General features: G+C 59.9%; 110 protein-coding genes, 3 tRNA genes and 1 pseudogene (2 of these 114 only partly in view). 67 read left to right on the top strand and 47 right to left on the bottom strand.

Annotated elements, in window-relative coordinates; all coding sequences use genetic code 11:
- From AC1ENN_RS00595 to AC1ENN_RS00645, 11 genes and pseudogenes are all read left to right on the top strand, one after another.
- Positions 1-1,206 carry the 3' portion of a hypothetical protein gene (locus tag AC1ENN_RS00595; RefSeq protein WP_480406373.1) on the top strand. Its footprint begins 897 nt before the window's first position, so 1,206 of the gene's 2,103 nt are visible here — the last part of the coding sequence; its start codon lies off the left edge, out of view; it ends in the stop codon at positions 1,204-1,206.
- Positions 1,206-2,831, top strand: a complete 1,626-nt coding sequence (locus AC1ENN_RS00600; RefSeq protein WP_480406374.1) for a class I SAM-dependent DNA methyltransferase — start codon at positions 1,206-1,208, stop codon at positions 2,829-2,831. The genes AC1ENN_RS00595 and AC1ENN_RS00600 overlap by 1 nt, the downstream gene beginning before the upstream one ends.
- Positions 2,824-3,444: pseudogene (locus AC1ENN_RS00605) on the top strand (restriction endonuclease subunit S); the annotation flags it as partial. The gene AC1ENN_RS00600 and the pseudogene AC1ENN_RS00605, both read left to right, overlap by 8 nt.
- Before the next feature lie 57 nt (positions 3,445-3,501).
- Complete coding sequence (locus tag AC1ENN_RS00610; RefSeq protein ID WP_480406971.1) at positions 3,502-4,080, top strand: restriction endonuclease subunit S domain-containing protein; 579 nt, start codon at positions 3,502-3,504, stop codon at positions 4,078-4,080.
- Positions 4,080-7,265, top strand: coding sequence for a type I restriction endonuclease subunit R (locus AC1ENN_RS00615; RefSeq protein ID WP_480406375.1), 3,186 nt, complete (start codon positions 4,080-4,082; stop codon positions 7,263-7,265). Before AC1ENN_RS00610 ends, AC1ENN_RS00615 begins: the two co-directional genes overlap by 1 nt.
- Positions 7,266-7,347: 82 nt before the next feature.
- A complete protein-coding gene (locus AC1ENN_RS00620; RefSeq protein WP_480406376.1) occupies positions 7,348-8,010 on the top strand; it encodes a hypothetical protein in 663 nt (220 codons plus the stop codon).
- 293 nt (positions 8,011-8,303) lie between these two features.
- Complete coding sequence (locus AC1ENN_RS00625; protein ID WP_480406377.1) at positions 8,304-8,597, top strand: type II toxin-antitoxin system RelE/ParE family toxin; 294 nt, start codon at positions 8,304-8,306, stop codon at positions 8,595-8,597.
- Between the two features lie 15 nt (positions 8,598-8,612).
- On the top strand, positions 8,613-8,885 hold the full coding sequence (locus tag AC1ENN_RS00630) for a HigA family addiction module antitoxin (RefSeq protein ID WP_449648027.1): 273 nt from the start codon (positions 8,613-8,615) through the stop codon (positions 8,883-8,885).
- A gap of 396 nt (positions 8,886-9,281) precedes the next feature.
- The gene (locus AC1ENN_RS00635; RefSeq protein ID WP_449648215.1) at positions 9,282-9,530 is read left to right on the top strand and encodes a type II toxin-antitoxin system Phd/YefM family antitoxin; all 249 of its coding nucleotides are present in this window, start codon (positions 9,282-9,284) and stop codon (positions 9,528-9,530) included.
- The gene (locus AC1ENN_RS00640) at positions 9,527-9,931 is read left to right on the top strand and encodes a type II toxin-antitoxin system VapC family toxin (RefSeq protein ID WP_449648029.1); all 405 of its coding nucleotides are present in this window, start codon (positions 9,527-9,529) and stop codon (positions 9,929-9,931) included. The genes AC1ENN_RS00635 and AC1ENN_RS00640 overlap by 4 nt, the downstream gene beginning before the upstream one ends.
- Positions 9,932-9,970: 39 nt before the next feature.
- A complete protein-coding gene (locus tag AC1ENN_RS00645; protein ID WP_449648030.1) occupies positions 9,971-11,074 on the top strand; it encodes an acyl-CoA dehydrogenase family protein in 1,104 nt (367 codons plus the stop codon).
- Positions 11,075-11,085: 11 nt separating this feature from the next.
- On the opposite strand, the gene AC1ENN_RS00650 is transcribed toward AC1ENN_RS00645, so the two are convergent.
- The 4 genes from AC1ENN_RS00650 to AC1ENN_RS00665 form a co-directional block, all read right to left on the bottom strand.
- Positions 11,086-11,475: a hypothetical protein gene (locus AC1ENN_RS00650; protein WP_449648031.1), complete on the bottom strand. Its 390-nt coding sequence runs from the start codon at positions 11,473-11,475 to the stop codon at positions 11,086-11,088.
- 92 nt (positions 11,476-11,567) lie between these two features.
- Entirely contained in the window at positions 11,568-14,894 is a 3,327-nt protein-coding gene (gene cydD / locus AC1ENN_RS00655; RefSeq protein WP_480406378.1) for a thiol reductant ABC exporter subunit CydD, read from the bottom strand.
- Positions 14,895-14,939: 45 nt separating this feature from the next.
- Complete coding sequence (gene cydB, locus AC1ENN_RS00660; RefSeq protein WP_480391579.1) at positions 14,940-15,983, bottom strand: cytochrome d ubiquinol oxidase subunit II; 1,044 nt, start codon at positions 15,981-15,983, stop codon at positions 14,940-14,942.
- A gap of 18 nt (positions 15,984-16,001) precedes the next feature.
- Positions 16,002-17,612, bottom strand: coding sequence for a cytochrome ubiquinol oxidase subunit I (locus AC1ENN_RS00665; protein WP_480406379.1), 1,611 nt, complete (start codon positions 17,610-17,612; stop codon positions 16,002-16,004).
- 88 nt (positions 17,613-17,700) lie between these two features.
- Here AC1ENN_RS00665 and AC1ENN_RS00670 point away from each other — a divergent pair, with 88 nt between their 5' ends.
- From AC1ENN_RS00670 to AC1ENN_RS00680, 3 genes are read left to right on the top strand one after another with little or no spacing between them, the layout of a single operon-like run.
- The gene (locus AC1ENN_RS00670; protein WP_480391581.1) at positions 17,701-18,063 is read left to right on the top strand and encodes a BlaI/MecI/CopY family transcriptional regulator; all 363 of its coding nucleotides are present in this window, start codon (positions 17,701-17,703) and stop codon (positions 18,061-18,063) included.
- Positions 18,064-18,065: 2 nt separating this feature from the next.
- Positions 18,066-18,902: a M56 family metallopeptidase gene (locus tag AC1ENN_RS00675; RefSeq protein WP_480391582.1), complete on the top strand. Its 837-nt coding sequence runs from the start codon at positions 18,066-18,068 to the stop codon at positions 18,900-18,902.
- Positions 18,903-18,960: 58 nt separating this feature from the next.
- A complete protein-coding gene (locus AC1ENN_RS00680) occupies positions 18,961-19,860 on the top strand; it encodes an endo alpha-1,4 polygalactosaminidase (protein WP_449648037.1) in 900 nt (299 codons plus the stop codon).
- A gap of 78 nt (positions 19,861-19,938) precedes the next feature.
- Here AC1ENN_RS00680 and AC1ENN_RS00685 read toward each other — a convergent pair whose 3' ends face one another.
- From AC1ENN_RS00685 to AC1ENN_RS00695, 3 genes are all read right to left on the bottom strand, one after another.
- Complete coding sequence (locus AC1ENN_RS00685) at positions 19,939-21,165, bottom strand: MFS transporter (protein ID WP_480406380.1); 1,227 nt, start codon at positions 21,163-21,165, stop codon at positions 19,939-19,941.
- A 113-nt stretch (positions 21,166-21,278) separates the two neighbouring features.
- Positions 21,279-22,547, bottom strand: a complete 1,269-nt coding sequence (locus AC1ENN_RS00690) for an alpha-hydroxy acid oxidase (protein WP_480406381.1) — start codon at positions 22,545-22,547, stop codon at positions 21,279-21,281.
- 8 nt (positions 22,548-22,555) lie between these two features.
- Positions 22,556-23,206 carry a GntR family transcriptional regulator gene (locus tag AC1ENN_RS00695; protein WP_480391586.1) on the bottom strand — a complete coding sequence of 217 codons (651 nt, stop codon included), beginning with the start codon at positions 23,204-23,206 and terminating at the stop codon, positions 22,556-22,558.
- A 119-nt stretch (positions 23,207-23,325) separates the two neighbouring features.
- Between AC1ENN_RS00695 and AC1ENN_RS00700 the strand changes: the two genes are divergently transcribed.
- Positions 23,326-24,318: a Gfo/Idh/MocA family protein gene (locus tag AC1ENN_RS00700; RefSeq protein ID WP_480406382.1), complete on the top strand. Its 993-nt coding sequence runs from the start codon at positions 23,326-23,328 to the stop codon at positions 24,316-24,318.
- Here AC1ENN_RS00700 and AC1ENN_RS00705 read toward each other — a convergent pair.
- From AC1ENN_RS00705 to AC1ENN_RS00745, 9 genes are all read right to left on the bottom strand, one after another.
- Positions 24,315-25,712, bottom strand: coding sequence for a rhamnulokinase (locus AC1ENN_RS00705; RefSeq protein ID WP_480391588.1), 1,398 nt, complete (start codon positions 25,710-25,712; stop codon positions 24,315-24,317). The two genes, AC1ENN_RS00700 and AC1ENN_RS00705, sit on opposite strands and share 4 nt — an antisense overlap.
- Entirely contained in the window at positions 25,709-27,745 is a 2,037-nt protein-coding gene (locus tag AC1ENN_RS00710; protein WP_480406383.1) for a bifunctional aldolase/short-chain dehydrogenase, read from the bottom strand. Before AC1ENN_RS00710 ends, AC1ENN_RS00705 begins: the two co-directional genes overlap by 4 nt.
- Before the next feature lie 48 nt (positions 27,746-27,793).
- Positions 27,794-28,960: an L-rhamnose isomerase gene (gene rhaI, locus AC1ENN_RS00715; protein WP_480406384.1), complete on the bottom strand. Its 1,167-nt coding sequence runs from the start codon at positions 28,958-28,960 to the stop codon at positions 27,794-27,796.
- 144 nt (positions 28,961-29,104) lie between these two features.
- Positions 29,105-29,458 carry an L-rhamnose mutarotase gene (locus AC1ENN_RS00720; RefSeq protein ID WP_480406385.1) on the bottom strand — a complete coding sequence of 118 codons (354 nt, stop codon included), beginning with the start codon at positions 29,456-29,458 and terminating at the stop codon, positions 29,105-29,107.
- Between the two features lie 10 nt (positions 29,459-29,468).
- Positions 29,469-30,932: an arabinose isomerase gene (locus tag AC1ENN_RS00725; protein ID WP_480406386.1), complete on the bottom strand. Its 1,464-nt coding sequence runs from the start codon at positions 30,930-30,932 to the stop codon at positions 29,469-29,471.
- A 94-nt stretch (positions 30,933-31,026) separates the two neighbouring features.
- The gene (gene rhaS, locus AC1ENN_RS00730) at positions 31,027-32,079 is read right to left on the bottom strand and encodes a rhamnose ABC transporter substrate-binding protein (protein ID WP_009773745.1); all 1,053 of its coding nucleotides are present in this window, start codon (positions 32,077-32,079) and stop codon (positions 31,027-31,029) included.
- A 30-nt stretch (positions 32,080-32,109) separates the two neighbouring features.
- The gene (locus AC1ENN_RS00735) at positions 32,110-33,144 is read right to left on the bottom strand and encodes an ABC transporter permease (RefSeq protein ID WP_480406387.1); all 1,035 of its coding nucleotides are present in this window, start codon (positions 33,142-33,144) and stop codon (positions 32,110-32,112) included.
- A 4-nt stretch (positions 33,145-33,148) separates the two neighbouring features.
- Positions 33,149-34,165, bottom strand: coding sequence for an ABC transporter permease (locus tag AC1ENN_RS00740; protein ID WP_480406388.1), 1,017 nt, complete (start codon positions 34,163-34,165; stop codon positions 33,149-33,151).
- 5 nt (positions 34,166-34,170) lie between these two features.
- Positions 34,171-35,760 carry a sugar ABC transporter ATP-binding protein gene (locus AC1ENN_RS00745; protein WP_480406389.1) on the bottom strand — a complete coding sequence of 530 codons (1,590 nt, stop codon included), beginning with the start codon at positions 35,758-35,760 and terminating at the stop codon, positions 34,171-34,173.
- A gap of 281 nt (positions 35,761-36,041) precedes the next feature.
- On the opposite strand from AC1ENN_RS00745, the gene AC1ENN_RS00750 reads away from it, so the two are divergent.
- Entirely contained in the window at positions 36,042-37,064 is a 1,023-nt protein-coding gene (locus AC1ENN_RS00750) for a LacI family DNA-binding transcriptional regulator (RefSeq protein WP_449648216.1), read from the top strand.
- Here AC1ENN_RS00750 and AC1ENN_RS00755 read toward each other — a convergent pair.
- Positions 37,036-37,965: an NAD(P)-dependent oxidoreductase gene (locus tag AC1ENN_RS00755; RefSeq protein ID WP_480406390.1), complete on the bottom strand. Its 930-nt coding sequence runs from the start codon at positions 37,963-37,965 to the stop codon at positions 37,036-37,038. The genes AC1ENN_RS00750 and AC1ENN_RS00755 overlap by 29 nt on opposite strands.
- A gap of 105 nt (positions 37,966-38,070) precedes the next feature.
- On the opposite strand from AC1ENN_RS00755, the gene AC1ENN_RS00760 reads away from it, so the two are divergent.
- Positions 38,071-40,641: a LuxR C-terminal-related transcriptional regulator gene (locus tag AC1ENN_RS00760; protein ID WP_480406391.1), complete on the top strand. Its 2,571-nt coding sequence runs from the start codon at positions 38,071-38,073 to the stop codon at positions 40,639-40,641.
- 40 nt (positions 40,642-40,681) lie between these two features.
- On the opposite strand, the gene AC1ENN_RS00765 is transcribed toward AC1ENN_RS00760, so the two are convergent.
- Positions 40,682-41,173 (bottom strand): hypothetical protein, encoded by a 492-nt coding sequence (locus AC1ENN_RS00765; protein WP_449648061.1) that lies wholly within the window; start codon positions 41,171-41,173, stop codon positions 40,682-40,684.
- 113 nt (positions 41,174-41,286) lie between these two features.
- On the opposite strand from AC1ENN_RS00765, the gene AC1ENN_RS00770 reads away from it, so the two are divergent.
- From AC1ENN_RS00770 to AC1ENN_RS00780, 3 genes are all read left to right on the top strand, one after another.
- Positions 41,287-41,727, top strand: a complete 441-nt coding sequence (locus tag AC1ENN_RS00770; protein WP_449648062.1) for a nitroreductase family deazaflavin-dependent oxidoreductase — start codon at positions 41,287-41,289, stop codon at positions 41,725-41,727.
- 89 nt (positions 41,728-41,816) lie between these two features.
- Positions 41,817-43,175: a TrkH family potassium uptake protein gene (locus AC1ENN_RS00775; RefSeq protein WP_449648063.1), complete on the top strand. Its 1,359-nt coding sequence runs from the start codon at positions 41,817-41,819 to the stop codon at positions 43,173-43,175.
- Positions 43,168-43,866: a potassium channel family protein gene (locus AC1ENN_RS00780; RefSeq protein ID WP_449648064.1), complete on the top strand. Its 699-nt coding sequence runs from the start codon at positions 43,168-43,170 to the stop codon at positions 43,864-43,866. The genes AC1ENN_RS00775 and AC1ENN_RS00780 overlap by 8 nt, the downstream gene beginning before the upstream one ends.
- Positions 43,867-43,912: 46 nt before the next feature.
- Here the strand turns inward: AC1ENN_RS00780 and AC1ENN_RS00785 are convergent, their stop codons facing one another.
- Positions 43,913-44,557, bottom strand: a complete 645-nt coding sequence (locus tag AC1ENN_RS00785; protein ID WP_449648065.1) for an alpha/beta hydrolase — start codon at positions 44,555-44,557, stop codon at positions 43,913-43,915.
- Between the two features lie 85 nt (positions 44,558-44,642).
- Between AC1ENN_RS00785 and AC1ENN_RS00790 the strand changes: the two genes are divergently transcribed.
- The 3 genes from AC1ENN_RS00790 to AC1ENN_RS00800 are packed head-to-tail and all read left to right on the top strand — an operon-like array spanning position 44,643 to position 48,081.
- Positions 44,643-46,310: a circularly permuted type 2 ATP-grasp protein gene (locus AC1ENN_RS00790; protein ID WP_480391595.1), complete on the top strand. Its 1,668-nt coding sequence runs from the start codon at positions 44,643-44,645 to the stop codon at positions 46,308-46,310.
- The gene (locus AC1ENN_RS00795) at positions 46,304-47,236 is read left to right on the top strand and encodes an alpha-E domain-containing protein (protein ID WP_449648067.1); all 933 of its coding nucleotides are present in this window, start codon (positions 46,304-46,306) and stop codon (positions 47,234-47,236) included. The genes AC1ENN_RS00790 and AC1ENN_RS00795 overlap by 7 nt, the downstream gene beginning before the upstream one ends.
- Positions 47,233-48,081, top strand: a complete 849-nt coding sequence (locus AC1ENN_RS00800; RefSeq protein ID WP_449648068.1) for a transglutaminase family protein — start codon at positions 47,233-47,235, stop codon at positions 48,079-48,081. The genes AC1ENN_RS00795 and AC1ENN_RS00800 overlap by 4 nt, the downstream gene beginning before the upstream one ends.
- Before the next feature lie 63 nt (positions 48,082-48,144).
- Here the strand turns inward: AC1ENN_RS00800 and AC1ENN_RS00805 are convergent, their stop codons facing one another.
- Positions 48,145-49,482, bottom strand: coding sequence for an MFS transporter (locus tag AC1ENN_RS00805; RefSeq protein ID WP_480406392.1), 1,338 nt, complete (start codon positions 49,480-49,482; stop codon positions 48,145-48,147).
- A complete protein-coding gene (locus tag AC1ENN_RS00810; RefSeq protein ID WP_449648070.1) occupies positions 49,479-49,895 on the bottom strand; it encodes a MarR family winged helix-turn-helix transcriptional regulator in 417 nt (138 codons plus the stop codon). Before AC1ENN_RS00810 ends, AC1ENN_RS00805 begins: the two co-directional genes overlap by 4 nt.
- A 110-nt stretch (positions 49,896-50,005) precedes the next feature.
- Between AC1ENN_RS00810 and AC1ENN_RS00815 the strand changes: the two genes are divergently transcribed.
- From AC1ENN_RS00815 to AC1ENN_RS00835, 5 genes are read left to right on the top strand one after another with little or no spacing between them, the layout of a single operon-like run.
- On the top strand, positions 50,006-50,914 hold the full coding sequence (locus AC1ENN_RS00815) for an alpha/beta hydrolase (protein WP_480406393.1): 909 nt from the start codon (positions 50,006-50,008) through the stop codon (positions 50,912-50,914).
- Positions 50,914-51,375, top strand: coding sequence for an HIT family protein (locus AC1ENN_RS00820; RefSeq protein ID WP_480391597.1), 462 nt, complete (start codon positions 50,914-50,916; stop codon positions 51,373-51,375). Before AC1ENN_RS00815 ends, AC1ENN_RS00820 begins: the two co-directional genes overlap by 1 nt.
- Positions 51,376-51,408: 33 nt before the next feature.
- Positions 51,409-52,458 carry a lipoate-protein ligase LplAB gene (gene lplAB / locus AC1ENN_RS00825; RefSeq protein ID WP_480406962.1) on the top strand — a complete coding sequence of 350 codons (1,050 nt, stop codon included), beginning with the start codon at positions 51,409-51,411 and terminating at the stop codon, positions 52,456-52,458.
- Complete coding sequence (locus AC1ENN_RS00830) at positions 52,437-53,495, top strand: FecCD family ABC transporter permease (protein ID WP_449648073.1); 1,059 nt, start codon at positions 52,437-52,439, stop codon at positions 53,493-53,495. Before lplAB ends, AC1ENN_RS00830 begins: the two co-directional genes overlap by 22 nt.
- A complete protein-coding gene (locus tag AC1ENN_RS00835; RefSeq protein WP_480406394.1) occupies positions 53,492-54,247 on the top strand; it encodes a heme ABC transporter ATP-binding protein in 756 nt (251 codons plus the stop codon). Before AC1ENN_RS00830 ends, AC1ENN_RS00835 begins: the two co-directional genes overlap by 4 nt.
- Positions 54,248-54,259: 12 nt before the next feature.
- On the opposite strand, the gene AC1ENN_RS00840 is transcribed toward AC1ENN_RS00835, so the two are convergent.
- Entirely contained in the window at positions 54,260-54,544 is a 285-nt protein-coding gene (locus AC1ENN_RS00840; RefSeq protein WP_449648075.1) for a GNAT family N-acetyltransferase, read from the bottom strand.
- Between the two features lie 63 nt (positions 54,545-54,607).
- On the opposite strand from AC1ENN_RS00840, the gene pheA reads away from it, so the two are divergent.
- A complete protein-coding gene (gene pheA / locus AC1ENN_RS00845; protein ID WP_480406395.1) occupies positions 54,608-55,576 on the top strand; it encodes a prephenate dehydratase in 969 nt (322 codons plus the stop codon).
- Here the strand turns inward: pheA and AC1ENN_RS00850 are convergent.
- Positions 55,557-56,567 carry a diacylglycerol/lipid kinase family protein gene (locus AC1ENN_RS00850; RefSeq protein WP_480406396.1) on the bottom strand — a complete coding sequence of 337 codons (1,011 nt, stop codon included), beginning with the start codon at positions 56,565-56,567 and terminating at the stop codon, positions 55,557-55,559. The genes pheA and AC1ENN_RS00850 overlap by 20 nt on opposite strands.
- Positions 56,568-56,604: 37 nt before the next feature.
- On the opposite strand from AC1ENN_RS00850, the gene serS reads away from it, so the two are divergent.
- Both serS and AC1ENN_RS00860 read left to right on the top strand, forming a co-directional pair.
- Positions 56,605-57,870: a serine--tRNA ligase gene (gene serS, locus AC1ENN_RS00855; RefSeq protein WP_480406397.1), complete on the top strand. Its 1,266-nt coding sequence runs from the start codon at positions 56,605-56,607 to the stop codon at positions 57,868-57,870.
- Positions 57,867-58,682: an HAD family hydrolase gene (locus AC1ENN_RS00860; RefSeq protein WP_449648079.1), complete on the top strand. Its 816-nt coding sequence runs from the start codon at positions 57,867-57,869 to the stop codon at positions 58,680-58,682. Before serS ends, AC1ENN_RS00860 begins: the two co-directional genes overlap by 4 nt.
- Before the next feature lie 104 nt (positions 58,683-58,786).
- On the opposite strand, the gene AC1ENN_RS00865 is transcribed toward AC1ENN_RS00860, so the two are convergent.
- Positions 58,787-60,106: an aspartate aminotransferase family protein gene (locus AC1ENN_RS00865; protein ID WP_449648080.1), complete on the bottom strand. Its 1,320-nt coding sequence runs from the start codon at positions 60,104-60,106 to the stop codon at positions 58,787-58,789.
- Positions 60,107-60,239: 133 nt separating this feature from the next.
- On the opposite strand from AC1ENN_RS00865, the gene AC1ENN_RS00870 reads away from it, so the two are divergent.
- From AC1ENN_RS00870 to AC1ENN_RS00930, 13 genes are all read left to right on the top strand, one after another.
- Positions 60,240-61,757 carry a PucR family transcriptional regulator gene (locus AC1ENN_RS00870; RefSeq protein ID WP_449648081.1) on the top strand — a complete coding sequence of 506 codons (1,518 nt, stop codon included), beginning with the start codon at positions 60,240-60,242 and terminating at the stop codon, positions 61,755-61,757.
- An 89-nt stretch (positions 61,758-61,846) separates the two neighbouring features.
- Positions 61,847-61,931, top strand: a tRNA-Ser gene (locus AC1ENN_RS00875).
- 45 nt (positions 61,932-61,976) lie between these two features.
- Positions 61,977-63,263 (top strand): LCP family protein, encoded by a 1,287-nt coding sequence (locus AC1ENN_RS00880; protein ID WP_449648082.1) that lies wholly within the window; start codon positions 61,977-61,979, stop codon positions 63,261-63,263.
- 287 nt (positions 63,264-63,550) lie between these two features.
- Positions 63,551-64,438, top strand: coding sequence for an acyl-CoA dehydrogenase (locus AC1ENN_RS00885; protein ID WP_449648083.1), 888 nt, complete (start codon positions 63,551-63,553; stop codon positions 64,436-64,438).
- Positions 64,432-65,805, top strand: coding sequence for a PIG-L family deacetylase (locus AC1ENN_RS00890; RefSeq protein ID WP_480406398.1), 1,374 nt, complete (start codon positions 64,432-64,434; stop codon positions 65,803-65,805). The genes AC1ENN_RS00885 and AC1ENN_RS00890 overlap by 7 nt, the downstream gene beginning before the upstream one ends.
- The gene (locus AC1ENN_RS00895; protein ID WP_480406399.1) at positions 65,802-66,503 is read left to right on the top strand and encodes a glycosyltransferase family 2 protein; all 702 of its coding nucleotides are present in this window, start codon (positions 65,802-65,804) and stop codon (positions 66,501-66,503) included. Before AC1ENN_RS00890 ends, AC1ENN_RS00895 begins: the two co-directional genes overlap by 4 nt.
- Positions 66,504-66,610: 107 nt before the next feature.
- A tRNA-Ser gene (locus tag AC1ENN_RS00900) sits at positions 66,611-66,702 on the top strand.
- 51 nt (positions 66,703-66,753) lie between these two features.
- On the top strand, positions 66,754-67,284 hold the full coding sequence (locus tag AC1ENN_RS00905) for a redoxin domain-containing protein (RefSeq protein WP_449648086.1): 531 nt from the start codon (positions 66,754-66,756) through the stop codon (positions 67,282-67,284).
- A 58-nt stretch (positions 67,285-67,342) separates the two neighbouring features.
- The gene (locus tag AC1ENN_RS00910) at positions 67,343-67,882 is read left to right on the top strand and encodes a YaeQ family protein (protein WP_480406400.1); all 540 of its coding nucleotides are present in this window, start codon (positions 67,343-67,345) and stop codon (positions 67,880-67,882) included.
- Between the two features lie 161 nt (positions 67,883-68,043).
- Positions 68,044-68,868 carry an ABC transporter ATP-binding protein gene (locus AC1ENN_RS00915; protein WP_449648088.1) on the top strand — a complete coding sequence of 275 codons (825 nt, stop codon included), beginning with the start codon at positions 68,044-68,046 and terminating at the stop codon, positions 68,866-68,868.
- A 10-nt stretch (positions 68,869-68,878) separates the two neighbouring features.
- A complete protein-coding gene (locus AC1ENN_RS00920) occupies positions 68,879-69,559 on the top strand; it encodes an ABC transporter permease (protein WP_449648089.1) in 681 nt (226 codons plus the stop codon).
- Between the two features lie 3 nt (positions 69,560-69,562).
- A complete protein-coding gene (locus AC1ENN_RS00925) occupies positions 69,563-70,342 on the top strand; it encodes an ABC transporter permease (RefSeq protein WP_449648090.1) in 780 nt (259 codons plus the stop codon).
- Complete coding sequence (locus tag AC1ENN_RS00930; protein ID WP_449648091.1) at positions 70,342-71,274, top strand: ABC transporter substrate-binding protein; 933 nt, start codon at positions 70,342-70,344, stop codon at positions 71,272-71,274. Before AC1ENN_RS00925 ends, AC1ENN_RS00930 begins: the two co-directional genes overlap by 1 nt.
- Before the next feature lie 56 nt (positions 71,275-71,330).
- Here AC1ENN_RS00930 and AC1ENN_RS00935 read toward each other — a convergent pair whose 3' ends face one another.
- The 4 genes from AC1ENN_RS00935 to AC1ENN_RS00950 are packed head-to-tail and all read right to left on the bottom strand — an operon-like array spanning position 71,331 to position 75,638.
- Positions 71,331-72,227, bottom strand: a complete 897-nt coding sequence (locus AC1ENN_RS00935; protein WP_449648092.1) for a carbohydrate ABC transporter permease — start codon at positions 72,225-72,227, stop codon at positions 71,331-71,333.
- Positions 72,224-73,321: a carbohydrate ABC transporter permease gene (locus AC1ENN_RS00940; RefSeq protein WP_449648093.1), complete on the bottom strand. Its 1,098-nt coding sequence runs from the start codon at positions 73,319-73,321 to the stop codon at positions 72,224-72,226. The genes AC1ENN_RS00935 and AC1ENN_RS00940 overlap by 4 nt, the downstream gene beginning before the upstream one ends.
- 3 nt (positions 73,322-73,324) lie before the next feature.
- Positions 73,325-74,548, bottom strand: coding sequence for a sugar ABC transporter substrate-binding protein (locus tag AC1ENN_RS00945; protein ID WP_480406401.1), 1,224 nt, complete (start codon positions 74,546-74,548; stop codon positions 73,325-73,327).
- Between the two features lie 31 nt (positions 74,549-74,579).
- The gene (locus AC1ENN_RS00950; protein WP_449648095.1) at positions 74,580-75,638 is read right to left on the bottom strand and encodes a LacI family DNA-binding transcriptional regulator; all 1,059 of its coding nucleotides are present in this window, start codon (positions 75,636-75,638) and stop codon (positions 74,580-74,582) included.
- A 151-nt stretch (positions 75,639-75,789) separates the two neighbouring features.
- On the opposite strand from AC1ENN_RS00950, the gene AC1ENN_RS00955 reads away from it, so the two are divergent.
- The 3 genes from AC1ENN_RS00955 to AC1ENN_RS00965 are packed head-to-tail and all read left to right on the top strand — an operon-like array spanning position 75,790 to position 79,312.
- A complete protein-coding gene (locus AC1ENN_RS00955) occupies positions 75,790-77,703 on the top strand; it encodes a glycogen debranching N-terminal domain-containing protein (protein WP_449648096.1) in 1,914 nt (637 codons plus the stop codon).
- Positions 77,704-77,762: 59 nt separating this feature from the next.
- The gene (locus AC1ENN_RS00960; protein WP_449648097.1) at positions 77,763-78,512 is read left to right on the top strand and encodes a FadR/GntR family transcriptional regulator; all 750 of its coding nucleotides are present in this window, start codon (positions 77,763-77,765) and stop codon (positions 78,510-78,512) included.
- The gene (locus AC1ENN_RS00965; RefSeq protein WP_480391605.1) at positions 78,512-79,312 is read left to right on the top strand and encodes an SDR family NAD(P)-dependent oxidoreductase; all 801 of its coding nucleotides are present in this window, start codon (positions 78,512-78,514) and stop codon (positions 79,310-79,312) included. Before AC1ENN_RS00960 ends, AC1ENN_RS00965 begins: the two co-directional genes overlap by 1 nt.
- 10 nt (positions 79,313-79,322) lie before the next feature.
- Here AC1ENN_RS00965 and dgoD read toward each other — a convergent pair whose 3' ends face one another.
- Complete coding sequence (dgoD, locus tag AC1ENN_RS00970) at positions 79,323-80,468, bottom strand: galactonate dehydratase (protein WP_480406402.1); 1,146 nt, start codon at positions 80,466-80,468, stop codon at positions 79,323-79,325.
- A gap of 62 nt (positions 80,469-80,530) precedes the next feature.
- Here dgoD and AC1ENN_RS00975 point away from each other — a divergent pair, with 62 nt between their 5' ends.
- From AC1ENN_RS00975 to AC1ENN_RS01005, 7 genes are all read left to right on the top strand, one after another.
- Complete coding sequence (locus AC1ENN_RS00975) at positions 80,531-80,887, top strand: DUF1801 domain-containing protein (protein ID WP_480391607.1); 357 nt, start codon at positions 80,531-80,533, stop codon at positions 80,885-80,887.
- 227 nt (positions 80,888-81,114) lie between these two features.
- Positions 81,115-82,569, top strand: a complete 1,455-nt coding sequence (locus AC1ENN_RS00980) for a glyceraldehyde-3-phosphate dehydrogenase (RefSeq protein WP_449648101.1) — start codon at positions 81,115-81,117, stop codon at positions 82,567-82,569.
- Positions 82,570-82,659: 90 nt separating this feature from the next.
- Complete coding sequence (locus AC1ENN_RS00985) at positions 82,660-83,688, top strand: isopenicillin N synthase family dioxygenase (RefSeq protein WP_480406403.1); 1,029 nt, start codon at positions 82,660-82,662, stop codon at positions 83,686-83,688.
- 343 nt (positions 83,689-84,031) lie between these two features.
- On the top strand, positions 84,032-85,138 hold the full coding sequence (locus AC1ENN_RS00990; protein WP_480406404.1) for a Gfo/Idh/MocA family protein: 1,107 nt from the start codon (positions 84,032-84,034) through the stop codon (positions 85,136-85,138).
- Positions 85,135-85,983, top strand: a complete 849-nt coding sequence (locus tag AC1ENN_RS00995; RefSeq protein WP_480406405.1) for a fumarylacetoacetate hydrolase family protein — start codon at positions 85,135-85,137, stop codon at positions 85,981-85,983. The genes AC1ENN_RS00990 and AC1ENN_RS00995 overlap by 4 nt, the downstream gene beginning before the upstream one ends.
- Positions 85,980-86,729, top strand: coding sequence for an SDR family NAD(P)-dependent oxidoreductase (locus tag AC1ENN_RS01000; RefSeq protein ID WP_480406406.1), 750 nt, complete (start codon positions 85,980-85,982; stop codon positions 86,727-86,729). The genes AC1ENN_RS00995 and AC1ENN_RS01000 overlap by 4 nt, the downstream gene beginning before the upstream one ends.
- A gap of 86 nt (positions 86,730-86,815) precedes the next feature.
- Positions 86,816-86,891 (top strand) — tRNA-Arg (locus AC1ENN_RS01005).
- Positions 86,892-86,947: 56 nt separating this feature from the next.
- On the opposite strand, the gene AC1ENN_RS01010 is transcribed toward AC1ENN_RS01005, so the two are convergent.
- Together AC1ENN_RS01010 and AC1ENN_RS01015 are read right to left on the bottom strand one after the other, a co-directional pair.
- Complete coding sequence (locus AC1ENN_RS01010; RefSeq protein ID WP_480406407.1) at positions 86,948-87,937, bottom strand: tyrosine-type recombinase/integrase; 990 nt, start codon at positions 87,935-87,937, stop codon at positions 86,948-86,950.
- A 213-nt stretch (positions 87,938-88,150) separates the two neighbouring features.
- A complete protein-coding gene (locus AC1ENN_RS01015; RefSeq protein WP_480406408.1) occupies positions 88,151-88,711 on the bottom strand; it encodes a helix-turn-helix domain-containing protein in 561 nt (186 codons plus the stop codon).
- A gap of 102 nt (positions 88,712-88,813) precedes the next feature.
- Here AC1ENN_RS01015 and AC1ENN_RS01020 point away from each other — a divergent pair, with 102 nt between their 5' ends.
- The 3 genes from AC1ENN_RS01020 (at position 88,814) to AC1ENN_RS01030 (ending at position 90,475) form a co-directional block, all read left to right on the top strand.
- Positions 88,814-89,017 carry a helix-turn-helix transcriptional regulator gene (locus AC1ENN_RS01020; protein ID WP_480406409.1) on the top strand — a complete coding sequence of 68 codons (204 nt, stop codon included), beginning with the start codon at positions 88,814-88,816 and terminating at the stop codon, positions 89,015-89,017.
- A 31-nt stretch (positions 89,018-89,048) separates the two neighbouring features.
- A complete protein-coding gene (locus tag AC1ENN_RS01025) occupies positions 89,049-89,480 on the top strand; it encodes a hypothetical protein (protein ID WP_480406410.1) in 432 nt (143 codons plus the stop codon).
- 344 nt (positions 89,481-89,824) lie between these two features.
- Positions 89,825-90,475 carry a ParA family protein gene (locus tag AC1ENN_RS01030; RefSeq protein WP_462645018.1) on the top strand — a complete coding sequence of 217 codons (651 nt, stop codon included), beginning with the start codon at positions 89,825-89,827 and terminating at the stop codon, positions 90,473-90,475.
- Between the two features lie 702 nt (positions 90,476-91,177).
- Here AC1ENN_RS01030 and AC1ENN_RS01035 read toward each other — a convergent pair.
- Complete coding sequence (locus AC1ENN_RS01035) at positions 91,178-92,068, bottom strand: DNA-processing protein DprA (protein WP_480406411.1); 891 nt, start codon at positions 92,066-92,068, stop codon at positions 91,178-91,180.
- Between the two features lie 733 nt (positions 92,069-92,801).
- Between AC1ENN_RS01035 and AC1ENN_RS01040 the strand changes: the two genes are divergently transcribed.
- Positions 92,802-92,894 carry a ribonucleotide-diphosphate reductase subunit beta gene (locus AC1ENN_RS01040; RefSeq protein ID WP_480406412.1) on the top strand — a complete coding sequence of 31 codons (93 nt, stop codon included), beginning with the start codon at positions 92,802-92,804 and terminating at the stop codon, positions 92,892-92,894.
- 44 nt (positions 92,895-92,938) lie between these two features.
- Here AC1ENN_RS01040 and AC1ENN_RS01045 read toward each other — a convergent pair whose 3' ends face one another.
- The 6 genes from AC1ENN_RS01045 to AC1ENN_RS01070 form a co-directional block, all read right to left on the bottom strand.
- Complete coding sequence (locus tag AC1ENN_RS01045; protein WP_480406413.1) at positions 92,939-93,166, bottom strand: hypothetical protein; 228 nt, start codon at positions 93,164-93,166, stop codon at positions 92,939-92,941.
- A 585-nt stretch (positions 93,167-93,751) separates the two neighbouring features.
- Positions 93,752-93,904, bottom strand: a complete 153-nt coding sequence (locus tag AC1ENN_RS01050; RefSeq protein WP_480406414.1) for a hypothetical protein — start codon at positions 93,902-93,904, stop codon at positions 93,752-93,754.
- A gap of 30 nt (positions 93,905-93,934) precedes the next feature.
- Positions 93,935-94,396: a hypothetical protein gene (locus AC1ENN_RS01055; RefSeq protein WP_480406415.1), complete on the bottom strand. Its 462-nt coding sequence runs from the start codon at positions 94,394-94,396 to the stop codon at positions 93,935-93,937.
- Positions 94,397-94,511: 115 nt separating this feature from the next.
- Positions 94,512-95,195 carry an SOS response-associated peptidase gene (locus tag AC1ENN_RS01060; protein ID WP_480406416.1) on the bottom strand — a complete coding sequence of 228 codons (684 nt, stop codon included), beginning with the start codon at positions 95,193-95,195 and terminating at the stop codon, positions 94,512-94,514.
- A 1,093-nt stretch (positions 95,196-96,288) separates the two neighbouring features.
- Entirely contained in the window at positions 96,289-96,537 is a 249-nt protein-coding gene (locus AC1ENN_RS01065) for a hypothetical protein (protein WP_480406417.1), read from the bottom strand.
- Between the two features lie 319 nt (positions 96,538-96,856).
- Positions 96,857-96,997 (bottom strand): hypothetical protein, encoded by a 141-nt coding sequence (locus tag AC1ENN_RS01070; protein ID WP_480406418.1) that lies wholly within the window; start codon positions 96,995-96,997, stop codon positions 96,857-96,859.
- A 240-nt stretch (positions 96,998-97,237) separates the two neighbouring features.
- Here AC1ENN_RS01070 and AC1ENN_RS01075 point away from each other — a divergent pair, with 240 nt between their 5' ends.
- The 3 genes from AC1ENN_RS01075 (at position 97,238) to AC1ENN_RS01085 (ending at position 98,331) form a co-directional block, all read left to right on the top strand.
- Positions 97,238-97,456, top strand: a complete 219-nt coding sequence (locus AC1ENN_RS01075; protein ID WP_480406419.1) for a hypothetical protein — start codon at positions 97,238-97,240, stop codon at positions 97,454-97,456.
- Positions 97,457-97,803: 347 nt separating this feature from the next.
- Positions 97,804-98,154, top strand: coding sequence for a hypothetical protein (locus AC1ENN_RS01080; protein WP_480406420.1), 351 nt, complete (start codon positions 97,804-97,806; stop codon positions 98,152-98,154).
- A gap of 21 nt (positions 98,155-98,175) precedes the next feature.
- Positions 98,176-98,331 carry a hypothetical protein gene (locus AC1ENN_RS01085; RefSeq protein ID WP_480406421.1) on the top strand — a complete coding sequence of 52 codons (156 nt, stop codon included), beginning with the start codon at positions 98,176-98,178 and terminating at the stop codon, positions 98,329-98,331.
- Positions 98,332-98,468: 137 nt separating this feature from the next.
- On the opposite strand, the gene AC1ENN_RS01090 is transcribed toward AC1ENN_RS01085, so the two are convergent.
- Positions 98,469-99,326: a DUF3800 domain-containing protein gene (locus AC1ENN_RS01090; protein ID WP_480406422.1), complete on the bottom strand. Its 858-nt coding sequence runs from the start codon at positions 99,324-99,326 to the stop codon at positions 98,469-98,471.
- On the opposite strand from AC1ENN_RS01090, the gene AC1ENN_RS01095 reads away from it, so the two are divergent.
- Both AC1ENN_RS01095 and AC1ENN_RS01100 read left to right on the top strand, forming a co-directional pair.
- On the top strand, positions 99,325-99,900 hold the full coding sequence (locus AC1ENN_RS01095) for a hypothetical protein (RefSeq protein ID WP_480406423.1): 576 nt from the start codon (positions 99,325-99,327) through the stop codon (positions 99,898-99,900). The two genes, AC1ENN_RS01090 and AC1ENN_RS01095, sit on opposite strands and share 2 nt — an antisense overlap.
- A gap of 115 nt (positions 99,901-100,015) precedes the next feature.
- Positions 100,016-100,453, top strand: coding sequence for a DUF488 domain-containing protein (locus AC1ENN_RS01100; protein WP_480406424.1), 438 nt, complete (start codon positions 100,016-100,018; stop codon positions 100,451-100,453).
- A 7-nt stretch (positions 100,454-100,460) separates the two neighbouring features.
- Here AC1ENN_RS01100 and AC1ENN_RS01105 read toward each other — a convergent pair whose 3' ends face one another.
- The 7 genes from AC1ENN_RS01105 to AC1ENN_RS01135 form a co-directional block, all read right to left on the bottom strand.
- Positions 100,461-101,294 carry a hypothetical protein gene (locus AC1ENN_RS01105; RefSeq protein WP_480406425.1) on the bottom strand — a complete coding sequence of 278 codons (834 nt, stop codon included), beginning with the start codon at positions 101,292-101,294 and terminating at the stop codon, positions 100,461-100,463.
- Positions 101,295-101,743: 449 nt separating this feature from the next.
- Entirely contained in the window at positions 101,744-101,893 is a 150-nt protein-coding gene (locus tag AC1ENN_RS01110) for a hypothetical protein (RefSeq protein WP_480406426.1), read from the bottom strand.
- A gap of 97 nt (positions 101,894-101,990) precedes the next feature.
- Entirely contained in the window at positions 101,991-102,980 is a 990-nt protein-coding gene (locus AC1ENN_RS01115; RefSeq protein ID WP_480406427.1) for an ImmA/IrrE family metallo-endopeptidase, read from the bottom strand.
- A 62-nt stretch (positions 102,981-103,042) separates the two neighbouring features.
- Positions 103,043-103,909 (bottom strand): hypothetical protein, encoded by an 867-nt coding sequence (locus AC1ENN_RS01120; protein ID WP_480406428.1) that lies wholly within the window; start codon positions 103,907-103,909, stop codon positions 103,043-103,045.
- Positions 103,910-103,958: 49 nt separating this feature from the next.
- Entirely contained in the window at positions 103,959-104,900 is a 942-nt protein-coding gene (locus AC1ENN_RS01125; protein WP_480406429.1) for a hypothetical protein, read from the bottom strand.
- A 614-nt stretch (positions 104,901-105,514) separates the two neighbouring features.
- Complete coding sequence (locus AC1ENN_RS01130; RefSeq protein WP_480406430.1) at positions 105,515-106,075, bottom strand: dihydrofolate reductase family protein; 561 nt, start codon at positions 106,073-106,075, stop codon at positions 105,515-105,517.
- Positions 106,072-106,620: a TetR/AcrR family transcriptional regulator gene (locus AC1ENN_RS01135; protein ID WP_480406431.1), complete on the bottom strand. Its 549-nt coding sequence runs from the start codon at positions 106,618-106,620 to the stop codon at positions 106,072-106,074. The genes AC1ENN_RS01130 and AC1ENN_RS01135 overlap by 4 nt, the downstream gene beginning before the upstream one ends.
- Before the next feature lie 281 nt (positions 106,621-106,901).
- Here AC1ENN_RS01135 and AC1ENN_RS01140 point away from each other — a divergent pair, with 281 nt between their 5' ends.
- Together AC1ENN_RS01140 and AC1ENN_RS01145 are read left to right on the top strand one after the other, a co-directional pair.
- Positions 106,902-108,707 carry a site-specific DNA-methyltransferase gene (locus AC1ENN_RS01140; protein ID WP_480406432.1) on the top strand — a complete coding sequence of 602 codons (1,806 nt, stop codon included), beginning with the start codon at positions 106,902-106,904 and terminating at the stop codon, positions 108,705-108,707.
- 2 nt (positions 108,708-108,709) lie between these two features.
- Positions 108,710-111,235 carry a DEAD/DEAH box helicase family protein gene (locus tag AC1ENN_RS01145; RefSeq protein ID WP_480406433.1) on the top strand — a complete coding sequence of 842 codons (2,526 nt, stop codon included), beginning with the start codon at positions 108,710-108,712 and terminating at the stop codon, positions 111,233-111,235.
- Between the two features lie 69 nt (positions 111,236-111,304).
- On the opposite strand, the gene AC1ENN_RS01150 is transcribed toward AC1ENN_RS01145, so the two are convergent.
- Entirely contained in the window at positions 111,305-112,168 is an 864-nt protein-coding gene (locus tag AC1ENN_RS01150) for a TIGR02391 family protein (RefSeq protein WP_480406434.1), read from the bottom strand.
- Between the two features lie 296 nt (positions 112,169-112,464).
- On the opposite strand from AC1ENN_RS01150, the gene AC1ENN_RS01155 reads away from it, so the two are divergent.
- Together AC1ENN_RS01155 and AC1ENN_RS01160 are read left to right on the top strand one after the other, a co-directional pair.
- On the top strand, positions 112,465-113,076 hold the full coding sequence (locus AC1ENN_RS01155) for an RNA polymerase sigma factor (RefSeq protein ID WP_480406435.1): 612 nt from the start codon (positions 112,465-112,467) through the stop codon (positions 113,074-113,076).
- Positions 113,073-113,603: the 5' portion of a peptidase M56 family protein gene (locus AC1ENN_RS01160; protein WP_480406436.1), read on the top strand. It continues 240 nt past the right edge of the window; only the first 531 of its 771 coding nucleotides appear in the window; it begins with the start codon at positions 113,073-113,075; its stop codon lies beyond the right edge, outside the window. Before AC1ENN_RS01155 ends, AC1ENN_RS01160 begins: the two co-directional genes overlap by 4 nt.

The following is a 113,603-nucleotide window of genomic DNA, read 5'->3' on the forward strand; positions in this document are numbered from 1 at the left end:
ATCCTGTCTGAGATTGACAACACTGTTCTTCAGATGGATGACGCCCAGCGAGCGGTTGTGCTTGCGCCGGCAACCGTGCTTACTGATGGTCGGCTGGCGACCGAAGCGGATGCGATCCGTTCGCAAATTTTGCGTTCCGGCAAGCTCCGGGCGGTGGTTCGTTTGCCGCGCGGACTGGTGACGAGCAATCCACGTCAGGCACTGGCGCTCTGGGTGTTTGGTCCGGCACATGCGTCGGTGGCACGCGCCGATCGGTGGACTCTAGTTGCTGATTTGGGTGATGAGCGGTTGTCGGCTGCGACACGAACTGACTTGGTAGGCGATTTGACTGCAGCAATGGGCGATAAAGCGTCGGTCCGCGCTCACGCGTTCCGTTTCGCTCGCCCTGTTTCGACGGGTGCTCTTTTGGCGCGCTCGGGTTCGTTGGTCGCGTCGACGAAGCCGGTGGTGACGGTGCCGCGCATCATGGCAGTGCAACAGCGACAGCGGGCGGGGAAGGCTTTCCCGGCACGCTTGGATGCGATCATTGCGGCTCTTGGCGACGACACTCCCGAAGTGGTGCGCCATGTAACTACTACTGGTTCGCCACTCTCTTTGCCTTCAGCAACGTTGGGTGCGCTTGCGGCTTCGCGCCATATCCGTTGCCTTTCTGGTGCTCGCCTAGGTTCGACGGATCTTGTTGAAGAAGCCGGGTATGTCGTGGTCGGCGTCGAGGAGTTGGTCGGCACTGTTGAGGTCGGCGCTCGCAGGATCGACCGGCTGCTGCTGTCGGCGGAGTACCCGGCGGCGCGACTGACGGAGCCTGGCGATGTGGTGTTCTGCACGAGCCCGCATCCGAGGGCGTTCGTCGATTCTGTGGGTTTCTCGGTCGTGAAGTATCCGGCCCGGATTTTGCGCATTAACCCGTCAGACCCTGCGGGTCTTGTGCCTGAGTTGCTCGCCTCGGACATAGCCCAGCAGTCGTCACGTGAGTGGAAGCGTTGGCTTGTGCGCCGCGTAGTTCCCACTGAGCGCGACGGCTTGGCGCAAGCGTTAACGAGCGTCGCGGCCGAGCGCGCCATGTTAGCCGAGCGGATGCGCTCACTCTCCGAACTCGAAGATGTTCTTGTCGGCGGCGTTGTTGCCGGCACTCTGACCACCCAGAACAACCCCACAACTACCGGCAGTGATGCCGCCATAATTGCCCTACCGGAAGGAACCAACTGATGCCCCCTCGCACCAAAACGAAGTCGGATGCTGCGCCGTCGACCATGAAGGAACTGAAAGATACCCTGTGGAAGGCCGCCGATAAGCTGCGCGGTTCGATGGATGCCTCGCAATATAAGGACATCATCCTGGGGCTCGTTTTTCTGAAGTATGTGTCGGATGCGTTCGAGGAGCGTCGCGCTCAGATTGCTACCGAGCTTGAGGCTGATGGCCTCGGCGAAGACCAGATCGCGCAGCTCATCGATGATGTGGATGAGTACACGGGTCATGGGGTTTTCTGGGTTCCGGCGAATGCACGTTGGGGTTTCCTGTCGGAAAACGCGAAGGGCATTGCAGCGTCGACGGCTGAGCCGACGAAGTCGATTGGTCTGCTGATTGATGAGGCGATGGATGCGATCATGGCGTCGAATCCGGCGCTCGCGGCAACACTCCCGCGTCTCTATAACAAGGACAACATCGACCAGCGCCGTTTGGGCGAACTGGTTGACCTGTTCAACTCGGCGCGTTTCACCGGTCAGGGGTCGACGCGGGCTCGTGACCTGTTGGGTGAGGTGTATGAGTACTTCTTGGAGAAGTTTGCGGCTGCTGAGGGTAAGCGTGGTGGCGAGTTCTATACGCCGGCTGGTGTGGTGCGGGTGTTGGTAGAGATTTTGGAGCCGACGCATGGCCGGGTGTATGACCCGTGTTGTGGTTCGGGGGGCATGTTTGTGCAGGCGGAAAAGTTTTTGGAGTCGCACAACAAAGAGGGAAGCGACATCTCCGTTTATGGCCAGGAGCTGAACGAGCGCACTTGGCGTTTGGCGAAGATGAACCTCGCCATTCACGGCCTGAATGGCAATCTGGCGAGTCGGTGGGGTGACACGTTTGCGCGTGATCAGCATCCGGACATGCAGGCAGATTTCGTGATGGCGAACCCGCCGTTCAACATCAAGGATTGGGCGCGCAGCGAGAGCGATCCGCGCTGGCGCTACGGCGTTCCGCCGGCAGGTAACGCGAACTATGCGTGGATTCAGCACATCATCTCGAAGCTCGCCCCCGGCGGTAGCGCGGGTGTCGTGATGGCGAACGGTTCGATGTCGTCGAACTCGGGCGGCGAGGGCGACATTCGTGCGCAACTCGTTGAGGCCGATCTGGTGTCGTGCATGGTTGTGCTGCCCACGCAGTTGTTCCGCAGCACGGGCATTCCGGTGTGTACGTGGTTCTTCGCGAAAGACAAGACTGCAGGCACAGGCGGAAGCATTGATCGCGCGGGTCAGGTGTTGTTCATCGATGCCCGCAATCTGGGGCACATGATCGATCGAGTGGAGCGCGCGTTTAGCGAAGATGACATCGACAAAATTGCGAACACATTCCGTGCGTGGCGCGGTACGAAGTCGGCGATGGATGCGGGCCTTACTTACAATGACGAGGCCGGCTACAGCTACTCAGCGACACTTGCAGAAATTAAGGCCGCTGATTATGCGCTCACGCCCGGTCGGTTCGTAGGGGTCGCTGATGTTGAGACGGACGGCGAAGACATTGAATTAAAAATCCAACGGCTGGGCGCGGAATTGCGCTCCCAGTTCGAGGAATCCGATCATCTTTCGAGCATCGTGCTCGAGAGCCTGGGCCGAGTCCATGGTTAGGGCGGCGACTAAAACTGGCGGGAAAGCGGCAACTGGTGCCGTCATTCCTGGCCGACAAGCACTGAGCATCGGGAAGCCATCGTTGCCTGAACCGGATGGCTTTCAGTGGATGCTTCTTGGTGACCTTGCGCGATTGGAATCAGGCCACACGCCCAGCAGGAAGGTGCCTGAGTACTGGGGCGGGGGTGTTCCATGGATCGGTATTCGTGATGCGACTGGGGCGCACGGCAAAGCGATATCAAGTACTATTCAGCACATTTCGGAGGCCGGGCTGGAAAATTCTTCAGCGAGGCTTCTGCCAGCGGGCACGGTTTGCCTGTCTCGCACTGCATCTGTTGGCTATGTCATCGAAATGGGAACTCCGATGGCAACCAGCCAGGACTTTGTGAACTGGGTCTGTGGGCCCGAACTCTCGCCAGCGTACCTCCGGTACCTCCTCGTATCAGAGCAAGAGAGCGTCCGTAGGTTTGCATACGGGACTACTCATCAAACCGTCTATTTTCCGGAAGCCAAAGCGTTTCACGTTTTGGTTCCTTCCAGGGGGGAGCAGGACAACATCGTTGAAGTGTTAGGCGCACTAGACGACAAAATCGAGTCAAATGCCAGAGTCACAAAAACTATCGAGTCGCTAGCTCATGGGATTTACGCCTCGGGTCTAGCGCGGTACAAGATGGCACCGCTCTCAGAAGCCGCTGACTTCGTGAACGGTCGGGCGTTCACGAAGGGAGCTAGCGGGACTGGACGTGTTGTAGTGCGAATCGCTGAGCTCAATTCCGGCTTGGGTGGTTCGACTGTCTATAGCGATGCTGAAGTAGAAGATAAGCATCTCGCACACCCAGGTGACATTCTCTTTGCATGGTCAGGTTCGCTTACGCTCAGTCGCTGGTATCGGGATGCTGCAATCGTCAATCAACATATCTTCAAGGTGATTCCAAAGGCGGGTTATCCGAGCTGGCTCGTCTATGAACTAATTGCCGCCAAGCTTGCCGATTTCAAATCAATCGCAGCGGACAAGGCAACGACGATGGGTCACATACAGCGTCGTCACCTAGACGAAACAGTGGCGACTCCCGCACCGGACGAAGTATCGCAATTGGAGACTGCTATGGGTCCGCTCTGGCAACGTGGGTTAGCCGCAGAGAGAGAGTCGTTGACGCTCGCCGAGCTCCGCGACACCCTCCTCCCCGAACTCATGTCGGGCAGGCTCCGCGTGAAAGATGCCGAGAAGCAGATTGAAGAGGTCGTGTGATGGTCGGAATGTCAGAAGCAGACTGGGAACAACTCACCCTCGACACTCTCGGAGAGCTGGGGTGGCTCCCACTCGCGGGCGAGAAGATCGCTCCCGGCTCAGGTGAGCGCGACGGTTGGGATGAGCTCCTCATCCGCCCCCGCCTGCTCTCCGCATTGCAGAAGTTCAACCCCGACGTGCCCGCTCAATACCTGGCGCAAGCCGTCGCCGAGATTGCGGCCCCCAAGTCGAAAGATGCGATCGCCGAAAACCTTCGCATCCACCAATACCTCGTCGACGGGTTCCGCCTCAGCTACATCGACACCGACGGGGTCGAAGCGAACCCCACCATCAGCCTGCTCTCCGCCGACCCCGACCAAAACGACTGGCTCGCCGTCAACCAAGTCACCCTCATCCAAGGCGACTACAAACGACGCTTCGACCTCGTGCTCTACTGCAACGGCATGCCCGTCAGCATCATCGAACTCAAAAAAGCCGGCAGGAAAACTGCGGATGTCGCCTCCGCCCACGCCCAACTAAAGACCTACCTGCGCGAGTTTCCCCTCGCCTTCCGCTACTGCGTCTTCACCCTCGCCAGCGACGGGCTCGACGCCAAATACGGCACCCCCTTCACCCCCCTCAACCACTTCGCCCCCTGGAACGTGGATGACGACGGCAACCCCGTCGCCCCCAACCGCAGCGTTGACGGCGAAACCGTCACCGGCCTCGAAGACGCCATCGACGGCCTCTACAACCAAGACCGCTTCCTGCAACTCCTGCGCAACTACACCGCCTTCGACGAAAACGCCGACGGCCTCACCAAACGCATCGCCAAACCCCACCAATACTTTGCTGTCGACAAAGCCATCCGCAGCACAGTCCTAGCCGTCGAATCCAACGGAAAAGCCGGCGTCGTCTGGCACACCCAAGGCTCCGGAAAATCCATGGAAATGGAGCTCTACGCCGACCTCGTCACCCGGCACCCCAAACTCAAAAACCCCACCATCGTCGTCATCACCGACCGCACCGAACTCGACGGCCAACTCTTCCAAACCTTCAACCAGAGCATGCTGCTCGCCGAAAAACCCCAACAAATCAAATCCCGCACCGGGCTGCGCGACGAAATAGGCAACCGCACCACCGGCGGTATCTACTTCACCACCCTCCAAAAATTCGGACGCACCGACGCCGAACGAGCCACCGGCACCGACCACCCCCTCCTCTCCGACCGCCGCAACGTCATCGTCATCGTCGACGAAGCCCACCGCAGCCACTACGACGACCTCGACGGCTACGCCCGCCACCTGCGCGACGCCCTCCCCAACGCCACCCTCATTGCCTTCACCGGCACCCCCATCTCCTTCCACGACCGCAACACCCGCGACGTTTTCGGCGACTACATCGACATCTACGACCTCACCCGCGCCATCGACGACAACGCCACCGTTCCCGTCTACTACGAACCCCGCATCATCACCGTCAGCCTCGCCAACACCATCACCCAAGAACAACTGGATGCCGCCGCCGACGACGCCACCACCAGCCTCGACGACACCGAACGGGCCCGCATCGAAGCATCCGTCGCCGTCGTCAACGCCATCTACGGAGCGCCCGAACGCCTCGAAGCCCTCGCCGCCGACATCACCAACCACTGGCAGGAACGCAGCACCCGCATGCGGCCCTACATCGAAGCCCCCGGCAAAGCCCTCATCGTCGGAGCCACCCGCGAAATTTGTGCCCGCCTCTACGACCAGATCATCGCCCTCAAGCCCGAGTGGCACACCGACGACCTCACCACCGGAAAAATCAAAGTCGTCTACTCCGGCACCCCCTCCGATCCCGTGCCGATTTTCAACCATGTGCGCCGCACCTCCCAAAACGACGCCATCAAAACACGCCTCAAAGACGTGGATGACGAACTCGAGATCGTCATCGTGCAAAACATGATGCTCACCGGCTTCGACGCGCCACCCCTCCACACCCTCTACCTCGATCGCCCCCTCAAAGGCGCGCTGCTCATGCAAACCCTCGCGCGCGTCAACCGCACCTTCCGCGGAAAACAAGACGGACTCCTCGTCGCCTACGCACCCCTCGACGACAACCTCAAAGACGCCCTCGCCGAATACACCACCACCGACCAAGAGAACAAACCAATCGGCCGCTCGGTCGACGAAGCCGTGGAGCTAGCCACCAAACTCGTCGACCAACTACGCGAACTGCTCGCCGGTTATGACTGGCGCGCGGTGCTCGACAAGCGTGGCCCCAAAGCGTTCATCAACGCCGCCAACGGTGCCGTCAACTACCTGCGGGGAGTGGCAACCCCCGGCAACGAACCCTCACTAGGCGACGACACTTTAGCCAGCCGCTACCGCAAACTATCCGGGCAGCTCGGACGTGCCTGGACCCTCGCCAGCGGCCGCACCACCCTCGCCGACCTGCACCCCGAAATTTCTTTCTACGAAGAAGTGCGGGTTGTCATGGCGAAATTTGATGCCATGGAACGCCAAGCCGACGGACGCCCCATCCCCGAAGACATCCAACGCCTCCTCGGACAACTCATAGCCGAAGCCACGGATGCCGGAGCCGTCTTCGACATCTACGACGCCGCCGGCATTCCCAAACCCTCACTCAGCGCCCTCACCCCCGAATTTGCGGAAGCGACCCTCAAAGCTCGCAACCCGCAGCTCGCCATCGAAGCGCTGCGCGTGATGCTCACCGAAGAATCAAACGCTGTCACCCGCAACAACATCGTTCGCCAGCGCGCCTTCTCAGAACGCATCACCGAACTGATGAACAAATACACCAACCAACAACTCACCTCCGCCGAGATCATTGCCGCGCTTCTCGGTGTGGCCGCCGAAGTAGCGGACGAAGGAAAACGCGGGGAAACATTCACCCCCGCGCTCTCCTCCGACGAGCTTGCCTTCTACGACGCTGTCGCCCAAAACGAATCCGCCGTTGACCTGCATGGAAAAGGCAAGCTCGCCGACATTGCCCGCGGCCTCGTTCAGGTGATGCGCCGCGACGTGCGAACCGACTGGACCGTGCGCGACGACGTGCGCGCCAAGCTGCGCTCCTCGATCAAACGGCTGCTCGTGCTCAACGGCTACCCGCCAGACAAGCAACCCGAAGCCATCAAGCTCGTCATGGAGCAGATGGAGTCAATGGCTCCTCGGTATGCGGATGAGCGCGAGGCTGGACAGTGAGACAAATGAGCATCACGAGGCCCAATATTTGTCTCGGTGCTTTTCGTCGCACCCCGTCCCGACTGGCCCGGAGGGGCTAACCATGAAGTTGTTCCTGAGGATTCTTGGTGGAGTGTTCATCCTGATCGGCCTTGGCACTCTTTCGAACAACATTTGGGGCGACGGGCCAGGGGGCGCGCTGTCGGTTGCCGAAGATATAGCTAGTGTGCTTGATTCGCTTCTTGCGTTTGGGGCTTCATATGCCTTTTTCGCGTTGGCTTCCAAGAGGGAGGCGCGCGAACAAGCCGATGCTGCGCGTGAGGCAGCTTCTAAACACGTCGAGTCGTTGATGCAGCGCGCTGCATCTTCGACTCCGCGAGATGCTCGCGATGTTTCGCTGTCACCGACCAGTTGGGTACAAAAATCTACGGAAGTTCCGACAGCAGAAGGCTGGGGACCGGAGGCTCTTGCGTCCGCGAAGTCGAGGGTAGAGGTACATGGCTATCTGGAGGAATTCGCTGTGAACCCCGGAGTCAGGGTCCTATGGGATGGAGTCGAAGTCGGAAACGTGAGTCGACTCGAAACTCTAGATTTTCCGATCCACGCTGACGGGGAGTTGAGCTTCCGCACCCCTACACGCACCCATTCGCGTCAGGTGAAGGCGGGGCAGGTGACGAAGATAAGGCTTGCGTGGGACTCCGAGACCGGCGCGCTCAGGAGCTATTTGTTGGGCTCGATTTGGCAGGGCCGCGGAACAGACCGGTAGGCATGCTTGTCGCGACGAAGGCGAGGCGTTGGTCGCAGGAAAAGGTGTGGGGCCTCTCCTTCCGAACTACGCTCCTTGATCGAACTGCCTCTGTTCCTCAGCAGTCGCGAGCTGTTCCCTAAGCCCTCGGACGCGCGCAATGGGCTGAACAACGCGGCGACAGGAGTCACACTGGCAGCTATGCAGAACCGTGCCGAAGCAACAGTTGCGCTGGACTCCGCCCACGATCGATCACTCCAACAATTATGTGTATGGTCTTGCTATACGTATAGCGTCGCTGTACGGTTGAAGCTGTGATCAAGTCGTTTCGCCACAAAGGTCTCGAAGCGTTCTTCGCGACAGGAAAGAAGTCGGGGATACGGCCAGATCACGCGAACAAACTTCAGAGACAGCTCGCAGTGCTCGATAATGCTCAGTCGGTCGACGACATCCCCGCGGTGTGGAAACCGCACTCGCTCAGCGGCTCAACAGCTAGGGGACGCGATGTCGCCGGTCACTATGCAATTTGGGTGAGCGGTAACTGGAGGATGGTTTTCAGATTTGAAGGTACCGACGTTTATCTTCTGGACTACCTCGATTATCACTAGAACGGAGCAGCAACGATGAGCATGCACAACCCACCCCACCCCGGCATGTTGCTGGAGGACTACCTCGGCGACGTCAGCCTCGCTGAAGCTGCCCGCCGACTCGGCGTCACGCGGGCGACCCTGTCGCGCATTCGTAATGGTCATGCGTCCGTGACCGCGGATATGGCGGTGCGCCTCGGAATTCTGCTCGGCACCAGCGCTGAGCTGTGGCTCGGCATGCAGACCGCGTACGACCTGTGGGTTGAGCGCCAGAAGCCTCTCCCCGAAATCTTGTCGCTAGCGAGCTAGGCATAGCGCCGAGCGCGATAGGAGAAAACCCATGACGCCCACTAAACAGTCCTACGTAGCAACCGCTCGCTAGGACGGCGATTGGTGGCTCATTGAGGCGCCTGAACTCGACACCGTCGGCCAAGCGCGGAGCGTCACAGAGTGCACAACGGTAGCCCGCCAAATTATCGGTCTCTGGCTCGATGTTGACCCAGAGGCTATCGATGTCACGGTGGCAGTCGAAAAATAGGTGCCCGACGACATTCCGCAGGCCATCGACCGCTCGGACGACGGCTTGCCTGCAGGAGGGAAGCCCCAAAGCGACGTTGCGCCTTGGGGGTTATTGAGCCCAAGTTCACACCAGCGTATTATGGCTAGGAAAGCTAGCCATAATGGTGGAGGTGTCAATTGAGACTTGTGAACATCCTTGAAGCGCGCAATACGCTGTCCCGGCTGGTGGCGGCGGTGAGCGATGGTGACGAAGTGGTTATTGCCAAGCGCGGCAAGCCGGTCGCGCGGCTGGTACCTGCCGTCGAGATCGTCTCCGAGCACACTGCGGCGCAAGCTGCAGAATGGCTTACCCGTAACCCAGTTCCTAGCCACCCGGCGCGCGCCGCAGATGAACTTGACCGCCAGATTGCAGCCGAGCGTGAGGGCTGGGAGTGATCTACCTCGACTCCTGCATTGTGATTTACGCTGTGGAAGATGACGGGCCGCGTGGCAACGCAGTGCGTCAGAGACTTACTGACGCTGCCGATGCAGTTGTCGCAGTGAGCCCCCTTGTCACTCTCGAATGTCTCGTCGGACCACTTCGCGACGAAAACTTCGGTCTCCACGACCACTACCTCCGAGCGCTCAGCAACTTCAAACCGCTTCCGCTGGAGGCCGAGCACTACATGAGAGCGGCTGAGCTTCGAGCCCGCTATGGTCTTAAAACGCCAGATGCGCTTCACCTCGCCGCCGCCCAAATGCATGGGTGTGACGAGTTGTGGACTAACGACGATCGCCTTGCCCCGGCGGCGAAAAACTTGGCGATGAATGTCACTTCGCCTTCCGTGAATTCGTAAACCACTGTGATGCTCCGGTTCGCGCGGTAGCGTGAACCCATGACGGTACTCACCCCAGCACTGCTCAACCGCATCCGCTCCCGCGCCGAACGCTACGACCACGAGAACATCTTCTTCACCGAAGACCTGCAAGAGCTGCGTGCCGTCGGCTACCTGAAGCCGCGCAGTCTGCGTGAGCTCTCGGATGACCAGCGCCTGCTTGCCGCCTACGCTCCCGCTACGGCGCTCGCCATCAACATGCACCTCGTCTGGATCGGCGTCGCCTGGGCGCTGCGCGAACGCGGCGACTCCAGCCTCGACTGGCTGTTGGCGGATGCCGAAGCCGGTGAAATCTTCGCCTTCGGCCTGAGCGAACCCGGCAACGATCTCGTCATGTGGGACTCGCTCACCACCGCCGAAACCGTCGAAGGCGGTTACGCATTTACGGGCACCAAAATCTTCACGTCGCTATCGCCGGCGTGGACCCAGCTCGGCCTCTTCGGCAAGCACACCGCCGACGATGGAACCGAAACTCTCGTGCACGGTTTCATCGAACGCTCGGCACCCGGTTGGCGCTCCCTCGAGGACTGGGACACCCTCGGCATGCGCGCCACCCAAAGCCACACGACGGTGTTGGATGGCGCCTTCGTTCCCGCGAACCGGGTCGCCCGGGTGCTGCCCGTCGGCCCCAACGCCGATCCCTTCATCTTCGCGGTCTTCGCCAACTTTTTGCCGCTCATCGCCTCCGTGTACGCGGGGCTTGCTGACCGCGCGCTCGAGCTCGGTGTCGAAGCACTCCAGCAGCGCAGCTCGGCCATCACCGGTGCCGCGTACTCCGAGCATCCGGATCTGCGCTGGCGGATGGCGGATGCCGCCCTCGCGCTCGATGCGATCGAACCCCAACTGCACGGCATTGTCGATGACGTTGATGCGCTCGTGGATCACGGGGCTGGGTGGTTCCGCAAACTGGCCGGTGTGAAGCACCGCAGCATCGAAACCGCACGCCACGTTGTCGACCAGGTCATGCGCTCGGCCGGGGGAGGAGCCTTCCGCAGCACAAGCGAACTCTCGCGCTTGCAACGCGATGTGCTCGCCGGGATCTACCACCCCTCGAACCCGGAGTCGGTGCATAAGACCGTCGCGAGCGACCTGTTCGGGAGTTAGGTGGGCAGGGCTCAGGGGATGTAGTTGTCCGGAGCGAAGCCGGCGGTGACAATGAGAAGCGGACCCTGAGTTTCGGAACTTAGCTCGATGGTGAGCGGATTCCAGAACGAGCCCGAGATGTATTCTCGCGGCGATGTCCCCAGCTCGTTTGAGAGCTCGCCCGGGGTCATGCCCTCGGGCGGACGCACCGAGACCAGAGACCAGCAGCCGCCCGAGGCGCACTTTTCGTCGACCGCAACAATCTCGCTTCCCTGAGGGAGGGGAATTGAGGAGGTCGGAGGAACCTCCCACTCCGAAACGGCAACGGTCAAATAGGTGAGACGCAGCAAATACACGATCACGAATGCGGTGATGACCACGCTTGCGCCGACCCACACCCATTGTTTGCGAGTTATGCTCATGCGATCTGACGGTACCAGAACAACTGACGCATCGTCGCAGCTAGCTCAAGGTGCAGTGTGTTACGGGCGCACCCTCAGCCAAAGCGGCAGCGCTAGACCGCAGCGACCTCGCGCGCCCCGAGCCGCAAGCTCACATCGAAGTCGCGGCGCTCGTCATCGTGATGGCTCACGAGCACCACGATCTTGTCGGCGAGAGCCGTGCGCAGGTCGCTGATGAGGTGCTCGGCGCTCGCGGCATCCAGGTGGGCGGTCGGTTCATCGAGCAGCACGACATCCGCTCGCGTGAGCAGGGTGCGGGCAACCGCGAGGCGCTGACGCTCGCCGCCCGACAAGCTCGCACCCGCCGAACCCACCCGAGTATCGAGGCCGTACTCGAGCGAATCGAATAGCGGGCCGAGACCCACCCGGCGCAACACCGCAACAAGCTCCTGCTCGGTCGGCTGATCATCGTGGGCGCGGCCCAACAGCAGGTTGCCATGAATCGTTGAGTCGAAGAGGTGCGACTCCTGCGGGCACCATGTGACCGCCGCGCGCAATTGCTCAGGCGACAGCTCGCGCGCATCCACCCCATTGAGGCTCCACGAACCCGCGGCTGCCGGAAGATACCCGAGCAGCGCCGCCAACAACGTCGACTTGCCCGCCCCCGATGGCCCCTCGACGACAAGCCACTCACCCCGCTCAACCCGAGCGGTCGCGCCCGAGAAAGCGAGCGTCGGGCTCGAAGGCCAGCGGATGCCGAGCTCCCGCAGTTCAAGAATGGTCACGTCGCCGAGTGGTTGGTCTGCACTCGCGGCAGCAGCGCCGCCTGAAATGGCACCTCCCGCAGCGTCCACCCCCGCCGTCACCCCACGCACCTTCGCCAAAGCGGCACTGAGTGCTGGCCACTGCTGCACGGAGTCAACGAACGCGATCAGCGAGTCAACGAGGCCGATGGGGATAAGCACGAGCACGGCGACGATGCCAATGGGCAGGGTGCCGGCGACGACGGCGGGCGCGGCAACGGGGAGCATCGCGACGGCGGTCACCGAGCAGGCGAGTACGACGACGGCATTGCCGAGGCCAAGGGCGCGAGCGCTGCGGCGGGAGAGTGCCCCGGCTTCGGCGTCGATGCGATCGAGGCGCACGAGCATCCGCTCACCGACACCATTGGCGCGCAGATCGTTAGCCGCACCCGTCATGGCGGCAAAGGCGCGCACGACACGAGATTGCACATTGGCGATGCCGTTGGCGGCCGAGCGATCAACCAGCACGGCAACGACCGGTGCCGCGATAAGACCAGCGGCGAGCCCCCACAGCAACACCGACACGGCGGGAGTATGAAGCAACGCAACCGCAATAACCGCAGCGAGTGACGTGCCGAGAGCAACCGCGGGCGGCAGCACGACCCGAGGAACCAGATCGCGCACCCGGTCAGCGGCCGAGACGAGATAGTCGAGAGCGACCCCGCCATTCGCGAGAGCCCGCGAACCCAGGGCCCGAGCGCCGAGACCGTTCCAGAGTGATACCCGCAGTTCGATCAACGATTGCAGCACCGCACTGTGAGTCGCCAGACGTTCGGCATAGCGCAGGCCGGCGCGACCCAACCCGAAGAACCGCACGCCAACGATCGCCACCAGCAAGTACATGATCGGCGGATGCTCGCTCGCCCGCACAATCAGCCAGCCCGAGATTGCGGTCAACGAGATCGCGAAGAGGCTCGCGCCAATGCCGAGAGCAATAGCTCCGACGAGAGTGCCGAATGAGGGACGCACAAACTCGAGGAGGGCGGCGAGAGTGGCGCGGGGTGAGCTTGGCGCGGCGAGGGCGCCAGCATCCGGTTCCGTTGTTGCCGCAATCGGGTCAACGCGCGCTTCGACAGCCCTGGTTCCGCCTGACACACCGACCGAAATCACTTGGTCGGCAAGCGCTGCGATTCCCGACTCGTGCGACGCCACCAACACCGTCACCGGTCGGCCGCGCAACTCAGCGATTGCTGTCTCCACGCGAGCAGCGGATGCCGGGTCGAGATGGGCTGTTGGCTCATCCAACAGCAACAGAGTTGCGCCCGCTTCGACGCGCAGCAGTCCGCGCGCGACAGCAATGCGACGCAGCTCGCCGGGGCTCACCTGGCGGGGGTCGGTGTCAGCGATTGAACCCAAGCCAAGTTCGAGCAGCACTGCTTTGATGGATTGTTCATCGTCGCTATAGAGGCGCAGTTCGTCGAGGACGGTGTCGGCAACGGTCTGCGGATGTTGCGGAACCCACGCCACCCGGGAAACGTCGACGCCCCACACGGTGCCGCCGTCGGGCTCACGATTGCCCGCCAGCACCTCAAGAACACTGGACTTTCCGCTGCCGCTTGGCCCATCCAATGCCGTGATTGTTCCCGGCGTCGCTCGGAAACTGAGCTGGTCAATCGCAGGAAGAGCACGACCGTTGTAGGCGACCGTCAGATCGACAACACGGAAGGAGCCCTCCGGCTGCCGGTGAACACGGGCTCGCGGCGCATCGATGATCGTGCGGGCCCGGCGCAGAGCGGTGAGCCCATTCTCGGAGGAGTGGAACGCGGCACCCAGTTCGCGGAACGGCGCAAAACACTCGGGCGCAAGCACAAGGGCGATGAGGCCAACCGTGAGGGGGAGCTGGTCGTTGACAAGCCGCACACCAACAAAGACGGCAACAACAGCGACCGAGATGGTGGCAATGAGTTCCAGCACTAGGGAGGAGAGGAACGCCGTGCGTAGCGTCGCCATTGTGGTCGTGCGATTCTCGGCCGAGATCGCCCGAAGAGCACGCGACTGCTCACCGACCCGGCCAAGCCCCACCAGAACGGGCAGGCCGCGCGCCAGCTCAACAAGATGATCGGAAAGGCGTTCGAGACTCGCACTCGCCGCGTCAGCACGCTCGCGCGTGTGCCCACCGACAAGCACCATGAAGACGGGAACCAGAGGAACCGTCAACACAATGATGAGCGCACTCACCCAATCGACCGAGAGGATGCGGGCGCCAATCAGCAACGGAACCGTTGCCGTCGTCACAATCGACGGCAACACAACACGGAAGTAGTTGTCGAGCTCATCGAGACCGACCGTCGCAATTGCCGTGCTCGCACCGACGCGCGAATCCGAACCCGTGAGCACTCGCTCGGCGAGTTCGCGTCGCAGCGATTCCTTCGCGCCGAGAGCGGCGCGAGTCGCGAAACTCTCCGTTGCCCAAGCGGCGGCCGCGCGCAGAAGGCCAGCGGCAATGCCCAGCACAATCGCGAACTGCCACGCCCGATCATCCGTTTCGATGACGCCGACGACGCCGCGGGCAACCGCCTCCGCCATGAGCACGAGGGCGAGCCCCTTGAGCGCGGCCAACAGCCCGAGCCCGAACAGCGTGTGTACGCCGCCTGGGCCGAAACCGGCTGCGAGTCGTTCGCGGAGTTTGGCCTTCATGCCCTCCATGGTGCCCTCTGCTGATTGTGCAACGCTGGGAGTGCCCTAGCTTGCGGAGGAAGCGGGTGCCACCGCAGGCTTCACCACGTGAGCCTCCGGGATGTGCTTGTCGCTCAGGCGGTTGCGGAATACCCAGTAGGTCCAGCCTTGATACACGAACACCAGCGGCAGACCAAACGCGGTCACGACACTCATAACGCCCAAGGTATATTCGCCACTCGCCGCGTTGGAGATCGTCAGGTTGAAGGCAGGATCAATGGTCGACGGCAGGACTACAGGGTAGACCGCAGCGAAAATGGATGACGCTCCCGCGACCAAAAATGCTGCGATACCGACGAAGGCCCAGCCCTCGCGCCCGGCTCGCGCGCTGACCCAGCCGAAGACGACGGCGATCACCGCAACTACCACGAGCGCCCACGTAATAACGGTGCCGTTCTGGAATTGGATGATGAGCACCCACGCGACAATCGGCAGCAGAGCAACGGGGCTCCACCGCACCACAAAGTTGCGGGCACGGACACGCACGTCGCCATCGGTCTTCAGGCCGAGGAATACCGAGGCGTGCACGAGCGCGAAGCCGACAACAGCAAGGCCACCGAGCACTGCGTAGGGAGTGAACCAGGCGAAAGCACCGCCGACGCGGTCACCGTTTTCATCAATCGGAAGGCCGGTCGTGGTGAGGGCGAGCGCTGCACCGATGCCGAAGGCCGAACCGAGCGAGCCGAGACCGAGAGCGCGATCCCACCACATGCGCCACTTATCCGTGGAACCTTTGCCGCGGTACTCAATCGCGACCGCGCGGAAGATGAGGCTCACGAGCACGATTGTCAGCGGGATGTAAAGGGCTGAGAACAGCGACGCATACCAAAACGGGAATGCAGCGAAGGTGGCGGCTCCAGCCGTGATCAGCCAGACCTCGTTACCGTCCCAGACCGGGCCGATGGCATTGAGCATGAGCCGGCGCTGCTTGTCGTTGCGCGTGCTGAAGAGCAGCAGCATCCCGACCCCAAGGTCGAAGCCTTCGAGCAGGAGGTAGCCAATCCAGAGTGCCGCGATGGCGATGAACCAGACGGTGGGAAGAAGTTCCATGAGTGTCTGCCTCTCTACTTAGTAGGCGAACGCGAGAACGTCGTCGCGTTGGTCTGGCCGGTTGGGGTCGTCAGGGTTGTTGGGATCGCTCTCGCTGTCGCCGGGACCAGCTTCTGGATGCCCGAGCTCAGGCATCGCCGAGGCAACGCCACCGCGCACGTACTTGACGAGCAGCTTCACTTCGAAGACCAGCAAGAAGGCGTAGACGAGCGCGAGGGAAGCGAGGGAGAAGATGATCTCTTCACCACTCACCCCAGGGGAAACTGCTGCCGCGGTGAACATGTAGACACCGTCAACGCCACCGGGGGTCGGGTTAGGGGCAACCACAAACGGCTGACGTCCCATTTCGGTGAACACCCAACCCGCGATGTTGGCACCGAACGGGGCCGCAATGCTGAGGAGTGCCGTGCCCATCAGGAACTTCGACCGCGGCACCGTGCCCTTGCGCACGATCCAGAGCGTGAGCAGAGCGAAGCCTGCCGCGAGCATCCCGAAGCCGATCATCAGGCGGAAGCCCCAGTAGGTGACCTCCATGATCGGCAAGTAGTTGATTTCCATTCCGGCACGTTCGCCATAGAGCGGGTCGTCGGGAAGGTTGGTTCCATAAAGTGCTTGGTATTCGGGGATGAGCGTGTTCACACCCTTGATCTCCGTATCGAAGTCGCCATGAGCGAGGAATGAGAGGATGCCCGGAATTTCGATAATGCCGACCACAGCCTCACAGTCCTGAGAACCGAGCGGGCCAATCGAAAGCACCGAGAAGCTCGTGCCGTCGTGGCAGGCGGCCTCGGCCGCGGCCATCTTCAACGGTTGCTGTTCAAACATGAGCTTCGCCTGCAGGTCACCGGTGATGGCGACTCCACCGAATCCGACAATCGCAATGACGGCACCGATGCGGATGCTCGTGATCCAGACCGAGTGGTCCTTGCGATCGCGGCCAGGGAGGCTGGCATTCTCGCCGACGACGACACGGCCTGCGGCATCCACAGTGTCGATTCCATCGCGACGACGCTGCCAGAGCTGGTACCAGGAGATGCCGACGACGAAGCCGGCGCCGACGGCGAGGGCGCCAGTGATTGTGTGCGAATAGGCGGTGAGAGCGGTGTTGTTGGTGAGCACGGCCCAGATGTCGGTCATGACGGGGCGACCGTCCATGAGCTCAACTCCTACCGGGTGCTGCATCCACGAGTTCGCCACGATGATGAAGAAGGCGGAGACGATCGAACCGGCTACCGCGATCCACAGGGTGGCGAGGTGAATCTTCTTGGGCAGGCGGCTCCAGCCGAAGATCCAGAGGCCGAGGAAGACTGATTCAAAGAAGAAGGCGAGGAGGCCTTCCATGGCGAGCGGTGCGCCGAAGACGTCGCCGACGAAGCGAGAGTATTCACTCCAGGCCATGCCGAACTGAAACTCCTGCACGAGGCCGGTGGCAACACCCATGATGAAGTTGATGAGGTACAACTTGCCCCAGAATTTAGTCATACGCAGCCACTTCTCGTCGCCCGTGCGCACCCACTGGGTTTGCATGAGTGCGACGACCGGGCCAAGGCCAATCGTGAGGGGAACCATGATGAAGTGGTAAACGGTGGTGATGCCGAACTGCCATCTCGCGATTTCTAGGGGGTCCACTCCGCACCTTCCACTGCATTTTCTACGTCTTGTAGAACTATTTCTACACGGTTGTAGAAATAATTTCTACCTGAGGTAGAATTGGCTCATGAATTCGTTGGGAGAACTCGAACGCAGCGTCATGGATTTGCTGTGGGCAGGTGGCGAAAGCCTTTCGGCGTATGACCTGCAAGCGGCACTAGCTGAGCATTCGGAATCGGGCCGTGAGCTCGCCCCCACCACGATCCTCACCGTGCTGTCGAGGCTCGAAAACAAAAACTTTGTGGTGCGCGAGCGAGACTCCCGACCACACCGCTACCGTTCCGCCGCCGCTCGCGAGGCGCACATGGCCGACCTCATGCACGAAGTGCTTGGTGGTGCGAGCGATCGCGCTGCGGTACTCGAACGTTTCGTCGGTCAGGTCTCGAGCGAAGAAGCCGACACTCTGCGCCGCATCCTCGCCGGTCGCTAAAAATGCTCGTTGCCGCCATCGCGCTCGGCCTCATCGCGATCTTGTTAGCGTGGCCTGTTCCCGCACTGCTGCCAGGGGCGAGATGGGCCTACCGTCGCCCGACACTGGGGTTGCTGGTTTGGCAACTCGTCGCACTCGTCGGTGGCACCAGCATGATTGGCTCGCTCGTTCTTTTGGGGGCCTCAACATTCGCCAATGACCTTTCGGATGCCGCTAACGGCATGTGGCGCTTCGTCACCCACAATGAGTTGCCAGACGGCTCCTCGGTGTGGTCGTTGCTCGCGCTCTCGGGAGCTCTCTTCCTCACCGCCCACCTCCTCCTAAACCTGCTCGTCACGGTTGTATATGCGGAGCGAGAGCGTGCCCGCCATGCTCAACTCATCACCCTTCTCAGTGAGCCAATGGTCGACCGTCCCGGCACCCGACTCATCGACACCCCGGCTCCCGTCGCCTACTGCTTGCCTGGTGCCCTCAAGTCGATCACCGTCTTGACGGCTGGCCTGATCAAACTGCTGGATGAAGAAGAACTTCGTGCCGTCATTGAGCATGAGCGGGCCCACGTTCGATTGCGCCATGACATCGTGCTCATCTTTTTCACGGCCTGGAAGGTATCGCTGCCGTGGTTACCGACCGCGCGCAATGCCTCGCGTGAAGTGGCACTGCTTCTCGAGATGCACGCCGACGACAACGCCCTCACGCACGTGAGTCGCGGCAGTTTGGCTCGGGCAATCACCGTCGTCGCCGAAGGTGGTGCGCTGCCGCAGCGCAGTGAATTTTCCGCTGCCCTGCCCGAGTCGACCCCGAAAGAACTGCGGGCGCGGTTGTTGCGGTTGGCGTAGTTTTTCGCGGCCTCATCGCGTTTCACGACGTGATAGCGTGCGGTCTAAACTCAGCGTCATGAACGCAACCACACCTAACGCACCCTCCACGGTGTGGCCACGCAACTCGCGGACGATGCGACTCACTCTCGCGACGGCGCTCGTGCTCTCCATCGCGGGATGCACTGCCGCCGCCCCCGCAGGGGAGACGCACTCGAGCTCTCCCGCCGCATCCGCCAACGCCGGGTCATCTCCCTCGGCCTGGAGCCTTTTCGAGCCGGGAGCGATCGCCGACTACCAGTTAGGCGGAGCCTACGAGCCCGGCGCGGCAGTGTCGGTGGTCGTTCGCGACTCAGAAGAGCAGCCGCTCGACGGGGCATATTCCATTTGCTACATCAATGCTTTCCAATCGCAACCGGGCGAGCAGTGGCCGACCGATTTGCTCTTGCAAGACAGCGCAGGCGACGCGGTTATCGACCCGAACTGGCCGGATGAGACCCTTCTCGACATTCGTTCCGAAAGCAATCGGGAGGCTATCGCCGAGCAACTGAGCCCCGCGATTGTGGGCTGCGCTAGCAAAGGTTTTGAGGCTGTCGAGTTCGATAACCTCGACAGCTACTCGCGCTCCGAAGGGCTACTTGAGCGCGCAGACGCGATCGCGATGGCAACGCTGCTCGTGCAGGCCGGTCACGAGAACGGGCTCGCGGTGGCGCAGAAGAATTCTGCTGAGCTGCTGGGGCAGGCGGCATCCACGATTGGCTTCGACTTTGTGATCGTCGAAGAGTGCGATCAGTTCGAGGAGTGCGGTGACTTTACCGATTCTTACGGTGACGCCGTAATCGATATCGAGTACACCGACGAGCTGCGGCGACCCTTCGCCGAAGTGTGCGCGGATGCCGCAACACCACGCATCACGATGCTGCGAGATCGCGACCTCACGCCGCCCGGCTCACCCGATTACGTCTACGAGCACTGCTGACGGCAGCCGCCGGAATTTCGCTCGACACGAGATGCCACGCAGCCGCGAGGCCCATCAGCTGCGAGTACCGTAACCGTGCTAGCCGGTGACCTTCGGTCCGCGAATAAACGCGAGCGGCAGCGTCAAGAGCGAGATCGCTGCCGCTACCAAGATCGCGGGCGGGAACGCGAACGCGGTGGCGAGTGTGCCGATGAGCACTGAACCTAGGGCTGTTCCGAGGTCGAAGCCGATGTTCCAGACAGCGCTCGCTGTGCCGTATTGCTTGCGTTGTACGGCGGCGAGGGAAAGCACGAGAGTGAGGTTCTGCAGCCCACCGTAGGCAACGCCGACGAGCGTCGTGCCGAGAAGGAAGAGCAGAACACCCGTGGAATCCGGGTTCTGCACCGCTTGGGCGATCGCGAGGAGGCCGGCGACCGAGATGACGACGAGCGGCCACAGGAAGCGACCGGCACCGTAGCGATCAGAGAGGCCGCCGACACCCCAGCGGGTGATCGCGGCGCTGAGGGTGAGCAGGGCGAGCGCTCCGGCAGTCGCCGCGGGCGATGAGCTCATTTGTGGCGCGAAAGTGAGCAGTGCACCGCCGGCGAGAGTCACGCCGCTGAGGAGCATCATGGGGCGCAGAAGGGTGACGGCGAGCATACGTCGCTGCGATCGGGTGCCCGATGGTGCCGCGACCGACGTTGAACCGGTGGCGGGGAGCAACTCACGCTCGGCAGCTTGGGCGCGAAGAATACGTGCGAGGCGAGGGGCAGAGCTGATGCCCAAGAGGGGCAACGCACCGAGCGCAAAGACGGCCCAAAATCCGACGGTCTCCGCGAGCAGGGTTGCGGTGGGGGCGAGGAAGATCTGCGGGATCGCGATTGCAGCGCCGTAGATTCCGACGGCAGCGCCGTGTTGCGCGCGATCAACAAGGTTCGCCACGACGGTCGAGCCGGTGACAGTCAGGATACCGAAGCCGACACCGCGGACCGCGGAAATAGCGAGAATCCAGCCCAGCTGATCCGAAATGAGAAGCAGCAGTGGCGGAACTCCGAGAAGGGCGAGGCCCGCCGCGAGCACGCGGCCAGTACCTAAGCGCTCCAGGAGTCGCGGAACAAAGGGCTGCGTCATTACGGTGACGAGCAGCAACACACCGTTGACGAAACCGGAGCCAGCTTCCGTGGCTCCGCCCTGAATCGCCCACAGCGGTACGACAGGAATCAGCGCAATGAAACCTCCGAAACCTGCGGCCGTCAAGACCAATAGCGCGGGCATTCCTGGCGCGCGCCAGACGGGGGTCGGAGCATCGCGAGAGTTCTGAGTCACGATGCTCAACTCTATGCCCCGCCGGGTCTTGACCGACTGAGTTCAGAATCCAGAACCCGGCAGGGCCAGAGAACTCGCACGGCGACCCACCACAGCCTGCGGCACGAGTGGCTTTATTTCGCGGGCACCGCCGCGGCCGCACTCGGGGTGACGGCACGGGGAGCCAACCGCTGCAACTGAGTCACGTGCTTCGGCTCGAGCTCTTCGATGCTCGTGACCTCGAGCAGTTTCATCGTGCGCACGATCTGCTCCGACAGAATCTGGATCGTGCGGTCAACGCCCTCGCGCCCTCCCGCCATAAGCCCGTAGAGGTAGGCGCGACCGATGAGCGTGAACTTGGCGCCGAGGGCCATCGAGGCCACGATGTCTGCACCGTTCATGATGCCGGTGTCGACCATCACCTCGACGTCCGTGCCCACTTCGCGCACGACGTTCGGCAGTAGGTGGAAGGGGATGGGGGCGCGGTCGAGCTGGCGACCACCATGGTTGGAGAGCAGGATGCTGTCAACGCCGAGCTCTGCGAGGCGCTTCGAGTCTTCAAGGTTCTGCACTCCCTTGATCACAATTTTGCCTGGCCACATGTCACGGATGATCTTGAGGTCGTCGTAGTTGATTGACGGGTCCATGGCGGAGTCGAGCAGTTCGCCCACGGTGCCTCCGGTGGTCGCGAGCGAGGCGAATTCGAGCGGGGGAGTCGTGAGGAAGTCGAACCACCACCAGGGGCGAGGGATGGCGTTGAGGATCGTGCCTGCCGTCAGCTGCGGAGGAATCGAGAACCCATTGCGCTTGTCGCGCAGTCGCGCACCGGCAACCGGGGTGTCGACCGTGAACATCAGCGTGTCGTAGCCTGCGGCTGCCGCGCGCTCGACGAGGCCGTAAGAGATCTCGCGTTCGCGCATGACATACAGCTGGAACCAGTTACGGCCGTTCGGGTTGGTGGCCTTCACATCTTCAATGGATGTCGTGCCCAGCGTCGAAAGAGTGAACGGAATTCCTGCTGCCGCTGCTGCGCCCGCGCCGGCGATTTCGCCTTCGGTCTGCATGAGGCGGGTGAATCCCGTCGGCGCAATTCCGAACGGCATCGCGGACGTTCCGCCGAGAATCTGCGTGGTGGTGTCGACGCGGGAGGCGCCACGCAGGATCGAGGGGTGGAACTCGATGTCTTCGAAGGCCTGGCGCGCTCGGCTCAGCGAGATCTCGCCTTCGGCCGAGCCATCCGTGTAGTCGTAGGCGGCCTTGGGGGTGCGACGCTTGGCGATGTCTTTGAGGTCGTAAATCGTGAGGGCGCTGTCGAGGCGACGCTTCTTGCCGTTGAGCTCGGGGGCCTTGAACTTCATGAGCTTCGCGAGCTCTTCGGGGTTCGGAAATTGACGCTTAACCATGAGGTGCCTTAGCTGTCGGTGTCGAGATCGGTGTCGGTGTCGAGGTGGGTGAGGAGGCGATCGCGCGCCCCCAGAATGTGGTCGCGGGTGAGGCGCTCCGCGGCGGCGGCATCCCCGGCGGTGATGGCATCGAGGATGCCCTGGTGTTGTTCGGCCACCTCGTGGGCGGTAATGAGTTGGGCGGATTGAACCTGCCCAATGCACAGCTCGACTTCACCCATGAGCAGTTCGTGCAGGCGGGTGAGGCGCGAACTGGGCTGACCGGCGACGAGCGCGCGGTGGAACTGGATGTCGTGGTGGGCGAAATCATCGGTGGCGGTGAGCGCGCGGTGTGCGGCGAGCGCCGCCGCTGGAATTGCGCCGGCTTCAGCGAGTGCTGCCATGGCGGCTGCTTCGACGATGGAGCGGGTGTCGAAGAGGTCGAGCACGTCGTCGTAGCTGAGCTCGGGCACGCGGGCGGCGCGGTGGGCTTCTCGGCGCAGGAGTCCGTCGGCGACGAGGCGATCAATCGCGATGCGGGCGGTGGGGCGAGCGACGCCGAAACGGAGAGCGACGGCTGCTTCGGTGACGGAAGCGCCGGGGGCATCTTTCTGAGAGATGATGTCGGCGCGAAGCTTCTGGGCGACGGTCTCGGGGAGCACTGCGGCATTCTCGATCACAACTGACTCCCACTTCCTCGACTTGGATTGTCAAACAATCTAGCAGAATGTAAGACAAAGCAAAATAGCGACCTGTTATGTTGGCGGGATATGTGTTTGTGCGCAACAAAGGAGATGGCATGACGAGGCAGTTGGCATGGGGAATTTTGGGCACGGGGTGGATCGCTGGCCTACAAACCAGTGACCTCATTGAGCACGGCCACAACGTCGTTGCGGTCGGATCTCGCACCGCAGAATCGGCTACGAAGTTTGCTGCCGAGTACAGCATCCCGACGGCGCACGGCAGCTACGAAGCACTCGTCGCCGACCCCGAGGTTGACGCCATCTATGTTGCTTCTCCTCACCCCTTCCACGAAGAGCACGCGCTGCTCGCCCTGAATGCGGGCAAACACGTTCTCGTGGAGAAGGTCTTCACGATGAACGCGGCCCAAGCCGAAAAAGTTGTAGCTCGGGCATCCGAACTGAACCTTGTCGTTCTCGAAGCCATGTGGACTCGCTACCTTCCGCACATGGTGCGCATTCGCGAACTCGTGAAGAGTGGCGCGCTTGGCACTATCCGCAGCGTGATTGCTGACCACAACCAGAACATCTCGATGGATCCGCTTCAGCGCCTCAACAACCCGCTCCTCGGTGGTGGTGCCCTGCTCGACCTCGGTATCTACCCGGTGTCGTTCGCCTACGACATTCTCGGCGCACCGACTGACGTTGTCGCCGTCGCCACCAAGACCGCAACGGATGTCGACCGCCAGACCTCGATGATCCCGAGCTACGGCACCGAAGCGCAAGCCGTGCTGCAGACCACGCTCGACCTTCGCGGACCCACGCGCGCGGTCATCGTCGGCAGTGAAGGCCGCATCGAAATCGCCGAGACCTGGTACGCGCCAACCACCCATACCCGCTTCGATGGAGACGGAAACATTGTCGAAGAATTCGACGGCACCGTCACGGGTCGCGGGATGCAGTTCCAAGCGGCCGAACTCGAGCGCCTAGTCGCCGCGGGCGAACTCGTCAACGACATCCTCTCGCCAACCGAGAGCGTGCAGATCATGCACACCCTCGACGAGATTCGTCGCCAGATCGGGCTCACCTACCCGATGCTCGACGAGAGTTAGCGAGAACGCGGAAGGTAGCGCTTAGGTGAGAACGCGGTAGTAACGAGCGACCGCAGCGACTCAAGTGAGCCCTCCACAAAGCCCTGGGCTCGCGCCTGAACCAGCACGTTGCCAATGGCCGTGGCCTCTACGGGGCCGGCCAGCACCGGCATTCCACTGCGGTCCGCGATCAGTTGGCAGAGCAACTCGTTCTGCGAGCCACCACCGACGATATGGATGACCGACACCGATTTTCCGGAAAGGTCTGAGGCCGTGTGTACGGCATCCACGAAGGCAACGCTGAGGCTTTCGATGATGCTGCGCACAAACTCCACGTGCGACTGGGGAGCGGGTAGGTCGTGTTCAGTGCACCACGCGGCGATGCGCTCAGGCATCCGGTCGGGCGCCATGAATCGCGGATCGTTCGCGTCAAAGGTTGGCACCTTCACCGTGAGATCGGATGCCGCAGCCAACAACTCGAGAAGGTCAACGCTGGCGTCATCCTTCTGCCATTCGCGCACGCATTCGCTCAGCAACCACAAGCCCATGACGTTGTGCAGGTAGCGCACGCGTCCGTCGACGCCGCCCTCGTTGGTGAAGTTTGCGGCACGGCTGGCCTCGGTGAGCACCGGAGAGTTCAGCTCAACGCCCACGAGACCCCACGTGCCACACGAGATATAGGCGAAGTCATCGTTCGTTGCTGGAACCGCGACGACAGCGGATGCCGTGTCATGCGATCCAACAGCGACCACGTCGGCACGGATGCCGAGTTCGTCGCGCACCGGCCCCAACGTTGTGCCGGGAGTGACCAACTCAGGGAAGAGGTTGCGAGAGTATCCGAGCTTCTCGATGAGCGCGTCATCCCACCGGCCGGATGCAATGTTGAGCAGCCCCGTGGTTGACGCGTTGGTTTGTTCGGCAACCTGGCGCCCGGTCAACCAATAATTGATGAGATCGGGAACGAGCAAGAAACCATCAGCGTCAGCAAGGTTCTGTTCCGCTGCGAACTGGTACAGCGTATTAAAGGAGAGAAACTGCAATCCGTTGGACGCGTACAATTCCGCGTGATCCGCAATCGCATGCACTCGCTCGACCCCCGCCGCCGTGCGCTCGTCGCGGTAGTGGAACGGGGGCGCAACCATCTGCCCGCCCGCCATCAGCGCGTAGTCAACCGCCCACGAATCCACACCGATGCTCGACAGCTGTGGCTCTTCACGAACAGCAGCCGCTAAACCGGCAAGCACACTCGAGTAGAGCGCATCAATGTCCCAGTGCAAACCGTCTTCACGGCGCACCGGACCATTGGGAAACCGCGCCACGGGGCGCACACTCAACTCGTTGTGACCGACGTGGCCGAGCATGACCCGACCACTGGTGGCACCGAGATCTACTGCGGCAACTACTCCAGCGGTCATCGTAAGAACGCCGCCGCAACACCAGCATCAACGGGGATGTGGAGACCAGTGGTGTGGCTGAGGTCGGGCCCCGTAAGTACCGACACCGCGTTCGCCACGTTCTCGGGCAGAACCTCACGCTTGAGGATCGTGCGCTGAGCGTAGAACTTGCCGAGGTCCTCTTCTTCAACGCCGTAGGTCTTGGCGCGGTTGGCGCCCCAGCCTGCAGCGAAGATTCCGGAACCGCGCACAACACCGTCGGGGTTGATGCCGTTGACCTTCACACCGTGCTCGCCCAGCTCGACCGCGAGCAGTCGCACCTGATGAGCCTGGTCAGCCTTCGTCGCCGAGTACGCAATGTTGTTGGGACCAGCGAAGACTGCGTTCTTCGAGGAAATGTAGATGACGTCCCCACCCATGCCCTGCTCGATGAGCACCGGCGCGGTCGCCTTCGAGACGAGGAACGAACCCTTGGCCATGATGTCGTGCTGGAAGTCCCAGTCCTGCTCGGTGGTCTCCAACAGGGGCTTAGAAAGTGAAACTCCGGCATTGTTCACAACGATGTCGATACCACCAAAGGCGAGTACGGCATCCTGAACCATGCGGTCGATCGCTGCAGCGTCGGTCACGTTGACCTTGAGGCCGATCGCGACATCTGTGTTTCCGATTTCAGCGGCAGCGGCCTGAGCCTTCTCAAGGTCGAGGTCAGCAATGACAACGCACGCGCCATCCGCAGCGAGGCGCGTTGCGATCGCCTTGCCGATACCGGATGCTGCGCCGGTCACGAGGGCAACGCGCGTGGCGTGCGACTTGGGCTTGGGCATCCGCTGCAGCTTGGCCTCTTCGAGTGCCCAGTATTCGATGTTGAACTTCTCGGCGTCACTGATGGGCGCGTAGGTGGAGAGGGCTTCGGCGCCGCGCATGACGTTGATGGCGTTGACGTAGAACTCGCCAGCAACGCGGGCGGTCTGCTTGTTCGCGCCGTAGCTGAACATTCCGACACCGGGAACGAGAACGATGAGCGGGTCAGCGCCACGGATCGCGGGGGAGTCGGCGGTCGCGTGCTTGTCGTAGTAGGCCGTGTAGTCCTTGCGGTACTCCTCGTGGAGTTCCTTCAGACGGGCGATGGTCTTTTCGACTGTCGTGTTGGCGGGAAGGTCGAGCAGCAGTGGCTTCACCTTGGTGCGCAAGAAGTGGTCGGGGCAGCTCGTGCCGAGGGCTGCAAGCTTGGGCGCGTTGGCGGAGGCGAGGAAGTCGAGCACGACATCCGAGTCAGTGAAGTGCCCAACCATGGGACGGTCATGGCTCGCAATGCCGCGAATCGTGGCTGCAAGCGCGGCTGCTTTCTCGCGACGCTCCTCTTCGGGCAGAGCATCATTCTTGGCTACGGCACGACCGAAGGGGGCCTTCTTGCCCTTAGCAGCGATGTATTCTTCGGCAGTCTTAATGATCCAGAGGCTGTTTGCTTCTGCTTCGTCGCTCGTGTCGCCCCAGGCAGTGATGCCGTGACCACCGAGGATGCAGCCGATGGCCTTAGGGTTCTTTTCCTTGATCGCGGCAATGTCGAGTCCGAGCTGGAAGCCGGGGCGACGCCAGTCAACCCACACAACTTTGTCGCCGAAAGCCTTCTTGGTGAGTTTCTTGCCATCCTTCGCGGTCGCGATGGCGATGCCGGAGTCGGGGTGCAAGTGGTCAACATGGGCGGCGTCCACGAGGCCGTGCATGGCGGTGTCGATGGATGGTGCGGCGCCACCCTTGCCGTGCAGGGTGTAGTCAAACGCGGCGACCATTTCGTCTTCGCGCTCAACACCGGGGTAGACGTTCGTCATCGAGCGCAGGCGGTCGAGGCGCAACACGGCGAGGCCAGCTTCCTTCAGGGTGCCGAGGTCGCCACCGGAGCCCTTCACCCACATGAGCTCGATGGGCTCGCCCGTGACGGGGTCCGTTTCTGTGCCCTTGGCTGACGCGTTGCCGCCAGCGTAGTTGGTGACGCGCGGGTCGGAACCGAGACGGTTCGAGCGTGCGATGAGTTCAGCTGCAGTGGGGTTTGTCATCAGTTATTCCTAATTGTCAGAAGCGAAAGGGAAAAGGGGGGAGAGCGCTTAGGCTCCCCAGCCGGCCTGAACGCCACCGACCCGGTCTTCGGCGATTTTCTGCTGGTAGCCAGATGCCGCATAGGCCGCCATCGGGTCAGCGGGAAGTCCCCGCGACTCGCGCCACGTGGCGAGGTCCCCGCGCACATCGGTGTAGAACGCATCCATCATGATCGCGTTGGCTCCGAGTACATCGCCAGCGTTCTGCGCTGCGGTGAGAGCATCCGAGTCGACGAGAAGTGCACGGGCAGTCATTTCTTGAACGTTGAGCACCGACCGCATCTGGCCGGGAATCTTGTCTTCAACGTTGTGGCACTGGTCGAGCATGAACGCCACACCGCTGTCGGCGCCGTAGCCGCCGCCGCGAACAACTTCGTACAGGATGCGGAATAACTGGAAGGGATCGGCCGCGCCGACGATCAGGTCGTCGTCGGCATAGAAGCGCGAGTTGAAGTCGAACGAGCCGAGCTTGCCGAGGCGCAGCAGCTGCATCACGATGAACTCGATGTTGGTTCCTGGCGCATGGTGGCCGGTGTCGAGGCACACGAGAGCGCGCTCGCCGAGGGCCGCTACTTGTGCATAGCTGGTTCCCCAGTCCGGCACATCCATGTGGTAAAAAGCGGGCTCAAAGAACTTGTACTCGAGCACCATGCGCTGCTCTTCGCCGAGGCGGTCATAGATCTTTTGCAGTGATTCGGCGAGGCGATCCTGACGCCCGCGGATGTCGGCTTGGCCGGGGTAGTTCGATCCGTCGGCGAGCCAAATCTTGAGGTCGCGCGATCCTGTCTTGTGCATGATGTCGATGCACTCGAAGTGGTGATCGATCGCCTTCTGGCGAATCGTGGGATCAACGTGGGTGAGCGAACCAAATTTGTAGTCGTCGTCCTGGAACGTGTTTGAGTTCACGGTTCCGAGTTCAACGCCGTGTTCGTTCGCGAAGGTGCTCAGTGCGCTGTAGTCGTCGACCTTGTCCCACGGGATGTGAAGGGCAACTGACGGAGCGAGTGCCGTGTACTTGTGAACCTGGGCGGCATCCGCAATCTTCTCTTGCGGAGTGCGCGGAGTGCCGGGGGTTCCGAAGACTTTGAATCGCGTTCCCGAGTTGCCGAAAGCCCAGGAGGGAAGTTCGATGGCCTGTTCTTCGAGGCGGGCTGCGATTGAGCTGAATTGCGCCATGGGAATTCTTACTTTCTGCTGGTGGTACGGCTGGTTGTAAAGCCGAGGGATGTTGGGGCGAGGATGTGCTCGCGAAGGTTTAGGGGAAGCGACAAAGTGAATCGATTCAATTCGAGTGTAGACCGAGATTCTAGAGGAGGCAATCTATCCATCTGACCGCCTCCTGCTCGCAGCAAGTTGCTCCTCGAGGTTGAACACTTCTTCCAGAGGAATGAACCCCTCATCCGGTGGAACATCGAGGTCGATAAAGTGGTCGCCCATGATTGCCTGCCATCGAGCATTCACTTCGGTCGCCGCCATTGCACGCTGTGCGGCGGCGAGGTCGTCAGATTCGACGTAGCCGATAAGCATCCCGTCGGCGCGAAGAAAGAGCGAATAGTTGTGCCACCCCGATGTTGCTAGCGCCTCAAGCATTTCCGGCCAGACAGCGGCATGTGCGACCTTGTATTCCTCGATGTGGTCGGGCTTCACTTGCAGTTGAAAGCAATAGCGGTTCACGGATGCACCCCTAACGCCACTTCGGAAGGTCGGCCATATCGACGTGACGGTGCTCGATGCCGAGCAAGCTCGCGGCGGCGTGAATGTCGCCAGCAACATGGCCGACGCAGAGCGCCCAGTGGTGACCGATGCCGGTCTGCGACCACTCATCGACCCACTCACCAGGGTCGCCGCCGAAACTCACGCGCGACGTAGTATTGCCGATCTCCAAGAGCGGCCCAGGAGTTACGGTTCCCTCGCTAGTGATGAACGTGTAGCTGCCATCACGATCCTGTCCGATTCCGAATGTGGTGACCGGCCCCTGCTGCACGTCAAACTCAACGGACACGCCGTAGCCTCGTTTGCCGTGGTAAACGCCAAGGCCGCGTAGCAGCGGATCGCGCTCCGAAACGGCGAGGTGCGCTGGCCCATCTTGGCCCATCTCCACAACGTCGTCAAAGAAGTTGAGCGCCTGAATCTCGGTGAACGAACCTCCAGCACCGATGGTGTGGGCTGCAAGCATCGCCAAGCTAGTGCGTAACTCGTATTCACCAACGAACGGGATGCCGCGTGCGGTCAGCAGCGATGAGCCAAGAATCATGCCAGCGCCGAGGCGCTCGTGCAGTTCACCATTGAGGCCGCGGTGGTAGTACGCGGCAGAGTCGAGGTCAAAGTCGTCTACCAGTCGGTCGAGTCCGACGCTCACTTTGGCGCCCCAGGCGAAATCTTCCTCGCGTACCGACTCATCGAGAGTGAACAGCTTGCGGGCCAGGTTCATGCGCTCGGTGACTTGGGCATCGGTTACTTCGTCAACGCGAACCCGAAGGTCATCGAATTCGAGCACTTCCACGTGTGAACCAAATTGGCTGGAGACGAGGGTGAGGTCGGTCGAGACGTCGAGCATTCCCGGGTAAACGTGGCCCATGAGGCCGTGGCGTGCGTGGCGAAGAGTAGCGCGCACCTTGGCCGCATTTACCCAACGGTTGATGCGTGCCCAAGCCCGTTCATCTTTCAGGTGGCCTGAAACGCTGCGGAACTCGATGCCAGCGCGCTTGAAAACGTTCGCGACCTCGGGCACAGGGCACTGGCCGCAGTACGCGAGCCACTTGCCGGTGTCGAAGTTGGCGTGGTCCATCGCTTCAGTGGGCTGGAGATCAATGACGAGCACCGGAGTCTTCGCGCGCTGCGCAATCGGAAGAACCATGGATGCCGTGAGGTAGGTGGTCAGGAAGATGACGATGAGATCGCAGTCAGCACGACGCAGCTTCTCTGCCGCGACGGTGGCCTCTTGGGCATCCGAAATGAATCCAACATCAATGACTTCAGCGTCGAGAGCGGTGAACCGGTCGGTGACGTACTTGCTCGACTCCTGAAGCTGGGGGAGGAGCGCGGGAAATTGCGGCCAGTAGGCGGCGAGCCCGCCGGCGACGAGGCCGATGCGGGTGGCGCGCCGAGTCTTTGAGGGAAGCAGCTCTGAAGCTGGAGTAAGGGACATCATTGGCTCCGAAAATCTGAGGCTGGTGGTTGGTAGTGAGGGGGGTGGATACCCGGGCCGGCTCGTGAGCAGGCCCGGGTATCTGAGCGACTAGTTAGAAGTCGTATTCGTCGATGTTGTCTGCGTTGAAGCGCGTGGGCGGTCCAACAATGGCAACGCCGTTCGCGCCAACGGTGATCTCGCCCATGTCGCCAGCGTCGAAGGTGTCACCCTCGGCGCCCGTGATGGTTCCGTCAACGAGAGCCTTGCCAGCAAATGCTGCAACATAGCCGAGCTGTGCCGGGTCCCAGAGGGCGAATTCCTGAACGGTTCCGTCCTTGACGAACTCGCGCATCTCATTCGGGAGTCCAAGACCGGTCAGTGCGACCTTGCCCTTGTAGTCCGAGGTCGAGAGGTACTTTGCTGCTGCAGCGATACCTACGGTCGTGGGCGAAATGATGCCCGCGAGGTCGGGGTATGACGAGAGCAGGCCCTGAGTTTCCTGGAAGGACTTGTCTGCGTCGTCGTCGCCGTAGACCTTGGCGACGAGCTTGATGTCTGCGTAGTCAGGGTTCGACTCGAGCTCCTCCTCCATGAACTTGATCCACTCGTTCTGGTTCGTCGCCGTTGCCGTTGCTGACAGGATGGCGATCTCACCGGATCCACCGATCTGCTCGGAGATGATCTCGAGCTGAATCAGTGCGACGTCCTTGGCAACAACCTGGCTAATAAAGATGTCGCGGTAGTCGGGGTTGGTGTCGGAGTCGAAGGCAACAATCTTTGCGCCAGCTTCGCGAGCTGTCTGAAGTGCCGGGCCAACGGCGTCGGGGTCGTTAGCCGCGATCACGATGACCTTCGTGCCCTGCTGGGTTGCCTGCTCGATAAAGGGGATCTGTGCACTGGCGCTGGCCTCAAGGGGTCCGAGGACCTCTGAGTCGTAGCCGATTGCGGCAGCACCCTCTTCGCCTCCGCCGAGAACGACGTCGGTGTAGGGGTTGTTGAGCTGCTTGGGCAAGAACGCAATGGTACCGGCGCTGTCTCCGCCGCCGTCGCCACTGTCGCCGCCGTTAGTTGCAGCGCAACCGGTTGCGGCGAGGGCCACTACCGTTGCAATCGCAGCGATGGAGCCGATACGGCCGCCTCGGCTGCTCGTGGAAAACAACTTCATTGTTCTTCCTTTCGTAAAGACGCCTGGTGCTTAGGCGCGGGTTATTCCGGGGGCGTTCTGCCCCTGGACTTCTCGGTGCAGCCGGTTCAACCGGATGCGTTCTTTGCCCCACGCGATAACGCTGGGGGCCACGACGGAGAGCACGAGCAATCCGCCGGTGACAATGATGAGTGCCGTCTCCGGCACCTTGGCGAGCCGAAGCGCGTACGTGAGTGTTCCGATGAGAAGCACACCGCCAACGACGCCAGGAATGTTTCCCTTGCCGCCGAATATCGAGACACCACCGAGCAGAACAGCTGCGATGACGCTGAGCTCAAGGCCGGTTCCGTTGTCTGGACCGGCGCTTGCCAGCCGCAGGGTGAGGAAGACGCCAACCATCGACGAGACAATGCCAGTGGCAACGAACATCCAGAACTTGGCATGACCAACTCTCACTCCCACAAACGTCGCAGCCTGCGGGCTGTACCCGAGGGCGTAGAGGCCACGCCCGAAAGGAGTGAAGTGCAGTAGTACCGCGAAGAACGCGATCACTATCAACGCGAAAATCATCATGACCGGGATGCCGGTGTTGCCAATCTTCGAAAGCACGAATGCGTTCAGTTCCTTGGGGAAACTCGCGACCTTCTGGTCGCCAATCACGACGAGCGCGAGCCCACGGTAGAGGGCGAGGGTTCCGATCGTCACGGCTAGGGATGGCAAGCCGAGGGTGGTGATCAGGAAGCCATTGAAAGCTCCGCACAACACACCAACCAGCAGTGAGAGTGCCATGACCGTTCCGATATCTAATCCGCTATCGCGCCACAGTACGCCCATCGTGGCGCTCGTAAGGCCGGCCGTTGAAGCCACAGAAAGGTCGATCTCCCCGGAGACGATAACCAACGCCATCGGCATTGCGATGAGCAAGATGGGAAGCACTTGAATGAGCAAGAAGCCCACGGTGAGGGTCGAGGCAAAGTAGTTCACCGTGACCATCGAAATGATGACGACCGTGATCAGGATGTAGAAGATTACGGCGTCATAGCCAATGAGGCGGCGGCTCAACTGGCCCCGTGAAGTAGCGGTCATTGTCTTAGACATCTTTTGCCTCATTCACTCGCAGCTTGCGGGCTCTTCGCAGCGATACGACTCGATCGATGATGATGGCGGCGAGGATGAGCACACCCACGATCGCCTGCTGCCAAAACTTGTCGACGCGGGTGGCCGTGAGCGCACCAGTAATGGTGGAGAGCAGCACGGCGCCGATCGCAGCACCGGCGACGGTTCCCGAACCACCGAAGATCGCGACGCCGCCGACGACGACCGCGGCTACGACATCCAATTCGATTCCGGAACCGGTGAGCGCTCCGACCGAGTTGTAGCGAGAGGCATACAGAACACCGGCGAGGCCAGTGAGTGCACCACACGCGATGAACGCGCTCAGCACTCGACCGCCGACGGGGATGCCGAACAGGCGGGCCGCATCCGGGTCTGAGCCGATTGCGTACAGGTCACGACCGCTTCGGACCGAGCTCATGAACATCGCAACGGCCACCGTAATGACGACCGCGATGATCGTGATGATCGGGATGCCGACAAGAGTGTCGACCGAGAGGTTGCCGAACGCTTGGGGATTGTCACCGGAGAAGAACTGTTTCGAGCCAGCCCAGCTCGACAGCACTCCTCGGAAGATATAGAGGGTGCCGAGGGTAATCACCAGTGCAGGCACTTTGGCTGAGGTAACCAACATGCCGTTGATCGACCCGAGGAGTCCACCGAAGATCATGCCGATCACGAACACCAGCACAAGGGGAATGGTCGGGAACATATCGAAGACGGTTCCTGTGCCGAAGGCGACGAGCCCCAGGATGGCACCGACGGAAAGGTCAACGTTGCGGGTGATGATGACGAGTGCCTGAGCGACAGCCAGGATCACCATGATCGTCGCGTTGAGCATCAAGTCCTTGGTGCTCTGCGGCGAGAGGAAGCGCGGGTTGATGATGTAGGTCACCACGATGAGCGCAATAAGGGCGCCGGCGACGGGGATCTCGCGGGCGGTGAAGAAGCGCTTGAGGGCGTTGCTTCGCGGCATGGCCGGTGCGTGGGTCACGGTGCTCACTCGCCCGCCTCCAATTCAGTGCTCAGTTCTTCGTCGGTCAGTTCTAGGTGCAGTGCTTCGCGACTGCCCGTGGCAGCCTGCATGACCCGTTCTGCTGTCGCGTCAGCGCGACTGAGTTCTGCCGTGATACGGCCTTCGTGCATGACGAGAACGCGGTCAGCCATCCCGAGCACTTCTGGCAGTTCGGAGGAGATCATGAGGATCGCAATACCGCGGCCCGCAAGATCAGAGATGAGACGGTGCACTTCTGCCTTGGTCCCGACGTCGATCCCTCGAGTGGGTTCATCGACGATGAGGAGTTTCGGGTCGGTGGCAAGCCACTTAGCGAGCACGACCTTCTGTTGGTTTCCTCCCGAGAGGGTAGAAACGGGCAGATCTTGCGAACCAGTTTTCACCTGAAGGCGCTGCGACCAGTCTTCGGCGGCGGCGCGTTCGCGTCGGCCGGAGATGATTCCAAAACGTGCAAGTGAGTGGCGGAGGGTCAGGGTGACATTTCGTGCAACGGAGAGATCGAGCACCAATCCCTGTTTACGGCGATCCTCGGGAACGAATCCGATTCCTGCGGCGATCGCGTCCCTTGGGCTGTGTGCTTTCAGCGCCGTGCCGCTGATGCTCACGCTTCCCGTTTCATACGGGTCAATCCCGAATACGGCGCGGGCAACTTCAGTGCGTCCGGCACCGACGAGGCCCGAGAGGGCGACGATCTCACCAGCGCGAATCTCAAAGTCGATTCCGGTGAACGTGCCGGCGCTGTTGAGGCCGTCAACTTTGAGCACGACGTCACCGATCTCGGCGTCTTGCTTGGGGAATAGATCACCAAGCTCCCGGCCGACCATCTCTTTGACGATTGCCGGAACCGTGACTTCAGCGGTGTTGTGAACTTGAATATAGCGGCCGTCGCGCATGACTGTGATGCGGTCGCTGAGTCCGAAGACCTCTTCGAAGCGGTGCGAGATGAACAGGATGCCCGCGCCTTTTTCCCGTAGCGCGCGAGCGACAGTGAAAAGGCGTTCTACTTCAACACCGGAGAGTGCCGCTGTTGGCTCGTCCATGACGAGAACGTTGGCGTCGAGCGAGATTGCTTTGGCAATCTCGATGATCTGCTGATCGGCGATAGAAAGTCCATCAGCGATGCGATCGGGATCAATAGGAACTCCGAGAGTGGTGAAGAGTTCGGCCGCTCGTCGACGCATCTCGCCGCGGCTGATGAGTCCAGCGCGACCCTTGGGCTGGCGGCCGATGAAGATATTCTCGGCGACGGTGAGGTCGGGGAATAGCGTCGGTTCTTGGTAGATGACCGATATGCCGGCCGCTTTACTTTCACTGACGTTGCGAAAGTGCGCCGGCTTTCCTTCGACCAGAAACTCGCCGCCATCGGGGGAGTGAACTCCGGCGAGGATCTTTACGAGGGTGGACTTGCCTGCGCCGTTCTCTCCGACGAGAGCATGGATCTCGCCCGGAAGGATCTCGATGGTGCCATCCGCAAGCGCGATCACGGGGCCGAAAGTCTTGGATGCGCCCCTGAGGCTGAGCGCGGGGGTGCGGGCGGCGTGTGATGCCGGTGCCGTTTCTGCTGCAGTCGCCATTGAACTGTGGTGCCTCCGCGTTGAGTCATTGCTGTGGGTGACGGTGGTCGAATCACCTGGCTGGAAACTACAACCGCCAATTGAATCGATAAAATCGACCGTGCGTGAACGATACGACGATGTATTGGGGTCCGTCAAGTCCCACAGCGGCACTCTGCCCGCTAAACTTGCCCTCGATGAATGAATCGTTACACTTTTGTCCTTAGACTCGTATTGAGTCGAGAATTCGTCTTGTCCTCATCCGCTGCCCAACGTCGGGCCGAGAAACTCTGGTTGTGTCTATGTCAACGCCGAGCGTGCATGATGTCGCAAAGAGCGCTGGCGTATCCGTCGGCACCGTCTCAAACGTGCTCAACCACCCCCACAAAGTCTCGCCATCGACCGTTGAACGCGTGCAGAACGCGATTGAAGTACTCGGGTTCATCCGCAACGATGCCGCCCGCCAACTGCGGGTCGGTCACAGTCAAACCATCGGTCTCGTCGTGCTCGACGTGCGCAACCCGTTCTTCACAGATATTGCTCGCGGTGCGGAAGATAAAGCCGCCGAGGGCGGACTGACTGTCACTCTCGGAAACAGTGACGAAAGCATCGAGCGCGAAGCGAAGTACCTTGATCTGTTCGAACAGCAGCGTGTCTACGGGATGCTTATTTCGCCGTACGGTGACATCACCGACCGGCTCGAATCCATGCGAAAACGCGGAATCCCGGCAGTGCTCGTTGACCGTGAGAGCCCCAACTCGACATTTAGCTCGGTCTCCGTCGACGACATCGTCGGTGGCAAACTGGCAGCAACCCACCTCCTTGAAACGGGCCGCCGTCGCATCGCTTTTGTCGGAGGGCCCATGGCGATCCGCCAAGTTTCCGACCGACTCACGGGCGCCAGAGAGGCAATTGAGAAGGTGCACGGAGCGAGCATTGAAGTTATCGAAATCGATGCGCTCAGCGTCATCGCCGGCCGGGCGGCAGGAGCAAAAATCGTTGCTCGCTCGCCGGCAGAGCGCCCCGATGCCATTTTTGCCGCCAACGACCTCGTCGCCATGGGAGTGCTGCAAGCACTCCTCATGAACGGCAATTCGACCCCGTCGATCCGGGTGCCAGAAGACATCGCCCTCATGGGCTATGACGACATCGACTTCGCCAGCGCGGCCGTCGTTCCGCTCTCATCCATCAGTCAACCGAGTGCTCAAATGGGTCAAACGGCCGTCGAGATCCTTCTCAACGAAGCAGCAAACCCCGATGCTGACCGGCGTCAGGTGGTCTTCGCGCCCAAGTTGGTCATCCGTGAATCGACTGCGCCGCGATAACCACATGCGCTAGGGGCTCGCCAGCGAGCAGCCGGCGGGCTTGCTCTCGAACCACGGCATCCACTCGGCCATACATCGCAGAGGTGTAGCCGCCAATGTGGGGCGTAATGGTGATGCCGGGGGTCGACCACAGCGGGTGATCGCTGGGTAGCGGTTCGGGGTCGGTGACGTCGAGAGCAGCACGAATGCGTCCAGCGGATGCCGCAGCCACGAGTGCATCCGTGTCAACAATTTTGCCTCGAGATACATTCAGGAGCAGTGCCCCTGACTTCATCGTGGCAAGGAATTCCGCATCGATGAGGGAAGTGGTCTCGTCGCTGAGAGGCACGGCGATTGCGACAACATCGGCTTTCGCGAGGAGCGATGGCAGGGCATCCATCGACTGGACGGCACCACGGGCGTCGCTGCGGTTGGTGCGGGCGACCCTCACGACGTTGGCCTCGAAAGGGGCGAGCTTGTCTGCGATCTGGTTGCCAACACCACCGGCGCCGACAATGACCACTGTCGTGCCAGCAACGCCGATGAACTCGTGCTGGTTCCACGTGCCGGTCTGCTGGTTGGCGAAGTGTTCAGGAAACCCGCGTTGTTCAGAAATAATCAGGCCAACCGCGAGCTCAGCGGTAGATGCTTCATGCACGCCGACGGCGTTGCAGTACGTGATTCCGGCGGGCAGCTTGGCGGCAACGCCGTCGTAACCGAGTGATTGCGACTGCAGCGCGGCAACATCGAGTCCCGCGAATTTCTGCAGGTCATCTGCTGAGCGGAGGTAGCCGAGAACAGCCAAGTCAACGTGCTGCGGTGGCGGGCCGTCGTTGGCACCCCACACGATCAGGTTAACGTCGGGCAGTTGCGGGGCAAGCCGGTCGCACATCTGCTGGTCGGGGAGAGCAATGGTGAACATGATGCGTTCCAGACTAGCTATCCCTCCGGCTATCCCCCCCCCCCGGCTACGCCCTCCCACTATGCTGTGCGCCACGAGTATTCATTCGGCCGTGAAGGGACGTGCATGGTGCGATGGCCTGTAGTTCCCCGGGAAGTTGAGCGGGATGCTGTGCTGAGTGCCCTTCGTGGTGCCCGATCGCGATCGGTAATGTTGCGTGGACCAAGCGGCGTTGGCAAGACCACATTGGGCGCCCACATCGCGCAAGCGTTGCGCTCTGACGGGCGCACGATCGTGCCCGTTGTCGGTCTCGCCGAACTCACCGAAATACCTTTAGGGGCCCTCGCGCCGGTTCTTGCCAGTTCTGGCAGAGTCGATCTGGAAAGTGTGAGCGACCGCGTTCAAGCCCTCGTAGCGGTAGTGGGAGAGAACCCATCACAGTTCGTCCTCGTGATCGACGATGCGCCATTACTGGACGCCGTCTCGGCCGGTGTGCTTTACCAACTCGTGCGCGTCTTCGGCGTCACCACCCTGCTCACCGCCCGCGACTCTCACGACGTTTCCGGCCCCCTGGCGCGCCTACTGCACGAGAACCTCATCGATATCGTTGACCTCGAAGGCTTGAGCCTCGAACACAGCCAATCGATCCTCCAACAGTATTTGGGCGGCACACTGCGCCCTGAGAGTCTGCGAGCCCTCTTCGAGGCGAGCCGCGGCAACCCACTGATGCTGCGCGAACTGATCTTTGCGGCGACGCGAGCCGGCGGCATCCATAGCGGAGACTTTGGTGTTGAGGTTTCGGTCGCCGCCCTACCCAAACATGTGCGGGCGACGATCGCTGAGCGTCTCTTGCAGTTGAGCGTTGACGAGAGACGATTGGCTCGACTGATTGCCATTGCGCAGCCCATCCCGCTCGCCGCTATCCGTGCAGACGAATCTGATGTGCTCGCGCGACTCAGAGTGGAGGGTGTCGTTGAAGAGACTCGCGACGATGCGATCCCGTCTGTGCGACTCGCACATCCATTGTTCGCTGAAACTCTCGTCGGAGAACTTTCGCGGGCAGAGCGCGCAGAAATAATCCTCGAAGTTGCGGCACGGTTGACACCGATGGGGGATCAGCAACTGCGCTTCACGGCAACAGTGCTGCTGACCTCGACCGAAGCTCACATCAGTGATGATGAGTTGGATTGGGCTGCCAACTATGCGCATGCGGCCGGTGACCACACCATGGCAGCGATGCTGGCGGAGCGAGCCCAGGCAGCAGGGCGGCGCTTCGCCCCCGAGTTGGTATTGGGCAGTGCGCTGTCTGCGCTCGCGGAATCCGAACGATCCTCGCAGGTGTTTGAATCAGCGATTGATTTAGCCGCTGCCGATGAGGAGCGTGCGATTGCCCTCGCCAGATGGGGGCAACATGTGGCGTACCGTTTGGCTCGCCCGGCCGAAGCTGTGGAGAGAGTTCACGCTGAACTGAGCCGTCTGGATGCGCGGGGCCAGGCGATACTTCGCCCTGAGCTGGCCAAATGGCAACTGATGACCGGTGACGCCACTGCCCTCATTGACGTAGCGGATGCGGAAATGGCCGAGACAGGGGTTGGGGCGGTAAATGCAGGATTGACTGCCGCAATGATCGCGACCATGTCTGGTCACCCAGCCGAAGCATTTCAGGCCATTAGTCACACGCGGCCCTTAGCCGATGCGTTCCGGTTTGAAGCGCCATTCGCTGACGCACTGCTCGACCTCTCAGAGTTTCTTGCTCTCGTTGCTTCCGCCGAGATCGGGCGGGCTAGCGAATTTGCGGCTCAGCGTAGGCTCGATCGCTTTGCGGATTCGGCAGGCGTGTGGTCCTACGCTCTCGCGATCGTTCACTTGCACGCGGGCAAATTGAATGACGCAAACGCGCTCGCGGCCCTCGCCGTTGAACAATTGCGGTGGCGTGACTTCACTGGTCTCCTAGGCACCGCCACTGCGCTTCACGCCACCATCGAGGCGCAGCGTGGCGACCCAGAGGCCGCACGACAGTTGCTTGCTCAGATCGCGACCGAACATGCTGGCGACGCCAAAGTAATTCTCCAGCGTGCGGAGTGTGAAGCGTGGATCCTTGCTGGCGAAGGGCGCCACGAGGAAGGTGCAGCGGTCATCATCGCTGCAGTCGCCGAAGGCATCACCCTTGGCCACTTCCTGCTGAGCGCACTTACTCTCACCGTCGCACTGCGTCTCGGTCAGGCAGCTGCCGCGAGCGATCAACTGCAATTGCTCACCCAGTTGTCTCCAGCACCACTGGTGGTCCGCATCCACGAGTGGGGTGAAGCGGTGATTGCGGGGAATATTGCCACACTGTGTGATCTCGCACCCGCGCTCGCTGAGGCTGGTGTGGCAGCGCTCGCCGTGGATGGTTTGCTCACGGCAGCTCGCAACACCGCGAAGAATGGCAAACAAGAGTTGCAGCGCAAGGCCACTCTGTTGGCCAGCCGCCTTGCCGCCGACATGGATTATGTGGCTACCGAGAATGGTGGCGACGACCTCACTGAACGTGAGTGGATGATCGCCCGTGCAGCTGCTGGCCGTAAACGTAGTCGGGAGATCGGCCAGCAGCTGGGGCTGTCAGTTCGAACCGTGGACAACCATCTCGCTCGTATTTATCGCAAGTTGGGTGTCACCGGCCGAGTTGAGCTTGAGCAGGTTCTCGCAGAGTTGTAGCGGGCTGCACTCCTGCACTCCTGCTCACCTGCGATCGTTCCTATTCTTCGGTGGGGGTCGCAGTGAGGTTGACGGTTGCAGTTCCTTCGTCGTCTTGACCCCAGCTGTATTGAACCGACCACGAATCGCTCTGCAGTCCATAGGCGTAAGCGCCCTCGCCGAGGGAAATCTCGGAGATCACCTCGTAGCCGTTCGCAGTGAACTTCTCGAAGCCTGCCTGTGCTGCCTCCGGGCTGCCGACGGTGACGGTCACGTTGTAACTGCCGCCAACGGCGAGCGAAAGCACAATGTTGCCATCGGGAACCGGCACCTCGTTTGGCCATGAGTCGGGAAGTGAAGCGCCAGTGCCGTTGCCGTCGACGTCAACATCAACTCCGGTCGCGCCTTCAATCACATTCTCTACGGTGCCCTCGACGAGCCCGTTGGCAAGATCTTCGAGAGGGTTGCTGAAACAACCTGAGAGCGACACGGTGATGCCTGTGGCAATAACTAGGGTAATTGCGCTTCTCAGGGCGCGCTGTGATGTGATCATGCACACAGTAAAGCGTGAGCACCAACGGCGGCGCGTGAGTAGAAACTACCTAACTGTGCTTGGCGCGAGGAACGCTGCTGAACCGCTCAGCCAGTCAGGAGTACCGTTAAGGCATGCCATTAACAGGAGAGTACCAACCAAGCACCTCAGAGTGGGCCCGCAATCAGGCCGACACGTTTGAAGCCAGCAACGGCCACGAGGGCAACCTGATGCGGGGGATGCCCGTGATCGTTCTGACCACGGTTGGCGCCAAATCCGGTAAGTTGCGCAAGACCGCGCTCATGCGAGTGGAACACGATGGCAAGTATGCCGTTGTTGCTTCGCTCGGCGGAGCACCGAAGCATCCGGTCTGGTACTACAACATCGTGGCTCAGCCGCACGTTGAACTGCATGATGTTGGCTTCAAGGGCGACTTTATCGCGCGCGAAGTCACCGGTGATGAGAAGGCTCTCTGGTGGGAGCGCGCCGTGGCCGCCTACCCCGACTATGCCGACTACCAGGCAAAGACCGAGCGCGAAATTCCGGTCTTCATTCTCGAGCCATTAGAGGTCTAATTCGCGTTGTGAGCAACGCGTAATCGTCGGCTGACGGTGCGCGGCAAAACAGCGTCACGCCCGGTCTAAAACAGGCGTATCGTATCCCGGTGCACAATATCCTCCGTGGGACGGGTAGTAAGCGAAAACTGGTTCATCCAGCTCAGCTCACTCTTCTCGGGTTTTTGATTGGTATCGCTGCGGGAACGATCCTGCTGGCCTTACCGATTTCGCGTACCGGTCCCGGTGGCGCCAGTCTCGTTGAGGCATTCTTCACTGCCGTTTCTGCCATGTGTGTGACCGGTCATGTGATCGTCGATACCCCCACCTATTGGACGGGTTTCGGCCAGGTCGTCATCATGGTGCTCATTCAAGTGGGTGGGTTCGGTGTGATGACGTTCGCGTCGATCATCGGTATTGCGGTGGTGCGACGTATGTCGCTGCGTTCAAGGATCACTGCTGCCGCCGAAACGAAGAGCGTCGGCTTTGGCGATGTGCGCTCGCTCATTTTGGGCGTGCTCAAGATTTCTCTCATCATCGAGGGTGCTGGCGCGGTTATCCTCTTTTTCTGGTTCTGGTTGCACTACGGCAAAGGATTGGGGGAATCGGCTTGGCTGGCACTCTTCCACGCTGTCTCATCATTTAACAACGCCGGTTTTGCTCTGTTTAGTGACAACATGATGTCGTTCGTCGACGACCCGGTGGTTTCGCTCACGCTCTGTGCCGAAATTATTCTTGGCGGCCTCGGCTTCCCCGTGATCGTGCAATTGTTGCGCTACCGCGGCCAGAGTCTCAAATGGAGCATGAACACCCGGATTGTCGTAGCGGCAACACCTCTGCTTCTGATCGTCGGCACGTTCTACATCTCCCTTATCGAGTGGAACAATCCAGCAACGCTCGGCCCCCTCGACTGGCAAACCAAGATTCTTGCTGGCTTCTTTCAATCGGTTCAAACCCGCACGGCCGGCTTCAACAGCATCGACATCGGAGCCATGAGTGAAGCCACTCAGTTCGGGATGACCGCGCTCATGTTCATCGGCGGTGGTCCAGCAGGTACTGCCGGTGGCATCAAGATCACGACGTTCGCGGTGCTGTTCTTTATTCTTGTTGCCGAGGTGCGCGGCGATGGCGTCGTCAACGTCTTCGGCAAGCGACTGTCGCGCGCGGTGCACCGCCAAGCAATTGCGGTCGTCTTGCTTTCTGTTGGTGTTGTAGCGGCATCCACTGTCACGATCATGCTCATCTCGGGCTTGCCGCTTAGCCCGGTGCTCTTCGAGACGGTTTCTGCATTCGGCACCGTCGGCCTCTCGGAAGGCATCACGCCAGAACTGCCGATTGCAGCCCAACTAATTTTGGCTGTGCTCATGTTTGTTGGCCGACTCGGGCCCATTGGTTTCGCTACCGCGCTTGCTTTGCGCGAACGCGCCGTCATGTATGAACTTCCTAAAGAAAGGCCGATCATTGGTTAAATTGCGCATGTTCTCTGGTTCGGATGCCTCAAGTGTGGCCGCAGCAGATTCGGTTGCGGTGATTGGTTTGGGCCGTTTCGGTCGCGCGCTGGCGCTGGAACTCATGGCGAACGGGACCGAGGTGTTGGGTATAGACGCCGATGAATCCATCGTGCAAGAACTCAATGGTCAACTCACGCATGTGGTGTGCGCAGACTCCACTCGCGAGGAAGTGCTGCAGCAGTTGGCGGTGCCCGAGTTTGACCGCGTCGTTGTGGCGATTGGCAGTGACATTCAGGCGAGCATCCTCACCACTTCGTTGCTGTTGAGGTTCAATGTTGCGCATGTGTGGGCGAAGGCTGTGAGTGATGCGCACGGCACTATTCTCGAGCAGCTCGGGGTGAGCCACGTGATCTATCCGGAGAAAGAGATGGGGCGCCGGGTAGCCCACCTTGTGCGTGGCTCGATGCAGGACTACCTCGAGATCGGTGATGGGTTCTCGCTTGTCAAGATGGCCCCACCAGCCGGAATCGTCGGTAAAACGCTCGGAGAATCCCGAGTGCGTTCTTCCGCCGGGGTCACGATCACAGCAGTGCGACCGCACGGGGGAGCGTGGACCTACACGGACGAGAACACGGTCATCGCGGTGGACGACACAATCCTGGTGTCCGGATCAACCGCCAAAGCGGAAGCCTTCAGCCTGCGTCGCTAGAGCGGCAACGTCGAAGCATTCCCACCGAGGTCTTATTTAGCGAGGGTTAGCGCAGCGAGCTCAACCAGATTTCGCACAGCGACTGCCACGCCTCAGCGGGCGTTCCCTCAGCGAGCCCCAAGCCGTGCTTTCCGTCGGCGAACACGTGCAATTCGTGTCGCACGCCAGCAGCAGCGAGCGCGGCAGCGAGCGGATACGAATGCTCCGCGACCGGAACCGGACCATCGGCGGCAGTGTGCCAGATGAACATTGGCGGAGTTTCTGGGGTTACCAACAACTCAAGCGACGTGTCTTCACGAAGATAATCGTTGGCATCCAGACCAATCAGATTCTCGCGCGACTGGGCATGAGTTGGCGTGACCATGCTGACTACCGGGTAGCCGAGGACGGCGAAATCTGGCCGCTCTTCTGACTTCGCAATGGGGGCAACAGCAGCGTGACCGGCGAGGTGCCCACCGGCCGAGAAACCCAAAACGCCCACGATCGTGGCCCCAGCGGCACGTTCTTTGGCAATTTCAGACTGAATTGCCAGCAACGGGGCCGGATGCTTCGTGGCGACGGGGTAATCAACGACTCGAGCATTCCACCCGATTGATCGCAACCAGCCAGCAATAGGCTCGCGTTCGTGGGGTGCGAGTCGCGCGTACCCTCCGCCGGGGAGAACAAGAATGGTGGGGAGGGTGTGAGGCATTACTTAACTGTAAATTGTGCGCGGCGTTCTACCGTAATCGACCCGCTAGCGAGCGGAAATCGTCTCAGGCGAATAGTGTCTGTATATGGCAGATTTGTTTGACGGATACACATCAAGCGCCTCCAAACGCACCGGACCAGCGGCGTGGGATGAGATGTTCTCTGCTGATAGCGAGATTCGTCGCCCTTATCGGGAGATCCACGACGCACTCGCTCAGATGACTCAAGAAGAGTTGCGTGGGCGCACTGAAGCGCTGGCAGATAGCTACCTCGCCCAGGGCGTCACCTTCGACTTTGCGGGCGAAGAGAGACCTTTCCCGCTCGACCCGGTTCCCCGAGTTATCGACCTCTCTGAGTGGAAACAGGTCGAGAGTGGTGTTAAGCAGCGGGTGCGTGCACTCGAAGCTTTTCTTGCTGACATTTACGGGCCGCAGAATGCGATCAAAGACGGTGTGATTCCCGCTCGGATGATCACCTCATCCAGTCACTTTCATCGTCAAGCTGCTGGTATCGATCCAGCAAATGGTGTGCGCATTCAAGTCAGCGGCATCGACCTGATTCGTGACGAGGTTGGCGCGTGGCGAGTCCTTGAAGACAATGTGCGCGTTCCCAGTGGTGTGAGCTACGTCATCTCGAATCGTCGAGTGATGGCCCAGACCCTGCCAGAACTTTTTGTCTCCATGCGTGTTCGCCCCGTTGGCGACTACCCGCACAAATTGCTGCAGGCCCTCCGCGCGAGCGCACCGAGTGGCATCGAAGAGCCGACAGTTGTTGTGCTCACCCCCGGTGTCTATAACTCCGCCTACTTCGAGCACACACTGCTCGCCCGCCTCATGGGTGTCGAGCTTGTTGAAGGTCGTGACCTCTTCTGTTCTGGCGGTCGCGTCTGGATGCGAACCACCGCCGGGCCAACCCGGGTCGATGTGATCTACCGTCGCGTTGACGACGAATTCCTTGACCCGCTGCAGTTCCGTGCCGACTCGATGCTCGGCAGTCCTGGCATGATGCTCGCGGCTCGCCTCGGCAACGTGACGATCGCCAACGCGGTCGGAAACGGCGTAGCCGACGACAAGCTCGTCTACACCTACCTGCCCGATCTCACCGAGTACTACCTCGGCGAGAAAGCCATCATTCCCAACGTGAAAACGTGGCGCCTCGAAGATCCGGGAGCCCTCGAAGAGGTGCTCGACCGCCTCGATGAGCTGGTGGTGAAGCCGGTTGATGGATCAGGCGGCAAGGGTCTCGTTATTGGCCCAGCGGCATCCAAGGAGGAATTGGCAACGCTGAAGACGCAGTTGCGCAAAGACCCCCGAGGCTGGATCGCGCAACCCGTCGTGCAACTCTCCACCATTCCGACCGTTGTCGATGACGGTATGCGCCCACGTCACGCCGACCTTCGACCGTTCGCTGTCAATGACGGCAACGATGTCTGGGTTCTGCCTGGCGGTCTCACCCGCGTGGCTTTGCCCGAGGGTCAACTCGTCGTCAACAGCTCACAGGGTGGTGGTTCGAAGGACACCTGGGTTGTTGGGCGCGAACGCATCGAAGAACCATCAGACACTGTTCAGGGCCTTGTTGAGCGACAGGCTGACACGGAGGCAATCACCGTGATCACTCCTGAGATGTTGCTTGAAGCGAGCGTTCACGAAGATCACGCTGAAGACCACGACAGCAGCCACACTCTTACGCACAGAAAGCGTCAAGAGGAACAGCAGCAGCAGAGTGACGACATCGAGGGAGGTCAATCATGCTGAGCCGCATCGCAGAATCGCTGTTCTGGATCGGGCGTTACATTGAGCGTGCCGACGGAACCGCCCGCATCCTCGACGTCCACCTCCAGCTGTTGCTTGAAGATCCGTGGATCGAAGAAGACGATGCTTGCCGCGCCCTCTTGAGCGTGATGGGAAGCGAAGCTCCTGCCGACGCCGTGCTCACGCGCGGTGACGTGCTGTCGATCCTCGCCGTCGACCGTTCTGAGCCGGCATCGATTGCCTACTCACTCGGTGCCGCTCGCGAGAACGCACGGCGAGCACGAGAAATCGTCTCGACAGAGTTGTGGGAATGCCTCAACACCACGAGGGCCCGGATGCCGCGTCGCATTTCAGAAGACAAAGTCAGTGACTTTTTCTCCTGGGTTCGCGAACGCAGCGCTTTGGCTGTTGGCATCATCGAGTCGGCGACAAGCCGCGATGAGGCGTGGCAGTTCTTCACCCTCGGTCGCAGCTTGGAGCGCGCGGACATGACCGCACGCCTGCTGGCAACCCGCAGCCTTACCGAGGCCAGTGGTCCTTCGTGGACCACGATCCTTCGCTCCTGTGGCGCCTACGAGCCTTACCTGCGTACGTACCGTGGTGTGCCGAGTGCGAGCAACGCAGCAGAGTTCCTGTTGCTTGATCGACTGTTCCCGCGCAGCATCCTCTTCTCGGTATCTCGCGCAGAGGACTCGATTCGCGAGCTTGAGCCCCGCCGCATAAACCGTGTTGGGGTTGCCGATGATGCGCAGCGCCTGCTCGGCAAAATTCGCAGCGAGCTCGAGTATCGACCGATCAACGAAATTTTGGATGATCTGCCCCACCACATGGACCGTGTGCAGGCAGCAACGAGTGCGGCTTCGGAGGCGGTGCGTCACCGCTACTTCCCGACGAACGCCGCTCCCGAGTGGGTTGGAGAGATCTCATGAAACGCTTAAGGATCGTTCACTCCACAGGGTTCAGCTACGGCGGAGAAGTCACAGCGTCCTATAACGAGGCTCGGATGCTTCCGGCGAGCGTTGAGGGACAGCTCGTGTTGTTCTCCAATCTGGACATCTTGCCGCTGTCGAGCCAGAGCAACTATGTCGACTATTGGGGTTCACGCGTCGCCTCCTTTGAGGTGCTCACTGGCCACAAGGAGTTGTCGCTCACGGCGACAAGCCTTGTTGAGGTCCACGAGCGTGAGCACGTGTCTGAGTGCATGGGGTGGGATGAGCTTGCTGCGACGGCCGAACTGTCGATGGATGCCGTTGAAAACCTCAGCCAGACGCGGCGCACCGAGCCGCCGGCAGAAGTGATCGCGCTCGCAAAAGACATTGCTTCGAAGTCGGATGACGCGTGCGAGAGCGCGCTGCAAATCTCGATGGCGATCGGTAACGCGATCCAGTACATGAGCGGCGTCACCGGTGTGGCGACGACTGCAGCAGAAGCCTGGGCTGGTGGCAAAGGTGTCTGCCAAGACATTGCGCATCTCGCGTTGGGTGCTTTGCGTTCGGTCGGCATCCCGGCCCGGTATGTTTCTGGCTACCTTCACCCGAAACCGGATGCCGCTATCGGCGAGACGGTCACGGGCGAATCCCACGCGTGGATCGAATGGTTCTGTAATGGGCAGTGGCGTGGCTACGACCCCACGAACCTGATCGACATCGGTGACCGGCACGTACTCGTGGGTCGCGGTCGCGACTACAACGACGTTCCGCCGCTGCGCGGTGTCTACGCTGGCCCATTCGGGTCGAAGCTATTCGTGAGTGTGGAGATTACGCGCGAGGCCTAGCCTGAGCCGCACACACCTCGGGGTGAGGGGTGCGATGCTGCGAGCATCCGCCCCTCACGCTAGCTAGCTTGTGCGACGCATTGTGCTTTCGACGATCGCGATCTCTTGAGTAGCGAGTTCGCGCTCTTCGTCTGGCGTTGGCTCGGGAGGGAAGCGCAATCGAAGGCGGAAGCGACTTTCGGGCACGCGGCCGACGCGCATCCCGCGGCTGTAGACGAGCCAGGTGGTGGCGAACGCAGCGGCGAGCAGGCCGGAGAGTGAGCCGATTCCGAGCGCCCAGCGCGCTCCGAGTTCGTTGGCGGCCCAGCCAACGATCGGTGCGCCGATTGGGGTGCCGCCGGCGAAGATAGCTAGGTAGAGTGCCATGACCCGGCCGCGCATGATGGGGGTGGTGGAGGTCTGCACGTAGGCGTTAGCGGTGGTCATCATCGTCAGTGACGAGACGCCGACGATCGTGAGAGCAGCGCCGAAAGTCCAGTAGCTGGGGGAGAGAGCGGCGAGCAGGCACGCCACGCCAAAGAAGACAGAGCCGATGACGACGACGCCGAGGCGTGCGCGTTCTCGTCGAGCGGCCAGCAGGGACCCGACGATCGCACCGACCGCCATCATCGAAGAGAGCAGCCCAAACTCTGCTGCTCCTTTGCCGAACTCGGCGGTGGCCATGGTGGAAATGAAGACAGGGAAGTTGAAGCCAAACGTTCCTACGAGAAACACCATGACGAGCACAATCAGGATGTCTGGTCGATTGCGAACGTAGCGGAGCCCATCCCGAATCTGGCCCCTCGCTCGCCCGAGCTTGGCCACCGGGTAGAGCTGGTTGCGGCGGATGAACCACAGCGAGGCGAGCACGCCCGCGAAGGAGGCGGCATTCACGAGGAACACCGGGCCTGAGCCGATCGCGGCGACAAGCACGCCAGCGATGGCTGGGCCAATGAGGCGTGCGCTCTGGAACGACATCGAGTTGAGGGCGACAGCGTTGGGGAGGTCTTTGTCGCTCACGAGCTCTGACACGAAGGCCTGACGAACGGGCGCATCAATCGCGGTTGCGACACCCAGAAGCAGAGCAAAAACGTAGACGTGCCACAACTCAACATGGTCAGAGATCACGAGGATGCCGAGGCCGAGCGCGAGAATAAACTGGCTGAACTGCGTCCACAGCAACACGACGCGGCGGTCGAATCGGTCGGCAATGATTCCAGCGATGGGCATCAGTAGCAGTAGCGGGCCGAACTGCAGGGCCATCGTGAAGCCGAGAGCGGCGGCATCGTGGTCGGTCAGTTCGGTGAGAACGATCCAGTCTTGGGCGGTGCGCTGCATCCACGCGCCTGTATTGGACACGATTGCGCCAATCGTCCAGAGTCGGTAGTTGAAGAAGCGGAGCGAGCGAAACATTGCGCTCACGAATTAGCCAGCTTCAGCAGCACTGGGATCGCTGCATGGAGGGCGTTGTGCTCTTCGGCGGTGAGGGTCGAGAGTTCGGCAGCGAACCACTCGGCGCGACGCTGGCGAGTCTTATCGACGAGCTCCTTGCCGGCATCCGTCGCTTCGATGAGAACTTTTCGGCCGTCGTCTGGAGAGCTAGAGCGAGTGATGAGGCCTTCGTCACTGAGGCAATTGACGGTGCGATTCATTGACGGCGGGGTCACACGTTCGTGCTCGGCGAGCGCGGCAAGGGTGCTGCCTCCGTGATGGCTCAGTACGTAGAGCACGGAGAGTTGGCTGTCGCTCAGGGTGTCGTCGTGGCGTTGCTGCCGAATACGGCGAGCGATGCGCATGAGAGCGATTCTGAGTTCGTCGTCTAGTTTGTCTGGCACTTTAGTTAGTCTAGCAAATTAGTCTTGCTAACTAAATGCCGAAGGCGGTTGACTGCGTTTCCTCACATCGATGCACCCCCGCCGTACTATGGAAGAAGCAAGGAGGCCCAATGCCCAAGTTCACGGTGCCAAGAACTGACCACTCCTACACGGACGCCCAGGGAGTGACAATCCACTATTACGTGTGGAAGTCGCCCCATGCCCACGCTGTCCTCCAGCTCACGCACGGCCTCGGCGACCACGCGAGACGCTACGAATACGTGGCTCAAGCGCTCGCGACCGCTGGCTACACCGTCTATGCCGACGATCACCGCGGCCACGGTGCCACCGGGCTCGACCAAAACGACGGCGACAGCAGCAAACTGGGAAAGCTCGGCAAGGGCGGACTGCGGGCAGCAACCGAAAACATCCGAGAGCTCACGACGATCATTCGCGCAGAAAACCCTGACCTGCCGCTTGCTCTTCTCGGCCACTCGTGGGGCTCGCTGATGGTGCAAGACGTGCTCAACAACCATGCAGACGAATACGAGGTCGCGATCCTCACCGGCACGGCGCATCGCACCTTTGCCCACATGAACAGTGGCAACCTGAACGCGCAGCACAAAGACCTCGGAACCACCGGCTACGAATGGTTGAGCCGTGACCCGCAGGTCGCCGAAGATTTCATCAACGATCCGTTGACCTTCTATGCGGATGCCCTCAAGCTCTTCGGTCCCATCGATGGGCTGCGCCTGCTCGGTCGCCCCACTAAGCACATCAAGCGCGATATTCCGCTGCTGATCATGATCGGCGACGAGGATTCGCTTGGCGGTGTTACGAGCATTGAGTGGCTCGCGGCCGACTACGCCACGCGCTCCAAACTGACTGACATGGAAGCAATCGTGTATCCGGGTGCCCGCCACGAAATCTTCAACGAGACCAATAAAGACGAAGTAATCGCCGATCTGGTCGCGTGGTTAGATGTGCGGCTCAAGCCAGCACCGCACAAGGCTGCGTCCAAGGCCGCTGCGCACGAATAATGGCGTCAATTTTCACCGAGATTCTGAACGGTCGCTCGCCAGGTCGCTTTGTGTGGGCGGATGACCGTGTCTTTGCCATTCTCACGATCGAGCCCCGCAGGCCAGGTCATGTGCTCGTCATTCCGCGTCTCGAGGTCGATCGGTGGAGCGACCTCGATGAAGAGTTGGCGATGCACATTTTTCGTGTTGGGCGCCTGATTGGGCTTGCTCAGCGTGAAGAGTGGGATGCCGATCGCGTTGGCCTCATGTTCGAGGGCTATCGGGTTCCGCACGCGCACTTGCACATATGGCCGTCGTGGAATGTGTATGAATACAGTCACACGGGCATCGAACGTTTTCCCGGTGTCGCAGCTCTTGACGATGCGTTCGCGCGGTTGCGAAGCCGAATGATCGCTCACGGTCACGAAGAGTTCGTTCCTCCGCTCGACTGGTCGACTCCATCGGCGGATGCCGCACATTAGGCTGGATTCAGCACAACTAGACAGGGGTGAATGATGCACGGCGAATTCAAGGTACCCGGCGGAAAACTTGTAGTGGTCGATCTCGACGTTGTTGACGACACCATCACCGACTTCCGGCTCGCTGGCGACTTCTTTCTTGAACCCGATGAAGCACTCGCGGCGATCGACAGTGCTGTCAACGGTCTCCCCGCCAACTCCGACGCGAAGTCGATTACGGCGGCGATTCAGCAGTCCCTTCCTGAGGGCACCGTGATGCTCGGCTTCTCGGCCGAATCGGTGGCCACGGCCATCCGTCGCGCTCTTCAACGTGCCACAACGTGGAAAGACTACGAGTGGCAAATTGTGACCGGCCCGCCGCTCGAACCTCGCGTGCAAATGGCAATGGATCAGGTGCTCGCCGACGAGGTAGCGTCCGGTCGCCGCAAGCCCACTTTGCGCATTTGGGAATGGGACAAGCCCGCCGTCGTCATCGGCAGCTTTCAGTCTGTGCGCAATGAGGTCGACCTCGACAATGCCAAGAAGTTTGGTTTCGAGGTCGTGCGACGTATTTCTGGTGGCGGTGCCATGTTCATGGAAGCCGGCACGGTCATCACCTATTCGATCTATGCGCCTGTTGAACTCGTTCACGGCATGACCTTTGCCGACTCGTATGCCTTCCTCGACGAGTGGGTCATTATTGCTCTCAAATCACTGGGCATCGACGCCAGCTATCAACCGCTCAATGACATCGCGAGCCCGACAGGCAAGATCGGAGGGGCCGCCCAAAAACGCCTCGGCGCCGGCGCAGTGCTTCACCACGTCACCATGAGCTACGACATCGATGGCGAAAAAATGGTTCAGGTGCTGCGCATCGGTCGCGAGAAGATGAGCGACAAGGGCACCAAATCGGCAGCAAAGCGCGTTGATCCTCTGCGCAGTCAGACCGGAATGGAACGCTCCGAAATTTTGGACCGCATGGTCGCCACCTTCCGCGGGCTGTACGGACTCACCGAGAGCGAAATCACGAGTGACGAGCTTGCCCGTGCCGAAGAGCTCGTCGTCGAGAAGTTCGGCACCGAAGAGTGGTTGCAGCGCGTTCCGTGAACCCCACCCTTCGCGGCCTGACCCTGTCGCTCACCCTCGCCGCACTCCTCCTTGGTGGCATCGTGGCGTCAGCGGTGCTCGGGCAATTGCCCGTCAGCCCGGCGGAAGTCGGCGGCTCACTCCTGCGGGCCCTGGGTATTCAGAATGACTGGGCACCAACCGACGGAATCGTGGAATCCACGCTCTGGGTAGTGCGATTTCCCCGCATAGCAATGGCCATGGTGGTTGGCGCAGCACTCGCGGTCGCCGGAGCTGTGATGCAAGCCATTTTTGGAAACCCGCTGGCGGAACCTGGGGTGGTTGGGGTGTCATCCGGTGCAGCACTCGGCGCAGCGATCGCCATCGTGGTTGGCGTCGCAGCACTCGGAGATAGTGCAATCGCGCTCTTCGCATTTGTCGGCGGTCTGCTTGCTACCTTGCTGGTGTATTTCGTGTCACGAGCCAACGGGCGCACCGAAGTGGTCACTCTGCTGCTGACCGGTATCGCAGTCAACGCCTTCGCCGGCGCGGGGCTCGCCTTCTTGCTGTTCGTCGCCGACTCCGGCAGCCGTGAACAAATCGTGTTCTGGCAACTGGGGTCTCTCAACGGTTCGCGCTGGAGTGAAGTACTCATCGTCGCCCTCGTCACGGCGATCGGACTTGCCGCTGCCGTTGTTCTTGCGAGGCCGTTCGACCTGCTCTCTCTGGGGGAGCGTAATGCCCGCCACCTCGGCGTCAATGTTGAGCGCCTGCGCATTGTGTCGATCGTGATCGTTGCGCTGCTCACCGGAGTCGCGGTCGCCTTTTGCGGCATCATCGCCTTCGTGGGGCTCGTCGTGCCCCACGCCATGCGGATGGCAATCGGCCCAGCCCACCGCCAACTCATCGTCGCGAGTGCCGTCGGTGGCGGCGTGCTGCTCGTGCTCTCAGACCTCCTCGCCCGTTCGGTAGTGCCAGGCGGAGATCTGCCCATCGGGCTGCTGACCTCACTCGTTGGTGGCCCATTCTTCTTCTACCTCCTGTTCCGTCAGCGCAAACGCAGCGGAGGTTGGGCATGATCAGTGCACGCAACGTCGGAGTCCGCCTCGACTCTCGCGACATCCTCAACGGAGTGAGCCTCGACGTTCAGCGCGGCGAAGTGCTCGCGCTCGTCGGGCCAAACGGTGCCGGAAAGTCGACACTGCTCTCAGTCTTGAGCGGCGAGCGCAAGCCAGACAGCGGAACCGTGACCATTGATGGTCGGGATGTTGGCGGCATCCGTCACGCCGAGCTCGCCCAATTGCGGGCAGTACTCACGCAAGAGAACAGCGTGAGCTTTCCCTTTAGAGTTTCCGAAGTTGTGGCCATGGGTCGCAGCCCGTGGGCACGTTCGCTAGAAAGCCGTGACGACGTCGCCGTCGTGAACGCAGCGCTCGAAGCGACGGATGTTTCCCACCTGGGCGCGCGCCGCTACACAACACTGTCTGGTGGCGAAAAGGCGCGAGTCTCCCTTGCGCGGGTGCTGGCCCAGCACACCCCAGTCGTGTTTCTCGATGAGCCGACAGCGGCCCTTGACCTGCGTCACCAAGAAGATGTCATGCGGGCGGTGAAAGCGATGGCCGCAGAGGACCGCGCCGTTGTTGTGGTGCTGCACGATCTCAGTTTGGCCGGGGCATACTCTGACCGGCTTGCCCTCATTGCCCACGGAAAGCTCGATGCGATCGGCACCCCGAGCGAAGTTCTGACAGCCGAGCGTGTCGAACGCGTCTACGGACTCGCGGTCGACCTGCACGACGTCGGCGGGCATCCGGTCGTCGTCCCTCGGCGTTAAAGCACTGCTCAGTTAGCGGTTGAGCAGGTCGCGATATTCGGGATGTTCGGCGATGAAGTGGCTGATGAACTCGCACTTGGCAACGACGCGCGCTTCGGTTTCGGCGCGCACGAGGTTGAGGGCTCCGCGACCGAGCTCATTTGCGAGACCCTGACCGCGGAACTTGGGGTCGATCTCGGTGTGTACAAAGACGATCGTGTCATCGCGCAACTGGTAGTCAGAGATGCCAGCCTGAACGCCATCAACGAGCAGCTCATAGCGGTGCATTGCTGGGTCGTGGATTACTTCGCTGGCCATAGTTCAAGCCTACTCGCGACGTCAAGGCGCGAGCGTTAGTCGCTGGCACCCTAAACTCGTGTCATGACTTCGACGCCCAGCCCCAACACAGCGAGCTACAGCTACTTGGGGCCTGCCGGAACGTTTACCGAGGCGGCTCTCAAGCAGGTTCCTGAGGCGGTTGGGGCCCACTGGAAAAGTGTCAACAATGTGGGCGAAGCCCTCGACGATGTGACGAGTGGTCGCAGCATAGCCGCGATGATCGCGATCGAGAACTCCATTGATGGGGGCGTCAGCGCCACTCAAGACGCGCTGACGAACATCCCGAATCTGCGCATCCTTGGCGAGTATTTGGTGCCCGTGAATTTCGTGCTCGTTGCTCGGCCCGGCACAACTTTGGCCAGCGTTGGCGTTGTGAACGCGCACCCGGTTGCCTATGGCCAGACGCGGCGTTGGCTTGACACTCACGTGCCAACCCACAGCTACATTCCGGCGAGTTCGAATGTAGCGGCTGCCGCAACGCTGCTTGATAACGAACTGGCGGATGCCGCAATCGCACCCCCCGGCATCACCGAGCACTACCCCCTTGAGGTTTTGGCAGAGAACCTGGCCAACAACCAGAACTCGGTGACGCGCTTCGTTCTCGTCTCGGCGAACACTTCGCTGCCAGAGCCCACCGGAGCAGACAAGACGAGCGTGATTGTGGAGCTGCCAGACAACGCACCAGGCCGACTGCTCGAAATGCTCGAACAGTTTGCCACTCGCGGCGTCAACATGAGTCTCATTGAGTCGCGCCCCATTGGCGACGAATTGGGTCGCTACCGTTTCGTCATTGACCTTGAGGGTCACATCCTCGATGAACGAGTTGCGGATGCCCTGCTCGGCCTTAAGCGTTTCAGCCCCAACGTGATCTTCTTGGGCAGCTACCCGCGCGCCGACAAACTCGCAATAGCGGTGACGCCTCGCTACGGCAATGACGTTTTTGTTGAGGCACGCGATTGGCTTCGAGCAATTACCACGGGCGAACCGTCAGCTACGACAATCGAGCCCTAGGCACCCGCGAGTAGGGCTTCGGCACCCGCACGATCAGTGCCCCGGGGTCGACCCACGCGTGCACTGATTTGGCGAGACCGAATTCGTCGCCATCGAGCTGAAACTCTTCAGGGTTATCGACGATCATGTTGAGGTCGCTGCCTTTTACGTAGCGCACATCACGCACATCTTTCGACAGGTCGATGATTCGTCGGCCAATCACGCTCTTGCGCAGCACGCCGTTCTCCCACGCGATTTTGTTCCAAATGTTGAGCCACCCGAATCGGCCACGGGGAACAAGCGCCGCCATATCGAGGATGCCGTCATCAGGTTGCGCTTCAGGCATCAGCAGCAGGCCACCCGGCAGGGTGCCGCAATTGCCGATAATCACGGTGTGGGCGGTGAGCGAACGGTTGGGGGCGCCGTCGACGCTGTACCGCAGCCGCACCGGTTTGAGCTCGGGGATGGAGCGCGCAATACCGTCAACGTAGGCCAACCAGCCCACAGCCTTTTTGAGTTTCGTACTCGTGTTCTTGATCATCTTCGCATCGAGCCCGAGCCCCGCCATCACCAAGAAGGCGTGCTCTTCATGGTCGTCGTTGTCCCGAACAATTTCGACCATGCCCAGGTCGAGTTGGCGATCCTTGCCGTTGAACGCAATGTCTACGCTGTCCCGGTAGTTGCTCGTTGGCAGGTCAAGGTTGCGGGCGAGAAGGTTGCCGGTGCCTGCCGGTACGACGGCCAACGCAACTCCAGTGCCGCGCAGGGCTTCTGCCACTGCCCGAACTGTGCCATCGCCACCAGCCGCAATCACTACACGTGCGCCGCGACGAATTCCGCTGCCCGTTGCGGACTGTCCGGCATCATCTATCGTGGTGGAAAACCAGAGCGGCGTTGCCCAATCTGCAGCCTTTGCGGCAGCATTTATTGTCTTCTTCAGCTTGGCGAAGTCGACTTTCATGGGGTTGTAAACAACCGCCACTTTGGGCTTCGCAGTTCGGGGCGTGGGCACAGATAAACGCTACGCCATGAATCGGTAGGCTGTAGGGGTGATTGACCCCCAAATTCTCCGAGATAACCCCGACGCTGTGCGGCAATCGCAACGTGCCCGCGGCGCATCCGTTCAGTTGGTTGACGACGCCATCGAAGCAGACCAGAAGCGCCGCGCCAGTATCGGCGAGTTCGAGTCACTCCGGGCTGAGCAGAACAGCTTCGGCAAGAAGGTTGCTCAGGCGCCATCAGAAGAGAAGAAGGCACTCGTCGCTCAGGCGCAGCACTTGTCCGCCAGGGTGAAGGCAGCCCAGCTGGTCGCCACAGAGGCCGAAGCAGAATTCGCGCGCATCGTTGGTGCCCTCGGCAATATTGCTGTGGATGGCGTTCCCGTCGGTGGCGAAGATGACTGGGAGCTTGTTCGCGAAGTGGGCACGCCCGCATCGTTCGATTTTGAGCCCCGTGACCACGCGGACCTCGGCGAGATGCTCGGTGCTATCGACATCCCGCGCGGAGTGAAGGTATCGGGCAGCCGTTTCTACTTCCTCAAGGGGGTCGGCGCACGACTCGAACTTGGGCTCATGAACATGGCCCTCGACCGTGCGATCGCTGGCGGCTTCATCCCGCTCATCACCCCCACCCTTGTTCGTCCAGAAATGATGGCCGGCACAGGTTTCCTCGGTGAGCACGCCGACGAGATCTATTACCTCCCCGCCGACGACCTCTACCTGACCGGTACGAGTGAAGTGGCGCTCGCCGGGTACCACTCCGATGAGATCCTCGACCTCTCGAATGGCCCACTGCGTTACGCGGGTTGGTCAACCTGTTACCGCCGTGAAGCCGGATCTGCAGGCAAAGACAACCGTGGCATCCTGCGCGTTCACCAGTTCAACAAGCTCGAAATGTTCAGCTACGTGCTGCCCGAGAATGCGCAAGAGGAGCACGAACGACTTCTTGCCTTCCAGGAGTCGATGCTGCAGGCGTGTGAGCTCAGCTACCGCGTGATTGATGTTGCCGGTGGTGACCTTGGTTCGAGTGCGGCCCGCAAGTTCGACATTGAGGCTTGGGTTCCGACCCAGGGCGCCTACCGTGAACTGACCTCGACGTCGAACTGCACGACTTATCAGGCGCGCAGGCTCGACATCCGCTACCGCACTGAATCGGGCAAGACTTCGCCGGTCGCGACCCTCAACGGAACTCTCGCAACCACCCGCTGGTTGGTTGCCATTCTCGAAACCCACCAACAGCCCGACGGGTCGGTAGTGGTGCCACAAGCACTGCGTCCCTACCTTGGTGGCCTTGAAATTTTGGAGCCAATCGCGTGACCAACGCAGCACAGAATGACCGCTGGATGATCGCCCTCGACATCGATGGCACTGTGCTGCTCGAGTCAGGCGAAATGAATGATGCCGTCATTGCGGCGGTCGCGAAGGTTCGGGATGCCGGCCACGAAGTTATGTTGGCCACCGGTCGTTCGGTTGCCATGACTCTGCCGATCTTGCGCAAGCTGGGGCTCAAGCCCGAGTACGTCGTGTGCTCTAACGGTGCGATTACGCTCAAGCGGGATCCACTGGGTGAGGGCGGTTACGCTCGCGAGTTTGTCGAGATGTTCAACCCGAGCGAGGTCTTGAAGAGCATCAAAGATCACTTGGGTTCTGCGAACTATGCGGTCGAAGATGCGACAGGCAAGTTCTTTGTCTACGGCGAGTTTCCTGATGGAGCACTCGGCGCGGTCAGCGAGAACGTCGCTTTTGAGGAGCTCGTCAAGGTTCAAGCAACCCGTGTAGTTGTCATCTCGCCGCAACACCAGGTTGACGATTTTCTCGCCGTCGTGGAACGTATGGGCCTTCACAAGGTCAGCTATAACGTCGGCTGGACGGCGTGGCTCGACATCGCGCCCGATGGCGTCAACAAGTCAACGGCGCTCGAAAATGTGCGTTCGCGCCTCGGCATCCCCCGCACCCGCGTGCTCGCCATGGGGGACGGTCGCAACGACATCGACATGCTCGAATGGGCAGCCCTTCACGGTCGCGGCGTTGCTATGGGACAGGCACCGGAAGACGTACTTGCCGCCGCCAATGAGGTCACCGAGAGTGACCTCAACGATGGTGCAGCGTTGGTGCTCGACGCTTTTTAGTCGCGCACGATTTGGGTACCTCTCGACGCTTTTTAGTCGCGCACGATTTGGGTACCTCTCGACGCTTTTTAGTCGCGCACGATTTGGGTACCTCTCGACGCTTTTTAGAGTTCGCTGAGCGCTTCGTCGTAGATTTCCATGGCGCGTGCGACTTCTTCTGGGGTGACGACGGCTGGCGGTACGACGTGGATGCGGTTGTCGGCGATGAATGGCAGTAGTCCGCGCTTGACGAGGGCGCCTTTGATTTTTCCCATGTTTGCGGCGCTGAGGGGTTCGCGGGTGTCGCGGTCGGCGACGAGTTCCATTGCCCAGAAGACGCCGCTGCCGCGTACTTCGCCGATGGAGTCATGTTTGGCGGCGAGGGCGGCGAGCCCGGGGGCGATGTGGTCGCGGCCGATCATGGCGGCGTTTTCGATGATGCCTTCGTCTTCCATGGCGGTGATGGAGGCGACGATGGATGCTGCGGCGAGGGGGTGGCCGGAGTAGGTGAGCCCGCCGGGGAAGACGCGTTCGTCGAAGGTTGTGGCGATCTCGTCGGAGATGATGACGCCGCCGACGGGTACGTAGCCTGAGTTCACGCCTTTGGCGAAGCTGATGAGGTCGGGCTTGATGTCGAAGGCATCGAATGCGAACCAGTTGCCGGTGCGACCGAAACCGCACATGACTTCGTCGAGGATGATGAGGATGCCGTACTTGTCGGCGAGGGCGCGCACTCCAGCTAGGTAGCCGGGTGGGGGCATCAGTACGCCCGCGGTGCCGGGGATTGTTTCGAGCAGGATTGCGGCGATTGACTCTGCACCTTCTGCTTGGATGGTGCGCTCAAGGTGGTGCAGGGCGCGCTCGGATTCTTGTTCGGGGGAGTCGGCCCAGAATTCGGACCGGTATTCGTAGGGGCCGAAGACGTGCACGTGGGCGCGAGCATATTCGTTGGGGATGCGGCGCCAGTCTCCGGTGGCCACAATGGCCGATCCGGTGTTGCCGTGGTACGAGCGGTAGCGCGAGATGATCTTGTCTCGCCCAGTGTGAAGGCGAGCCATCCGGATTGCGTTTTCGTTGGCATCCGCTCCGCCGTTGGTGAAGAACACCTTGTTCATGCCCTCTGGTGCATGGTTGGTGATCTTGTGGGCTGCTTCAGCGCGAATGTTGGTGGCGTGGGCGGGGGCGATGGTCGCCATGATGTCGGCTTGTGCTTTGATGCCCGCGATGACGGCTGGGTGTTGGTGACCGATGTTGACGTTGACGAGTTGGCTCGAGAAGTCGAGGTATTCGTTTCCTTCGTTGTCCCATACGGTGCTGCCGAGGCCTCCCTCGATCACCATGGGCTTGAGTGCGCCTTGCGCCGACCAGGAATGAAACACGTGAGCGCGGTCGAGCGCGACTGTCTCTTCGTTGCTGGGATGGCTAGATGCGGGCGCAGAGTTCATGGGGCACCTTTCGTGGCTGAGGCTAGTACTCAACTATCGCGTTCCATCGCGCACAACATCGTGACATTTTGTATAGCAACATGCTGCATACTCGACATATGGTGAGACGTCGAGCGGAACAGGGCAATTGCTAGTGCTTCCAACAATTGCGTGGCTATTGGGCAGAGAACAACTGCGGCTCAGCGTCGTGAGCGCTCGTCCGGATCTGTTGACGGCCCCCGTCACTTGGGTGCACAGTTCAGACCTTGATGACCCGACCCCATTTCTTAGCAGCGGTAACGTTCTGCTCACCGACGGCGCCCAATTCGGTTTCGGCGCTGATGCCGAGCGCTACAACTACGACGCGTATGTCGAGCGCCTCGTCGCTGCAGAGATTGTTGGTTTGGGCTTCGCGACCCACTTTCTGCATCAGGGAATGCCGTCAGGCCTTGCCGTGGCCTGCGAGCGTGCCGGGCTTCCTCTTATTGCTGTTCCCGACCGCGTTCCTTTCATTGCGGTCATCCGTGAGGTTGCCGACCAGATCGCTGCCGAACGCAGCGTGCGCATGGAGTGGTCGATCTCTGCGCATAAGGCGATCTCTCGGGCGGCTCTCAAGCCCACTGGGTTGCGTTCGACGCTCGTCGAACTGGAACGTCAACTCTCGTGTTGGGTCGGGTTATTCGATGCGGCCGGCGCTCCTCTTCTTGTGCCCTCGCAGCAACCATCCGCTGATCGTTTTGCGGCACCGGTGCGGGATGAGGTGGCTCGGGCTCTGCGAAAGGGGCGCCGGTCATCCACAAGTCTCACGCTCGATGCTGGGCAGGTGACTATTCAGACGTTCGGCCAGAGCGGGCAGTTGCGTGGCGCATTGGCTTTGGGTCGGGGGGTTCCGCTTGACCGTGCGGAGAATGAGCTCGTGACCAGTGTGATCGCGTTGGCGACTTTGGCGCTGGAACAAAACCGCGAGCTCGACACTACGCGCGGCCAACTGCGTTCGGCGCTGCTCGAGTTGATGCTCGCCGGCAACGTCACGGTCGCCCACTCCACAGCGCAGGATGTCTGGGGCTCTGTGCCAGCGGAACCTCTCTCCGTAATCGTGATCGCGCGGCAGGTGCGCAGCCATTATGTTCTCGATGCGCTCGAGTCATTGGCGCTCGACAGCGACGGACACGTGTTCTTTGCAGAGCGTGATGACACCATCGTCGTCATCGTCGGAGACGGCAGCGAGCACCAGCAGGTCACGCAACTCATCGACGACCATGCGCTCGCTGCCGGGAGCGTCGCCGCTGACTACGCCGAGCTTGCGACTGGCCTCAGGCAAGCATCCGATGCGCTCGCCGCCGGAGGTGGGCGCGCTGGCCTCACCGATTTCGCGAACATTGCTGAAACGGGGATGCTCGGGGTGCTGCAGGCGGCAGGTGCTGAGCATGTGGCGCAGCGAGTGCTCACGAAACTCATCACTTTCGATGCCGAACATTCGACGGCTCTCGTGGATACGTTGGGCTCGTGGCTCGCGAATGATTGTTCGTGGGGTGCCACCGCCGCGAAACTGGGTGTTCACCGCCACACGGTTCGGGCGCGCATCGACCAGGCGGCGGGCATCCTGAACCTCGACCTTGAATCGTTTGAGGGTCGCCTTGAAGTGTGGGCAGCGTTGAGGTTGCGGGCCTAACGCCGATTAACCCCCATTTCGAGCCTTCTAGCCTGCCGTTCAGGTAGACCGTGCGGGCATCAGATACACTCTGATCTTGCGCTATGCAGGGAGGGCTGTCCGAGCGGCCGATGGAGCCAGTCTTGAAAACTGGTGGGCAGAGATGTCTCGTGGGTTCGAATCCCACGCCCTCCGCACTGCGTGTCATGTTGTGTATCCGGTGGTTGAAAGGGGAGTGCGATGAGTGAACTTCGTCCACGCTCAGAGTTGCGTTCGCGCTCTGTTGCTCGCACTGGCTCAAAAGAAGCGCCCACGGTGCAGGGTTTGGCACGACACGGTCGGTTGAAGAAGCCGGGCCCGTGGGGAACAATCGCCAAGATTGTCTCCGCTTCACTCGCCGTATTACTGGTGAGTGGTGCGGCGGTTGGTGCTGTCGCTTTTGACAGCATTTACGGTCAGCGCGACACCATTACTCTCGTCGGTGAAACTGAGGGTCCTCCGCCGCAGATCGGCAGCTATGAGGGTGGATTCAATATTCTTATCGCCGGTAGCGATACGCGTGAAGGTCAGGGCGGCATCGGCGGCTCAACGCGAGACGCGTCGGGTGAACTCAACGACGTCAACATGATTTTGCATGTTGCGGCAGACCGCCAGTCTGCGGTGGCAATCAGCTTCCCGCGCGACATGGTGATGGGCATCCCCGAATGCCCCAGCCTTGATGGCGACTACAACAAGTACTACTCAACGGAGCCTCTCAACACTGCGCTTTCGTATGGTGGTCTTCCCTGTGTTGCTCTCACGCTCTCAGAATTCACCGGCCTCGATATTCAGTTCGCCGGAATCATCACCTTCAACGGCGTTATCGAGATGACCAACGCAATCGGCGGTGTCGATGTGTGTATTGATGGCCCGCTCGTTGACCCGTACACGGGAATCGACCTTCCCGAAGCTGGCACCTACAACTTGAAGGGCTGGAAGGCTCTCGCGTTCCTTCGCTCACGTCACGGTGTTGGTGATGGCAGCGACCTGACACGCATCAGCTCGCAGCAGGTCTACCTTTCGTCAATGGTGCGCACACTCAAGAGCGCTGAGACCCTCGGCGACTACAAAAAGGTTTACAACCTTGCGGATGCCGCAATCACCAACATGCAGTTGTCCAAGGGACTAGCCGACGTACCAACGATGGTCTCGATCGCTTTGGCGCTCAAAGACATCCCGCTGGAATCCATTCAGTTTGTGCAGTACCCAGGCACAACCGGTGGCACCGGGGTGTACGACGGCAAAGTTCAGCCCAATCAGTACGTCGGCGACAAGATGATGGCGCTGATCTCATCAGATAGCCCATTCACGCTCGCAGACTCAACTGACGGTCAGGGTGCGGTTCTCGACCCGAACGCCCCCGTCGCCGAGCCTGCACCTGAAGCAACCGGCGATTCGACTGCGGCTCCCACAGTGGATCCTGAAGTTATCGACGTTCGTGGACAGAGTGCCGCAACGTACAGCTGCTCGGTCACCAACTACTACTAAAAGCAGTTCCTTCGCAGTTCTCAGATCAATTTGATACAACTTCAGTGATGAGCGAATCTCGCTAGGAGTTCGCTATAGCGCTGCCGTTGCGGCACCGATCACGAGGATGAGACCTGCGGGTGAAGAAAACGCTATCTATTTCGCCGACGGCCGATGAATCCCACCGGGAATTATTGAATTGGGTGGGCGAAGAGGCTGAGAACTGTGAGAGCAGAGTCGATGCCGCTCTCAACTTTGCGCGATCCTTAGGACGTCGACTGCCGTTTCCTGGCGAAGGTTCTACAAGCGTGCTGTGGAGCGCGCTCGCTACGATCGGGGCGGTGGATCTCACGGTGGCGCGAGCTGTGGAGCCCCATCTTGATGCGCTTGCCATCCTTGATCAGGCGGTTATCGGTGACACGGGCAGCATCGGCGTGGATGAGGGCAGCACGTGGGGTGTGTTCGCCGCTGAATCACCCGACTTTAGCCTCAGGGCTGAATGTGTCGACGGCAGTTGGATGCTGTCTGGCACCAAAGCGTGGTGCTCTTTGGCGGGCTCCGTTAGTCATGCGCTCGTGACGGCATTCACCGGACCCTCCACTCGGCGACTTTTTGCTGTTTCCTTGCGACAAACAGGGGTTGTTGTCGAGGAAGGCGCTTGGCATGCTCGCGGCCTCGTGGCCATCCAGAGCGGCAACGTCGCCTTTTCTGCCGCCTCCGCCGTCCCCGTTGGGGAAGACGCGTGGTACTTGGAGCGCCCGGGATTCGCGTGGGGAGCAATGGGTGTCGCCGCCTGTTGGTGGGGCGGAGCTGTCGGAGTCGCTCGGCACGCTTTTGCGTTGAGTGGCGTTCGTGAGCCTGACCAAATTGCTCAGATGCACCTCGGCGCTCTGGATCTGGCGCTCTATTCGTCGCGGATCGCACTGGCAGAGTCTGCTAACGCTGTCGATAACGTAGAGCTCAGCCGCAGCGCCGCAACCATCATGAGCACTCGCGTCCGTGCGCGTGTCGCTCGGGATGTTGATGAGGTGATGGAACGCGTCGGGCACGCCTTGGGGCCGGCGCCGCTCGCGCTCGACGAGGAACACGCCCGTCGAGTAGCGGACCTCCAGTTGTATGTGCGCCAACATCATGCCGAGCGGGATTATGCGCGACTCGGTAGCAAGGTGCTCGCTGATCGGTCCTTCGAGTGGTGACGTTTGACCACCGTGATCCGGGTACGCCCGAAGTGCAGTGGATCTCGAGCTCCCTCTGGAGCGACGTCGGTGAATTCCACGTGGAGGGGATCGACCGGCTAATCGTCGTCTCCGCTCACCCGGATGACGAAACGTTGGGGGTCGCCGGACTCATGCGGCGAGTTGCCACCGCGGGCGGACGGGTTCAGCTCATTCTCGCGACGGACGGCGAAGGCTCGCATCCGGCATCGCCGACTCGGAGCGATGCCGAACTGCGTTCGTGGAGAGCCGCGGAAATTGAGCGGGCGATTGAGCTGGTTGCCCCAGAAACCTCGATCGTGCGCCTGGGGCTTCGGGATGGCGCACTCAGAGATGAGACTGGCGCGCTCCGCGACGGCATCGTGGGCGCGCTCGCCTCAGGTCAGGGGAGAACCCTCATCGCGGCAACGTGGCGCGGAGATGGGCACGGCGACCACAGGGTGGTCGGCGAGATCTGCGCCGATGTCGCCCGCGCGCATGGTGTGTCCCTTGTCGAATACCCAATCTGGCTGTGGCACTGGTCATCGCCAGAGGACCCTCGTACACCGTGGTCTGACTTGCGCACGATGACCCTTACTGCTGATGAGCGAGACGCTAAGCGCCGCGCGATAGCGGCCCACGAGAGCCAGATCTCTCCGCTCTCAGAACGTGAAGGTGACGAGGCGATTCTTCGTCCTGAATTTGTAGAACATTTCGAACGGCCAATGGAGGCATATGTGATCACTGAGCGCGAGCCGAGTAATGACGGAACGCTCACGCGAGAATTTTTTGACGAGTTCTACGCCGGCAAAACCGATCCGTGGGGATTTGAATCTCGGTGGTACGAGCAACGGAAGCGTGATCTAACGCTGGCGAGCTTGCCGAGAGAGCGCTTCGCGAATGCGCTGGAGTTGGGATGCTCCATAGGGGTATTGAGCGCGCACCTCGCACAGAGATGCGACGCCCTCTTGGCAACTGAGATTGCACTCGCGCCATTAGAGATTGCGCGTCAACGATTAGCGGAGCATCCGCACGTCACGTTTCGGCACGTTGAGAGCGCTGAAGAGTGGCCGGACGGAACGTACGATCTGATCGTGATGTCTGAGGTTGGATACTATTTCGATTCGGATGCTCTCGATCGAGTTCTCTCGCGGGTCACCAAGAGTCTCGCGCCCGCTGGAGTATTGGTCGTCTGCCACTGGAGGCATGAAGTCGCGGACTACCCGCTCGGCGGAGACGAGGTGCACGCCAGGCTCGGCGCCCTCAAGTCGCTGGAGCGATTTGTCAGTCACGTCGAAGAGGACTTTCTGCTTGACGTTTTCAGCCTGCGCCCCGCGCGCTCGGTCGCTCGCGAAACAGGCCTCCTGTGAGCGCGCGGATCTCCGGGATTGGCGTTGTCGTTCCGGCCAAAGATGAGGACGAGCTCTTGGGCGCTGCGCTGGCAGCTCTTGCTGCGGCACGTGCCAGCATGAGGGCCATCGACGCTCGCGAGCGGCCGTGGGTCCGCGTGATCCTCGTCTTGGATGACTGCGCCGATGAGTCCGCTGCAATAGCCTCGCAGTGGAATGACGTCGAAGTTCTTGCGGTGAATTATGGCGCCGTGGGCGCAGCTCGCCGACACGGCATCCATCACTTGCTCAGCACCACGCGCACTCCGGACTCTGAGGTATGGATCGCCAACACCGACGCGGACTCGCAAGTGCCAGCTAACTGGCTGAGCGAACAGTGGAAGATCGCCCAGAGCGGTGCCGAGGTCATGATCGGAACCGTGCGGCCAGATTTCAACGACCTCAGTGACGAGAAGCGGAGTCGCTGGCTGGCTACGCATGTGCCCGGTGAAGCGAATGGTCACGTGCACGGCGCGAATCTTGGCTTTCGAGCCGATTGCTATCGAGAAGCTGGTGGCTTTACCCCGGTTACTGAACACGAAGATGTGCGCCTCGTGGAGGCACTGAACGCAATAGGGGCGCGTTCAGTGACAACAGATGAGTGTTGCGTTCTCACTTCGGGGCGAGAGTATGGTCGCACCCCGGGTGGCTATGCGTCCCACTTGCGAGAGCGTCTGTGAGGGGCGGGAACGACGTGGCAAAGCCGGCGCCGTCGCCGACGGTTAATCGGATGGCAATCTCGGTTCGTCGTATGGCCTATGACAAGTTATGATTGCTGAGTACGTCTGGAGACGTCGCATAGTCCGGCCTAGTGCACCACCCTGCTAAGGTGGAGTACCCGTAAGGGTACCGAGAGTTCAAATCTCTCCGTCTCCGCCATTTGTTCTTTTCGCGGAATGATTCTTGGCCACCAGTGTGTTGGCTTTGAGGATGACTATTCTGCCGCGCACCCTGGTTCCTGCCCTTTCACTGCCCGTTGTTCAGGGTGGCACCACCGACGATCTCGCTCTCGGTTCCGGCGTTGATGGCCGCTTTACGCTCATCGTTTTTTACCGTGGGCTGCACTGCCCGCTGTGCCGAAAGCAGCTCCGCGAAATTGACGACAGCATGGATGAGCTGCGTGAGGCCGGTGTCGGACGCGTTGTTGCGATCAGCATGGACACTCTCAAGCGCGCAACGATATCCGTTGATGACTGGGAACTCACGCAGCTACCCATCGCCCACGGACTCACAGAAGAGCAAGCGCGCCAGTGGGGGCTCTTCATCTCTAGTGGCTTCAAGAAGGGCGAACCGGAACGCTTTAGTGAATCGGGAATCTTCGTTCTCGACTCCGATAACACGATGTTCTGGAGCAACATTTCGAGCATGCCGTTTGGTCGCATGCCCGTGAAGGCGATCATTCATGGCCTCGAGTACGTCACCGAAAACGGATACCCGGCGCGCGGAACTGTCGCGCACTAGCTCTCCCGTTGTCGCGGCCGCAATTCGGCACCGCATCCAGAGACTAGGCTCGGGCACTATGGCAGCTGGCTCAACTATTCACACCTTCACGGTTCAACTGGCGGATGTGGATCGCGGGGTCTACGGCGACTTCACGCTTCGAGTCGCGCGTCATCCGTCAGAAACTGACCTCTATATGGTGACGCGGTTGATGGCGTACTGCCTCGAATACGAGGAAGGAATCGCCTTCAGCGAGGGAGTCTCGTCGACCGACGAGCCCGCCGTGCTTGTCCGGGATCTCACCGGAACCATCACCGCGTGGATCGAAGTGGGTGCCCCCGATGCTGCCCGGCTGCACTACGGAAGCAAACTCGCCGATCGGGTCGCCGTCTATACGCACCGCGATCCGGTGAAGGTGTCTGCGGCGTGGGCCGGCAAGAAAATCCACCAGGCCGATGCCATTACCTTGCGCAGTTTCGAGCCTGGCTTCATTGAGGGGGCCGTCGCTGGCCTCGAGCGACGCAATTCGGTCACACTGTCGGTCACCGAGGGCCAGCTCTACTTAGAACTCAACGGCATGACATTATCGTCGGCGATTCAGGATCAGGGGATCACGTAGATCCTCTAGGCCAACTGTCATCGCCGAGGTGTGGAACACCGCACTCGGCTGTCTAGCGGTGTTGCCCCACTCTGGCCTCTGAAGCGCAGCGAATATACTTGCACTTCGAGGGAATCGGCACGCGTCGATTCGCCAGACGCAGGGGGAATGAGTCGACCGTCATGATCGAGTTCCAGAACGTCACCAAAAGGTTTCCCGATGGCACTCTCGCTGTCGAAGACTTCTCTCTCGTGCTTCCCTCGAACAAGGCAACGGTGTTCGTCGGTTCTTCGGGCTCGGGAAAGACAACTCTCCTTCGCATGATCAACCGGATGGTCGACCCGACATCCGGCACAGTCCTGATCGATGGTGAAGACATTTCGGGGCTGAACCCGGTTGAGCTTCGCCGGCGGATCGGTTACGTGCTCCAAGCTATCGGCCTCCTCCCGCACCGCCGAGTAGTCGACAACATCGCTTCCGTGCCGCGCCTGAACGGGGTGCCGAAGCGAGTGGCTCGGGCGAATGCGCTTACCTTGCTCGATGCGGTTGGACTCGACCGATCCTTGGCCGAGCGATATCCAGACCAACTTTCGGGCGGTCAACAGCAGCGAGTGGGAGTTGCGCGCGCTTTGGCGAGCGACCCCGACATCCTTCTCATGGATGAGCCGTTCGGCGCGGTTGACCCGATCGTGCGAGCTGAACTTCAGGTCGAACTCAACCGGCTGCAGCGTGAGCTCGGCAAGACAACCGTGTTCGTCACCCACGACATTGATGAAGCTTTCGCGATCGCCGATCAGGTCGTGATCTTGCGCAGTGGAGGGGTGATTGCGCAGGTGGGAACCCCCGCCGAAATCCTGTCGCAGCCTGCAGATGATTTCGTCGCGACATTCATTGGTGCCGATAAAGGAAAGCGCACCCTTCATTTGCAGCGTCGCGAAGGAGACAACGCGACACTCATCGTCGACGGCGATGGGCGTCCCGCGGGAATTCTCGCGGACGAGCTTTGAGGGCTGAACGATGAGTTGGTTCATCGACAACTTCGGTCTCATCGCGAGACTCACGGGCAACCATGTTGCTCTCAGCATCGTGCCAATCATTCTCGGATTCGCGATTGCGGTGCCGCTCGGTTGGGTTGCCAATCGCTGGGCGGCGTTGCGGTCGATTGTGATCGCCGGGGGAAGTTTGCTCTACACAATCCCGTCCCTTCCCCTCTTCGTGATGTTGCCTTACGTCCTCGGAACACGCATTACGGATGACCGAAACATCGTTGTCGCACTGACGATCTACGCGGTTGCCATGATGGTTCGCACAGCGGCGGATGCGCTAGCAGCGGTGCCCGCCGAGACGATCCAGGCGGCCACCGCTATGGGCTACTCCACCTGGAACCGCTTCTGGCTTGTTGAGTTACCTCTCGCTGGCCCTGTTCTTCTCGCGGGCCTTCGGGTAGTTTCCGCCAGCACGATCGCGCTTGTTTCTGTGGGGGCAATCATCGGCTCAGCGAACCTCGGCTATTTATTCACGAACGGAAAGCAACGTGACTTCCTTGAGGAGATCATCATTGGCATCGTGGCGAGCCTCGTCATCGCTCTCGTTTTCGACGTCGTGCTTGTTCAGCTGGGTCGCCTCTTGATGCCGTGGAAGCGGCGACGTGGCGGAAGTCAGCCCCAGAATCGCGTTCCAGTCGAGCGGGTGGTCTGACCCATGCAATTCTTCATTGACGCTATTCGCTGGTTGTTAGACCCCGCTAACTACGCTGCGGGGGCACAGAGCCCACTGCCGATTCAGGATCGACTAGCCGAGCACTTGTTGTACACCGTTGTAGCGGTCGCGATCGCAGCGGTTATTGCGCTTCCCCTCGGTTTCTATATTGGGCACACGGGGCGCGGGCGCCAGTTCGTCATCGCCTTTACGGGCGGCATGCGGGCGCTGCCGACGTTGGGCTTACTGATGGCGCTGTTCGTCATTGTAGGTGCGACGGTGCCATTCACTCGGGCTGCCTTTGTCGCCTCCATCATCGCGTTAGTCATCTTGGCTATTCCCTCGATACTCGCGGGAGCGTACGCGGGAATCGAATCGGTCGACAGCCAGACGGTTGATGCAGGCCGAGCGAGCGGCATGACCGAGTTGCAAGTGCTCACGCAGATCGAAATACCGCTCTCGCTTCCGCTCATTATTGGTGGGATCCGCGCATCCACATTGCAGGTTATTGCGACGGCGGTGATTGCCTCTTACATCTCACTCGGTGGACTCGGCACGATCATTTCGAGCGGAATTGGACTCAACGACAACGAGCGGATTCTCGGCGGTGCCATTCTCGTCACGGTACTGGCGCTCGTCGTTGATGGGGTCTTCGCGCTGATTCAGCAACTCACGAGACGGCGCGGGTCTTCCGATACGCGCCGAAACAAAAAACACGTCCGCGGGCGGTCAAACGGACCGGTCGCGGTGGCGGCAACATCCGCCAACGAAGGGAAAAACTAATGTTCGCAGCACACAAAGCGGCCCGGCTCACCACCGCGGTCATCGCCGCAGGGGCGCTGGTGGCACTGGCCGGATGCGCCACTTCTGACCCGACGGGCGCCTCATCGGATGAGACAACGACAGACACCAAGATCATCGTCGGCTCATTTGCTTTCCCCGAAAGCGAGATCCTCGGAAACATTTATGCGCTCGCCCTCGAGAACGCTGGCTACGAGGTAGAGACCAAGTTCAACCTCGGACCGCGACAGACCACGATTCCTGCTCTGGAAGATGGCTCGATCAGCCTCATGCCCGAGTACAACGGAAACCTCCTGTTCTTCTATGACACGGAGAACACCGCCCGAAGCACAGAGGACGTAGACGCCGCGCTCGAAACCATCGTGCCCGACGGATTCCAAGTGCTCAGCTCGTCTCCCGCTCAAGACAAGGACGCCTACGTCGTCACTCAAGAGCTTGCAGATCAAGAGGGGCTCGTTTCGATCGCGGATCTGAAGAAGATCGAACCATTCAGCCTGGGGGCGAGCCCGCAGTTTGCGGAGCTTCCCTATGGAATCCCGGGCCTAGAAGCGGCCTACGGCGTCAGCGACGTGACTTTCGTTCCCATCGAAGACTTCGGCGGGCCAGACACGGTGAAGGCTCTCGTCGACGACGCAGTGCAGGTGGCCGATATCTACACGACGTCTCCTGATCTCGTCGCGAAGAAGCTCTTGGTGCTCGAAGATCCCGAGAACCTGATTGCCGCGCAGAACGTAGTGCCGTTGCTCAACTCGAGTATCTACAGCGATGACCTCGCTCAGGTATTAGACGAGATCTCGGCCGCTCTCACCACCGATGATCTGATCGCACTGCGGGATCGCGTCGAGGGCTCCGAAAAGGCCCAGGCTGCCGTGGCGGCCAAGGACTGGCTCACCGAGAAGGGTCTGCTTAACTAACTCATTGTGGGGCACACCGCACTCGTCGAAAGCTAGTACGGAATGCCCCACAATCGTTAGCCCTTTTCGGCGCCTGACGTGTTATTCATGATCCGCTTTTGGAAGATGAAGAAGATGACCGCGACGGGAATTGTCATGAGGGTCGCCGCCGCGAGTTGAAGCGGATACTGGTTGCCTGAACCGAGTTGACCTGACACAAGTGACGCCACGCCAGTCGTAAGGGTGTTGAGGTCGGCGCTTTGCCGTGAGACCACGAAGTGTCCGAACTCATTCCACGAGCCTTGAAAGCTCAGGATGAACAGGGTGACGAGTGCGGGGCGCGCCATGGGAAGCACGATCGTCCAATAGGTGCGGAAAACGCTCGCACCATCGATTCGTGCTGCCTCTTCAACGCTGATGGGGATGGAGTCGAAGAATTGCTTCATGATGAAGATTCCTGCGGCGCTGGTGAGCAACGGAATAATCATGCCGCCATAGGTATCGTAAAGCCCTAGTTGTTGAAGAATCAGGAAGCGCGGGATCAGTAGAACAACACCGGGCACTGACATGATTCCAATAAATACGGCGAAAACGATTGTGCGGCCCTTGAACTGGAGCCTGGAGAGTGCATACCCCGCCAGCGAATCCAAGAACACCCGGCCACACGTAACGATCACGCTGATGAATGCCGTGTTGAAAGTCCACAGAGGCAAGGGCACATCCGTAAACAAGCGCTCGTATGCCGCAAAGCTCCAAACTTCGGGAATCAGTTGGAGCGGGTTGGCGGTGGCGTCAGCATCATTCTTGAAGCTGGATGACACGGCGATGAGAAACGGATAGATGTAGATCATCGCGAGCGCGATGAGCATGATGTAGCTGAGGATCGCCACAGTGCGGAGTCGCCGACTCAGCCGTCGACGGCGCCGAGGTCGTGGTGCCGGGGGCTCGACAGCGGCGGGTGAGGTGACGGTCATTGCACATCTCCTTCGTTGAGGGTTGCTCTAACTCGGGTTGCCCTCGGAGCTTTCATCGTGGGGGTGCGCTCACGAAGGATCCATCGTTGAAGCAGGGTGAGCAGCACGATGATTGCGAAGAGAATAAACGCAATCGCTGCACCCTGACCCCACTGCAGATCCTTGAAGGATGTTTGGTAGGCGAGAAACGCAGGGGTGAGCAGCGTCTTACCTGGAGCGCCGCCGCCGGTGAGATAGATCTGGTCGAAAACTTGCCAAGTGCCAATGAGGCCGAGGGTGAGGACAGTGAACAGTGTTGGCCTGAGCATGGGCAACGTCACTGAGAAGAACTTTCGGAACGGGCCCGCTCCATCCATCAGAGCTGCTTCGTCGATCTCCCCACCAATGCTTTGAAGCGCAGCGAGAAAGAGGAGCATAAAGGTGCCGGAGGTAGTGAAAACAGCGAGCACGATGAGTGCGCACATCGCCACTGAAGGGCCGGAAAGCCATTGCCACCAGGTGATGCCAAGTGGGCCGCCGACATCGAGTAACGGTGGGGGCGACGTGATCCCTATTCCTGCGAGCAGATTGTGAATGACGCCACTAGGGTCAGCGAACCAGTTGGGCCCTTTGATCCCCAGCCAAGCCAGAATGCTGTTCACGGTGCCTGAGGCGGTGAACAGGAAGATGAAGACCGTCGTGATCGCGATCGAACTTGTTACGGAGGGGAAGTAGAAGGCTGTACGAAAGAATCCCCGGCCACGCAAGATCGCTCGATTCATTTGAACGGCGAGAAACAGGGCGAGCCCAGTTTGCAGGGGAACAACGAGCAGAACGTAATAGAGGTTGTTTCGTATTGAGGTCCCGAAGTCTTTCTGCGCTAAGCCGGGATCCGTAAGAACCGCAGCGTAGTTCTCCGCACCTACGAATTCTGCGCGGCCGCTCAAAGGCGAGCCTAAACCGTTCCAGTCGCTAACGCTCACCCAAGCGGCGAGCGCGATAGGCAGGAGAAGAAAAACGCCGGTGATCACTATGGATGGGGCGGTGAAGAGCCATCCATAGCGGGTCTCGCCGCGGCGCAGTGAGCCGCGGCGAGACCCTACTATGGCAGCCATCGCTTAGCCGTTAGCTTTCGCGTAGGCCTCTTCAAGGTTGGTCTGAAGCATCTTCAGCAGCGCTGCAGAGTTCGCCGCGTCGAGGCCCTCGAGGCTGGAATTGAAGTCTCCCAGTACCGCAGATGCACCGGCAAAAGCGACCGGGCTGACGGCGTAGTCATTACCCGCAACGAATGACGCATTGTTGGGAAACTTCTCGGCGTATGCCGCAGCACCAGATTCGGTGGAGGGAATTACGCCGAATGCATCAGCAAAGGTGAGCTGCTGCTCATCGGCGGTGAGGTACTCCACGAGTGACTGTGTCGCCTCAAGGGTAGGTGAGTCGACCGGGATGCCCCAGCAGTTGCTAAACGTGAAGGTCGACGGGCCACCAGGACCGGCGGGGAGCTCTGCCGCGATGTAGTTCACATCAGGGAAGTCGTTCTTCAACGCACCGTTGATCCACGGCCCCTCAATGACCATTGCGGCCTTCTGAAGTCCGAACGCTTCGCCACCCCAGCCAGCTTCGAGTTGGGCTGGGAACTTGAGCACACCGGCGTCGAGTAGTGACTTTGCGTAATCAATACCGGCAGCGTTCTCGGGGCTGTCGGCGGTGACTTCAGAGTTGCTGACGAGGCTACCTCCGGCTTGCTCCATAAACACGCCAAGTCGCGCATATTCTTGGCCGAACGAGAGACCGACGATATCTGCGGTTGTCAGTTTCGTGGCTGCTGCTGTCAACCCATTCCAATCGGTGGGAATATCTGCATCCGTAAGTCCGGCGGCGGCCCAGAGGTCAGTGTTAATGATTAGGCCAAGGGTAGAGAAGTCTTTCGGTGCGCAGTAGAACGTGTCGTCATACGTGAATGCGTCCTTCAGCGCCGGGTAGAACTGATCGGCATTACTCAGGTTCTCTGCGTATGGCTCCAAATATCCGTTCTGCGCGTACGTCTGGAACTGATCCCAGCCCATGTAGAACAAGTCGGGCGGGTTGTTACCAGAGAAGCCTTGACCGAGCTGCTGATTGAGGTCGCTTGCCGCGATGACCTCTACGGTATTTCCCGTATCGGCGGCCCAAGCATCTGCGGCAGCCTGGACCGCGTTGGTTTCCGCGTCTCCGCTTGAGCCGATCAGCATCGTTAGTTCCTGCTTGTCAGTTGACCCAACGTCGCCACCAGAACTGCAGGCCGCTAAGCTAATCACGATGCCGACAGCTGTGGCTGCTGACATCCATTGTGTTCTTTTCACAGTGTTCCCTTTCAATATGTGACTGCCGGCGTTAGTGGCCGGAGGTCTCGCCGAGTTGCAGCTGACTGTGTCTGCGCTCGACAAGTTGTGGGACGAGGAGTCGATTCGTCGGCTCCTCGCTAATGCTGGTGTTTCCGACAACGGCAGAGCCGCTAGCGCCGAGAAGAAGGTCGAGGATGCCAGTAGCTACTTCATCTAGTGGCTGCTTGATGCTCGAGAGGCCGACCGCTGCGGCCACCGGGGTGTTGTCGAACCCGATGATGGGGATTTCCTTGAGGCCGAGCGCGTTTGCGGTGAACGTTGCGCCCAAAGCTAATGTGTCACTTGCGCAGATAAGGGCTTCGGCGGGGGAGGCCATCGTTAGGAGGGTTTCCGTGCTTCTGGATGCTCCCACCACTGTGTCTTCAACCGCAACATCAAGTCCCGTTCCATCGAGACCAGCGGTGGTTAGCGCTTCCTTCCATCCCTGTCGGCGATCGTCACCGGCGCCAGACGGGGCAGACCAGCCGATGTAGCCCACTCGCTTCATTCCTGAATTGATTAGGTGCGCAGTGGCTTCTCGAACGCCGGTTCGTCCGTCGACGTCGACCCAACGATGCCGGGGATCTCCCGTGTTATCCGCACCCCACGGGCGACCAAATGTAGCGAACGGTACGTCATTCTCGACCAGCCACTTCACGCGGGGGTCGGCGTAGGTTGTAGACGTCAGCACAAACCCGTCAACATCAGCCCCATCTCGCAACCGGCGAATCTGGTCGATCTCATCTTGGGCGTTGTTGGCGGTGAATAGAAGTATTCGCATGTGCCGCACGTCAGCCTGTTCGGTGAGGGCATGCAGAAAAGTGTCGAGTACTGAACCCGAGATACCGTTGCCTAGTGCTTCGAGGCGCACCCCGATCGTGGAGGATTTCTGGGTGCGCAACCGACGTGCAGAGGCGTGGGGGCGGTAGCCAAGCTGCTGGATCGCGGCAAGAACGCGATCGCGAGTGAGCGCCTTAACTATGTGAGGTGAGTTGAGCACATTGGAGACCGTTTGACGCGAAACATTGGCAACCCGTGCAACATCCTCAACTGTTGGCATTTGTCCCATCGGTGCCTCCTTTGGCCACGATTAAGTGCATCGGCGTGATCTCACTACAAAGTTTGATCGTTCAAATTCTTTGTGTAAGAATTACACCCCTAGTGGCCGATGTCAATGGAGCAGGGCTGCAAAACTGCCAACGAGGGGCCGCAACACTGCCATGACTGCACAACGTCAGCCACTACTACATGACCAGAGCGTGGTTTTTCGCGCACCGATGCAGGCGTGGTCTGCGCACGACGGCACGATGGGCCGTGCCGCGATCCATGGAATCTATTTTTCGGATGTTCGGCTCGTGTCCGGCTTGACGGTGACAATCGACGGTGAACAACCCACAGCTCTCTCGAAAGATCCGGCCGGATCCGCTCGATGCCTGTTCACCTCCCTTCTTAGGGCCTACGACACCGAACCGGATCCCCGCTTACGGGTCGAACATCGGCGCACGATCAACTCTCACGGCAGCAGCGAAGAGGTAACTCTTTGCTCGAACCTCGGCTACAGTCGCGAGGTCGAAGTTGTGGTGACCCTGGCATTGGGGCTTGACCAGCTCGACTCAATTAAGTCGGGCATAGACGAAGCGAAGAACGCACTAAACGTTCGCGTGCACGGTGACGACGTTGAGTGGTCGGGCGACGGTATTTTTGCCGCATTGACCGCTCGGGATGCGGAGATCACGGTCCAGGGAACGAAAGTTGACCTCCGGTGGACGGTCGCGCTTCCGGCCGCTGGTTCTGTCAGCGTGATGTGCGAGGTCTCAGCGCGTGACGAAACAGCCACGGTGCTTGGAGATGAGTCGCCACTGCCGTGGTCGATTCCGCTCGTGGAGAATAACGAGAGGCTCGCCTGCTGGGTCAGCCAGTCCTTGAGTGACCTTGATGGCTTGCGAATGACAACCGTTGAGCATCCAGAACTCAGCTTTCTTGCAGCCGGTTCGCCCTGGTTCTTTACCCTCTTTGGCCGGGACTCGATCTGGGCTGCGCGATTCATGCTTCCGCTCGGCACTGATCTCGCATTCGACACCCTCAAGCTTCTCGCGGAGCATCAAGGTACCGAGATCGATCTCCGCCGGGCTGAAGAACCGGGGAAAATCCTCCATGAGATGCGTCGCGCCCCCATCTCAGTCAGCCCCGATGTGCAACTTCCTCCTCTCTACTACGGCACAGTAGACGCAACTCCGTTATGGATCTGTCTGCTGCATGACGCATGGCGGTGGGGGCTCGACGATGACTCGGTCAGGTCACTTCTCACGCCGCTTCGTGAAGCGCTGGGGTGGCTTCGCGACCATGCTGATGCTGATGGCGATGGCTTGCTCGAGTATGCAGACAACTCAGGCCAAGGTCTCGCCAATCAAGGCTGGAAAGACTCCGGTGATTCAGTCCAGTGGAACGACGGCACTTTAGCAACCGGCCCGATTGCTCTCTGTGAAGTGCAAGCGTATGCCTACGAGGCTGCTATCGGCGGCGCATCGATCCTCGAGCACTTTGGAGAGGACGGCACAGCGTGGCGCACCTGGGCTGGGCAGCTCAAGGACAAGTTCCGTGAAAGTTTTTGGATCAGTGATGATCAGGGGCCTTTTCCTGCGATTGCCCTCGATGCCACGAAACGTCCCATCGACTCTCTCACCAGCAACATTGGGCACCTCCTCGGCACGGGAATCCTTGACCGCGACGAAGAGGCCATCGTCGCCGCGCGCCTAGTCGCCCCCGAACTAAACAGCGGATTTGGCCTCCGCACGCTCGCGACGAGTGCAGCCGGGTATTGGCCGCTGAGCTATCACGGCGGAAGTGTGTGGACGCACGACACAGCGATCGCGATCTCCGGTCTCACGAAATCAGGGTTCACCGATGAAGCCGCAATTCTGATCGACGGCCTCCTAGAAGCAGCTGCAGCTTTCGACTACCGAACCCCAGAATTGCACTCTGGAGACTCCGCAGAGACCCATAGCCGACCCGCACCGTACCCTGCAGCGTGCCGCCCCCAAGCATGGTCCGCTGCAGCATCAGTCTCTGTCTACGCCGACGTTGCTGGACTCAAGCCCGCTTCCGGGCTTCATCTCAGTCATCAGAAAAAGTAGGGTCGCGCTGCATGTGCTGATTGCGCGGCGGCAGCGGTCAGCACAGTATCATCGCGGGGATGACTACTTTCTCTCGCCGCGGCCTGCACGGGCATGTTGTTGACGTGCTTGGTCGCCGCATCATGCGCGGAGAGCTCGTATCTGGTGACATCATTGACCCGGATGCACTGCTCACCGAATTTCAGGTAAGCCGCACGGTCATGCGCGAAGCCATCAAAGTACTCACCACTAAGGGTCTCGTTGACGCTCGACCCCGACTTGGCACCTACGTTACTGAGCGGGAGCGGTGGCAGTTGCTCGATGGCGACGTCATGACGTGGCGGTCGGAGGGGGTGCCTGATCCGCTGCTCGTCCTTGAGTTGAGCGAGGTGCGCCAAGTTCTGGAGCCGGCCGCGGCGAGGCTGGCAGCTGTCCGTCGCAGCGATGAACAGTGTGCTGCGATTGAGGCAGCGATGACCGCGCTCGCCGCGACTTTCGCGAGCACCGAAGCGGAATCGCACGCGGCGGCCGACCTCGTGTTTCATCGGGCCGTGCTTGCGGCATCCGGCAATGAACTCTTGGCACGTTTCGAAGTAGTGCTCGAACCAGCGTTGCAGGCCCGCAACCAGATTGCATTCGAACACGAAACGACCACCCAGTTTTTGGATTCGCACCGCGCTGTCGTTGACGCGATCGTTGCTCAGGATGCTGATGGCGCTCACTCAGCGATGGTGACGTTGATGACTCAATCCGCTGCTGACTCTGATGCCATTGTGAGCACCGACGACGAGGGTGCCGCTCTCGTCAAGAACCGCAAGCGGGCACTTTAGTGAGCGAGAGCAGCGCCCGCAGCGAGAGCAGCGACAACAGCGCCCGCAGCAACGGGCACGCCTCGAAGCGCACCGTTTTGATAACCGGCGCAGGTCACGGCATCGGTGCCGCCAGCGCCCGACTGTTCGCGGCTGCCGGTGACGACGTTGTGGTCACCGACATTGACACGGCTGCAGCCGCCATCGTTGCCGCAGAAATTCGCGCCGTCGGCGGGCTTGCTACCGCACACTCCCTCGACGTTGGTGACCCCGAAGCTTGGCGGGCGCTCTCTCGTGAGCTCCGTGCCGCTAACCGTCCGCCAGCAGTCATCGTGAATAACGCCTTCTTTCAAGTGGGGGGAGTCGCGCACGAACAGTCCGAAGATGACTGGAGCAAACAGCTATCGGTGACCCTGTCATCCGTCTACCGTGCGATGCACGCCTTCCACGACACCCTCACCGCTGCGCGCGGAAGCATGGTCAATGTCTCGAGTGTTCACGGCGTGCTTGCATGGGCAGAACAGCCCGCCTATGCCGCGGCCAAGGGCGGCCTGATTTCGTTGACCCGCCAACTCTCCGTTGACTACGCACCCCACGTTCGCGTGAATGTCGTACTGCCTGGCGCAATCCAAACCCGTCAGTGGAATCACCAAAGTTTGGAAGACCGCGAGCGTGCTCAGCGTCACGCAACTCTGCAGCGACTCGGAACCCCAGAAGAGGTCGCGTCCGTCATCCAGTTCTTAGCGGGAGACGGCGCTTCGTACATTACCGGCGCATCGCTCGTCGTTGATGGCGGAATGACGACCACTCTCGGCGCTTAGCTCGAGGCCGCTACCACTCGGCAAGCGATCCGTCATCGTGACGCCACACGGGGGAGCGCCAGTGGTGCCCCACCTTGTCAGCAGCGCGCACGGCAGCCTCATCGATATCGAGGCCAAGCCCGGGGGCAGTCAGCCGCTCGATGTAGCCAGTCGTGAAGTCGAAGACGCTCGTATCCATGAGGTATTCGAGCACGTCTGATCCGACGTTGTAGTGGATGCCGATGCTCTGTTCCTGAATGAGGAAGTTCGGTGTGTTGAACCCCACCTGCAAACTTGCTGCAAGGGCAATGGGCCCGAGGGGGCAGTGCGGCGCGAGTTGGGCATCGAACATGTCGGCGAGTGCGGCGATGCGGCGCACTTCGGAGATTCCGCCGGCGTGGGAGAGGTCGGGTTGCACGACAGCGATGCCGGCTTGGAGCGGCCGGAGAAATTCGTTGCGGGAGTAGAGGCGCTCGCCGGTGGAGATGGGGATCGATGTCGCTGCCACGATTCCTTCGAGCAGGTGTGACTTTTCGGGCACGACAGGTTCTTCAACGAAGAGGGGAGCGTAGGGTTCGAGGAGGGGGAGCACGCGGCGCGTGTTGGCCACGGTCATCCGTCCGTGGAAGTCGATGGCCATGTCGCGGTCGGGGCCCAAAACTTCGCGCGCGAGGGCAGCTCGTTCGACGACCTCGTCGATGGCGCTGACGGTACCGATGGGCTTCATTCGCCCGCTGCCATTCATTTTGACGGCGGTGAGACCAGACCCCACCTGTTGGGCGATATTGTCGCGCAGCTCGGAGGGATCATCGCCACCAACCCAGCCATACATGCGGATGCGGTCGCGCACGGCGCCGCCAAGAAGGTCGTGAACGGGAACGCCATGGGCTTTGCCTGCGATGTCCCAGAGTGCCTGGTCGATGCCGGCGATTGCACTGGAAGCGATGGGGCCGCCGCGGTAGAAGCCGCCACGGGTGAGCACTTGCCAGTGGTCTTCGATGCGGGTGGCATCGAGCCCGATGAGGTACTCGGCGTGCTGCTCGACGGCGGCCCGCACGATGTCGGCCTGGCCTTCTACTACGGGTTCGCCCCAGCCGACGATGCCGTTGTCGGTCTCGATGCGCACGAACAACCAGCGTGGTGGAACGAGGAATGTTTCAATGCGTGCGATCTTCACGGCAGACCCTTCCGTTAGTAAATCTTATTATCGTACTATTGACGGAGGCTAGAGTGAGCACTATGGATGACGCGACCACCGACCCCCGTGGCTGGCGCAGCGCACTGCTCGCCGAACTCCGCGATCTCATTGCCGAAGCGCTGCCCGAAGTCGTCGAAGAAGTGAAATGGCGAAAACCATCCAATCCCGACGGCGTAGCAGCGTGGAGCCTCGATGGTCTGCTCTGCACGGGCGAGATCTACAAAGACAAGGTCAAGCTCACCTTTGCGAAGGGTGCTTCCCTCGACGATCCCACCGGCCTCTTTAACAGCAGCCTCGACGCCAAAGTTCGCCGCGCGATCGACTTGCATGAGGGTGAGAGTGTCGACCCCGATGCCTTCCGCGATCTGATGCGCGCAGCCGCGGCTCAGAATCAGTAAAGCGCACCGCAGATCGCTAAACCAAGGGCGTTCCCGGCGCCGAAGCGGGCAAAATCCCGGCCGCCCGCCCCGTTAAGAATCGCCCCCTTTGGCGCTGTCTAAAGTGTTGCCCGAACTGCATCCCACTGGCAGCCCGGGCCGAGCATCCGTCTGGAAGAATGGAGGCGGGGCCAGCCACGTCACAAGCGCGCTCGCGGCCCCGTGACACTGCAGTCGGAAGGAACCTGATGCAACGCGAACACAGCGACGAATTTTCCCGATGGAACGCCCGCCAAGAACTGGCCGAGGCAATGATTCCGCTCATCGGTGGGCTGTATCGCAACCACGGCGTTGTGACCTCGATTCACGGGCGTCGCCTTATCAACCAGTCTCCGGTCGAAGTGCTCAAAGCGCACCGGTTTGCGCGGCAGATTAACGAGAGTGAACTGCCGATTGAAGAGACCATGCCGGTGATGCTCGCGCTGTCGGCGATGCCATTGAATCCGGCATCCATTGACCTAGCGAAGCTCGTGAATCGCTTCCGCGAGCAGGGCGGAACGCTCGACGACTTCCTCGCTGCTGAACTTGCCCCAGCGCTCAAGAATGGCCGCGAGACAAAACCGTCGGGAGCGGATGTCGTGCTCTACGGTTTCGGACGCATCGGTCGACTGTTGGCCCGCATCCTCATCGCGCACGCCGGCAACGGCGAAGGGCTGCGCCTGCGAGCGATTGTTGTGCGCCGCGGCTCAGACAATGACCTCGTGAAGCGCGCCAGCCTGCTGCGTCGAGACAGCGTGCATGGTCCATTCGAGGGCACCATTTCGGTCGACACCGACGCGAACACAATCTTGGCCAATGGCACCCTCATTCAAGTGATCTACTCGAACGATCCCGCCACGATCGATTACACCGAATACGGAATTTCGGATGCCATCGTCGTCGACAACACGGGTCGCTGGCGTGACGAAGCGGGCCTCGGCCAGCACCTCAAGTCACAGGGCGTGAAGCGTGTTCTCCTCACTGCCCCCGGCAAGGGCGATATCAAGAACATTGTCTTCGGGCTCAACCACGACACAATCTCCGATACCGACACCATCCTCTCCGCTGCGTCGTGCACGACAAACGCGATCTCGCCGGTGCTCAAAGCAATCAATGACCAGTACGGCATCGAGCACGGGCATGTCGAAACCGTGCACTCGTACACGAATGACCAAAACCTGACCGACAACTTCCACTCGGGAGACCGTCGGGGTCGCTCAGCACCGATGAACATGGTCATCACCGAGACAGGTGCCGCGAAGGCAGTTGCGAAGGCTGTTCCGGAACTCGCTGGCCTGCTCACTGGCAGCGCCATCCGGGTTCCGACCCCGAATGTGTCGATGGCGATTCTCAACCTCAACCTCGCGACCGAAACGACGCGTGCTGAGGTTAATCGCTACTTGCGCAACCTCTCCCTTGATTCGACTCTGCAGCAGCAGATCGATTTCATCGATTCGCCCGAGGTTGTCTCTAGTGACTTCACGGGATCGCACCGCGCGGGCATCGTGGACGGACTCGCCACCATCAGCGACGGCAAGCATCTTGTGCTGTATGTCTGGTACGACAACGAGTTCGGCTACACCAGCCAGGTCGTGCGCGTCATCGAGCACATGGGGCAAACACACCCGCAAGTTATTCCCGAACGCGCCGCTGTCGGCTCATAATTCTCCGAACTGTGATCGTGTTACGCCCACGCGTAGCGCTGTGGGCGTAACAAAGTAAAACTCTCAGGTCGCCCGTGTGAACATCGTTAAATGAACGAATCCGCACTCCCAGTAATTGATCTCTCGCTACTCGATGGCGGCCCAGAATCGGCCGCCCAGTTTCGTGACGATCTGCTGTGTGCGACCCACGATGTTGGGTTCTTTTACCTTGTCGGGCACGGTGTCGACGAGAGATTGATGGATGACCTGCTTGCGGCATCCCGCGAGTTCTTTGACTTGCCCGCCGAGCAGAAGCTGGCTGTGGAGAACGTGAAGAGCCCGCAGTTCCGTGGCTACACGCGCGTGGGCGGTGAGCTGACCGAGGGTAAGACTGATTGGCGCGAGCAGATCGACGTTGGGCCCGAGCGCGACGTTGTCGACAATGCTGCCGGGCTTGCCGACTATTGGCGTCTCGAAGGCCCCAACCTGTGGCCGGATGCCGTGCCCCAGCTTCGCGGGTTGGTCAACGAATGGAACGACAAACTCAGTGCCGTCTCGTTGCGACTATTGCGCGCCTGGGCCCACGCCCTCGGGGCGCCGGAGGGCGTCTTCGATAACGCCTTCGCCGAGAAGCCGTTCCCGCAGCTGAAGATTGTGCGGTACCCGGGCGAATCTAACCCAGAGCCGAAGCAGGGTGTTGGTGCTCACCGTGATGGTGGTGTTCTGACGCTGCTGATGGTCGAGCCCGGTAAGGGTGGTCTGCAGGTTGATTTCCAGGGCGAGTGGGTGGATGTCCCGCCCAAGCCTGGCGCTTTCGTCGTGAACATTGGCGAGATGCTTGAGCTCGCAACCGAGGGTTATCTCAAAGCGACGCTGCACCGCGTCATCTCACCGCTGATCGGCGACGACCGCATCTCGATTCCCTTCTTCTTCAACCCGGCCCTCGATACCGTGATGCCGCAGTTGCAGTTGCCGCCCGAGCTTGCGGCTCAGGCTCGCGGGCTCTCACTCGACCCCACCAATAGCCCCATCCTCGAGACCTACGGAGACAATGCCCTTCGCTATCGAATGCGGGCGCACCCCAACGTTGCCCAGATCCATCACGAAGATCTGATTCAGGGCCCGAGGGGTGCGATCTAGACCTGCTCACTGACGTGACTTAAGTGCGGCCTGCCCCTAGGGCGGGCCGCACTTTATGGTTCAGCTATGAACGCGGTCCTTCGCGGTAGTGCGCTGTAGTGCATGGCAGTGCACGGCAGTGCACGGCACCTTCGGAAACTCAGGAGATTTCGCTCCTCGGCGGTACTGGAGCGCTGCCAAGGCCAGTTCGGGAACTAATCTCCTGAGTTTCCGAAATCTCCTGAGCTTCCGAAGGCCAGGGGGAGCCATCCGGCCGCCTGTACTGCCGCCCCATTGCCCACCCCGGGTGTTTGATATATCGTTTGATCACGAGTTTTACCGCCTATGAGAGCCGGAGCAACCTGTGTCGCACTTTCCCGAACGTCAGCCCGCCGAGGCGTACACGGTCGTGATGCCAAACAAGCCGCGCCCCATCGTCATGCTTGGTGCCGGCGGAATCGTGAAAGACGCGCACCTTCCCGCCTATCGCAAGGCCGGGTTCGAGGTGTGGGGGATTGTAAACCGCACCGCGGCCAAGGCGCAGGCGCTCGCTGATGAGTTTGGCATCCCGAACGTGTACACGTCGTTGTCGGATGCCGTAGCTGCGGCCCCAAAAGAAGCCGTCTACGATCTCGCCCTCATGCCTGAGCAGTATCCGGCAGTGCTCGACCAACTGCCCGATGGTGCTGCCGTTCTCATCCAGAAGCCGTTCGGTCAGAACCTTGCCGATGCGCGGGTGCTGCTCGACATCTGTCACCGCAAGAATCTTGTCGCGGCCGTGAACACGCAGCTGCGGTTCGCTCCGTACGTAGCGGAGGCGCGCAAGCTCATCGCCGAGGGCGCGATCGGCGAGCTCTACGACCTGGAGATCCGCGTCGCGACCGAGACGCCCTGGGAGATCTTCCCGCATGTACTCGGTATGGATCATCTCGAACTCAATATGCACAGCGTGCACTACATGGATCTTGTGCGTTCGTTCCTGGGCGACCCCGACGGCGTGAGTGTTGCGACCGTGCGGCACCCCGCGAAACCTCAGGTCTCGAACACTCGCTCGACGATCATCATGCGCTACCGGAATCGCCCGCTGCGGGTCACGATCAGCACGAACCACGATCACGGGTTCGGCAGCGACTTCGAAGAGGCCTTCATTAAGTGGGAGGGCACCAAGGGTGCCATTCGCGCCCAGATGGGCCTCATGCTCGACTACCCGCGTGGTGGCCCCGATGCGCTTGCGATTGCGTACACCGACAAGCCCGAGCTCGGCTGGCAACCCGTGGAATTTCAGGGGAGTTGGTTCCCGGATGCCTTTATTGGCTCCATGAGCGCCCTCCAGCGGTATGTCGAGGGCTCCGTTCCTGAACTTCCGACATCGGTCGATGACGTCATGCACACCATGGCTGTTGTCGAGGCTGGCTATGAATCACAAGAGCGCGAAGGTATCGCGTTGGCAACGAAGGAGAACACTCAGTGAGATTTGCGCGACTCGGGCCGGTTGGCTCAGAAATTCCTGTTGTGCTTCACGACGGGGGAGCCTTCGACCTGCGTTCCATCGCAGCAGACATTGATGGTGCGTTCTTCACGGCGGGCGGAGTAGAGGCTGCTCGGGCCGCTGTCGCCGCGGGCTCGCTTCCTGCCATCGAGACCGAGGGTGTGCGCGTCGGTGCCCCCATCGCGCGCCCGGGCAAGATCGTCTGCGTCGGCCTCAATTACCGTGACCACGCCGAAGAAACCGGTGCAACGCTTCCGGATGAACCCGTCATCTTTATGAAGGACCCCAGCACGATGGTCGGCCCGTTCGACAACGTGCTGATCCCGCGCCAGAGTGTCAAGACTGACTGGGAGGTCGAACTCGGCGTCGTGATCGGTGCCACTGCTCGCTACCTTGATTCCCCGGATGACGCGGCCGCCATCATTGCCGGTTACGCCGTCTCACACGACGTCTCCGAGCGCGAGTTCCAACTCGAACGCGGCGGAACCTGGGACAAGGGCAAGAGTTGCGAAACGTTCAATCCATTTGGGCCTGAGATGGTGAGCGCCGACGAGGTGTCCGACCCTCAAGCCTTGGGCTTGCGGCTGTGGGTGAATGGTGTAGAACGCCAGAATGGTACGACCGCGAATATGGCGTTCGGTGTCCACCACATCATTTGGTACTTGAGCCAGTTCATGGTGTTGCAGCCCGGCGACGTCATCAACACGGGAACCCCCGCTGGTGTTGCCATGGGAATCGAGGGTCAGCCGTACCTGCGCGAGGGTGACGTCGTTGAGCTCGAGATCGACGGACTTGGCCGCGCACGTCAAGCGATGGTGCAAGCATGAACGCCGAATTCGACGGCCTCGTCGCGGTCGTCACCGGTGGCGCTTCGGGCATCGGGCTCGCAACCGCGCTGACTCTTACCGAGCGCGGTGCGACGGTTGCTGTGCTCGACCTGAACCCCGAGGGGTTGGATGCTCGCCTGCACGGTTTCGGTGCCGACGTGTCTGATCGTGCTTCCGTTGACGCGGCCATCGCCGCCGTAGGGGAGAAGCTCGGCGCCATCGATATTGTCGTGAATAACGCTGGCATCAGTGCCGTGGGAACTGTCGAAGACAACGATGACGCCGAATGGGCGCGCGTGCTCAACATCAACGTCACCGGCATGGCCCGGGTCTCCGCGGCCGCGATGCCCTGGTTGCGCAAGTCGCAGAACGCCGCCATCGTGAACCTCTGCTCGATCGCCGCCCTCAATGGGCTCCCGCAGCGGGCACTCTACGGTGCATCAAAGGGTGCCGTTCTCGCCCTCACCTACGCGATGGCAACCGATCATGTGACGGATGGGGTGCGCGTCAACGCCGTCAGCCCCGGCACAGTCTCCACTCCGTTTGTGGAGCGAATGCTTCAAGGCTTCGACGACCCTGTCGCCGAACGTGCTGCACTGGATGCCCGTCAGGCCACGGGACGCATGGTGACACCAGAAGAAGTGGCCGGCGCGATCGCGTATTTGGCGAGTCCGCTCTCTGGCTCGACCACGGGCACCGCGCTCGAAGTTGATGGCGGCGTTGCTCACCTTCGCGTCAGAAAGTAGGCGCTCGCGGCATCCGACTAGCCAGAGTGTCAGTGGGAGGCCTAAACCGCTGGTATAGTTTTCTGGTTGGCGTAAGTCAATGAGATGCGCCCGTAGCTCAGCGGATAGAGCAATTGACTACGGATCAATAGGCCGGGGGTTCAAATCCCTCCGGGCGCACCAGTCAAAATCAGTTGTTAGAAACATGAAAACCCCCGGTCAGCGGGGGTTTTTTGTTTCTATGGCTTTTCTTTCTTTCTTGGTTCCGAATTCTCAATACTTACTTTTGCCCACATTTCACCCACACTTGAGGACACTGCCCTGTCATTCAAAGCGGCTGCAACCGCGTCCAGGTCATCATCGAAGAGATCTGCGTAGACGTCGAGAGTCATCGCCGCAGACGCATGTCCGAGCATTCGCTGCAAGGATTTGACGTGTGCTCCGGCCGAAACGGCCAAGCTCGCGGCGGTGTGCCGCAAGTCATGTGGCGTTACACGGGGAAACTGCGGATCAGCGGCCGTGAGCTCAGCAACTGCGCGATCGAACCTACGCTTCCGAAATTGCGAGTTTCTAAGCACGCCGCCCTTGGGCGCAGTGAACAGTAGATCGCTCCTGTGTTTACCACTCATGTGACGCGCGATCACTGTGTCGAGAAATTCGGGGAATGGAACTGACCGCCGCGCATGTGATTTTGGCGTGCCCCAGACAATGGTGCCGTTTGGCTCGGTGATGGCTTCTACAATATTGATCCGGCGTTTTACCGGGTCTACTCGCTCAACCTTTAAGGCAGCGAGTTCCCCCCAACGGATTCCTGTATACGCGAGCAACAAAACCACGTCACCTTGGTCCCCAGCCGACTTCGCAAGTTTGGCGACTTGCTCATGCGATAAGTAGCCACGTTCCTTTTTCAGGATTCGAGGAAGCCGGATCCCTTCGCATGGGTTTCTAACCACGAGACCGTCTCGAGCGGCAAATTTAAAGATGCCAGCTAAGACTAAATAGGTCTGTTTCACTGATGAACCGCCGTGCGTAGCGGATAGCGAGGTCACCCAGCTCTGGACGTCGCTGTGGGAGACGTCATTCAGCCGGGTTTTCGCCCAGCGAGGAAGCACGTGTTTTCTCAGTGCTTGGTCGTATCCGAATAGTGTCGTTGGCTTGAGTTCGCTGTGAGCAAGGTACCAGGGCCGCGCCCACTCCCCGACAGTGACCTTGGACTTGGTCGGTTCCATCCATTCACCACGAAGTTTCGATACCTCGATCGTCGCGAGGTACTCCTCAGCAGACCGTTTCGTCTTGAAGCCACGTTTGTCTGTTTGGCTTCGGTCTGGCTTCCTGTATCGAACCCGATACCGTCGGCCACCTGATGTCTCGTAAGGCTCTACCGTTCCCATTCTCTTCTCCATCTGCGGCCCGAAGGCCTCCGTGGAGAGAGCTTCGCCGTTCTACAGTTCCCACCCGGCAGTGCCGAGATAAGACTCAAGTCGATTCTTTTCATCGCGCGCGAAAGTCAAGCGAGCTTCAGTCCGCGCGGCAAGGCCACCTTCGGCCGCAACCTCAAGTTCACGAGCGACCTCAAGTCGAGCCACCTCACGGGTGAGAGACGCCCATTCCCGCAAGGCCTGCAGTTCTGAGCTTGCGTTGCGTCCGCTTATGGATTGCGGCTGGAAACCGCTCTCAGGCACGTTCGAAAACCAAGAGTCAAACTCAACGCTGCTCATCCCTTCGAATGCTCGGCTTAGGTTTGGAAGATCGATGCCCTCCCAAGGGCGTCCGAGTGGTGCAAGCAGATAGCTGGGTGCGATCCCGAGGGCCATCGCAATATTGAGCAACTGGCTGACATCGATGCTTGCTTTTCGGCCAGCTTCGATGTTTTCGATGATCGACTCAGAAACGTTCCCACCGTCGATCGCGTTAGCAAGATCGAGTGTGGTGCGGAACCCCCGAGCCTTTCGCGCTGCCTGAACTCGAGCGCCCAGCGTGCGTTCCGATCTGAAATCAGCCATTTCGACAGATTACAGGTCTTGTCGTTGTCAAACTTACTATTCATGTGTACCGTCATATCAACAACGCTAACACACTGACGTTGTCAAAATGAGGAGCACACCATGGAAGATGAATTCATTCGTCCCGCCACAGTTGGCGAGATCACGGGAATGTCGATGGCTGCATTGGCTCAAATGAGGACTCGTGGACGCGGCCCACGCTTCTACAAGCCGACGGAGCGAACTGTCCTCTACAAGAGATCGGAGATCATGGCGTGGCTTGAATCCAGCGCCCAAAGCTGCACCGCTCCGCGAGTGGTCGCGTGACCAAAGAATGCATCAATTCTCGAGCATTGCCATGGACATGATGGGACTCTATGCCGCCAAGAGCGCGATCCTCGTGGCTGCTCGGTTGAGGCTCGGCAACACGGCTACTCGCTTGCTTCTCCACATGGCACTGGAATGTTGGGACGAAAAGCGCGACGCTCAGGAGCCGCGGAGGTACTTCGGGGGCCGAGAGATGTCGGCCATTGCCTTGGGGTTTCTTGCCCCTGAGAATGGCAGCGATGCGGCACACAGGGCCGTAAAGCGTGCAGTCCACGAACTCGTCGAGAGCGGCGCGATCACGCGACTGCGGGCTGGCGGCAGGGGGCTGACCTCCGAGTACGAATTGATGCTCGACAGTGCACGACCGCAGACAACACGGCGACAGACAAACGATCCGAATGTCCTGCCGTTCATCGGCGGCCAGGGGACCACGGATTGGTACCCACAGAGGGCAACTTTCTAGTCCTCTAAGGGGACCGAAAAGTTGTCAGTCAGGGGGCCAAAACTAGGCCCCCTTAACAGGAAGAGACCAGAAATGAACAAAACAGAACCAGTACGCGCAGGCGAGGAAGTTCGTGACTTTCGGAGTTTCGGACTTACGAACTTCGACACTGTCGGACTCGCGAAGTCCTACAGTCACTGCCTCGGCGCACCGACCTGCGCTAGTGCGCCGAACACCCGAACATCCGAACCCACAGATTCACGAACATCCGAACTTACAGACTCACGAACATCCGAACTTACAGACTCACGAACACACGAACCTTCGAGGTCCATAACTTTGGAACTACCAAGGACGGTGCGCTCATGAGGATCGTGGCCATAACCAACCAGAAGGGCGGAGCGGGCAAGACCACCACGACAATGAATCTCGCGGCAATCGCCGCGGAAAACTCACGCGTCCTGGTCGTGGATGTTGACCCCCAGCAATCGACGACCTGGTGGGCCTCGACCGCGGGAGACGGACTACCGTTCGACTTCGCTGACGACACCGACCCGGCAACGTTGGCACGGATGAGAGACCTGCCGTACGACGTGGTCTTCGTCGATACCCCGGGCAATCTAACTGACAGCGACATCCTGTCCTCGGTTCTCTCTGTCGCAGATTTTGCGATCGTCCCTACAGAGCCGGAAGCCTTGTGCATCCCGCCAATGATGCGAACCGTGCGGACCTTCATCGAGCCAACCTCGACGCCCTTCCGTGTCTTGCTCAGTAAGATCGACATGAGGGTGCCAGGGCAGCTGGAAGACGCCGAGCGCCTTGTTGACGAACTTGGGCTGCCTAGGTTCGGACGTGCGATTCGCCGCTACAAGATCCATGCTGACGCACCGATCGAAGGCAAAGTAGTCACCCAATACCCTGAGTTCAAGCAAACGGCGAAGTCGATCGACGACTACCGCGCTGTAGCACTAGAGCTGATGTCGATCTGGGCCAACGCCGCAACTTCGAGCAACTAATGGCTCGCGCTAATCTTGGCAAGTTGCTCGGCAACGTCGGTGATAAGGGACCGTCCACACTACCTCTACCGGATGCGTCCCGAATCGAAGTCGCGGCCCCCGGGCGCCCGCGGATCGCGGTTGACCCGGTTCGATCTTCGCCTCGAAAGAAAACGGTACTGAAGGAAAGCAACGAGCGCACGCGGCCAACACCTGATGCTCCTACACCGACTTATCTACGCTACGTGAGGAAAGAGACAAGAATCCGCGAAGACCAACAGAACCAACTCACGGTCGAGGCGAGACGCCTCAATAGGGCCAAAAAAAGCCAGGGAGCGCGGATCACTGAGAACTCCCTCATAAGGGTCGCGATCGACTTACTCCTCGCCCAGATTGGCGTCGCGGCCGGCGACGACGAGGACTCGATCCGCAAGTCAATGACGTCATGACCTGCGTAAATAACTGGGACGACGTATCCATCCTTGGTGACCGGCGGGCAGCCTTCAGTGGACTGCCCGCCACGCCAGTATCTGACCAGTACTCGATACTCAAGGCCTGGTGAGGCTCTCCATCGCTGAGACCACTCACCGCGCACTCACCAGCGACACCGCGCTGATTTTAACTGCGCCCTGGGACGTAGTTAAATCAGCCCGCGTCAGCGCCCTCCCTGCAACGCGCCCTCACCGAAAAACCTGATGCAGGTGAGTAGGTGCCAAGACTTAATCACCGGAGCCTGTCGGCATCCTTGACGGACGCGACTCGCACCATGCTGTGACGCAGATGCAGGTCGATGCTTCCCGCCGCAGTTTTGCTCATACTTGTTTGCGCCACGGTACCAACGGGACGGTTCATCGAAATAGCAGCCTCCGCAGTGCGAAGCGCGCCGGAGGATTTGCTCGCTTCCACGACTATTGTTTTCGTCGCTATTGCGGCCAGCAGTTGCTCGGCTCGACGCTGCCCTCGAACCGTGACCGCGTTCATAGGTGGCGATTCACTGATTCGCACCGAACCATCCACAACGTCAGTGCCGAGGAGCCCCTCCGCAGCGACAGTGATCGTTCTTCCTCGCATTGCGGCGGCGGCACTCATTGACAGCTGGTCGACACCCTGAGTCATTCCTGAAGCAATAACCCATCGCCGGTCGGCAAGACCGGTCGCCAACTCGATCGTCATGTGGATTGCGCCGGCAGTTGGGTCAGCGGTTCCCGTGATCGCAACTGCCGGAAGTTCAAGGACCGCCACATTGCCCTGGGCAAAGAGCACTAGAGGCGCACTGCGCCGGAGTGCACTCAACTGGCTCGGCCACTGAACATCTCGCGGTGTTAACACGTGCCCTCCGTTGCGGCTCATCGAGCGCAGCACATCCGCCACGCGGTTTGCTGATGCAAGTGCGCGAATCCGCTGACGCACGAGATGCGACAAGGCAACTGGGCGATCTCGTCCATCGTGAACCGCCGCAACGAACGCACCGGGACCCCCGAGGATGTCGATTCCGATAGCCACAGTAGGATCCCCGCTGACCCCTGCACAGGCCAGGGCTATCCGAGCGATGGTGTCGTCATCGAGCACACACGACGTGGTCCCCATGGAAAGTGACAGCGAGTTGACACTCATAGTGAGCCACCCTCCTCAGATTGATCCCTTTTCTTGCCTTCGGGCAGAAGAGATCTAGCTCGACAGGATGAGGTGAAGTAGCGCACGGTTCGAGTGGTGAGAGCGACGAACCGAGGGCCCATGCCCGCAGCCCGCATCTTCCGCAAATCCTCGACTGTCAGTTCAAGGAGCTCGGCTGTTTCAGCCGGCGTGAGGAAGTAGAGCTCATCCAACTTTTCCCGTATAGCGGTAGCCATTACTCGCACGCCTCACAGTTCAAGTCGTCCATCGGATCGACGGGCACCTGATACTCGCCTACGGTCTCTGTGTCTCTTTGCATTTTCTTTATCCCTTCCCATGTCTTTTTCGACACACAGTGCGAAATGGCGCGACGGTGTGAATTCGCCAGTGACCGTGGAATACCGGAGTTCCGCGAGGATATGCCGCGAAAGCACTTGCGAAGAGAGGAATCGTGCTTACACTCCTCCAGCGAAAAAAGACAACAAAGTTGCTAGAACACAGGAGCCATCGGCTCACCAATTGCTCGTCATCAACGAGCGTCGTCAGACCTTCTTATGTCTGATCTTGGGTAGTGGCCGTTGGCAGCGAAGAGACTCAGCTCTGCCGCCCGCACCGAAACCCCTTTCGCGGAAAACTTGGCTGCGCAAACTTTTGCCACGGTGGGTTGCACTCCGAGCGGACCAGAGCTGTTGGGCGTCTCCAACCAACAGACCATCAACCCAAGGAGCTCATCATGAACAAGAAACCAGAAGCCGATGTCGACGTCGACGAGTACATCGTCCCTATCGACCCGATGGAAGACCTGCAGTGCGATAGCTGCCAGTAGGCAGCAGGTGCCGGCCGTTTGGTCGGCACTTCGCGCTGACTTCGTCAGCGTGATTCGACGGCAGAGCCCCAGACCCAAGCGCGGTGTGGTTGCCCGCTGATGGTCTGCCACTTGATCGCTACCGCACGTTCTGTCCATGCCACGGCGTCTGCTTCGACTTGGAGGGCGCCGTCCGTGTATCGAACGGGGCCGTTTTCGAGGACCTGGGTGAAGACTACTTTCAACGGACCCATGCGAGCGGCACCCGCCACAACGCCATCAATCAGCTCCACAAACTCGGATACGAAGTCGAACTAACCCCACTGGTCGCAACCCCCTAAAAGCGCGCCAGACAAGAACGCCTACCGTCATCAACGGCAGGCCACCTCGGCGCGCCTCCAAGCGGAATCACCACACCCATTTTCGTGTCATGCACTACGGCTTCCGCGTTCACCCACCGTGAACTTTCGCGTAGCGCAATTGCTTGCGTGACTGGGTTCGCCGATTCAGGAGTTCCGAGAGTGGCGCTCGAAGCGCCGCCGGTAGAGAAAGCCCTCAGGGACGAAAATCGTCGGGGCGGCGAGGGTCTGGATTCGGGGGCAGCAACGGAGCGTTCGCCCTTTCAGGAGAACTGGCGCTCATTACGGCGCCAAGCACCGAAAGCGCCCGGCCCGCCAAACGCGCCGATGCTTTCGTTAGTCGCCAGCAGGTGGACCTCATACCCATACCTCCATGATACTTGCTTTCATATCTGTGGGGTAACTAGTCAGGTTCTTTCCCGGGGGCGGGTTTGCCGGTCACCGGCGGTTTAAAAATATTTCGGCTCTTGTTAGGGAGCACGTAGAAGTTAGTTCGGTTGATTCGGGCGTGTCGCGTTCTCACCCGGGACGGTTCAGGGTGAGGTCGAAGCGACCCAGTTCCAGTTCCTCGTCGCTGAGTGATTCCGGGGCACTAGAGGCCATGATGCGCTCAACGATGCTCGCATCCATCCGTGCGTCTACTTGACGCGCATAGCGCTTGTTGCTGCCCACGAGATCACCATAGGCGTGGCCGCCGACTAACTATCGGCCAGGCGGGAGATCTCTGGTGCACTGGGGGAGTGGTTGCAGCTCCACGAGTCCGCAGTGAGCACAAACGATGGTGCCCGCCTTCTCTAAGCGGTCACTTGATCGCCAGTGGCGCTCTTTGCCGCACGAGGGGCATTCCTTGATTGGGGTGGTCATCTCAGTCGCTAGTTTGCTGAGTTCGACCGCCTCTTCGAGTGCGCGATCCTGAATTTGCGATTCGCGATCGTCGGCTGGCCAATCACGCAGTACTGCGTGGACTGCTTCGACTGAAACGAATGTCCGCACGGGACGTCCAAGCTCACGCGCCACGACGCGCACTTGCCGCCGCCACTCATCGACGGAGATGGGTATTCCTTTCAGGAGCTGCGAGGCAGCACCCTCAGCCCGTAGCGCTGCTCGGATAGACAGCATCATCGGATCAATGGACTTGCCGTTTAGTCCGATGACCTTTCCCATCTATGCAGCCTAAGTAGTGCTTGAGCTGCGTAGATCGAATGAGTGCTTTTGGGGATAACAGCCGCCGGCGGTTGGCTGTTGATGACCAGACACCCAAGCAGCAGATGCTGCTCGGTTAGGAAACTCGCTCGATGAGGCTGGGGTCATTTCCGGTTAGCGGTGCGACCTGGTGGGAGGTAAGGGCGCTTGCGACAGGGATTGCTGCCGCGACAGCGGCATCGACCAAAGTTTGATCGCCCACTGTCGTGGGCGAGGTCCATTCGTCCCAGAAGTCGCGGGGGAGTGTCACCGGGTTTCGATCATGCAGATGCGCCAGCTCCGGAACTGTCGCCATTGTGAGGATCGTGGTCGAAAGCAACCACGCCTCATCCTCTTCTTTCGAAGGGTCTTTCCACCAGGAGTACAGCCCCGCGAAACCGAGCAGCTCGCCAGCAGGGTCGTAGATGAAGTTCGGAGTCTTCGTCTTGCCTTCGGTGACCCACTCGAAGTAGCCGGTAGCCGGCACGATGGCCCGCTTCGTTTTCACCGGGTTCTTCCACGTGGCTTTCTCGGTGATGTTTTCCGAGCGGGCATTGAACGTGGGGAATTTCTGGGAGAGATCCTTCGCCCACGGAGCGACTAAGGACCACCGGGCCAGCTCGGAGCGGTGTCCATCTTCCTCATCCTCGAAGAGGATCGGAATTTGGGTGGTGGGTTTGATATTCCAGGACCCGGCCCATTGACGGTAGTCGCCGCCGGCGGCGACGTATTCCTCGATCAGAGCATTGACCTTGTCGTCTAGAGCAAACCGTCCACACATGCACATGAGGGTACCCCCATTGCTCCGTCACTTGGTGGGTGAAGCCGCAGCAGCAACTGCAGATTTCGCCTGGAAACCTGAATCGACCATGCGCACTTCTTTAGCCAACGTTGTACTTTGAGCGATCAGCTTAACTCGTTGGAAGTTCCGTTGTTCTCACGCTCCCATTTCAACGGGCGGCCCACACATTGCTTTTCCCAATGGGCGAACCGTGGAGCTAGGTGCTTGGCACGATGCTCCATCGAGTGTTCGATGCGGATAATCCAGCTTCTGAATTGGGGGATGTGAACGTTTCTTTGAAGCCGAATCTCTGATTCGCGCTGAACAATGTGGGGTCCGCGGCTAAAGGCTGGAAGTCAGCTTTGTTGGCGCGGACCCCATCTAATACATTTTGGTCAAACTACCCGTGATAAACAATGCTAGCTGTAGGGCCGCCTGAGGTGCAGATCCCACCACTGGTCACCGTGTATCCGCCTGCTACGGCGCTTAAGCTCTGCCCGTTAAGGGCAATTTCTTGCACTGTCCGGCTGCCGTTCCAAGATTGCCAACCGATTGGTGCCCAACCGGAAAGGTCGTAGGAGCCAGCGTCAATGCTTGATGTAATTGCTATGTGCCAACCGTGGCTGAGTGGGTTTCCGAAAGATGGCTTGATGTAATACCCAGTGCGAACGACCCGCTGGGAATCAAACGTCACGTATGACGAGCCGCATGTTCCAGTGACTGTTCCCCGAGCGCTAACGTCATTTATGGGCAACGCATCGGTAGCGTGCAACTTACTCCCTGCGGCAGTGCCGATAGGGACTCCGTAGTAGCTGCCGTCGACATCTTGACGGATTTCATAACCATAATCCGCAGCATTTTCACGTGTAAGCGGTGTCGCATACATCGGCGCGGTTATCGTGGTGGCCGTTTGTCCTGATGTGGACTGGGTTTCTTGCGCCATGGCTGGCCCTGCCAATGCCATGGTTATCGCGAGAGCGGCTGTGAGAGACAACCCGACTATCTTTTTCATGATTGTTCGCCTTCCAGTGAGGCGGCACGCTTCGGGTCCATGTCGCGGTTTTCATAAGTTTCTCTCACAGCGGAGAGGTAGTCAATAGTTGAGGTTATTTAATTTACTTACTCGCGCGGCGAAGATGGAGTTTCCGCTAACCGACCAGCTGTCTGCGCGAGACAGTCCAATCCGGCTGAGCATCACTCTGACCTGTTCATCCAAAAATTCGCCCATTACGCTGCTCTCAAGGCTCACTACATCGCTCGCAAGTGGCTCATTACGCTGGAGTGAGTAGAGAGCGATATCCCAAGACTCGGTCTTTTCGTCCCGAGCCGCGAGCGTAGCCACAACTCGATTCGCGGTGACCGCTTCCGCTACGGATAATTCACCAAATGGTTTCATAGTATTGTCCCGCCGCTCTCTCTAGATTGCCTACGGCCCAGCCTAATCTTTAGCACGACGGTTTCAATCCCGAGTCTAGAGGCTGTGCAGAGAGATGCATCTTCCTTGGAACCCAGGGGTGAAGGCCGTTGGGATGCGCTGGTTAAAGAGGGTTGAGTAGCCGACCACGCCGCATAGCTGTTGTGGATGGTTTTCTGCAGGCGGACCTTGAACGTCGGGATTCTCTGGGAAGGATCCTTCGCCCAGAGGGACGGCAAGGGACCACCTAATCCTCGAAGAGGATCGGAATTTGGGTGGTGGGTTTGATGTTCCAGGACGCTGACCATTGACGGTAGTCGCCGCCGGCTGCGACGTATTCCTCGATCAGAGCATTGACCTTGTCGTCTAAAGCAAACCGTCCGCACATGCACTTGAGGGTACGCCCATTGCTGCGTCTGTTGGTGGGTGGATTCGCGGCGCCAATTTGTCTCTACGACCATAGTTCGTGGTCTCGGCTGCGACCCTTCGTTCGCTATTTGCAGACTCCTCCACTTTGTTCCCCCGCTTAGCAACCGCTCTCTGCGGGCACTTACGCCTCCTCCACTCTCTATTGCACTGCGTGCCAAATCGGCACCGCGAATCTGATAACCCAATAGAGAGAGAAACAATGGCTAACTCACAGAAAGAGACCTTCGATATCGTGACCGTCTCCACCACGCTTGGCACCCGAGTCAACACCATCAGAAAGAGCGAGCAGCTCGCCGGGCGAGCAGTAGATCTGGCAATGTACGGAAACCTTGGGTACCAGCTTCTGTCGACCTTGAAGGTCGAGGGAGACGGGTCAATCACGATCCTGGACACGCTCCAGCATCGCAAGAGTCAGTAGCGAGAACCTCGAGGGGGCGGCGGAAGCCGCCCCCTCGAGTCATGTCTTTCACACATCGATCGCGCACCCCAGAAGTCCCTGACGCCTGAGTGCCGAGACTCAGTAAAAGACGAAGCGTGTTGAAACTGCGCTGACGCTCCGTTCTTTTCTTTCGGCATAGTCATGCCTGTCTGGGTCGAAAATCGTGCGCGTCTGCTTCCTCCGAGCGCAATGGCTTTCGCGGCATATCCTCCCTCGCTGCGCTCAGTCCGGTATTCCACGGTCCATTGCGCTCTCCCCCGCAGCCGCTACTTGATTCACTCGCCAGACAGGCAAAACAAATGGTGGCAAAGAGGAAAGAGCCAGAGATGGGAACCCTACAGATGGACAGCAGCGAACGTCGGATCGTGGCCGTGGACAACGCAGTGCGAGCAGTCGAGGCGTACCTGCCATTCGCCGTAACGCTCGAGGCAGACATGGGCGGAACGTTCGCCCTCCACATCGACCTCGGCACCCGCGGAAACGTCGACGACCCCCGCGATACCGCCTCCATCGACCCCGAAGACGACGACCTCCAGTGGTACTTCGACATCGCCGGCGGCACCACCACGATCGCGTCAGGTCTTCACCTCGACGCTCGACCCGTAGAAGTCGCGCGCTGGATCACCGAACAAGCACGACGCGCTGACTCGCCCGCCATCAGCCGGATCGCCCGCTAAGCGACTGCCGAAAGGAACCCAATGGACACGCTAGAAAACTTCGGCCCCGAGCCGGTCAGTCCCGAGCAAGAGAACCTGCAGAAAGCGATCGACACCTTCGAGCGAGAGATCCACGCACACCACGGCGACATTCACGCAGCAGCGAAAGAGGTATTCCGCATGATGACCGGGAGTTGAGGCTGGATGGAGGTGATCAACGGTAAGCGAAACCATATTTGCGCACTTCACAGTTTGTGGTGATAGGTTGTAAATGCGACGGACCGGCTACCGGTACGTTGCACGCCTGGGACCTCGCTTTGCGGGGTCCTAGTTTTTTAAGGCTCCCACGTTATGTTGTGGATGGTCATAGCATCCAAACTCTCGCCCAGTCGCCGCATTGCTTTGCGGGCTTGCTGGTGTTTTTCTTCCTGAGTTGAGCGGCGCCGATGTAGATACACCCCGAAATCTGCTATCTGCAGACCATCGTTGGTGTGCGATGGCGCGAAGGCGATGGGCGAGACAATCGTTGACAGAGTAGACGTGCGGTAACCCGGAGTTCCACGGATCTGATAACCCTCGAACTGGGCGATGTGCTGACGTTGAGTCGCAATCTCATCTGCGACCACGGTTGTTCTTTCCGAAGCGTGATAATCGCGGCTTCGCTCATGCAAGCGTTCCAAGGTATGACCTAAAACGATATTGTGCGGCTGATCTGGATACTTGTATCTGGCGTGCAATCGTGGGATATCGAGTCCGCGTAGAACGAACTTAATCTCGCATGACAAGGCAGCGTTCAGCACTGCGCTGTAGATGGCGCCTGCTTCACGATGTTTGCCTTTCAGCGGTTTCCACTGTTTGCGCCCGTTCATGAGCTCGTCGGCATGGAACTCGATGTCAAGCGGTGTCCCATGTTCATCGTGGGTGCGCTGTCGAACTAGTTGAAGCTTTTGTGAGACGCAATCCCAACTCTGTTGATCGCCTACCGCCGCGGCGATGTAATAGCGCTCATCCGTATAGGACTCATCGAGATAGGCATAGAACACCTGACAGAGCGTATCGCCAAATTGCCTTGAGAGAGGAAGGCTTTCTTGCGCATCGTCGAAGGCGTCTGAAAGTGCACTCACATTGATTGAACCGCAATCGGGAATATTCGGATCTCTGACCGTAGCGCCGTTATGAGATGCTTGGCGCATGGACGACTTCACTCCTCAGCTGGTTGATCTTGGGCTGCAGCTGACCGCTAGCGCAGCCCGGAACACTGCATCTTCTATTTCCGACAGGATCGGCGCGATGCGCGCGTCGAAATCTGCGATCGAACAGGTTGCTGCCTTGGAGCAGATTGTTTCTGATCTTGTCGCAGACAAGAATGAGCTGACTCGTATCGCGCAGTCGTACCAGCAAGAACTGGTAGCTCAGCGACTCACTCCGGGGGACGTGACGTACATCGCCGATACCGTGGTGCCGCTCCTCGAAGGGCTGGCGGACGGAATGGATGAGGGTGGAGGAGAAAAGCTCAAAAGCCAGATCCAGACCATTAAGCCACTGCTGTCGGTTGAAACAGTGACCGTTCTGCAGTTGGTTGGTTTCAACTTTCGACAAGGTATTGGAGCGCCGTTGACCAAACGAGTTAAAGACGCGATCGAAGGCCAGAGTGACTCTGGGAGCGAGCTCCGAGTTGAAGGGCTCCGACATCAGCGTGCTGCGATGGAACTCGCGTCGGATCCGGAGGCATTCGCACGGTTTCGCGAGCTATTTCCAGTCAATTAGGCGACAGTCTTACGACGCAATTGCAAACAGGTACCCAAAAGTGTCGGTCACCTGACCCTTGACTAGGCGCTTCTGACCGTCAGTTCATCAGTTTTTAGTGGGAGACTGGGTTGTTATGGAAGCGAACGTTATTGGTGTTGGTTACGAGGGACTTGATTTGGAAGCGCTCGTTTCAAAGTTGCGCCTTCGGGGGGTGCAGACGGTCGTTGATGTTCGTCTTAACCCGATCTCGCGTAAGCGCGGGTTATCAAAGAATGCGCTAAAGGAGCGCCTTGCCGAGGGCAAGATCGTGTATGAGCACCTTCCATCGCTCGGAAATCCACGAGAGAACCGTGAGGGGTTTGTCGAAGTTGATGGGAGTGCAGCGCGTGACGCGCGTCAGAAATTTGGTGAGCTGCTTGACACTGAGCGTGCCCGAGAAGCGCTAAGTCGAGTAATCGAACTCTCGACGGCGGGCCGGGTCGCTCTGCTTTGTTTCGAGCAGGACGAGACGCGCTGCCACCGTGAACTCGTGTTGACGGCATTGCGCGCGAGGTTAATTACTGCGAACTAGGTTGACCTTAGAAGAGCGCTGAAAGATAGTCGGCGGCACGGGGCGGACGATAAACGCCGAGCACGGAGAAGCTCTTTCGCTTGACGATATCGCCGAAGTTGCCGACAAAGAAGTACGTGCGAACTCTCTTGTTCCACATTTCTGTATGGAACTTATCTGTGATTATTGCCTTCAGCTCTACGTTTGACTTGAACCGGTTTCGATGCTGGAGCGCGCTAAGTTCCAGGTCGAGGATTCTAGGTTTGTGGCCCGGGCATGTAGGGGTCATGCAGTAATAGTCATAATAAACTTTGAATCGCGGGGGAACGAGCATTGGTGTCGTGTTTACTTCTCCGAACAAGTCGGGCTGATTCATGATCGCCGTCATGCTCGCTATTTGAGATTCAGTCCAGGGTCCGTGATCCTCGAATTTTAATGGTTTGAGAGCCCGAACTTCTACTAGGCCTAAAGACTGAGCATTCAAGTCGGCTACGACACCCATACGGAGTTCGCACATCGTTGGCTTTATGAGCTTTTCGAGAATGGGGCCGCGTGCGTCGGCATCGTAGGTTTTGAACTTCCCGTTGTGGTCATCTCTGGACAGAGTCTCCCAGTTTGGGCGGTAGCTCTCCGTTCGGGCATCCTTTGAAGATGGAGTGAGATCGACCTCTATGACCTCGAATTTCTTAAACTGCTGTTCGCTTTCGAGATGCCGGAAGGCAATTGGATAGATTCGTACCCAAGTCCCTGAGCCGTCATCGTTCAACCGGACGCCAGCAACGCAAACGGTATCGCCGTGACTTTTCGACGGCTCAGGTGAGGCTTTCACAGTGATCAGCACTCGGGCCCGCTGGCTAAGCATTATTGTCTCCTCTTTCGTCAGGAGTCTAGAGCTCGATGGGGACAATTCGGCGGACTGGGCCGGCGTGCTCATTCTGATGTGCGGGGATGGCAAAGAACGGCAGTGTCCTGAGGCCGCTCGGTGTCGTCGTCAGCATCAGATCCACTTCGGATCGCATGGGTTTCCAGCCGTGTCGTCGGTGCAAGAAGAATCGGGTGCAAATAGTGAATTCAAGCGCTCGCACGCATGGACTCGGCGTCCACCGAAAAACTAGGCGGTTGAAATCAATCTTCTAGCGTTTAAATGAAACGCGGGTGACCGACCGGTCTTCCCCAACCAGCCGGTCGCCTGCGCCTACTTCTTCTTGCTTTTGGTCGTTTCGTTGGTCGTTGTCTTCGGATGGCGTGTCACCGTCGACTGCTTTACGAAACGTCCTGTGATCGAGCTGCGCCCGCGCTTGCCCGGCATCGCTACGCCGCCTGAATCAGGCGCCAGGTCACGCCCTTGCCGCCGTAGGGTGGCATTACGTTGCCGATCGCGATCGGGGCTGTAGTGCTGGGGGAGCCCTCGACCTTCCATACTCCGGACTTGGGGCACTTCTGGCCCGTTGATGCTGTCATTATCTATGTCTCCTAGGAGATCAGCCACAGGCTCTCGCCCGTTTTGAGGGGCTCGATTGCCTCCTCAAACTACACAGACGACGTAATGCAGAGATGCTCAGCATTCAATGCAGATGTGAGATCCGCCTGCGAACTCGTTGATCGACTTCTCGATGAAGCATCCCTCGCAGGTTCGTACGCGCAAAGCTGTCGCCCGGCAGCTGCAGCGGTCGCAACTGGGGCACACAGGTGTGCCGCACGGCTGGTGTCGGGCAGCGAAACTCTCCCATAGGTTCCCGCATAGTTCGCAAGTCCACCAATAGCCATGCACGATCCGCTCATCGAGAATTGGAAGGGCCAGCTTCTCCCAAGGGACGCTGGCGACGGCAGCGACGACGAACCAGTAGTCATGCCCGTCATGGGCGGCCTGGTAGTAGAGTTGTTCTCCGGAAATTGAGTCCCGATAGGTGAAACGTGTCTTGCCTTGCGTTTCCCGCCGTTGTGTGGCCCGGATCGAGTGCAAGAGTTCCGTCCCGCTCTGGTCTGAGCCCCTCGCGATTCGGGGAAGACCGCGGGAGGCTGCGAACTCCACAGTTCCGGCCCCGCTGACTACCAGGACATGGCCGTCCGTAGATAGCTTTTGCACCGCGGCAACGGCAGTTGCAGCACGAGACGCCGCGTGGCCCCGCCACAGCTCTCGAACAGCGATGGCCGAGGGTGTCGAGTCGCCAAGAACCCTGTCGACATCGGCCTGTGGGAGGAGGAGGCGAGCGGCGAACAGGTCGCACGCGGCTTCCTCGACTATCCGTCCCTGGTCAGGGCGGTCGATCAGCGATTGCATCAGATCGTCATCAGATCGCTGGAGGTGATGGCCGAGTTCGTGCAGCCCAGTGAAGCGCATACGCGCCGGCGCTGCGCTTGCTACGCCAATGATTTTCGGCTCTTGTTGATCTAGGTATACGCCGGCAACTGAGCAGTCTCGGTCCTGACCCTGCTGCTCCTGAAGAATACGGAGTTCGAGGCCCGGCCACTGCGCAATGCCCTCCTCAAAATCCTCGGCGATGAAATCGAAGATCTCGGGCTGCGTCGCGACGCAAAGCTCGATCATCCGCTGGGCGTGTGCCTGCGCGGTGGAATGAGAACGAAGACGTTCCGCTCGCTCCCCGCCTGTCACAAGCCCGCAGCTTCGATAAAGCGTTCAACGCGGTCGCGCCAGTTGATGGGCGCTGACGCCGCGGTCGTGGTGCGGGGTGCCAAAGCCGCCGCGCCCCGTGCGATACGATTCCAGCCCGCGCTTTCCGCGCCGTCGACGCGTTTGGCTGCTGCTGTTGTGGCCGCCCGGAATGTGTGTTCCCAGAGGACGTCGATCAACTCGCTCGGAAGCTTCGGCCTGACGCTCGCGAGTTCAGCAGCACCAATCCCAGCGACGCGAGACAGTTGTGCCTCTTGCTCGGGCGTCAGGGCTTCGTCACCGCGCAGCAGGGCGAATGCTGTCCTGCTCTCAACTCCGAGCATGTCTTTCAACCGGATAAGCGTGAATCCATGAGCGGAGAGCAGCGACGGTATTGTTCCGTCTCCGCCGCGAAGTTGTTCAAACGTGGCTAGAAGATCGGCGATCGACTGTTCGGGTCTTTGGCCGGTGGTCGCCTGAGATCCGGACTCAAAGCCGGCGAGCTTCTCAGCAACAGAGCTGCTAGGGCTTGAGTTCAACGTACCGACCGTCGCATCAACAGCAACGGCTGGCAACGACTCGATCGGTCCGTCAACACGGAGCGCCGAGCCCAGCGAGACATCCTGCCGTCCCAGGTCCGGGACGGCGACACCGCCAGCGATGTCAGTGAACCATCCGGACACTTCCGACTGGGACACAGACGAAACAAGGAAGAGGAAGACGTTGTCGTCCCAGGCCACGCGCGCTATCTCACCCGGTAGTGACGGCTTCTGCCCAGCTGCGAGCGACGTGGTGACGGCGGCGGGTACCCGGATTCTGCTCAGGCGACCTATTAAGTCCGATTCCGTGTACGGTCTCAGTTCCATTAGTTTCCGATCATTGGTCTGTATGTAACACAGACGACGTATCTACATCTCACAAGCGTTTCGCGCACTCTGCAATCACCAGCGTCAGCGCCTTATCGCCAGTTTCGGTGCGAAACGCGAGGGGCCTCAGCCTGTCGAACAGAACCGACATCTCTACCTCCGCCTCCGCCACCGAAAGACCGAGCCGCGACGCCATGAGTTCCACGTCCTCCCAAAGAGCTAGAACGACTTTGTCCCTTGCGTCGAGAAGATCGAGAATCGAGTCTCGAAGATCAAGCACAAGGACTTGCTCCTCTACAGAATGCTCGTCGCTTACATCGCCCGTCTCTTCGTGGACCTCTGAAAAGAGAGGCTCATCCAGCTCGTAGCGCCGTACGACGAATCGGGCGATCAACTGGTCACGCAGTGCTCCCAAAGCAGTAGCGACAAGGTGATGGCAGTAGCCGATAAGGATCGACGCGTTACCCGCCGAGGTCTTACCTGCGATGTTGAGCTCGGTGAGTCCGTTGTCACGGCTGCGGGTCGCCCGGTGAAACAAATCGACTTCGTCCCCTTGCCAAACTGCCGCGTCGAAGCCTTCAAGTGTCCATGCATCTGCGCCGATCAAATTCGACGCGCGTACGAAGCGAGAGTCCTTGCCAAGAAGGTTTACAAGACGTCTACGCATCCGGCCGACAATCGTCATCTTCGCCTGATCCTTCAACCAGTTCTCTACAGTGGTGAGCAACAGCCGTTCGAAAGACGCCTGGTCGCGAGATTTCAAAGCCGCCGACAGAATGAAATCGGTACCTCCCTTACCATCAACCATCCCGCCGATAAAGTCGAGAATCGCGTCATCGTTCCACACGTGATGCTGAGGCGGAGGGGGAAAGGTGCTTCGGGCGACGACCTGTCCGGTAAGCCTCATGAGCAGTTGGACGGCCGTCCTGCCGACGATGCCCGTCGCCGCGAACTCCGCCCAGGCTCCATTGGACTCGCTCTGTGGAACCATGTGTCGTCTCCTCCGATTGATCAGCGGAGTGCCGCGTCAATACCGTTCGTGACAGATGGTCACGGACCCACTATTGTCCATGCGATTACGATCTCAAAGAGAAATTCTCGTAATTGGTAACAACAGAGAAGTTCCGTGCTCCAACAGATTTGAGTCAGAGCCTCCCCCTTTTCGCGATAGAGCGAAGGCCTGTACTAGATTCCACAGTGGCCGCGGTGATCATGGCGATCATGTCGTGTATCCACCAACGCTCAGTCGCCAGTTTGATATCTAGATCGAAAAATGGAATCGGCTTCGTCAGCAATGCCATACGGTTGTTCACGCCGAGCTCCGATGGCCGATTCGTAGACAGGATCGCTCGTGGCCATATCGGCACCTCGAACTCTCACGTCGCCATGCGCTTCCGAAGGGCCGTATGGTGTTTTCGGAGCGAGATATCGAAAAGGGCCCCTTGCACGATCGCGTGATGCGGCGCTAGTAGGGGTCGCCGCAGAAAACGGAAAAAACCGTACGCTAAGGGTGAGCTGAGCTAGGTGGCCGCTGGACTACAGCTTGCCAATGGATATCACCCATAGCCCGTCCGTAGCAGGAACCCTCAGTGGGACCCAGGGGAACTATCTGGATTGCACTGAATAAGTAGCTCGCAGCAACCCGTCGTTCTGAGTTGAGTGGTGACCACGAAGGGTGAGTAGGACGTCACGGTCGAGATCGCCGAAGAGCCGGCTTCCCCGTCCAAGGAGAACGGGTGCGATTGAGACGGTGATTTCATCGATGAATCCGGCAGCGAGGAATGACTGGATCGTCCGACCTCCGTCGATGTAGACGCGCCCTGCGCCCTCATTCGATAAAAGTTCTCGCGCCTCCTCGACCGACCGGACGACCTGCACTCGTTCGTCTCCTGTGGATGTCGTGCTGAGCACGATGACACGCTTGTCATCGAATGGCCACGTGTCGAAGGTCAGGACAGTCTCGTAGGTGGTGCGGCCCATAACGAGCGTGTCCACGGTCGGGTAAAAAGTCTCCCATTCCAGCGCGGGGTTCGCTGTGGATCCGGTTCTGTGCGGGCGGGGGCTCGGATCAGTGAGCCAGGTGAGGTCTCCATCGGGCATTGCGATGTAGCCGTCGAGACTTGTGCCAATGAAGACGCATCCCTGCCAGTTGCGGTCGTGTGTCATGTCCAGCCTTTCAGAAGGTTGTCGAGAGTACGGGTAGGCGTTGTGGGGTCGAAGTTTACGGCGTGCCGGTAGAGACTGCCGTGGAGGGAATCGAGAAGTATCAAAGCAGATTCGTGGGGGTCAAAGTCAGTTCGCAAAGGCAGGAGCACCAAAAGCGTGGAGAAGTAGCTGGCTTGCTTAAGCCACCCCTCGCGCAGTAGCTCAGCCGCGGTTGGCGACCAGAGATCGCGCATGAGTTCCCCGAGACCGAAGATCGCCATTGACGATGAGGGGGCAGCGAAGTTGTCCTCGAGGTACCCACGCAGCTCTGCCAATGGAACATCTGCGCCGATCGGTGAGGTGGGAATCCGATCGATCCATCGCCTGGTGAGCGCAAGGAGCAGACCCTGCTTGGAACCAAAGCGCTTAATGAGACCTGCAGGGCTCATGCCAGCTGCGGGCGCGACGTCCTGGAGACCCCAAGGCCCCGTCGTACTTCGCCCGGAAATCGCAGCATCGACCAAATCCAGCAGGTCGACGTCTGATGTTCGTTGCGGTCTACTCATAGTAGTTAGTAAATCATGAATTACTAACTCTGTTGCACCACTCGTTGGAAGGTGCGACTGTAAGTCAAATCGGCAAGTGTACGTTTTCTCCACTAGAACAGCCGCATAGTCCCATAAGCCGATCCTTCACTGAACGGTATGAAAGGGAATCCGGGGCGCGGGAAGCCACCTTCTGACCGACCAACTCTGGGGCAGCGAAGCGTGAGAGATATAAGACTCTCGGTGAACCGATATCTTGGGAGAAACGCGCTCAGAGAGCTCGAGGAAGTTGGACGCACGCCATGAGCAGACACACCCTCCGTGGACGACTTGAACTTTCCTGGATGGGTAAGGACCAAGCGCTCATCCCATCCGAGCGGGGGGTCTACGACTACCAGTGGGTCGATATGTCAGACCCACGCGCCTGCCAAACCCACTACCTGATCGACGAAGGACATCACGGCGACATCGCCGATGGCGGCATTCACGACAACCTGCTCATCACGGGGGAGTCCGGCGACGTGCTAGAGGCGCTCACGCGCGTCCCTGAACTTGCTGACAAGTACGTGGGACGCGTGAAGTGTGTCTATATCGATCCACCGTTTAATACTGAGAAGACTTTCACTCACTACGAAGACAACCTTGAGCATTCTGTTTGGCTCACACTCATGCGTGACCGGCTCGTTCTAATAAAGAAGCTGCTCGCAACCGATGGCACGGTGTGGGTGCATCTGGACGATTCTGAGAACCACCGGATGAGATTGCTCATGGACGAAGTATTTGGGCCCGGCAATTTTGTCGCGGAGTTTGTGTGGCAGAAAGTGTATGCGCCAGAAAACCGGTCAAAGCTCAGTCGAGACCAGGACTTCATCACGGTCTATGGGGTGGATCGCGCACAGGCGATGGATTCCCTGAACGCAATGCCGCGGTCAGCTGCGCAAGATGCTGCCTATAGGAATCTTGACGACGACCCGCGCGGGCGTTGGAAGGCAGCGGATGCTTCTGCAAAGGCGGAAGTTGGGCGCCGCGCGGAGCAGTTCTACTCCATCACTCTTCCGAGCGGAAAGGTCGTGAACCCACCCGAGGGAAGGTGCTGGCTCTATACGGAGCCGCGTTTTCAGGAGATGGTCGCTGACAATCGGATCTGGTTCGGCGCTGACGGCTCAAGCCGTCCAGCCATCAAGCGATTCCTAACCGAAGTGAAGCAGACTCGAACTCCGTCTACGTGGTGGCCGCACCAAGAGGTCGGGCACAATCAGGACGGGAAGAAGGAAATCAAGAATCTCTTCCCTGACCTAGTTCCGTTCGCGACCCCGAAGCCTGAATCTCTCATTCAGCGCGTGCTGCAGATCGCTACGAATTCAGGTGATCTAGTGCTTGATTGTTTCGCGGGCTCAGGTACGACCGCTGCTGTAGCGCACAAGCTGGGGCGGAGGTGGGTAACGTGTGAGTTGCTGCCCGAGACGATGGATGTGTTCATCAAGCCGCGCCTGGAGAAAGTGATTTCTGGGGAAGATCAGGGCGGAGTGTCGATTGTTTCGGAGCGCGTCGCTGCAGATGGCCTCCCCGAGGGGTTCACTCCAGAGGAGGCTCAGGAGCTCACGCGGCTGCTGGGAAAATTCGCAAAAGTCTCCGACTCCTTCGATTCGAGTTCAGTAAAAGCAGCACGCGCTGAGCTTCGCACCCGAAGTGAGGACACCCAGCAGTGGCATGGAGGGGGCGGGTTCGACATTGCCAAGCTGTCTCCTGTCTGGGTGGCGGTGGAGGAGGAACCGCGCACTGGGCTTACTTCGACGTTCACCACGCCGGCAGCAACAGGTGAGGTGTTGCGACGCTCGGTTGCAGCGCAGTTGGGGTTTTATCAGTGCCCGGAGGCCCCGCGCTTTGCCGGGGTGAAAGGCAGGCAATGGCTGGTAGTGGTGGAGGGCATGTTCACTGAGACGCTCCTGGACGAATACGTCGCAGCTCTTCCGGACGGCGCTGCGCTCACCGTGGTGTGTGACGGTTCGCCAGAGGGAATAGACAAGCAGCTGCGGCAGCGTGCTCGCGGCTCACGCCTGCTCGTGATGCCCGATGACCTATTTAGCTTCAACCGGAAGGTGTCATAGCGATGTCGTTATTCGAGTTTGATTCGTCTGTAGTTGATGATCTGTGCGCAAGATTCAATTTGCGTGCTCCTAACGCTGAGGGGTTGCGTCAAGCAATCTTCTCGATATCGGGACAAGACGAGTGCGAGCAGATCGTGCTGAGCATGGCGACCGGAGTGGGAAAGACTTGGTTACTCGCTGCGCTGCTTGAATACGCTGCTCAGTCCGGTGTGAAAAATCTGCTGGTTGTCCTGCCAGGCAAGACCGTCCGCACAAAGACGATCAACAATTTTACCCCTGGAGCTCCGGGTTACATCGCCGGATCTGAGACGGAAATGGTGGTCATCACTCCACAGAACTTCACCGCAAATAGCGCGGCGATCCTGGATGATTCCGTGGTGAAGCTGTTCCTTATGAATATCCACCATCTCGTGCAGCAGGATACTGCGGAGTATGTGGTGCCAGGATCTGCGAAGGCGACTCAGACTCGCACGGCCAGGCCGCAGGAAGTTCTCGGCAGAGGGCTGCTCGATCATCTCGCTCAAGTTCATGACTTGTTCATGGTGCTCGATGAGTCACACTCGTTTTCTGAATCTGCGAAGACGTGGGCTCCCGCTCTCGAGCGGCTTCGTCCGGCCGCGAGGGTGGGCCTCACCGCTACCCCGGTTGCAGGGGACAACATCGTTTTCAACTACACGCTTGCTAAGGCGATAGCTGATCAGTATGTGAAAACCCCAGTGATTGCATTGCGAAGAAATGGTTACCGCGACAATGAGGAGGCAGGCCGACTCCGGGATGCAAAACACTTGTTAGATGTGAAAGCCACTGAATACCGACATGTCGAAAGTGCAGACCCGGGACTCACCCCGATAAATCCGATCCTGCTCGTTGCATGCCGGGACACTGACCATGCCGAGGAAGTAGCTGCAATTCTGCGCGGCTCTGAGCTTTTCGACGGTCCTGATCAGGTGCTCGTTGTGCACTCTAACCGGTCAAGTGATGCTGAAGACACGCTGCTCGAGAATGTCCAATCACCAGACTCGCCGGTACGTGTCATCGTGCAGGTTGACATGCTCAGCCAAGGCTGGAATGTGCACAACGTGAGCGTGCTTGTGCCGCTGCGAGCTCTCGGGTCTCGGACCCTTACGGAGCAAATCATCGGCCGCGGTTTGCGCCTGCCTTACGGCCGATATACGGGGAATGAGTGGGTCGATTCGCTCGACATTCTTTCCCACGAGTCGGTTGTAAAAGCGATGTCGAATCACGGAATTACAGGAGAACGGCCCGTTACTGAACCATCTGTAAACGGCGATCTTCCCGTTGTGGCAGAGGCTCAACCTTCCGCAGCGGGTAGTTCCGATTCCGCCGCTACACCGTCAGTTTTTTCCAATTGGTCTGATGGCCGCTTCTCCGGAGAGCCAACACTCGACTTGTCCGCGCTCACAGGCGACGGCAGTGAGCTTGCAGAAACAGTCTCTGCGCTTGGTGGGACGGCGCGAGACATTACCGTCGTGATCGAGGACGAAGCCCAGATACCCGAACCAGCTGTAGTGAATCTGCTGCGCGAAGACACGTTCAATTTCCCGCTTGCCGTATTTATTGCAACGCCAAACAGACTCGACATCGACACACTCGACAGTGCGTGGCATCAGCGGGTGGCACTCACTGTCGGAAACAATTTTGTTGACGCCATCGATCGCGAAACCCTTATCTTTCAGGGCGATGGCGCAGTATCCCTGGCGAGCACTACTCGAGTTGAACTTTTCGAAAGGCCGATAGAGCGCGAGGACGTTGAGGCGACGCTATTGGTAGCTTTGCGTCCGCTCAGAGCTCTGAGCAACGGACCACTCGGACAGGAGAACCGAAACCGACTTCCAGCTTTCGTGGAACGGTTCGTGGATTGCATGCCCGGTGACTGGACTCCGAAGCGCGCTGCGGTCGCAGTGCGACGACTTGTGGAAGAAGTAAACCTCGCCGCTGATGAGGCGGCGCATCGATCTGTAGAACGACCGTCTGTATCGCCCCTGCTGCTCCCAAAACGGAAGGGCTATGCCCTCACGGGCTCTCGAACTGTCGTGCCACAGGGCGGGGTGGACGGGAAGTCATTTCAACGGTTTCAGCACTATTCGGGCTGGAACCGGAACCTTTATTCTGCGTCACCGTTTGATGCGTATGCGACCGAGATGGCGATTGCGCGCATGCTTGATGTGTCTCCACAGATCAGCTGGTGGATGCGTCTCGAACAATCTGACCAGGCAAGGATTGAGTACGGCGGAGGACGTTCCTATTACCCTGATTTTGTGGCCGCTGATGTGGACGGGGTCCACTGGATCATCGAGGGCAAGGATGAACGTGGCCGCGAAGATGCCGCAGTTCAGGCGAAGCGCGTCGCTGCCGAGTTGGTGATCCGAATGATGGAGAGCCTGGACGAATGGCGCGATACCCGCTGGGGTTACCTCATCGCATATCAAGGTGATTTGCGAGAGGCGGATGAGTCATGGCAAAACCTTCGGGCTATGGCCGGCGCGCAGGTGATGCGTCAGCCCTAATTTGGTGTGGCTGGACCTATTTTGCAGGAGTGCAAGAATCCCGAGCGGTCCTCCCGCCGGAAGGCTTCCTCAGCCTGCAGATTGTGCTTCGAAGCGCTCGATAATGCATTGATCCAATAGATGTGCAAGAAAACTGTATGCAGCGAGCCTCTCCATTGCTTGCTGCTCGGTGAGCTCGTCTCGGGTGTGGGTGGTCACGTTACGCACTGTTAGGTTCAAGCCAGTGGCTAAACCGTTAAGGGCCTTTGCGAGCGGCTCGAGGCCCCCGCGCATGCTTTTCGCGGTCTTGTCGTCGGCGCTGCCTGGCCATGTTAGCTTTGGCTTGCCGCTGGCGGGGGCTCCGGCTGACAAAGTTTGTTGCCAGAAGACGGTGTCATCTACATCGTTGCGTTCTAGTTTCGTTTTCCAATGAACTGTCAAACCCTCGGCTGATTCCCGCACGGCCACGCGATACTGATGGGCCGTCCAATGTGATGCTGCACCTGACCAGATGACAGAGTGAAGTTGAGCGGGAGCGAAGCTCGGTAGGCCTGAATCCACAGAGCTGCCGACATCAATGAGCATGGCATCTAATCGGCCTTTCACATTCGCTGCTGTCATCCGAATATCGCGAGGCGCGAGCGGAGCTTTTGGTGAGGACATGATCGACCAATTGGAAACTGGGTCGATGAGGCCAAGCCCCGCCACGCCGATATAGGCCCCAGTCACTGCCACTGCACGAGCAGCCACCCCTGCGGCCTCGGCGACATCCAACTCGAGGCGTCGCACATTGCCGGGATCTTGGTCGTCTTTAGTCCACACGGTCGGAAGAAGTCCTCGTGATGACAGGAGGTCAGATTCCTGTTGAGTCTCCATCCACGCGTCGAATGCGGTCTCAAAACGCTGGATAGCTTCGCGCAGCCGCTTTAGGTAATCCTCGCTGTACTCGCTCAACGCAACCCCTTAGTGAATTCACGAAAACCATTCGATGCCGGATCGCCTCAGCCTATGGCACGAGTCGCAGTTAGAAGGCGTCCGTAAGCCGTTCCCCAAACAGGACTGGCCGGGCATGGCAGCTTCCTCTCTTGATCGCATCACTTCCGCTGCGACTATTGCCGCTAGTCGGCGACGTTGCTTGATGGCTGTTGGAGTGATGCCGTCTCACTGCCTAAGCGTTGTGGGCCGATTGTTTTAACGAGGATTGGTTGAGTCGGTTGTAACCTTTTCGGTGCCCGCGGACAATACAGGTTATGGACACTGATGCGGATACCGATACCGAGGCCGAGCTATGGGCTCGCAGCCTCGGCGGCGATAGCGCGGCGTTTGGTGAACTTTTCGACCAACATCGTGATCGTGTCTTTCGTCACGCATTCCATCTGATTGGGGATGTTCATGACGCCGAGGATGCTGTGGCATCAGTGTTTTTGGAACTGTGGCGTCGACGCAAGCACGTGCGGGTCGTCGACGGGTCGATTGGGCCTTGGCTCCTAGTCACCGCGACCAACACGTGCCGCAATCTCAAGCGTTCGGCACGCCGCTACCGGCACTTCATTGACGCGTTGCCTCGTGATCCAGATTCTCCAGCCGCTGAGGAAGAACTCTTTCGTCACCATCCGCTCGACTCCATCGACGAGCCACTCCTCGCCGCGTTAACAACGCTTTCACGCACTGACATGCAGCTTTTCGCACTAGTGAACCTCGAGGACTACTCGATCGGTGAAGCCGGCACAGTGCTTGGGCTCAGTGCCACAGCGGCGAAGACACGGCTTCACCGTGCGCGTGTTCGCCTTCGCGCAACCCTCGGCGAACCCTACGGGCTGCCATCCACGCTCGTAACTGAATCGGAAGGAGATCCATCATGAACAAAGTCCAGCTACCACCCAAATTCAGCGCCGGCCTTCGGGAGGCATTGATCAATAGAATCGACACTGAAATGGCTCCCCAGGCGCGGCGACGGCGCGCACTGTGGACGGGCCTAGTCGTCGCGGGAGGAGTCGGGCTCCTCGGCGGCACCGGCGTGGCGACAGCGGCATTTTTGATTCAGCCCGGTGGAGTGGAGGTCGCTGAAATGACGACTCCCGTCTCTGTCACCCGCACTGGTACCGCCACAGTGGAACTCGGTGATGCCCCAGCAGGAGCGACGAACATCAGGCTCAGTCTCGTTTGCCTCAGCGCGGGCACCTTCTCTTTCCCCGATGGGGCAAGCGTGTTCTGCTCTGAATCGGATGCAACTGGGTCCGTCCGGTTGAGGACGACCACGCACAGTGTCCCGCTCGAATCCAAACAAGATTCCGTGACAATAAGCACAAGCTCCGATGCGACCTGGACGCTCACCGCGACGTATTCGAGCGAACGCGTCACCGATTGGGCGATGAACTCGAACGGACAT

The sequence above is a fragment of the Rhodoglobus sp. G.S.23 genome, from assembly GCF_056675935.1.

Excerpts from the sequence above, each read along its gene's own strand:
- AC1ENN_RS00670 (WP_480391581.1), top strand. The coding sequence starts at position 17,701 with ATGAATTCGTTGGGAGAACTCGAACGCAGCGTCATGGATTTGCTGTGG.
- AC1ENN_RS00785 (WP_449648065.1), bottom strand. The coding sequence starts at position 44,557 with ATGCCTCACACCCTCCCCACCATTCTTGTTCTCCCCGGCGGAGGGTAC.
- AC1ENN_RS01105 (WP_480406425.1), bottom strand. The coding sequence starts at position 101,294 with ATGCTTAGCCAGCGGGCCCGAGTGCTGATCACTGTGAAAGCCTCACCT.
- AC1ENN_RS00745 (WP_480406389.1), bottom strand. The coding sequence starts at position 35,760 with ATGGCGACTGCAGCAGAAACGGCACCGGCATCACACGCCGCCCGCACC.
- AC1ENN_RS00725 (WP_480406386.1), bottom strand. The coding sequence starts at position 30,932 with ATGTCCCTTACTCCAGCTTCAGAGCTGCTTCCCTCAAAGACTCGGCGC.
- AC1ENN_RS00835 (WP_480406394.1), top strand. The coding sequence starts at position 53,492 with ATGATCAGTGCACGCAACGTCGGAGTCCGCCTCGACTCTCGCGACATC.
- cydD (WP_480406378.1), bottom strand. The coding sequence starts at position 14,894 with ATGAAGGCCAAACTCCGCGAACGACTCGCAGCCGGTTTCGGCCCAGGC.
- AC1ENN_RS01110 (WP_480406426.1), bottom strand. The coding sequence starts at position 101,893 with ATGACAGCATCAACGGGCCAGAAGTGCCCCAAGTCCGGAGTATGGAAG.
- AC1ENN_RS01055 (WP_480406415.1), bottom strand. The coding sequence starts at position 94,396 with ATGGGAAAGGTCATCGGACTAAACGGCAAGTCCATTGATCCGATGATG.
- AC1ENN_RS01040 (WP_480406412.1), top strand. The coding sequence starts at position 92,802 with ATGAACAAGAAACCAGAAGCCGATGTCGACGTCGACGAGTACATCGTC.
- AC1ENN_RS00905 (WP_449648086.1), top strand. The coding sequence starts at position 66,754 with ATGACTATTCTGCCGCGCACCCTGGTTCCTGCCCTTTCACTGCCCGTT.
- AC1ENN_RS00915 (WP_449648088.1), top strand. The coding sequence starts at position 68,044 with ATGATCGAGTTCCAGAACGTCACCAAAAGGTTTCCCGATGGCACTCTC.
- AC1ENN_RS01090 (WP_480406422.1), bottom strand. The coding sequence starts at position 99,326 with ATGCGCCAAGCATCTCATAACGGCGCTACGGTCAGAGATCCGAATATT.
- AC1ENN_RS01060 (WP_480406416.1), bottom strand. The coding sequence starts at position 95,195 with ATGTGTGGACGGTTTGCTCTAGACGACAAGGTCAATGCTCTGATCGAG.
- AC1ENN_RS00755 (WP_480406390.1), bottom strand. The coding sequence starts at position 37,965 with ATGTTCACCATTGCTCTCCCCGACCAGCAGATGTGCGACCGGCTTGCC.
- AC1ENN_RS01145 (WP_480406433.1), top strand. The coding sequence starts at position 108,710 with ATGTCGTTATTCGAGTTTGATTCGTCTGTAGTTGATGATCTGTGCGCA.
- AC1ENN_RS01020 (WP_480406409.1), top strand. The coding sequence starts at position 88,814 with ATGGAAGATGAATTCATTCGTCCCGCCACAGTTGGCGAGATCACGGGA.
- AC1ENN_RS01075 (WP_480406419.1), top strand. The coding sequence starts at position 97,238 with ATGGCTAACTCACAGAAAGAGACCTTCGATATCGTGACCGTCTCCACC.
- AC1ENN_RS01125 (WP_480406429.1), bottom strand. The coding sequence starts at position 104,900 with ATGGTTCCACAGAGCGAGTCCAATGGAGCCTGGGCGGAGTTCGCGGCG.
- AC1ENN_RS00920 (WP_449648089.1), top strand. The coding sequence starts at position 68,879 with ATGAGTTGGTTCATCGACAACTTCGGTCTCATCGCGAGACTCACGGGC.
- AC1ENN_RS01030 (WP_462645018.1), top strand. The coding sequence starts at position 89,825 with ATGAGGATCGTGGCCATAACCAACCAGAAGGGCGGAGCGGGCAAGACC.
- AC1ENN_RS00750 (WP_449648216.1), top strand. The coding sequence starts at position 36,042 with ATGTCAACGCCGAGCGTGCATGATGTCGCAAAGAGCGCTGGCGTATCC.
- AC1ENN_RS01035 (WP_480406411.1), bottom strand. The coding sequence starts at position 92,068 with ATGAGTGTCAACTCGCTGTCACTTTCCATGGGGACCACGTCGTGTGTG.
- pheA (WP_480406395.1), top strand. The coding sequence starts at position 54,608 with ATGACTTCGACGCCCAGCCCCAACACAGCGAGCTACAGCTACTTGGGG.
- AC1ENN_RS01080 (WP_480406420.1), top strand. The coding sequence starts at position 97,804 with ATGGGAACCCTACAGATGGACAGCAGCGAACGTCGGATCGTGGCCGTG.
- AC1ENN_RS01015 (WP_480406408.1), bottom strand. The coding sequence starts at position 88,711 with ATGGCTGATTTCAGATCGGAACGCACGCTGGGCGCTCGAGTTCAGGCA.
- AC1ENN_RS00765 (WP_449648061.1), bottom strand. The coding sequence starts at position 41,173 with ATGATCACATCACAGCGCGCCCTGAGAAGCGCAATTACCCTAGTTATT.
- AC1ENN_RS00630 (WP_449648027.1), top strand. The coding sequence starts at position 8,613 with ATGAGCATGCACAACCCACCCCACCCCGGCATGTTGCTGGAGGACTAC.
- AC1ENN_RS00840 (WP_449648075.1), bottom strand. The coding sequence starts at position 54,544 with ATGGCCAGCGAAGTAATCCACGACCCAGCAATGCACCGCTATGAGCTG.
- AC1ENN_RS00790 (WP_480391595.1), top strand. The coding sequence starts at position 44,643 with ATGGCAGATTTGTTTGACGGATACACATCAAGCGCCTCCAAACGCACC.
- AC1ENN_RS00600 (WP_480406374.1), top strand. The coding sequence starts at position 1,206 with ATGCCCCCTCGCACCAAAACGAAGTCGGATGCTGCGCCGTCGACCATG.
- rhaS (WP_009773745.1), bottom strand. The coding sequence starts at position 32,079 with ATGAAGTTGTTTTCCACGAGCAGCCGAGGCGGCCGTATCGGCTCCATC.
- AC1ENN_RS00710 (WP_480406383.1), bottom strand. The coding sequence starts at position 27,745 with ATGACAAACCCCACTGCAGCTGAACTCATCGCACGCTCGAACCGTCTC.
- AC1ENN_RS00705 (WP_480391588.1), bottom strand. The coding sequence starts at position 25,712 with ATGACCGCTGGAGTAGTTGCCGCAGTAGATCTCGGTGCCACCAGTGGT.
- AC1ENN_RS00675 (WP_480391582.1), top strand. The coding sequence starts at position 18,066 with ATGCTCGTTGCCGCCATCGCGCTCGGCCTCATCGCGATCTTGTTAGCG.
- AC1ENN_RS01155 (WP_480406435.1), top strand. The coding sequence starts at position 112,465 with ATGGACACTGATGCGGATACCGATACCGAGGCCGAGCTATGGGCTCGC.
- AC1ENN_RS00795 (WP_449648067.1), top strand. The coding sequence starts at position 46,304 with ATGCTGAGCCGCATCGCAGAATCGCTGTTCTGGATCGGGCGTTACATT.
- AC1ENN_RS00645 (WP_449648030.1), top strand. The coding sequence starts at position 9,971 with ATGACGGTACTCACCCCAGCACTGCTCAACCGCATCCGCTCCCGCGCC.
- AC1ENN_RS00680 (WP_449648037.1), top strand. The coding sequence starts at position 18,961 with ATGAACGCAACCACACCTAACGCACCCTCCACGGTGTGGCCACGCAAC.
- AC1ENN_RS01095 (WP_480406423.1), top strand. The coding sequence starts at position 99,325 with ATGGACGACTTCACTCCTCAGCTGGTTGATCTTGGGCTGCAGCTGACC.
- AC1ENN_RS00980 (WP_449648101.1), top strand. The coding sequence starts at position 81,115 with ATGCAACGCGAACACAGCGACGAATTTTCCCGATGGAACGCCCGCCAA.
- lplAB (WP_480406962.1), top strand. The coding sequence starts at position 51,409 with ATGCACGGCGAATTCAAGGTACCCGGCGGAAAACTTGTAGTGGTCGAT.
- AC1ENN_RS01115 (WP_480406427.1), bottom strand. The coding sequence starts at position 102,980 with ATGATCGAGCTTTGCGTCGCGACGCAGCCCGAGATCTTCGATTTCATC.
- AC1ENN_RS00760 (WP_480406391.1), top strand. The coding sequence starts at position 38,071 with ATGGTGCGATGGCCTGTAGTTCCCCGGGAAGTTGAGCGGGATGCTGTG.
- AC1ENN_RS00815 (WP_480406393.1), top strand. The coding sequence starts at position 50,006 with ATGCCCAAGTTCACGGTGCCAAGAACTGACCACTCCTACACGGACGCC.
- AC1ENN_RS00950 (WP_449648095.1), bottom strand. The coding sequence starts at position 75,638 with ATGGGACAAATGCCAACAGTTGAGGATGTTGCACGGGTTGCCAATGTT.
- AC1ENN_RS00650 (WP_449648031.1), bottom strand. The coding sequence starts at position 11,475 with ATGAGCATAACTCGCAAACAATGGGTGTGGGTCGGCGCAAGCGTGGTC.
- AC1ENN_RS01010 (WP_480406407.1), bottom strand. The coding sequence starts at position 87,937 with ATGGAACCGACCAAGTCCAAGGTCACTGTCGGGGAGTGGGCGCGGCCC.
- AC1ENN_RS00865 (WP_449648080.1), bottom strand. The coding sequence starts at position 60,106 with ATGAACTCTGCGCCCGCATCTAGCCATCCCAGCAACGAAGAGACAGTC.
- AC1ENN_RS01070 (WP_480406418.1), bottom strand. The coding sequence starts at position 96,997 with ATGTGCGGACGGTTTGCTTTAGACGACAAGGTCAATGCTCTGATCGAG.
- AC1ENN_RS01000 (WP_480406406.1), top strand. The coding sequence starts at position 85,980 with ATGAACGCCGAATTCGACGGCCTCGTCGCGGTCGTCACCGGTGGCGCT.
- AC1ENN_RS01140 (WP_480406432.1), top strand. The coding sequence starts at position 106,902 with ATGAGCAGACACACCCTCCGTGGACGACTTGAACTTTCCTGGATGGGT.
- AC1ENN_RS00880 (WP_449648082.1), top strand. The coding sequence starts at position 61,977 with ATGAGTGAACTTCGTCCACGCTCAGAGTTGCGTTCGCGCTCTGTTGCT.
- AC1ENN_RS01130 (WP_480406430.1), bottom strand. The coding sequence starts at position 106,075 with ATGACACACGACCGCAACTGGCAGGGATGCGTCTTCATTGGCACAAGT.
- AC1ENN_RS00735 (WP_480406387.1), bottom strand. The coding sequence starts at position 33,144 with ATGACCGCTACTTCACGGGGCCAGTTGAGCCGCCGCCTCATTGGCTAT.
- AC1ENN_RS00690 (WP_480406381.1), bottom strand. The coding sequence starts at position 22,547 with ATGGTTAAGCGTCAATTTCCGAACCCCGAAGAGCTCGCGAAGCTCATG.
- rhaI (WP_480406384.1), bottom strand. The coding sequence starts at position 28,960 with ATGGCGCAATTCAGCTCAATCGCAGCCCGCCTCGAAGAACAGGCCATC.
- AC1ENN_RS00620 (WP_480406376.1), top strand. The coding sequence starts at position 7,348 with ATGAAGTTGTTCCTGAGGATTCTTGGTGGAGTGTTCATCCTGATCGGC.
- AC1ENN_RS01120 (WP_480406428.1), bottom strand. The coding sequence starts at position 103,909 with ATGGAACTGAGACCGTACACGGAATCGGACTTAATAGGTCGCCTGAGC.
- AC1ENN_RS00700 (WP_480406382.1), top strand. The coding sequence starts at position 23,326 with ATGACGAGGCAGTTGGCATGGGGAATTTTGGGCACGGGGTGGATCGCT.
- AC1ENN_RS00820 (WP_480391597.1), top strand. The coding sequence starts at position 50,914 with ATGGCGTCAATTTTCACCGAGATTCTGAACGGTCGCTCGCCAGGTCGC.
- AC1ENN_RS00925 (WP_449648090.1), top strand. The coding sequence starts at position 69,563 with ATGCAATTCTTCATTGACGCTATTCGCTGGTTGTTAGACCCCGCTAAC.
- AC1ENN_RS01085 (WP_480406421.1), top strand. The coding sequence starts at position 98,176 with ATGGACACGCTAGAAAACTTCGGCCCCGAGCCGGTCAGTCCCGAGCAA.
- AC1ENN_RS00770 (WP_449648062.1), top strand. The coding sequence starts at position 41,287 with ATGCCATTAACAGGAGAGTACCAACCAAGCACCTCAGAGTGGGCCCGC.
- AC1ENN_RS00910 (WP_480406400.1), top strand. The coding sequence starts at position 67,343 with ATGGCAGCTGGCTCAACTATTCACACCTTCACGGTTCAACTGGCGGAT.
- AC1ENN_RS00940 (WP_449648093.1), bottom strand. The coding sequence starts at position 73,321 with ATGGCTGCCATAGTAGGGTCTCGCCGCGGCTCACTGCGCCGCGGCGAG.
- AC1ENN_RS00985 (WP_480406403.1), top strand. The coding sequence starts at position 82,660 with ATGAACGAATCCGCACTCCCAGTAATTGATCTCTCGCTACTCGATGGC.
- AC1ENN_RS01100 (WP_480406424.1), top strand. The coding sequence starts at position 100,016 with ATGGAAGCGAACGTTATTGGTGTTGGTTACGAGGGACTTGATTTGGAA.
- AC1ENN_RS00615 (WP_480406375.1), top strand. The coding sequence starts at position 4,080 with ATGGTCGGAATGTCAGAAGCAGACTGGGAACAACTCACCCTCGACACT.
- AC1ENN_RS00930 (WP_449648091.1), top strand. The coding sequence starts at position 70,342 with ATGTTCGCAGCACACAAAGCGGCCCGGCTCACCACCGCGGTCATCGCC.
- AC1ENN_RS00955 (WP_449648096.1), top strand. The coding sequence starts at position 75,790 with ATGACTGCACAACGTCAGCCACTACTACATGACCAGAGCGTGGTTTTT.
- AC1ENN_RS00800 (WP_449648068.1), top strand. The coding sequence starts at position 47,233 with ATGAAACGCTTAAGGATCGTTCACTCCACAGGGTTCAGCTACGGCGGA.
- AC1ENN_RS00960 (WP_449648097.1), top strand. The coding sequence starts at position 77,763 with ATGACTACTTTCTCTCGCCGCGGCCTGCACGGGCATGTTGTTGACGTG.
- AC1ENN_RS00935 (WP_449648092.1), bottom strand. The coding sequence starts at position 72,227 with ATGACCGTCACCTCACCCGCCGCTGTCGAGCCCCCGGCACCACGACCT.
- AC1ENN_RS01135 (WP_480406431.1), bottom strand. The coding sequence starts at position 106,620 with ATGAGTAGACCGCAACGAACATCAGACGTCGACCTGCTGGATTTGGTC.
- AC1ENN_RS00975 (WP_480391607.1), top strand. The coding sequence starts at position 80,531 with ATGGATGACGCGACCACCGACCCCCGTGGCTGGCGCAGCGCACTGCTC.
- AC1ENN_RS01025 (WP_480406410.1), top strand. The coding sequence starts at position 89,049 with ATGGACATGATGGGACTCTATGCCGCCAAGAGCGCGATCCTCGTGGCT.
- AC1ENN_RS00610 (WP_480406971.1), top strand. The coding sequence starts at position 3,502 with ATGGCACCGCTCTCAGAAGCCGCTGACTTCGTGAACGGTCGGGCGTTC.
- cydB (WP_480391579.1), bottom strand. The coding sequence starts at position 15,983 with ATGGAACTTCTTCCCACCGTCTGGTTCATCGCCATCGCGGCACTCTGG.